The sequence below is a fragment of the Enterobacter sp. Tr-810 genome, assembly GCF_011752765.1.
In the GTDB taxonomy this organism is placed as follows: Bacteria; Pseudomonadota; Gammaproteobacteria; order Enterobacterales; family Enterobacteriaceae; genus Enterobacter; species Enterobacter soli.
The window spans coordinates 802751-918093 of the sequence record NZ_VWWW01000001.1 but is presented as its reverse complement, the minus strand read 5'-3'; the positions used below and the strand labels follow the sequence as shown (position 1 = coordinate 918093).

General features: G+C 50.4%; 103 protein-coding genes, 4 tRNA genes, 1 pseudogene and 1 other annotated feature (2 of these 109 running past the window's edge). Of the genes and pseudogenes, 58 read left to right on the top strand and 50 right to left on the bottom strand.

The window, feature by feature from the left end; all coding sequences use genetic code 11:
* The 21 genes from cpsB to ugd form a co-directional block, all read left to right on the top strand.
* Window positions 1–1056 carry the 3' portion of a mannose-1-phosphate guanyltransferase gene (gene cpsB / locus F3J30_RS04390; RefSeq protein ID WP_014070930.1) on the top strand. Its footprint begins 381 nt before the window's first position, so 1056 of the gene's 1437 nt are visible here — the last part of the coding sequence; its start codon lies off the left edge, out of view; the stop codon is at window positions 1054–1056.
* A gap of 109 nt (window positions 1057–1165) precedes the next feature.
* Complete coding sequence (gene cpsG, locus F3J30_RS04385; RefSeq protein ID WP_166716155.1) at window positions 1166–2536, top strand: colanic acid biosynthesis phosphomannomutase CpsG; 1371 nt, start codon at window positions 1166–1168, stop codon at window positions 2534–2536.
* Between the two features lie 47 nt (window positions 2537–2583).
* Window positions 2584–3978 (top strand): undecaprenyl-phosphate glucose phosphotransferase, encoded by a 1395-nt coding sequence (gene wcaJ, locus F3J30_RS04380; RefSeq protein WP_014070928.1) that lies wholly within the window; start codon window positions 2584–2586, stop codon window positions 3976–3978.
* A 9-nt stretch (window positions 3979–3987) separates the two neighbouring features.
* A complete protein-coding gene (gene wzxC / locus F3J30_RS04375) occupies window positions 3988–5466 on the top strand; it encodes a colanic acid undecaprenyl disphosphate flippase WzxC (protein ID WP_166716154.1) in 1479 nt (492 codons plus the stop codon).
* Between the two features lie 83 nt (window positions 5467–5549).
* Window positions 5550–6830, top strand: coding sequence for a colanic acid biosynthesis pyruvyl transferase WcaK (wcaK, locus tag F3J30_RS04370; RefSeq protein ID WP_166716153.1), 1281 nt, complete (start codon window positions 5550–5552; stop codon window positions 6828–6830).
* Window positions 6827–8047, top strand: coding sequence for a colanic acid biosynthesis glycosyltransferase WcaL (gene wcaL, locus F3J30_RS04365; RefSeq protein ID WP_166716151.1), 1221 nt, complete (start codon window positions 6827–6829; stop codon window positions 8045–8047). The genes wcaK and wcaL overlap by 4 nt, the downstream gene beginning before the upstream one ends.
* Before the next feature lie 12 nt (window positions 8048–8059).
* Complete coding sequence (wcaM, locus tag F3J30_RS04360) at window positions 8060–9451, top strand: colanic acid biosynthesis protein WcaM (RefSeq protein WP_166716148.1); 1392 nt, start codon at window positions 8060–8062, stop codon at window positions 9449–9451.
* Between the two features lie 176 nt (window positions 9452–9627).
* Complete coding sequence (gene galF / locus F3J30_RS04355) at window positions 9628–10527, top strand: GalU regulator GalF (RefSeq protein WP_166716146.1); 900 nt, start codon at window positions 9628–9630, stop codon at window positions 10525–10527.
* A gap of 265 nt (window positions 10528–10792) precedes the next feature.
* A complete protein-coding gene (locus F3J30_RS04350; protein WP_166716144.1) occupies window positions 10793–12190 on the top strand; it encodes a mannose-1-phosphate guanylyltransferase/mannose-6-phosphate isomerase in 1398 nt (465 codons plus the stop codon).
* Window positions 12190–13575, top strand: a complete 1386-nt coding sequence (cpsG, locus tag F3J30_RS04345) for a phosphomannomutase CpsG (protein ID WP_166716141.1) — start codon at window positions 12190–12192, stop codon at window positions 13573–13575. Before F3J30_RS04350 ends, cpsG (F3J30_RS04345) begins: the two co-directional genes overlap by 1 nt.
* Before the next feature lie 34 nt (window positions 13576–13609).
* Entirely contained in the window at window positions 13610–14920 is a 1311-nt protein-coding gene (locus F3J30_RS04340) for an O-antigen ligase family protein (protein WP_166716138.1), read from the top strand.
* 2 nt (window positions 14921–14922) lie between these two features.
* Window positions 14923–16059: a glycosyltransferase gene (locus tag F3J30_RS04335; RefSeq protein WP_166716136.1), complete on the top strand. Its 1137-nt coding sequence runs from the start codon at window positions 14923–14925 to the stop codon at window positions 16057–16059.
* The gene (locus tag F3J30_RS04330; RefSeq protein WP_166716134.1) at window positions 16052–17218 is read left to right on the top strand and encodes a glycosyltransferase family 4 protein; all 1167 of its coding nucleotides are present in this window, start codon (window positions 16052–16054) and stop codon (window positions 17216–17218) included. The genes F3J30_RS04335 and F3J30_RS04330 overlap by 8 nt, the downstream gene beginning before the upstream one ends.
* Entirely contained in the window at window positions 17215–18708 is a 1494-nt protein-coding gene (locus F3J30_RS04325; RefSeq protein ID WP_166716132.1) for a lipid II flippase MurJ, read from the top strand. Before F3J30_RS04330 ends, F3J30_RS04325 begins: the two co-directional genes overlap by 4 nt.
* Before the next feature lie 12 nt (window positions 18709–18720).
* Window positions 18721–19920: a glycosyltransferase gene (locus tag F3J30_RS04320; protein ID WP_014070916.1), complete on the top strand. Its 1200-nt coding sequence runs from the start codon at window positions 18721–18723 to the stop codon at window positions 19918–19920.
* Window positions 19898–21079: a glycosyltransferase family 4 protein gene (locus F3J30_RS04315; protein WP_247650493.1), complete on the top strand. Its 1182-nt coding sequence runs from the start codon at window positions 19898–19900 to the stop codon at window positions 21077–21079. Before F3J30_RS04320 ends, F3J30_RS04315 begins: the two co-directional genes overlap by 23 nt.
* A gap of 44 nt (window positions 21080–21123) precedes the next feature.
* The gene (gene wbaP / locus F3J30_RS04310) at window positions 21124–22560 is read left to right on the top strand and encodes an undecaprenyl-phosphate galactose phosphotransferase WbaP (RefSeq protein ID WP_166716128.1); all 1437 of its coding nucleotides are present in this window, start codon (window positions 21124–21126) and stop codon (window positions 22558–22560) included.
* 158 nt (window positions 22561–22718) lie between these two features.
* Window positions 22719–23783 carry a dTDP-glucose 4,6-dehydratase gene (gene rfbB, locus F3J30_RS04305; protein WP_166716125.1) on the top strand — a complete coding sequence of 355 codons (1065 nt, stop codon included), beginning with the start codon at window positions 22719–22721 and terminating at the stop codon, window positions 23781–23783.
* 15 nt (window positions 23784–23798) lie between these two features.
* Complete coding sequence (rfbA, locus tag F3J30_RS04300) at window positions 23799–24665, top strand: glucose-1-phosphate thymidylyltransferase RfbA (RefSeq protein WP_166716123.1); 867 nt, start codon at window positions 23799–23801, stop codon at window positions 24663–24665.
* Between the two features lie 151 nt (window positions 24666–24816).
* Entirely contained in the window at window positions 24817–26223 is a 1407-nt protein-coding gene (gene gndA, locus F3J30_RS04295; protein ID WP_166716121.1) for an NADP-dependent phosphogluconate dehydrogenase, read from the top strand.
* Window positions 26224–26474: 251 nt separating this feature from the next.
* Window positions 26475–27641, top strand: a complete 1167-nt coding sequence (gene ugd / locus F3J30_RS04290; RefSeq protein ID WP_166716119.1) for a UDP-glucose 6-dehydrogenase — start codon at window positions 26475–26477, stop codon at window positions 27639–27641.
* Between the two features lie 56 nt (window positions 27642–27697).
* On the opposite strand, the gene F3J30_RS04285 is transcribed toward ugd, so the two are convergent.
* A complete protein-coding gene (locus F3J30_RS04285; RefSeq protein ID WP_166716117.1) occupies window positions 27698–28702 on the bottom strand; it encodes an NAD-dependent epimerase in 1005 nt (334 codons plus the stop codon).
* 193 nt (window positions 28703–28895) lie between these two features.
* On the opposite strand from F3J30_RS04285, the gene wzzB reads away from it, so the two are divergent.
* Window positions 28896–29876, top strand: a complete 981-nt coding sequence (gene wzzB, locus F3J30_RS04280) for an LPS O-antigen chain length determinant protein WzzB (protein ID WP_166716114.1) — start codon at window positions 28896–28898, stop codon at window positions 29874–29876.
* 39 nt (window positions 29877–29915) lie between these two features.
* Here wzzB and hisIE read toward each other — a convergent pair whose 3' ends face one another.
* The 9 genes from hisIE to hisL all read right to left on the bottom strand — a co-directional run bounded on the left by hisIE (window position 29916) and on the right by hisL (window position 37132).
* Window positions 29916–30527 (bottom strand): bifunctional phosphoribosyl-AMP cyclohydrolase/phosphoribosyl-ATP diphosphatase HisIE, encoded by a 612-nt coding sequence (gene hisIE, locus F3J30_RS04275; protein WP_166716112.1) that lies wholly within the window; start codon window positions 30525–30527, stop codon window positions 29916–29918.
* On the bottom strand, window positions 30521–31297 hold the full coding sequence (gene hisF, locus F3J30_RS04270) for an imidazole glycerol phosphate synthase subunit HisF (RefSeq protein ID WP_014070906.1): 777 nt from the start codon (window positions 31295–31297) through the stop codon (window positions 30521–30523). Before hisF ends, hisIE begins: the two co-directional genes overlap by 7 nt.
* A complete protein-coding gene (hisA, locus tag F3J30_RS04265) occupies window positions 31279–32016 on the bottom strand; it encodes a 1-(5-phosphoribosyl)-5-[(5-phosphoribosylamino)methylideneamino]imidazole-4-carboxamide isomerase (protein ID WP_166716110.1) in 738 nt (245 codons plus the stop codon). Before hisA ends, hisF begins: the two co-directional genes overlap by 19 nt.
* Window positions 32016–32606 carry an imidazole glycerol phosphate synthase subunit HisH gene (gene hisH, locus F3J30_RS04260; protein WP_166716107.1) on the bottom strand — a complete coding sequence of 197 codons (591 nt, stop codon included), beginning with the start codon at window positions 32604–32606 and terminating at the stop codon, window positions 32016–32018. The genes hisA and hisH overlap by 1 nt, the downstream gene beginning before the upstream one ends.
* Complete coding sequence (gene hisB / locus F3J30_RS04255; RefSeq protein WP_014070903.1) at window positions 32606–33673, bottom strand: bifunctional histidinol-phosphatase/imidazoleglycerol-phosphate dehydratase HisB; 1068 nt, start codon at window positions 33671–33673, stop codon at window positions 32606–32608. Before hisB ends, hisH begins: the two co-directional genes overlap by 1 nt.
* Complete coding sequence (gene hisC / locus F3J30_RS04250; RefSeq protein ID WP_166716105.1) at window positions 33670–34731, bottom strand: histidinol-phosphate transaminase; 1062 nt, start codon at window positions 34729–34731, stop codon at window positions 33670–33672. The genes hisB and hisC overlap by 4 nt, the downstream gene beginning before the upstream one ends.
* Window positions 34728–36032: a histidinol dehydrogenase gene (gene hisD, locus F3J30_RS04245; RefSeq protein ID WP_166716103.1), complete on the bottom strand. Its 1305-nt coding sequence runs from the start codon at window positions 36030–36032 to the stop codon at window positions 34728–34730. The genes hisC and hisD overlap by 4 nt, the downstream gene beginning before the upstream one ends.
* Before the next feature lie 5 nt (window positions 36033–36037).
* Entirely contained in the window at window positions 36038–36937 is a 900-nt protein-coding gene (hisG, locus tag F3J30_RS04240) for an ATP phosphoribosyltransferase (RefSeq protein ID WP_014070900.1), read from the bottom strand.
* 45 nt (window positions 36938–36982) lie between these two features.
* Window positions 36983–37106, bottom strand: a sequence feature (His leader region).
* On the bottom strand, window positions 37082–37132 hold the full coding sequence (gene hisL / locus F3J30_RS04235; RefSeq protein ID WP_001364200.1) for a his operon leader peptide: 51 nt from the start codon (window positions 37130–37132) through the stop codon (window positions 37082–37084). (Overlaps the previous feature by 25 nt.)
* A 175-nt stretch (window positions 37133–37307) precedes the next feature.
* On the opposite strand from hisL, the gene F3J30_RS04230 reads away from it, so the two are divergent.
* The 4 genes from F3J30_RS04230 (at window position 37308) to F3J30_RS04215 (ending at window position 40731) form a co-directional block, all read left to right on the top strand.
* Complete coding sequence (locus F3J30_RS04230) at window positions 37308–38132, top strand: SDR family oxidoreductase (protein WP_166716101.1); 825 nt, start codon at window positions 37308–37310, stop codon at window positions 38130–38132.
* Window positions 38133–38170: 38 nt separating this feature from the next.
* Window positions 38171–39100, top strand: a complete 930-nt coding sequence (locus F3J30_RS04225) for a LysR substrate-binding domain-containing protein (protein WP_166716100.1) — start codon at window positions 38171–38173, stop codon at window positions 39098–39100.
* 220 nt (window positions 39101–39320) lie between these two features.
* Window positions 39321–39383, top strand: coding sequence for a membrane protein YoeI (gene yoeI / locus F3J30_RS04220; RefSeq protein WP_128738933.1), 63 nt, complete (start codon window positions 39321–39323; stop codon window positions 39381–39383).
* Complete coding sequence (locus F3J30_RS04215) at window positions 39373–40731, top strand: APC family permease (protein ID WP_014070897.1); 1359 nt, start codon at window positions 39373–39375, stop codon at window positions 40729–40731. Before yoeI ends, F3J30_RS04215 begins: the two co-directional genes overlap by 11 nt.
* Before the next feature lie 83 nt (window positions 40732–40814).
* On the opposite strand, the gene sbcB is transcribed toward F3J30_RS04215, so the two are convergent.
* Window positions 40815–42239 carry an exodeoxyribonuclease I gene (gene sbcB, locus F3J30_RS04210; RefSeq protein ID WP_166716099.1) on the bottom strand — a complete coding sequence of 475 codons (1425 nt, stop codon included), beginning with the start codon at window positions 42237–42239 and terminating at the stop codon, window positions 40815–40817.
* Window positions 42240–42442: 203 nt separating this feature from the next.
* Between sbcB and dacD the strand changes: the two genes are divergently transcribed.
* The 4 genes from dacD to F3J30_RS04190 all read left to right on the top strand — a co-directional run bounded on the left by dacD (window position 42443) and on the right by F3J30_RS04190 (window position 45875).
* The gene (gene dacD, locus F3J30_RS04205; protein ID WP_140418969.1) at window positions 42443–43615 is read left to right on the top strand and encodes a serine-type D-Ala-D-Ala carboxypeptidase DacD; all 1173 of its coding nucleotides are present in this window, start codon (window positions 42443–42445) and stop codon (window positions 43613–43615) included.
* Between the two features lie 131 nt (window positions 43616–43746).
* Window positions 43747–44220 carry a DNA gyrase inhibitor SbmC gene (gene sbmC / locus F3J30_RS04200; RefSeq protein WP_166716096.1) on the top strand — a complete coding sequence of 158 codons (474 nt, stop codon included), beginning with the start codon at window positions 43747–43749 and terminating at the stop codon, window positions 44218–44220.
* A gap of 92 nt (window positions 44221–44312) precedes the next feature.
* Entirely contained in the window at window positions 44313–45371 is a 1059-nt protein-coding gene (locus F3J30_RS04195) for an FUSC family protein (RefSeq protein WP_014070893.1), read from the top strand.
* 168 nt (window positions 45372–45539) lie between these two features.
* Window positions 45540–45875, top strand: a complete 336-nt coding sequence (locus F3J30_RS04190) for a DUF496 family protein (RefSeq protein WP_008499467.1) — start codon at window positions 45540–45542, stop codon at window positions 45873–45875.
* A gap of 51 nt (window positions 45876–45926) precedes the next feature.
* Here F3J30_RS04190 and F3J30_RS04185 read toward each other — a convergent pair whose 3' ends face one another.
* Together F3J30_RS04185 and F3J30_RS04180 are read right to left on the bottom strand one after the other, a co-directional pair.
* Window positions 45927–46262, bottom strand: a complete 336-nt coding sequence (locus F3J30_RS04185; RefSeq protein WP_166716094.1) for a gamma-glutamylcyclotransferase family protein — start codon at window positions 46260–46262, stop codon at window positions 45927–45929.
* Between the two features lie 120 nt (window positions 46263–46382).
* Window positions 46383–46458 (bottom strand) — tRNA-Asn (locus F3J30_RS04180).
* A 193-nt stretch (window positions 46459–46651) separates the two neighbouring features.
* Here F3J30_RS04180 and emmdR point away from each other — a divergent pair.
* The 5 genes from emmdR (at window position 46652) to F3J30_RS04155 (ending at window position 51226) form a co-directional block, all read left to right on the top strand.
* Complete coding sequence (gene emmdR / locus F3J30_RS04175) at window positions 46652–48127, top strand: multidrug efflux MATE transporter EmmdR (RefSeq protein WP_166716091.1); 1476 nt, start codon at window positions 46652–46654, stop codon at window positions 48125–48127.
* Window positions 48128–48207: 80 nt separating this feature from the next.
* Window positions 48208–48283: transfer RNA gene (locus tag F3J30_RS04170), tRNA-Asn, on the top strand.
* Window positions 48284–48731: 448 nt separating this feature from the next.
* On the top strand, window positions 48732–49043 hold the full coding sequence (locus tag F3J30_RS04165) for a phage holin family protein (RefSeq protein WP_211053082.1): 312 nt from the start codon (window positions 48732–48734) through the stop codon (window positions 49041–49043).
* Window positions 49030–49416, top strand: a complete 387-nt coding sequence (locus F3J30_RS04160) for a M15 family metallopeptidase (RefSeq protein ID WP_166716087.1) — start codon at window positions 49030–49032, stop codon at window positions 49414–49416. The genes F3J30_RS04165 and F3J30_RS04160 overlap by 14 nt, the downstream gene beginning before the upstream one ends.
* Window positions 49417–49699: 283 nt before the next feature.
* Entirely contained in the window at window positions 49700–51226 is a 1527-nt protein-coding gene (locus F3J30_RS04155; RefSeq protein WP_166716084.1) for an aryl-sulfate sulfotransferase, read from the top strand.
* Between the two features lie 143 nt (window positions 51227–51369).
* On the opposite strand, the gene F3J30_RS04150 is transcribed toward F3J30_RS04155, so the two are convergent.
* Window positions 51370–52512 (bottom strand): cytoplasmic protein, encoded by a 1143-nt coding sequence (locus tag F3J30_RS04150; protein WP_166716081.1) that lies wholly within the window; start codon window positions 52510–52512, stop codon window positions 51370–51372.
* 131 nt (window positions 52513–52643) lie between these two features.
* Here F3J30_RS04150 and F3J30_RS04145 point away from each other — a divergent pair, with 131 nt between their 5' ends.
* The 6 genes from F3J30_RS04145 to F3J30_RS04125 all read left to right on the top strand — a co-directional run bounded on the left by F3J30_RS04145 (window position 52644) and on the right by F3J30_RS04125 (window position 59613).
* A complete protein-coding gene (locus F3J30_RS04145; RefSeq protein WP_166716077.1) occupies window positions 52644–54200 on the top strand; it encodes a bifunctional UDP-sugar hydrolase/5'-nucleotidase in 1557 nt (518 codons plus the stop codon).
* A 184-nt stretch (window positions 54201–54384) separates the two neighbouring features.
* The gene (locus tag F3J30_RS04140) at window positions 54385–55947 is read left to right on the top strand and encodes a bifunctional UDP-sugar hydrolase/5'-nucleotidase (protein ID WP_166716074.1); all 1563 of its coding nucleotides are present in this window, start codon (window positions 54385–54387) and stop codon (window positions 55945–55947) included.
* 70 nt (window positions 55948–56017) lie between these two features.
* Window positions 56018–56899: a nucleoside-specific channel-forming protein Tsx gene (locus F3J30_RS04135; protein WP_166716071.1), complete on the top strand. Its 882-nt coding sequence runs from the start codon at window positions 56018–56020 to the stop codon at window positions 56897–56899.
* A 22-nt stretch (window positions 56900–56921) separates the two neighbouring features.
* Window positions 56922–58535 carry a bifunctional UDP-sugar hydrolase/5'-nucleotidase gene (locus F3J30_RS04130; protein WP_166716069.1) on the top strand — a complete coding sequence of 538 codons (1614 nt, stop codon included), beginning with the start codon at window positions 56922–56924 and terminating at the stop codon, window positions 58533–58535.
* A 173-nt stretch (window positions 58536–58708) separates the two neighbouring features.
* Window positions 58709–58888 (top strand): hypothetical protein, encoded by a 180-nt coding sequence (locus F3J30_RS22595; protein ID WP_247650491.1) that lies wholly within the window; start codon window positions 58709–58711, stop codon window positions 58886–58888.
* A 14-nt stretch (window positions 58889–58902) separates the two neighbouring features.
* On the top strand, window positions 58903–59613 hold the full coding sequence (locus F3J30_RS04125) for a radical SAM protein (protein ID WP_247650490.1): 711 nt from the start codon (window positions 58903–58905) through the stop codon (window positions 59611–59613).
* A gap of 95 nt (window positions 59614–59708) precedes the next feature.
* Here F3J30_RS04125 and F3J30_RS04120 read toward each other — a convergent pair whose 3' ends face one another.
* The 3 genes from F3J30_RS04120 to shiA all read right to left on the bottom strand — a co-directional run bounded on the left by F3J30_RS04120 (window position 59709) and on the right by shiA (window position 64400).
* Window positions 59709–61481: an aminopeptidase P family protein gene (locus F3J30_RS04120; RefSeq protein WP_166716067.1), complete on the bottom strand. Its 1773-nt coding sequence runs from the start codon at window positions 61479–61481 to the stop codon at window positions 59709–59711.
* An 18-nt stretch (window positions 61482–61499) separates the two neighbouring features.
* Window positions 61500–62954, bottom strand: coding sequence for an AMP nucleosidase (locus tag F3J30_RS04115; RefSeq protein WP_014070889.1), 1455 nt, complete (start codon window positions 62952–62954; stop codon window positions 61500–61502).
* 129 nt (window positions 62955–63083) lie between these two features.
* Complete coding sequence (shiA, locus tag F3J30_RS04110) at window positions 63084–64400, bottom strand: shikimate transporter (RefSeq protein WP_166716064.1); 1317 nt, start codon at window positions 64398–64400, stop codon at window positions 63084–63086.
* Window positions 64401–64629: 229 nt separating this feature from the next.
* On the opposite strand from shiA, the gene ldtA reads away from it, so the two are divergent.
* Entirely contained in the window at window positions 64630–65529 is a 900-nt protein-coding gene (ldtA, locus tag F3J30_RS04105) for a L,D-transpeptidase (RefSeq protein WP_166716062.1), read from the top strand.
* Between the two features lie 93 nt (window positions 65530–65622).
* Here the strand turns inward: ldtA and F3J30_RS04100 are convergent.
* A tRNA-Asn gene (locus F3J30_RS04100) sits at window positions 65623–65698 on the bottom strand.
* Between the two features lie 322 nt (window positions 65699–66020).
* Between F3J30_RS04100 and nac the strand changes: the two genes are divergently transcribed.
* Together nac and cbl are read left to right on the top strand one after the other, a co-directional pair.
* Entirely contained in the window at window positions 66021–66938 is a 918-nt protein-coding gene (nac, locus tag F3J30_RS04095) for a nitrogen assimilation transcriptional regulator NAC (protein ID WP_014070886.1), read from the top strand.
* Between the two features lie 96 nt (window positions 66939–67034).
* Complete coding sequence (cbl, locus tag F3J30_RS04090; protein ID WP_166716060.1) at window positions 67035–67985, top strand: HTH-type transcriptional regulator Cbl; 951 nt, start codon at window positions 67035–67037, stop codon at window positions 67983–67985.
* A 103-nt stretch (window positions 67986–68088) separates the two neighbouring features.
* Here cbl and F3J30_RS04085 read toward each other — a convergent pair whose 3' ends face one another.
* The 5 genes from F3J30_RS04085 to F3J30_RS04065 all read right to left on the bottom strand — a co-directional run bounded on the left by F3J30_RS04085 (window position 68089) and on the right by F3J30_RS04065 (window position 73291).
* Window positions 68089–69078, bottom strand: coding sequence for a hypothetical protein (locus tag F3J30_RS04085; RefSeq protein ID WP_166716058.1), 990 nt, complete (start codon window positions 69076–69078; stop codon window positions 68089–68091).
* Window positions 69071–70627 (bottom strand): AAA family ATPase, encoded by a 1557-nt coding sequence (locus tag F3J30_RS04080; protein ID WP_166716056.1) that lies wholly within the window; start codon window positions 70625–70627, stop codon window positions 69071–69073. The genes F3J30_RS04085 and F3J30_RS04080 overlap by 8 nt, the downstream gene beginning before the upstream one ends.
* Window positions 70628–70839: 212 nt before the next feature.
* Window positions 70840–70915 (bottom strand) — tRNA-Asn (locus tag F3J30_RS04075).
* A 100-nt stretch (window positions 70916–71015) separates the two neighbouring features.
* Window positions 71016–71813: a DgsA anti-repressor MtfA gene (gene mtfA, locus F3J30_RS04070; RefSeq protein WP_166716054.1), complete on the bottom strand. Its 798-nt coding sequence runs from the start codon at window positions 71811–71813 to the stop codon at window positions 71016–71018.
* 182 nt (window positions 71814–71995) lie between these two features.
* Window positions 71996–73291 (bottom strand): serine hydrolase, encoded by a 1296-nt coding sequence (locus tag F3J30_RS04065; protein ID WP_166716052.1) that lies wholly within the window; start codon window positions 73289–73291, stop codon window positions 71996–71998.
* 105 nt (window positions 73292–73396) lie between these two features.
* Between F3J30_RS04065 and F3J30_RS04060 the strand changes: the two genes are divergently transcribed.
* Window positions 73397–74302 (top strand): LysR family transcriptional regulator, encoded by a 906-nt coding sequence (locus F3J30_RS04060; RefSeq protein WP_166716049.1) that lies wholly within the window; start codon window positions 73397–73399, stop codon window positions 74300–74302.
* Between the two features lie 16 nt (window positions 74303–74318).
* On the opposite strand, the gene fumA is transcribed toward F3J30_RS04060, so the two are convergent.
* Together fumA and F3J30_RS04050 are read right to left on the bottom strand one after the other, a co-directional pair.
* Window positions 74319–75968, bottom strand: coding sequence for a class I fumarate hydratase FumA (gene fumA, locus F3J30_RS04055; protein ID WP_166716046.1), 1650 nt, complete (start codon window positions 75966–75968; stop codon window positions 74319–74321).
* A 53-nt stretch (window positions 75969–76021) separates the two neighbouring features.
* A complete protein-coding gene (locus F3J30_RS04050) occupies window positions 76022–77530 on the bottom strand; it encodes an anion permease (protein ID WP_014070880.1) in 1509 nt (502 codons plus the stop codon).
* A gap of 611 nt (window positions 77531–78141) precedes the next feature.
* Here F3J30_RS04050 and F3J30_RS04045 point away from each other — a divergent pair.
* Together F3J30_RS04045 and F3J30_RS04040 are read left to right on the top strand one after the other, a co-directional pair.
* Window positions 78142–80919 (top strand): flavocytochrome c, encoded by a 2778-nt coding sequence (locus F3J30_RS04045; protein WP_166716044.1) that lies wholly within the window; start codon window positions 78142–78144, stop codon window positions 80917–80919.
* A gap of 114 nt (window positions 80920–81033) precedes the next feature.
* On the top strand, window positions 81034–81996 hold the full coding sequence (locus F3J30_RS04040) for an FAD:protein FMN transferase (RefSeq protein ID WP_166716042.1): 963 nt from the start codon (window positions 81034–81036) through the stop codon (window positions 81994–81996).
* Here F3J30_RS04040 and dcuR read toward each other — a convergent pair.
* Both dcuR and F3J30_RS04030 read right to left on the bottom strand, forming a co-directional pair.
* Window positions 81977–82696, bottom strand: coding sequence for a two-component system response regulator DcuR (dcuR, locus tag F3J30_RS04035; protein ID WP_166716039.1), 720 nt, complete (start codon window positions 82694–82696; stop codon window positions 81977–81979). The genes F3J30_RS04040 and dcuR overlap by 20 nt on opposite strands.
* On the bottom strand, window positions 82693–84321 hold the full coding sequence (locus F3J30_RS04030) for a sensor histidine kinase (RefSeq protein ID WP_166716037.1): 1629 nt from the start codon (window positions 84319–84321) through the stop codon (window positions 82693–82695). Before F3J30_RS04030 ends, dcuR begins: the two co-directional genes overlap by 4 nt.
* A gap of 164 nt (window positions 84322–84485) precedes the next feature.
* On the opposite strand from F3J30_RS04030, the gene F3J30_RS04025 reads away from it, so the two are divergent.
* Window positions 84486–85349, top strand: coding sequence for an N-acetylmuramic acid 6-phosphate etherase (locus F3J30_RS04025; RefSeq protein WP_166716034.1), 864 nt, complete (start codon window positions 84486–84488; stop codon window positions 85347–85349).
* A gap of 57 nt (window positions 85350–85406) precedes the next feature.
* On the opposite strand, the gene ompC is transcribed toward F3J30_RS04025, so the two are convergent.
* Window positions 85407–86570 (bottom strand): porin OmpC, encoded by a 1164-nt coding sequence (gene ompC / locus F3J30_RS04020; protein ID WP_166716031.1) that lies wholly within the window; start codon window positions 86568–86570, stop codon window positions 85407–85409.
* 633 nt (window positions 86571–87203) lie between these two features.
* Between ompC and drpB the strand changes: the two genes are divergently transcribed.
* From drpB to F3J30_RS04000, 4 genes are all read left to right on the top strand, one after another.
* Window positions 87204–87473 carry a cell division protein DrpB gene (drpB, locus tag F3J30_RS04015; RefSeq protein WP_166716029.1) on the top strand — a complete coding sequence of 90 codons (270 nt, stop codon included), beginning with the start codon at window positions 87204–87206 and terminating at the stop codon, window positions 87471–87473.
* 50 nt (window positions 87474–87523) lie between these two features.
* Entirely contained in the window at window positions 87524–88225 is a 702-nt protein-coding gene (locus F3J30_RS04010) for a phosphohydrolase (RefSeq protein ID WP_166716027.1), read from the top strand.
* A 61-nt stretch (window positions 88226–88286) separates the two neighbouring features.
* Entirely contained in the window at window positions 88287–89702 is a 1416-nt protein-coding gene (locus tag F3J30_RS04005) for a DNA cytosine methyltransferase (protein ID WP_348771111.1), read from the top strand.
* Complete coding sequence (locus F3J30_RS04000) at window positions 89683–90174, top strand: very short patch repair endonuclease (RefSeq protein WP_166716023.1); 492 nt, start codon at window positions 89683–89685, stop codon at window positions 90172–90174. The genes F3J30_RS04005 and F3J30_RS04000 overlap by 20 nt, the downstream gene beginning before the upstream one ends.
* On the opposite strand, the gene yedA is transcribed toward F3J30_RS04000, so the two are convergent.
* Complete coding sequence (yedA, locus tag F3J30_RS03995) at window positions 90146–91060, bottom strand: drug/metabolite exporter YedA (RefSeq protein WP_166716020.1); 915 nt, start codon at window positions 91058–91060, stop codon at window positions 90146–90148. The genes F3J30_RS04000 and yedA overlap by 29 nt on opposite strands.
* Before the next feature lie 175 nt (window positions 91061–91235).
* On the opposite strand from yedA, the gene F3J30_RS03990 reads away from it, so the two are divergent.
* From F3J30_RS03990 to dgcQ, 3 genes are all read left to right on the top strand, one after another.
* Complete coding sequence (locus tag F3J30_RS03990; RefSeq protein ID WP_245551575.1) at window positions 91236–92150, top strand: DUF808 domain-containing protein; 915 nt, start codon at window positions 91236–91238, stop codon at window positions 92148–92150.
* Between the two features lie 78 nt (window positions 92151–92228).
* Window positions 92229–92411: a DUF2158 domain-containing protein gene (locus tag F3J30_RS03985; RefSeq protein WP_014070867.1), complete on the top strand. Its 183-nt coding sequence runs from the start codon at window positions 92229–92231 to the stop codon at window positions 92409–92411.
* Between the two features lie 114 nt (window positions 92412–92525).
* Window positions 92526–94226, top strand: coding sequence for a cellulose biosynthesis regulator diguanylate cyclase DgcQ (dgcQ, locus tag F3J30_RS03980; RefSeq protein ID WP_166716018.1), 1701 nt, complete (start codon window positions 92526–92528; stop codon window positions 94224–94226).
* Here dgcQ and F3J30_RS03975 read toward each other — a convergent pair.
* Together F3J30_RS03975 and yodD are read right to left on the bottom strand one after the other, a co-directional pair.
* Window positions 94211–95020 (bottom strand): mannosyl-3-phosphoglycerate phosphatase-related protein, encoded by an 810-nt coding sequence (locus tag F3J30_RS03975; RefSeq protein WP_166716015.1) that lies wholly within the window; start codon window positions 95018–95020, stop codon window positions 94211–94213. The two genes, dgcQ and F3J30_RS03975, sit on opposite strands and share 16 nt — an antisense overlap.
* A 302-nt stretch (window positions 95021–95322) precedes the next feature.
* Window positions 95323–95535, bottom strand: a complete 213-nt coding sequence (yodD, locus tag F3J30_RS03970; protein ID WP_014070864.1) for a YodD family peroxide/acid resistance protein — start codon at window positions 95533–95535, stop codon at window positions 95323–95325.
* Window positions 95536–95662: 127 nt separating this feature from the next.
* On the opposite strand from yodD, the gene dsrB reads away from it, so the two are divergent.
* Window positions 95663–95851 carry a protein DsrB gene (gene dsrB, locus F3J30_RS03965; RefSeq protein WP_014070863.1) on the top strand — a complete coding sequence of 63 codons (189 nt, stop codon included), beginning with the start codon at window positions 95663–95665 and terminating at the stop codon, window positions 95849–95851.
* A gap of 106 nt (window positions 95852–95957) precedes the next feature.
* Here dsrB and rcsA read toward each other — a convergent pair whose 3' ends face one another.
* The 14 genes and pseudogenes from rcsA to fliF form a co-directional block, all read right to left on the bottom strand.
* Entirely contained in the window at window positions 95958–96581 is a 624-nt protein-coding gene (gene rcsA, locus F3J30_RS03960; RefSeq protein WP_014070862.1) for a transcriptional regulator RcsA, read from the bottom strand.
* A gap of 289 nt (window positions 96582–96870) precedes the next feature.
* A pseudogene (gene fliR / locus F3J30_RS03955) lies at window positions 96871–97663 on the bottom strand (flagellar biosynthetic protein FliR); the annotation flags it as partial.
* A gap of 7 nt (window positions 97664–97670) precedes the next feature.
* Window positions 97671–97940 (bottom strand): flagellar biosynthesis protein FliQ, encoded by a 270-nt coding sequence (gene fliQ, locus F3J30_RS03950; protein ID WP_014070860.1) that lies wholly within the window; start codon window positions 97938–97940, stop codon window positions 97671–97673.
* Between the two features lie 11 nt (window positions 97941–97951).
* A complete protein-coding gene (gene fliP, locus F3J30_RS03945; RefSeq protein WP_014070859.1) occupies window positions 97952–98689 on the bottom strand; it encodes a flagellar type III secretion system pore protein FliP in 738 nt (245 codons plus the stop codon).
* On the bottom strand, window positions 98689–99063 hold the full coding sequence (fliO, locus tag F3J30_RS03940) for a flagellar biosynthetic protein FliO (RefSeq protein ID WP_014070858.1): 375 nt from the start codon (window positions 99061–99063) through the stop codon (window positions 98689–98691). The genes fliP and fliO overlap by 1 nt, the downstream gene beginning before the upstream one ends.
* A gap of 2 nt (window positions 99064–99065) precedes the next feature.
* Entirely contained in the window at window positions 99066–99479 is a 414-nt protein-coding gene (gene fliN / locus F3J30_RS03935) for a flagellar motor switch protein FliN (protein WP_166716013.1), read from the bottom strand.
* On the bottom strand, window positions 99476–100480 hold the full coding sequence (fliM, locus tag F3J30_RS03930) for a flagellar motor switch protein FliM (RefSeq protein WP_014070856.1): 1005 nt from the start codon (window positions 100478–100480) through the stop codon (window positions 99476–99478). Before fliM ends, fliN begins: the two co-directional genes overlap by 4 nt.
* Window positions 100481–100484: 4 nt before the next feature.
* On the bottom strand, window positions 100485–100955 hold the full coding sequence (gene fliL, locus F3J30_RS03925) for a flagellar basal body-associated protein FliL (RefSeq protein WP_166716010.1): 471 nt from the start codon (window positions 100953–100955) through the stop codon (window positions 100485–100487).
* 106 nt (window positions 100956–101061) lie between these two features.
* The gene (gene fliK, locus F3J30_RS03920) at window positions 101062–102300 is read right to left on the bottom strand and encodes a flagellar hook length control protein FliK (protein WP_166716007.1); all 1239 of its coding nucleotides are present in this window, start codon (window positions 102298–102300) and stop codon (window positions 101062–101064) included.
* A complete protein-coding gene (gene fliJ, locus F3J30_RS03915; protein WP_014070853.1) occupies window positions 102297–102740 on the bottom strand; it encodes a flagellar export protein FliJ in 444 nt (147 codons plus the stop codon). Before fliJ ends, fliK begins: the two co-directional genes overlap by 4 nt.
* Before the next feature lie 21 nt (window positions 102741–102761).
* Window positions 102762–104132 carry a flagellar protein export ATPase FliI gene (gene fliI / locus F3J30_RS03910; RefSeq protein WP_014070852.1) on the bottom strand — a complete coding sequence of 457 codons (1371 nt, stop codon included), beginning with the start codon at window positions 104130–104132 and terminating at the stop codon, window positions 102762–102764.
* Window positions 104132–104839 carry a flagellar assembly protein FliH gene (gene fliH, locus F3J30_RS03905; protein ID WP_166716004.1) on the bottom strand — a complete coding sequence of 236 codons (708 nt, stop codon included), beginning with the start codon at window positions 104837–104839 and terminating at the stop codon, window positions 104132–104134. Before fliH ends, fliI begins: the two co-directional genes overlap by 1 nt.
* A complete protein-coding gene (fliG, locus tag F3J30_RS03900; protein WP_166716001.1) occupies window positions 104832–105830 on the bottom strand; it encodes a flagellar motor switch protein FliG in 999 nt (332 codons plus the stop codon). Before fliG ends, fliH begins: the two co-directional genes overlap by 8 nt.
* Complete coding sequence (gene fliF / locus F3J30_RS03895; RefSeq protein ID WP_166715997.1) at window positions 105823–107502, bottom strand: flagellar basal-body MS-ring/collar protein FliF; 1680 nt, start codon at window positions 107500–107502, stop codon at window positions 105823–105825. The genes fliG and fliF overlap by 8 nt, the downstream gene beginning before the upstream one ends.
* Window positions 107503–107730: 228 nt before the next feature.
* Between fliF and fliE the strand changes: the two genes are divergently transcribed.
* The gene (fliE, locus tag F3J30_RS03890; RefSeq protein ID WP_014070848.1) at window positions 107731–108045 is read left to right on the top strand and encodes a flagellar hook-basal body complex protein FliE; all 315 of its coding nucleotides are present in this window, start codon (window positions 107731–107733) and stop codon (window positions 108043–108045) included.
* Between the two features lie 162 nt (window positions 108046–108207).
* Here the strand turns inward: fliE and F3J30_RS03885 are convergent, their stop codons facing one another.
* The 3 genes from F3J30_RS03885 to F3J30_RS03875 are packed head-to-tail and all read right to left on the bottom strand — an operon-like array spanning window position 108208 to window position 110964.
* Window positions 108208–109677 (bottom strand): hypothetical protein, encoded by a 1470-nt coding sequence (locus F3J30_RS03885; RefSeq protein WP_166715994.1) that lies wholly within the window; start codon window positions 109675–109677, stop codon window positions 108208–108210.
* Between the two features lie 16 nt (window positions 109678–109693).
* Window positions 109694–110605: a glycosyltransferase family 2 protein gene (locus F3J30_RS03880; RefSeq protein WP_166715991.1), complete on the bottom strand. Its 912-nt coding sequence runs from the start codon at window positions 110603–110605 to the stop codon at window positions 109694–109696.
* Entirely contained in the window at window positions 110602–110964 is a 363-nt protein-coding gene (locus F3J30_RS03875; RefSeq protein WP_166715989.1) for a GtrA family protein, read from the bottom strand. Before F3J30_RS03875 ends, F3J30_RS03880 begins: the two co-directional genes overlap by 4 nt.
* A gap of 477 nt (window positions 110965–111441) precedes the next feature.
* On the opposite strand from F3J30_RS03875, the gene F3J30_RS03870 reads away from it, so the two are divergent.
* On the top strand, window positions 111442–112413 hold the full coding sequence (locus F3J30_RS03870; RefSeq protein WP_166715986.1) for an acyltransferase family protein: 972 nt from the start codon (window positions 111442–111444) through the stop codon (window positions 112411–112413).
* A 53-nt stretch (window positions 112414–112466) separates the two neighbouring features.
* On the opposite strand, the gene F3J30_RS03865 is transcribed toward F3J30_RS03870, so the two are convergent.
* Together F3J30_RS03865 and F3J30_RS03860 are read right to left on the bottom strand one after the other, a co-directional pair.
* A complete protein-coding gene (locus tag F3J30_RS03865; protein WP_166715984.1) occupies window positions 112467–113600 on the bottom strand; it encodes an acyltransferase in 1134 nt (377 codons plus the stop codon).
* Window positions 113601–114242: 642 nt separating this feature from the next.
* Window positions 114243–115343, bottom strand: partial view of an acyltransferase family protein gene (locus tag F3J30_RS03860; RefSeq protein WP_166715982.1) — the 3' portion only. The gene runs 729 nt beyond the window's last position; 1101 of the gene's 1830 nt are visible here — the last part of the coding sequence; its start codon lies off the right edge, out of view — the gene reads right to left on this strand; it ends in the stop codon at window positions 114243–114245.

Here is a 115343-nt window from a genome sequence, read left to right as displayed (position 1 = left end):
TTCCGTGACGCGGTACGTTCCGCCATTCCTTACGCCGAGAGCGGCAAGCTGGTGACCTTCGGGATCGTGCCAGACCTGCCGGAAACCGGTTATGGCTACATTCGCCGGGGCGATGTCACGCCGGGCGAAGGCGAGAGCCTGGCGTTTAACGTGGCGCAGTTTGTCGAAAAACCGAATCTGGAAACCGCGCAGGCGTATGTCGCCAGCGGTGAATACTACTGGAACAGCGGTATGTTCCTGTTCCGCGCCGGGCGCTATCTGGAAGAGCTGGAAAAATTCCGCCCGGATATCCTCAGCGCCTGTGAAAAAGCCATGGATGCGGTTGACCCGGATCTCGACTTTGTCCGGGTGGATGAAGAAGCCTTCCTCGCCTGTCCGGAAGAGTCCATTGACTATGCCGTGATGGAGCGCACCGCCGATGCGGTGGTGGTGCCGATGGATGCGGGCTGGAGCGACGTTGGCTCATGGTCATCCCTGTGGGAGATCAGCGCGCACACCCCGGAGGGCAATGTCCACCATGGTGATGTAATCAGCCATAAAACGGAGAACAGCTATGTGTACGCTGAATCCGGACTGGTTACCACGGTGGGCGTGAAGGATCTGGTGGTCGTTCAGACGAAAGATGCCGTGCTAATTGCTGACCGTAACGCAGTTCAGGACGTCAAAAAAGTGGTGGAAAGGATCAAGGCTGATGGCCGCCATGAACACCACATTCACCGCGAAGTGTATCGCCCGTGGGGCAAATATGACTCCATCGATTCCGGCGATCGCTACCAGGTAAAACGCATCACCGTGAAGCCAGGGGAAGGGCTGTCTGTGCAGATGCATCACCACCGCGCCGAACACTGGGTCGTAGTGGCCGGAACCGCCAAAGTGACCATCGACGGTGAAATCAAACTGATTGGTGAAAACGAGTCGGTGTATATCCCGCTGGGCGCGACGCATTGCCTGGAAAACCCAGGGAAAATTCCGCTCGACCTGATCGAAGTCCGCTCTGGCTCGTATCTGGAAGAGGACGACATTGTGCGCTTCCAGGATCGTTACGGCCGGGTCTAGCACCGTCTTTAACGCCGGATGGCGCTTCGCTTATCCGGCCTACGAATGAATAAAAACAATTTTGCCTGTTAATCGGGCGGGCCAACTGTTGCCTGAAAAAGGGGTCATCATGGAAAAATTAAGCTGTTTTAAAGCCTACGATATTCGCGGCAAGCTGGGCGAAGAGCTGAATGAAGACATCGCGTGGCGTATTGGCCGTGCGTATGGTGAATATCTCAAGCCAAAAACCATTGTTTTAGGCGGCGATGTCCGTCTGACCAGTGCGTCACTGAAAAACGCGCTGGCAAAAGGGTTGCAGGATGCAGGCGTCGACGTGCTGGATATTGGTCTTTCCGGTACGGAAGAGATCTATTTCGCCACCTTCCACCTGGGCGTGGACGGCGGTATCGAAGTGACCGCCAGCCATAACCCGATGGACTACAACGGCATGAAGCTGGTGCGCAAGGGCGCACGCCCGATCAGCGGCGACACCGGCCTGCGCGACGTACAGCGTCTGGCAGAAGCCAACGACTTCCCGCCGGTGGATGCAGCAAAACGCGGTAGCTACAAACAGATCAATCTGCAAAAAGAGTACATCGACCATCTGCTTGGCTACATCAACGTGGCAAACCTCAAGCCGCTGAAGCTGGTGATTAACTCCGGGAACGGTGCGGCAGGCCCGGTTGTCGATGCCCTGGAAACACGTTTTAGGGCGCTGAACGTTCCGGTCACCTTCATTAAAGTGCACAACACCCCGGACGGTAACTTCCCGAACGGTATTCCTAACCCACTGCTGCCAGAGTGTCGCGATGACACCCGCAACGCGGTGATCGAGCACGGCGCCGATATGGGTATCGCCTTTGACGGCGACTTTGACCGCTGCTTCCTGTTCGACGAAAAAGGTCAGTTTATCGAAGGCTATTACATCGTTGGTCTGCTGGCGGAAGCGTTCCTCGAGAAAAATCCGGGGGCGAAGATCATTCACGATCCGCGTTTGTCGTGGAATACCGTCGATGTGGTAGCGGCTGCAGGTGGCAAGCCGGTGATGTCCAAAACCGGCCACGCGTTCATCAAAGAGCGGATGCGTGAAGAAGATGCCATCTACGGCGGTGAGATGAGCGCCCACCACTATTTCCGTGATTTTGCTTACTGCGACAGCGGGATGATCCCGTGGCTGCTGGTGACAGAGTTGCTGTGCCTGAAAGGTCAGTCGCTGGGCGAACTGGTACGTGACCGTATGGCGGCATTCCCGGCAAGCGGAGAGATCAACAGCAAGCTGGCGCTGCCGGCCGAGGCGATCGCCCGCGTAGAGCAGCACTTTGCCCTCCACGCGCTGGAAATTGATCGTACCGATGGCATCAGCATGTCGTTCCCGCAGTGGCGGTTCAATCTGCGTTCTTCAAACACCGAGCCGGTGGTGCGTCTGAATGTGGAATCGCGGGCGGATGTCCCACTGATGGAAGCGCGAACGCAGGACATTCTGGCGTTGTTGAATCAGTAAAACTTGCCCCCTCCCGATGGGAGGGGGATCCGATAACAGGAACAACGATGACGAATCTAAGAAAGCGCGAGCGAGCCAGAACGAATGCATCGTTAATCTCTATGGTGCAGCGATTTTCTGACATCACCATCATGGTCGGTGGATTGTGGGTGGTGTGCCGGATAAGCGGACAGCCATTCTTCTACATGCATTTGCTGATGGCGTTGATTGCGCTGGTGGTGTTTCAGATGATCGGCGGGGTGACGGATTTCTACCGTTCATGGCGCGGCGTAAAAATTACCACCGAGCTGCTGCTGTTGATTCAGAACTGGACGTTAAGCCTGATTTTCAGCGCAGGGCTGGTGGCATTCAGCCATGATTTTGACACCCGTCTGGTGACCTATCTTTGCTGGTATGTCTTAACCAGCCTGGGCATGGTGGTTTGCCGTTCCCTGATCCGCTACTTCGCGGGCTGGCTGCGTAACCGGGGTTACAACACCCGCTATGTGGCCGTTGCAGGCGATTTACCGGTAGGGCAGGTGCTGCTGGACAGTTTTCGCAAAGAGCCGTGGCTGGGGCTGGAAGGGGTAGGGATCTACCACGACGCCAAACCGGGCGGCGTATCTGCCGACTGGGCGGGCAATTTCGAACAACTGATTGACGACGCGAAGGCTGGCAAGATCCACAACGTTTACATCGCCATGCAGATGAGCGATGAGTCGTACATTAAACATCTGGTGCGAGAGCTTGCGGATACCACCTGTTCGGTGATCCTCATTCCTGACGTCTTTACCTTTAATATCCTGCATTCACGTATCGACGAAGTGAACGGCGTGCCCGTTGTGCCGCTGTACGATACGCCACTTTCGGGCATTAACCGCGTGCTCAAGCGCGTGGAAGATATCCTGCTCTCTTCGCTGATTTTACTGCTGATCTCCCCGGTACTGTGCTGCATTGCGCTGGCGGTGAAGCTCAGCTCTCCAGGCCCGATTATCTTCCGTCAGACCCGCTATGGCATGGATGGCAAGCCCATCATGGTGTGGAAGTTCCGCTCCATGAAGGTGATGGAAAACGACAAAGTGGTGACGCAGGCGACGCAAAACGATCCGCGCGTGACCCGGGTGGGGAATTTCCTGCGTCGTACCTCGCTGGATGAGCTGCCGCAGTTTATCAACGTCTTTACCGGCGGCATGTCCATCGTCGGCCCGCGCCCACATGCGGTAGCGCACAACGAGCAGTATCGCTCGCTGATTGAGGGTTACATGCTGCGCCACAAAGTGAAGCCGGGGATCACCGGTTGGGCACAGATTAACGGCTGGCGCGGTGAAACCGACACCCTGGAAAAAATGGAAAAACGTATTGAGTTTGACCTCGAGTACATCCGTGAGTGGAGTCTCTGGTTTGATATCAAAATCGTCTTTCTGACCATCTTTAAAGGCTTTGTGAACAAAGCGGCGTATTAAGGAACGGTCATGAGTTTACGTGAAAAAACCATCAGCGGCGCAAAATGGTCGGCAATGGCGACCATTGTCATCATTGGTCTGGGGCTGGTGCAGATGACGGTGCTGGCGCGCATTATCGATAATCACCAGTTCGGTCTGCTGACCGTGTCGCTGGTGATTATTGCGCTTGCCGACACGCTGTCTGATTTTGGTATCGCCAACTCGATTATCCAGCGTAAAGAGATTAGCCAGCTTGAGCTGACCACGCTCTACTGGCTGAACGTGGGGCTAGGGATCACTGTCTTTGTGCTGGTGTTTCTGCTGAGCGACGTGATTGCCGGCGTGCTGCATAACCCGGATCTGGCCCCGCTGATGCGTACCCTCTCTTTTGCTTTTGTGGTGATCCCGCACGGCCAGCAGTTTCGAGCGCTGATGCAAAAAGAGCTGGAGTTCAACAAGATTGGCATGATTGAAACCAGTGCCGTGCTGGCGGGCTTTACCTTTACCGTGGTGAGCGCGCATTTCTGGCCGCTGGCGTTAACCGCGATCCTGGGCTACCTGGTGAACTCCGCCGTACGTACGCTGCTGTTTGGCTACTTTGGCCGTAAGATCTACCGCCCGGGGCTGCATTTCTCGCTGGCGTCTGTGTCGTCGAACCTGCGCTTTGGCGCATGGCTGACGGCCGACAGCATTATCAACTACGTCAACACCAACCTGTCCACGCTGGTGCTGGCGCGCATTCTGGGGGCCAGCGTCGCGGGCGGTTATAACCTGGCCTATAACGTTGCGGTTGTTCCGCCGATGAAGCTGAACCCTATCATCACCCGCGTGCTGTTCCCGGCGTTCGCCAAAATTCAGGACGACACGGAGAAGCTGCGCGTCAACTTCTACAAGCTGCTTTCGGTGGTCGGGATTATTAACTTCCCGGTACTGCTGGGGCTGATGGTGGTTTCCAACAATGTGGTGCCGCTGGTCTTTGGTGAGAAGTGGGTCAGCATCATTCCGGTTCTGCAACTGCTGTGCGTGGTGGGGTTGCTGCGCTCCGTTGGTAATCCGATCGGTTCGCTGTTAATGGCGAAAGCACGTGTCGATATCAGTTTTAAATTCAATGTGTTCAAAACGTTCCTGTTTGTTCCGGCGATTATCGTCGGCGGGCATCTGGCGGGCGCGATTGGGGTCACCCTGGGGTTCCTGCTGGTGCAAATCATCAATACCGTTCTGAGCTATTTCGTGATGATTAAACCGGTACTGGGTTCCAGCTACCGCCAGTACATCCTGAGCCTGTGGCTGCCGCTGTACCTGTCTTTGCCGACCCTGGCGGTGAGTTATGGCCTGGGCGTGGTGCTGAATGGCCATCTGCCTTTAGCGGCACTGCTGGCAGTACAGATTGCGGCGGGCGCGCTGGCATTTGGCGTGATGATCGTGTTGTCGCGTAATGCGCTGGTGGTAGAGATGAAGCGCCAGTTTTGCCGTAACGAAAAAATGAAAATGCTGCTTCGCGCAGGCTAATTTTTCCCTCTCCTGCGGGAGAGGGCCGGGGTGCGTGCATCTGGCCGCACCCGATGAAGCAAGAACCCCTTTAAGAGGTCATTATGAAATTACTGATTCTTGGCAACCATACCTGCGGTAACCGCGGTGATAGCGCCATTCTGCGCGGTCTGCTGGATGCCATTAACACGCTCAATCCTGACATCGAAGTGGACGTGATGAGCCGCTACCCGGTGAGCTCCTCCTGGTTACTTAACCGGCCGGTAATGGGTGACCCGCTGTACAGTCAGATGAAACAGCACAACAACGCCGCAGGCGTAATGGGGCGGGTAAAGAAGGTGTTGCGCCGTCGCTATCAGCACCAGGTATTGCTGTCGCGCGTGACCGACACCGGAAAACTGCGAAACATCGCCATCGCCCAGGGGTTCACCGACTTTGTCCGTCTGCTCTCGGGCTACGACGCCATCATTCAGGTGGGGGGATCGTTCTTTGTCGATCTCTATGGCGTGCCGCAGTTTGAGCACGCGCTTTGCACATTTATGGCCAAAAAACCGCTGTTTATGATTGGACACAGCGTGGGGCCTTTTCAGGATCCACAGTTTAATCAGCTGGCCAACTATGTGTTTGGCCACTGCGATGCATTGATCCTGCGCGAATCGGTCAGCCTCGACCTGATGAAACGCAGCGAAATCGACACCTCTAAAGTTGAACACGGGGTAGATACTGCCTGGCTGGTGGAAAATCAGAACGAACATTTCCAGGCAAGCTATGCGGTACAGCACTGGCTGGACGTCGCGGCGAAGCAGAAAACCGTGGCAATTACTCTGCGCGAGCTTGCCCCTTTTGATAAACGTCTGGGGACAACGCAGGCGGCTTATGAGAAAGCCTTTGCCGGGGTGGTAAACCGCTTGCTGGATGACGGCTATCAGGTGCTGGCGCTCTCTACCTGTACCGGTATCGACAGCTACAACAAAGATGACCGTATGGTGGCGCTGAACCTGCGTCAGCACATCAACGATACGTCGCGTTATCACGTGGTGATGGACGAACTGAACGATCTTGAAATGGGCAAGTTGCTCGCAGCCTGCGACCTGACCGTGGGGACGCGCCTGCATTCGGCGATTATCTCGATGAACTTTGGTACGCCGGCGATTGCCATCAACTATGAACATAAATCGGCCGGTATTATGCAGCAACTGGGAATGCCTGAGATGGCGGTGGATATTCGTCATCTGCTGGATGGCTCGCTTGCAGGGATGGTTGCAGATACGCTGGGGCAGCTTCCGGCCATCAATGAACGCCTGGCGGTGGCGGTGAAACTGGAGCGCGAAAAAGGTATTGGGATGGTGAAATCCGTTCTCGACCGTGTCGGGGAGGGGAAATGAAGGTTGGTTTCTTCTTACTGAAATTTCCGTTGTCGTCAGAAACCTTTGTCCTGAACCAGATAACCGCGTTTATCGATATGGGGTATGACGTGGAGATTATCGCCCTGCAAAAGGGCGATACGCAAAACACCCACGCGGCGTGGACCCAGTACGGACTGGAAGCTAAAACCCGCTGGTTACAGGATGAGCCGCGTGGGCGGTTGAGCAAACTTCACTATCGCGCCGTTAAGACGTTGTGCGGGATTCACCGCCCTGCGACGTGGCGGGCGTTGAACATTTCGCGCTACGGCGCTGAGTCGCGCAACCTGATCCTCTCGGCAATTTGCGGGCAAACGCCCCGGCCGTATCAGGCGGATGTGTTTATCGCCCACTTTGGTCCGGCAGGTGTTACCGCAGCGAAATTACGCGAGTTAGGCGTCATTGACGGTAAAATCGCGACCATTTTCCACGGAATTGATATTTCAAGCCGTGAAGTGCTGAACCACTACACCCCAGAATATCAGCAACTTTTCCGTCGGGGCGACATGATGCTGCCGATCAGCGAGCTGTGGGCCGGGCGCCTGAAAAACATGGGATGCCCGGGAGAGAAGATCACCGTTTCGCGCATGGGCGTGGATATGGATCGCTTCACCCAGCGCCCGGTCAAGGTGCCGGGTAAACCGCTGCAAATCATCTCTGTTGCCCGTCTGACCGAGAAAAAAGGGCTGCATGTGGCCATTGAGGCCTGTCGGCAACTGAAAGAACAAGGGGTGGCGTTTCACTATCGCATTCTGGGGATCGGCCCGTGGGAACGCCGCCTGCGCACGCTTATCGAACAGTATGAGCTTGATGGCTATGTCGAGATGCCCGGTTTCAAACCGAGCCATGAAGTCAAAGCCATGCTGGACGAGGCGGATGTCTTCTTGCTGCCTTCCGTAACTGGTACGGATGGCGATATGGAGGGGATCCCGGTTGCACTGATGGAAGCCATGGCAGTGGGGATCCCGGTGGTATCGACATTACACAGCGGCATCCCTGAACTTATCGAGCCGGATCACTCTGGCTGGCTGGTACCTGAAAACGATGCACCGGCACTAGCCGAACGTCTGGCAACCTTTAGCCATATCGCCCCGCAGGACCTGATCCCCGTGCTGCATAACGCGCGCCGGAAGGTAGAAGCTGAGTTTAACCAGCGCGTGATAAACCGCGAACTGGCCTGCCTGTTACACACGCTTTAACGCCGAGGTTGTATGCTGAAAAAAATTACCCGACGCTCATTTATTTCGGCCTGCTCTGTGCTGGCTGCAACCCCGTTGTTCTCTTCTCCTGTTGCCAGGGCGGCCGGTAGCCGCACGGTGAACATCAATCAGTACAACAACCATGACTGGATCGCCGCGTTTAAGCAGGCATTTGCCGAAGGCGATACCGTGGTGGTTCCCGCTGGCTTCACCTGTGACAACATCAATACCGGTATTTTTATTCCTGAGGGTAAAACGCTACTGATCCGTGGGGCGCTGACGGGCAACGGACGTGGTCGCTTTGTGTTACAGGATGGCTGCCAGGTGATCGGTGAAGCGGGAGGGCGTAGCGAAAATATCACCCTGGACGTTCGCGGATCGAATTGTGTTATCCGTGGGCTGGCGATGAGTGGTTTTGGCCCCGTTACCCAGATTTATATTGGGGGTAAAAAGCCACAAATTATGCGGAACCTTATTATTGATGACATTACTGTGACGCAGGCGAATTACGCTATCCTGCGCCAGGGATTTCATAATCAGGTGGCAGGTGCGCGCATAACCAACAGCCGTTTTAGCCATTTACAGGGGGATGCCATCGAATGGAACGTGGCCATTAACGACCAGGATATCCTGATCTCTGACCATGTTATCGATAACATCAACTGTACCAACGGCAAGATCAACTGGGGCATCGGCATCGGCCTTGCCGGAAGTACCTATGACAATGATTATCCTGAAAAGCAGGCGGTGAAGAATTTCGTGGTGGCGAATATTACTGGAAGCAATTGCAGGCAATTAGTCCATGTGGAAAACGGCAAACACTTTATTATTCGTAATGTGAAAGCCAAAAATATCACCCCTGATTTCAGTAAAAAAGCGGGAATTGATAATGCCACGGTAGCTATTTACGGCTGCGATAACTTTGTTATTGATAATATTGATATGGTCAATAGCGCTGGCATGTTAATTGGCTATGGGGTAATTAAGGGGGATTATCTTTCAATACCGCAGAACTTTAAAATCAATGATGTTAGCCTGGATAATAGGCAGCTTGATTATAAGTTGCGCGGTATCCAGATTTCATCCGGCAATGCCACCTCTTTTGTCGCCATCACCAACGTCAACATGACGCGCGCAACCCTCGAGCTTCACAATAAACCGCAACATCTTTTTTTGCGCAATATCAATGTGATGCAAGAGTCCACCATCGGCCCGGCACTGAAGATGAACTTTGATCTCCGCAAGGATGTCCGGGGCAAGTTTATGGCCAAAGAGGAGACGTTGTTGTCTCTGGCAAACATCAAGGCAGTAAATGAGAAGGGGCAAAGTTCGGTAGATATTGACCGGGTTGATCAGCAAATCGTGAATACGGATCGGCTAAATTTTAGACTGCCGCACGGTTAACCCGGATTTTGCTATTTTGCGATAATTCCTGGTATGAATCCGCGCGTGATTCAGAATGCAACTACTGTAATTTGTGATGGTAAAGCGTAATATCACCTGAAGGTTACGGTAAATCATGCTGGCGAAAACAGGTTAAAGAGCTATAATTCGTCAACCATTTTAAGGTGGAAGAAATAATGATTAATTTGAAAGCAGTCATTCCGGTGGCGGGCCTGGGTATGCATATGCTGCCAGCCACGAAGGCAATTCCTAAAGAGATGCTGCCAATCGTTGATAAGCCAATGATTCAGTACATCGTTGACGAAATTGTTGCCGCAGGGATCAAAGAAATCGTTCTGGTGACGCACTCATCCAAGAATGCGGTAGAAAACCACTTCGACACCTCTTACGAACTCGAAGCGCTGCTTGAGCAGCGCGTGAAGCGCCAGCTGCTGGCCGAAGTTCAGTCGATCTGTCCTCCTGGCGTGACCATCATGAACGTTCGTCAGGCGCAGCCACTGGGTCTGGGGCACTCCATTCTTTGTGCTCGTCCTGTTGTGGGTGACAATCCATTTATTGTTGTACTGCCAGACATCGTTCTGGACACCGCAACCGCCGATCCGCTGCGTTACAACCTCGCCGCTATGGTTGCGCGTTTCAATGAAACCGGCCGCAGTCAGGTTCTGGCGAAGCGCATGAAGGGCGATCTGTCTGAATACTCCGTCATCCAGACCAAAGAACCTCTGGAATCCGAAGGTCAGGTGAGCCGCATTGTTGAGTTTATCGAGAAACCGGATCAACCACAGACGCTGGATTCTGATCTGATGGCCGTTGGCCGCTATGTTCTGAATGCTGACATTTGGTCTGAACTTGAGAAGACAGCCCCTGGCGCCTGGGATCGTGTTCAGCTGACTGACGCCATTGCAGAGCTGGCGAAGAAACAGTCCGTTGACGCCATGCTGATGACCGGTGACAGCTACGACTGTGGTAAGAAAATGGGTTACATGCAGGCGTTTGTGAACTACGGAATGCGCAACCTGAAAGAAGGGCAGAAGTTCCGCGAGAGCATTAAGAAGCTGCTAGAAACGCATGACTAAACGACCGTTGTTGATGGCATAGTAAAACAGGAGACTACCCTGAAATTTCAGAGTGGTCTTTTGTCTTATATAAAGCATACAAACACGAATTCAGATTTTGGCATCAACGCTGCCGAATACCTTATTGTTAATCCGCCTGCAACCGAACGACACATGCAGCCCGGGAAATATCAATTTCGAATATTGCTTCTGGTAGCGTAAGCCAGGGGCGGTAGCGTGCCTTTTTTACACACAAACCCGTATTGAGCAAAGCAGGAGAAGCAGGATGTTACTTCCAGTGGTGATCGCAGGAGGAACAGGGAGTCGACTTTGGCCGATGTCTCGAGAGTTGCAGCCCAAGCAATTCCTTTCATTCCATCAGGGGGGATCAATGCTGCAAAACACGATCTCGCGTCTGAATGGGCTGGACGTGGCAGATCCGATTGTTATCTGTAACGAAGATCATCGTTTTCTGGTGGCGGAACAGTTAAGGCAAATGCGCAAACTGGCCGGCAACATCATTCTTGAACCTGTTGGTCGTAACACCGCTCCGGCTATCACTCTGGCTGCCTTACATGCGCTGGAAACAGGGGAGGACCCTGTGATGTTAATTCTGGCAGCCGACCACCTCATCGCCGATAACACAGCATTCCATTCGGTTATTACCGACGCAATTCCTTTCGCCGAAGACGGAAAACTGGTTACGTTTGGTATTGTGCCCACGCAGCCTGAGACTGGATATGGCTATATTCAGCGCGGCGAAGTGCAGCACGCGGGAAATTCAACGGCCTGGAAAATTAAGCGATTTGTTGAAAAACCCGACCAGGCAACCGCAGTTTCTTACCTCGAAAGCAAAGAGTACCTGTGGAACAGCGGCATGTTCATGTTCCGCGCTTCTGCTTATCTGAACGAAGTGGCGAAGTTTTGCCCGTCAATCCTTGAGGCATGTAAAAATGCCATGCAGCAGCCTGTCAACGATCTCGACTTTATTAAACTCGATAAAGAGATTTTCAACTGCTGCCCTTCAGATTCAATCGATTACGCCGTGATGGAACATACTGAGCTGGGCATCGTGACGGCAATGGATGCTGGCTGGAATGACGTGGGTTCGTGGTCTGCACTGTGGGAAACCTCTGCCCACGATGCGCAGGGTAACGCGCTGATTGGCGATGTCTTTACCCATAAAACGCGTGATTGCTATATTCGCAGCGAAGGTAAATTGACCGCGGCGTTAGGGGTCGATGACCTGATTATCGTGAATACCAAAGACGCGCTTCTGGTATCCCATAAAGATAATGTCCAGGACGTTAAAGTTGTTGTTGAACACCTCAAAGCAAATGCGCGAAGCGAATGCCGTGAACATACCACGCGCTATATGCCGTGGGGCCATGTCGAAACCCTGGTGCGTGATGCGCGATATAAAGTGAATCGCGTGACCATTATTCCTGGCGGCGAACTCTCTCTTCAGCTGCATCATCATCGTATTGAGCATTGGGTTGTCCTGACCGGAACGGCATTAATTGGTGTTGAAGGTAATGAAATTTATCTCACTGAAAATGAGTCAACGACCATTCCAGTTGGGAAAAAACATAAGCTGTCGAATCCTGGAAAAATAAATCTGGAGATTCTGGAAATTCAGTTTGGTAGTTATTTGGGCGAAGATGACGTACTAAGGATTTCGTAATGGACGATAAAAATAATAACAAGTTAACCTGTTTTAAAGCCTATGATATCCGTGGGAAATTAGGTGAAGAACTTAATGAAGATATCGCCTGGCGTATTGGCCGCGCTTATGCACAGTGTTTGGGACCAAAGCAGGTTGTCGTGGGCGGCGATGTACGTCTGACCAGTGAGTCATTAAAGATGGCGCTGGCAGAAGGGCTGATGGATGGCGGTTGCGATGTGCTTGATATCGGACTTTCCGGAACAGAAGAGATTTATTTTGCCACCTTCCATCTGAACGTCGATGGCGGCATTGAAGTGACCGCCAGCCACAACCCAATCAACTATAACGGGATGAAGCTGGTTCGCAGCGGCGCCCGTCCAATCAGCGGTGATACCGGTTTAAAAGACATTCAGCGCCTGGCGGAAGCCAACGACTTTACCCCCCATGAAAGCAAAGGGAGCTACAGGAAAGTTACTATTCTGAATGAGTATGTTGATCACCTTCTGGGCTATGTAAATCTCGATAATTTCCGTATCAAGCCAATGACGCTGGTCATTAACTCCGGTAATGGTGCCGCGGGACACGTCATTGACGAAATTGAACGACGCTTCAAAACGGCAGGTTTGCCGGTTGAATTCCATAAAGTTCATAACGACCCGGATGGTGCGTTCCCGCACGGCATTCCTAACCCGCTGTTACCTGAAGCACGCCAGGATACGGCAAATGCTGTTTTAGCCACTCAGGCGGATATGGGTATCGCGTTTGATGGTGATTTTGACCGCTGTTTCCTCTTCGATGAAAAAGCAAACTTCATCGAGGGTTACTATATTGTCGGGCTTTTGGCGGAAGCGTTCCTGAATAAGGAACCTGGCGCGAAAATTATCCACGACCCGCGACTGACATGGAACACCGTTGATATTGTTGAGACGGCGGGCGGTATCCCAGTGATGTCTAAAACCGGCCATGCATTCATCAAAGAGCGTATGCGTTCAGAGAACGCGGTTTACGGTGGTGAAATGAGTGCTCACCATTACTTCCGGGAGTTTGCCTACTGCGACAGTGGAATGATCCCGTGGCTTCTGGTTGCTGAGCTTGTTTTAACATCGGGTCGCTCACTTGGCTCGCTGGTGAAATCACGTATTGCCAGATTCCCTGTTTCGGGTGAAATCAACCGTAAAGTGGTCAATGCCGCAACGTTAATTGCAGATATCGAAGCCCGTTATTCATCGCAGGCCATTGATATTGATTATACGGATGGTCTGAGCATGTCGTTCTCCAACTGGCGTTTCAACATTCGTACGTCTAACACAGAACCGCTTCTGCGCCTTAATGTCGAAACGGATGCAGACTGGGATTTGATGGAAACAAAACGAGATGAGCTGTTAGGGCTGATAAATAGCTAATTATTAGAGTGCTTAATCGCGTGGGAAAATAGTAATGATAGAAGTGTTATTAGCAGCGTTAGGTTTAATTTTCTTTTTTGTTTTCCTCGCGCTTCCCTTACACATCAGGCTGTTAATGGTACTGGTGTGTAGCGTTCCGCAGCTATATCTGGTGCAACTGGGTGGGGCCGATGTCCCGCTTGCGTTTTTGATCCCTGCACTGCTCTTGCCCGAGTTTATTATTAATGCAAACCGGTTCTTAGCCAAACCAACGAACATCGCGCTTCTGGGACTGATTTGTATCAGTATCTTGAGCCTTGCGTGGTCGGTTGAAAAATCAATGGGCATTCGCGATATTGCTTATCTAACTGAGTTTATCGTGATTTCAAATGCCATCTATGTTCTGGCATTAAAAGACCGGATAGCGCTCTATAAAACCATCAATGTGATGATATTTTTTATTTGCTTACAGGCAATTACCGTCATCATCTTCAGGTTGAATGAGTCGCTGGAGCTGGCGATAGTTCTTTCCCCGGTAAGTAAATTTACCATGGGAATGAATACGCTTCAGGGGTTACTGGATGGGGTCAGGAATAACTTCTACGATCCGGTAAAAGCGGGCGGTGTACTGTTTGTGAATGCCAACGCTGCGGCATGTTATGCGGGTATTTCATCTTTCATGGCATGGGGTATTTATAAAGCGTTGAAGTCCAAAATAACGCTGCTTATGGCGATTCTGTTGTGGGTGACGGTCTTCTTTACAGGGTCAAAAGCGGGCGTGCTCTTTGCTGTGCTGATCCCTGCCTTCATTTTCTACCTGAAATTACAACGTTCGACAAAGGTCGTTGTTGGCTCGGTTGGCGCCTCTTTTGCCATCATTTTAATCGCTATTAGCGTTATTTTCAGCGTTGTTGGGCAGAGTGGCTTTTTACAGGAGTCAACTGACACCGCTGAAACGCGCTATCAAATATGGAACTATGCGTTCAATGCATTTTTAAACAACCCGCTGATGGGCCAGGGCTTTGGCGGATGGGAAGTGGATTACAGTAAACACAGTGACTATTTTCTCCCTCCGCATAACACCTTGATCTATCTTTGGTCGAAGTCCGGGGTGATTGCGTCGATCATGGGGTTAGGCTTCATTTTGAGCAGCATCGGCATTGCACTGCGAGCAATCAAAAATGCGAATACAGAACAGCGGAATCTTGGCTTCTCTTTATTAATGGTGCTCTCCTGGCAGTTTGCGCACGGTTTTGGTGAAAACTTCGGCCTGATCGGTGAACAGCATCAGATGGTGGTATTGGCAGTCATGCTGGGGTTATGTATGGCAGGGAACGTACCGATAACTCGAAAAAACAAGGGATAAGAATGAAAACGGTCGGTATTTTCAGGAACCAGCTATTTAAAGGTTCAGAGGTTTTTATCCAGCAGCAGGCTGAGGCTATTCAGCATTTCGAAAAGCGTTATATCGGCAGGCGTGTCATTGGTAAAAAACCTGAAGGCGCGATCGCCTGTGTATTAAATGAACATGGCGATTTGCAAGGTAAAATTGCTGAGATGCTGAATGCGATAACCACATCAGCACTGCCTTATAACGCTGTCCTGAGAGAGCAATCTTTAGATCTCATTCATGCACACTTTGCGATAGACGGGCTTTATGCGTTAAAACTGGCGCAACAGAAAAATATCCCTCTGGTGACAACCCTTCACGGCTTTGATGTGACCGTCAGCAACAAAGATCTGCTGGCATCGCGCTCACCGGCATGGATTAACTATCTCATTCACCAGAACAAAGTGAAAAGTCAGGGCGATAAGTTCATCTGCGTTTCTGATTTCATCGCTCAGAAAGCCCTGCGTCATGGCTTCCCTGAAAACAAGATAGTCCAGCACTATATCGGTATTGATGTTGATAAATACCAGCCTCGTGAAAAAGAGGACGATCAGGGCGTTATCCTGCATGTGGCGAGACTGGTTGAGAAAAAAGGGACGGCCGTTTTAATTAACGCTATTAAGCATGTTAAAGCGCAATACGCGGAAGCGAAACTGGTCATCATCGGTGACGGGCCGTTAATGGCGGGACTGAAGGCGCAGGTTGCATCATTAGGGCTGGAGCAGAACGTGACCTTTACCGGTGCGTTGCCACATCCCGATGTTATGGCATGGATGCGCAAAGCCAGTATGCTGGTTTTACCTAGCATTACGGCCAAAACAGGGGATGCAGAAGGTCTGGGCATGGTGCTGCTCGAAGCGGCAGTAACGGGTGTTCCGGTAATTGGTACCCATCATGGCGGTATTCCGGAGGCCATTATCGATGAGCACACCGGCTTTTTGGTCACTGAGCGTGATGACAAGCAGTTGGCGGACAGAATTTCATTCCTGCTTAATGACGAACAAAAACGCGCTGAAATGGGCAGGAATGCACGCAACTTTATCAGCGAAAAATTCAATTTATCGACGCAAACCTTAAAGTTAGAAAAAATTTATCAGGAACTGATTCATGGCTGAAGAAGTTATTATTTTTGCTCGCTCCCTTCCATTCCACCATCTTGGTGGCATGGAAGTCGTGGCATGGGATCTTGCTGTGCAGTTAAAGGTAAAAGGGTTCGATGTTAAGGTTGTGACGACAGATTTTGACGCACAGGTTCCTGCTTCAGAGCATCTTCCTGAAATCATTAAGATTAAAAATATTCCGAGGGCTGCGTATTCGAAAGGATGGTGGTCTGAAACAGAGAAGTTAGCAGAGTGCTGGAGCAATAAAGAAAATGTCCGCGCGGTGATAAGCATCAGTGCTGGCGCATTTAGTACGCTAAAGCATAAAAAGCTGTTCCCTGAAGCGAAGTTCATCATGCAGGCCCACGGGACATCGGTCGGTGAATTCGTTTCCAAACTGAAAACCCGGCAGATTAAAAAAGTCTTGTCCAGTGTAAAAAACGTACTCGGTTTTTACTCAGACGCTAAGCACTATTCCCACTTCGACTGGATTGTGGCGGTGGGTGAAGCTGTCCGGGCTGATTTAACGAATTTCCCGACTCGTCTTATTTGTGGCAAGAGCAAGGTGGCGAAGATCGAGAATGGCATTGATGAACAGCTTTTCTCCGATGAGACATCGCAAAAAGTTGCCTTGCGGGAGCAACTGGGCATCGCGCCTGATGCGCTGGTATTTTTGTCTGCTTCACGTTTGCATGAGCAAAAAGGGGTAGATAAAAATATTGAGTTGTTTGCTCAGATCAGAAAACTCAAGCCTGATGCAAAACTGCTGATTTGCGGCAATGGTCCCTATGAACCGCAGTTGCGGAAGAAGGTTGACGAGCTTGCATTGAGCCAGGACGTGCTGTTCATGGGCGCGAAAACCAGAAATGAATTAGCCAATCTCATGCAATGCGCCGATCTCTTTTTGTTCCTGACGAAAAGAGTGGAAGGATTACCCTTAAACGTACTTGAAGCGATGAGTGCAGGATTGCCATTAATTATCTCCGAACACCTGACATTTAGCGAAGGTGAAAAGATTTTCAAATGCAATCCAAATGAAATTCCTACAGGACAAGTGCTTGCTTATATTGAATCGGTTAGCAACATGGAAAGAGAATCATATATTCCGGTTAAAAACACATTGAGTTACGCCGTGGGTGAATATATTTCATTATTTCAAAGAATCTCTAAATGAAAAAAGCCATTAGCCAGTTGCTTGGCGGAAACATGCTCTCAAAAGTTCTCGGATTGATACGAGAAGTTTTGATGGCGAAATTTTTTGGTACAGGTGATATCAACGGGGCTTACCGAATTGCCCAGACCGGCACCTTAGTACCCATTAACTTCATGACAAGCGATAGCCTGAATTCAGCATTTATTCCGTTATATAAAAAGTATCTCACAGAAAACGAGTTTCGTGCTTCAACGTTCAAGTTGTGCATGTTCATGTTCTTTGCTGTGATTTCGCTGCTGCTATTTTTCGTCCTGTTCTTTTTATCGGATTATTGGGTCGGCGTTATGGCTCCGGGCATTAATGGCAATGCCCGTGAAATGACCAATGAACTGTTCAAGATAATGGCGATTTGCTGCCCATTCTATCTCTGTTCTGGCTTGATAAACTACATATCAATGGCGCATGGGGATTATAAACCCATGTCCATGCGTGCCTCTATTCAGAACGTGGGGATGCTGTTAGGGGTTGTTGCTGCCTATTATTATAATAATTATTTGTTGTTGGCGTGGGGCTTTACGGGGAGTTACATCGTCTTTAGCTTCTGGGCGGTGATCAGAGCCAAAAAAGGCAATATTCTCAACCTGCCGGAACGGTTTGAGATGGCGGAAGTTAAGCAGGTGATGAATAGCTTCTGGATAACGTTACGCCCATTGCTGCTGCTGCCCCTGATTCTTCAGGGAAACATCACGCTCGAAAGGGCGCTGGCGTCGTTACTCAGTATTGATGTGGTATCTGGTCTGGATTATGCCCGCTTTATTACTGATACCGTCACCTTCATCCTGTCGGTTCCTATTGCTTTTGCGGGTTTGCCTGTCTGGTCTTCGCAATCTCCTGAAGTTGTCCGGGAAAAAGTCACCACGATTTATAACTGGCTGGCACTGCTCTCGATGAATATGTCCTTTTTCATCTTTGTGTATGCCAGGGACATTGTGGTTCTGCTCTTTATGCGTGGGCAGTTCAATGAACACTCAGTAACAGTAACAACGGACATCATCCAGGGGATGTGTATCGGCCTGTGGGCACAGGTTATCGGTTACATTTTCATTAAAGCGCTCAGCGCACATCTCAATAATAAGCAGGTCCTGATTGTGATGATCGTGGCGCTGTTGAGTAACGCACTGGTTAACCTGGCCACATACAAGATTTGGGGGGCATTCGGTCTTGGGATCGGTAACTCTATTTATGGGCTGGTCATGTTCGTTTGCAGTGCATGGTATCTTAAAATCGCAAAAGATCTCATCCCTGCGGCGTTGAAGATTGTCCCTGGGTTAGTGATATACGCCTTACTGATGCTGGCTTTAGGAAACGTCATTACTGAACCTGGTAATGTGATGGTCAGATTGCTAGTGAATGGCACATTATTCGTAATGTTTAGTCTGTTATGGGCAATGTTGTTCCCCATGTACCGCAAGGGTATTAAAGGGATTTTCATCAAAAAGGGACTGAGATAACATATTAATCTTATGAAAAATACTACAGACATTAACGACATCGTCGTCTTATCGACAGCAGACTGGGACAACCCTTTCTGGACAAACAAACAGCATGTGGCCGTAGAGCTGGCAAACCGCGGGCATCGCGTTCTGTATATTGAATCTCTGGGGCTGCGCCGCCCAAGCGTGAACAAGAAAGATCTCTCGCGTATCTTCCGTCGCGTATTAAAAGCGATTAAAGCCCCTCGTCAGGTGCGTGACAATATCTGGGTCTGGTCGCCAATATCGATCCCATTCAATAACTATGCGTTTGTCCGTAAGCTCAACAAGCTGATTCTCAGCAGTGCACTCAAGTTCTGGTGCTGGCGATTGAAGTTCAAAGATGAAACACTTTGGACCTACAACCCGCTAACCACTCGTTTTCTTGAGCCGAGTGATTTTGGTTACGTTGTCTATCATTGCGTGGATGAAATTAAAGCGCAGCCGGGAATGCCGGTAGACATCCTCCAGGATGCGGAAGAAGAGCTGGTACGTCGCGCGGATATCACCTTCGTGACTTCCCTGACGCTGCTTAAATCAAGACAGAAATGGAGCGATGAGGTTTATTACTTTTCGAATGTGGCCGACTATAACCACTTTTCTACCGCGCTTGACGAGACTTTGCCTGTACCCGCAGACCTGAGCCAGATCCCGGAGCCAAGAATTGGTTTCATCGGTGCAATCAGTGGCTATAAGGTTAATTTCTCGCTGCTGGAAGAGATAGCGAAGGCGCATCCGGAATGGTCTATCGTGATGATCGGCGATGTCGGCGAGGGTGACCCGAATACCGATGCGACTCAGTTAACCCGTCATAAGAATATTCATCTGATTGGCCCAAGATCGTACCAGCAGTTACCGGGGTATCTGAAAGGGTTCACGGCGACGTTGTTGCCGAACAATTTGAATGAATACACCGCCTCGATGTTCCCAATGAAGTTCTTTGAATATCTGGCTGCGGGGAAGGCCGTTGTGAGCGTGGACTTAGCGTCATTATGTGACTTTAAAGACTATGTTCGTATTGCTCACACGCCAACAGATTTTATTTCAGCACTGGAAGATATTACGTCAGGTAACCGGATTTCTGTTGAGAAATGCCAGGAACTTGCCCAACAGTATACCTACCAGTCCCGCACTGAAAAAATGTTTAAGTTAATTGATGAGAAGCGTAATGAAAGTAGCAATCGTTCATGAGTGGTTCAGTTCCTATGCCGGTTCTGAAAAAGTAGTTGAGCAAATTCTGCGTTGCTATCCAGAAGCGGATGTATTTGCCGTATGTGATTTTTTAAAACCAAAAGACAGACATTTTCTGAATAATAAAAAAGTCGCGACGACCTTCATCCAGCGTTTACCTTTTGCCGCTAAAAAATTCCAGTCCTACCTGCCATTGATGCCACTGGCAATCGAGCAGCTTGATATGTCTGCTTATGATGTGGTGATTTCAAGTAGCCACGCGGTGTCTAAAGGGGTGATCACTGGGCCGGACCAGATCCATGTTTCTTATGTTCACTCGCCAATACGCTATGCATGGGATTTCCAGCACCAGTATTTGCGTGAATCAGGCTTAAACAAAGGTCTTAAGGGCTGGCTTGCTAAGTATCTGCTGCACAAAATCCGTATCTGGGACTACCGTACAGCTGCGGGTGTTAACTATTTCATCGGTAACTCGCAGTTTATTGCCCGTCGTATCAATAAAGTTTATGGCAGACAAGCAGACGTCATTTATCCGCCAGTGAATACGGATAAGTTTGAGTTCAGCGACAGCAAAGAAGACTTTTATCTGGCCGCATGTCGTATGGTTCCTTATAAGCGTGTCGATCTTATCGTCAGCGCGTTTGCCAAAATGCCGGATAAAAAACTCATCGTTATCGGCGATGGTTCAGAAATGGACAAGATTAAACAACTGGCGACCAGCAACATCACCTTACTGGGTTATCAGGACGATGCGGCGCTGGTGGACTACATGAAGCGTGCGAAAGCCTATGTCTTCGCTGCTGAAGAGGACTTTGGTATCTCTCCTGTAGAGGCGCAGGCTAGCGGTACCCCGGTTATCACCTATGGCAAAGGCGGATGCCTTGAAACTGTTAAGCCACTGGGTAGCGAAAAACCAACGGGTCTGTTCTTCTTCGAACAAACGGCGGAGTCCATTTGCGAAGCTGTGAATACTTTTGAGAAATACGCGAGTGAAATTAAGCCTGAAGATTGCCGCGAACATGCGTTGAGCTTCTCTGAGCAACGTTTCCGTGATGAGATTAGCAGTTATGTTGATAATGCCTGGGCTCAATACTCTGAGTCATTGATTAACACTCAGGCTGCCAGAGTGCAGAACGGCTATACTCACCCCGAGAAATAATGACCACGGGCATAAATCAGATGATTTATGCCAGGGAATGAATAATGAAAAGTAGCGTATTTAAAGATCAAAAGAGAGAGTTTATATGTCGGGCCGCATTAATTGCGTCCGATTTTTTCTGGCTTAATATTTCGTTAGGCCTGTCTTTTTTAACTATCATGTTTTTTATTGGCGATTTAAATACTTTTATGCCAATTCGTCAGATTGATGTACGACTGCTGTCGCATCTGATCCTGACTGCGTTATGTGTCTTTTGGTTTGGTGTTCGTCTGCGTCATTATGCGCAGAAAAAACCTTTCTGGTCTGAGCTAAAAGAAACACTGCGTACCATTGTCATTTTTTCAGTATTTGACCTGGCGTTGGTTGCGTTCTCCAAGTGGCACTTCTCACGCTATATCTGGGCCTATTGCTGGATCTATGCCATCATTATGGTGCCGTTATCACGGGAAATCACCAAAGTTTTGTTGGATAAACTGGGCTACTGGAAAAAACGTACCGTGATTTTAGGTGCAGGTCGTAATGCCCGGGAAGCTTATTATGCCTTGCAAAGCCATGAAGTCTCTGGCTTCAAAATCGATGCGTTTTGCGATTTTGATGCAACGGCAGATATGATGGAAGAGTGCCCAGTCATTAAAGATGAAGCCACTCTTCTCACCCAGTACAATGCTTTTTCGACCCAGTTCGTCGTCGCTTGCGATTTTGATGAAAAGGATAAATTTGAAAACTGGTTACGCTTCTTAGCCAAACATAAATGCCGTAACGTTATTATCATTCCTTCGCTGCGTGGATTCCCGCTTTACGGTACCAGTATGTCCTTCATCTTTAGCCATGAAGTATTACTGTTGCAGGTTCATAATAACCTCTCTAAAGCGACCTCGCGTTTTATCAAACGAACCTTCGATATCGTCTGTACGTTAGGTATTCTTCTTGTTTCATCGCCACTGTTTGTCTACCTCTGGTACAAAGTTTCTCGTGATGGTGGCCCGGCAATCTACGCCCATACCAGGATTGGCCGTCGTGGTGAGAAATTCGATTGCTACAAATTCCGCTCAATGGATATCAACTCTAAAGAGATCCTCGAGAAGCTACTTGAAAACGATGCTGAAGCCAGGGCCGAGTGGGAAAAAGATTTCAAACTTAAGGATGACCCACGCATTACGTCTATCGGCCGCTTTATTCGTAAAACAAGCCTCGACGAATTACCGCAGCTATTTAACGTGCTCAAAGGCGAGATGAGCCTGGTTGGCCCGCGTCCGGTTATTCATGAAGAGCTGGAACGTTATGCCGATGACGTTGACTACTACCTGATGGTAAAGCCGGGGATGACTGGGTTATGGCAGGTAAGTGGCCGTAACGATGTTGATTACACCACCCGCGTGTACTTCGACTCCTGGTACGTGAAAAACTGGTCATTGTGGAATGACATCGTCATCTTATTCAAAACCGTAAACGTGGTTCTGTTCAGAAAAGGGGCTTATTAATTTCCAACGCAATACAGCCGTTGAAAATGGTGGTGTTTGTATCGGCCACTTACAAGGTACCTTTTGAAGAGAGACTCTGAGGACAGGGCGAGTAACCTCTGGTTGCTTGCTTTTGCGTCGATGTCTCCTTTGGTTAAATGACTGAAAGTGAATGAAATATGAAAATACTCGTAACCGGTGGCGCAGGGTTTATTGGGTCTGCCGTTGTTCGTCATATTATTAACAATACTCAGGATACGGTTTGCGTTGTAGATTGTTTAACCTACGCTGGCAACCTTGAGTCCCTGGCATCCGTAGAAAATAATCCTCGTTATTCATTTTCGCGTACGGACATCACCGATGCTAAAGGTATTGGCACACTTTTCAGGGAGTTCCAGCCTGATATCGTCATGCATCTGGCCGCAGAAAGTCATGTCGATCGCTCTATTGATGGTCCGGCAGCTTTTATCCAGACCAACGTGATTGGCACTTTTACGCTGCTTGAAGCGGCGCGTAACCATTACGCATCACTGGACGGTAAACAGAAAGACACTTTCCGTTTCCACCATATTTCAACTGATGAAGTATTTGGCGATCTGCATGATGCTGAAGGCCTGTTCGCTGAGCAAACGGCTTATGCGCCGAGCAGCCCGTATTCCGCATCAAAAGCAGGCAGCGACCATTTAGTGCGCGCATGGAACCGTACCTATGGTTTGCCGGTGGTGATCACCAACTGTTCCAATAATTATGGCCCGTATCATTTCCCTGAAAAACTGATCCCTCTGATCATCCTCAATGCGCTGGCGGGTAAACCTCTGCCGGTGTATGGCAATGGTGAACAGGTCCGTGACTGGTTATATGTCGAGGATCATGCCCGCGCACTATACAAAGTCGCAACGGAAGGCAAAGAGGGGGAGACATACTGTATTGGTGGTCACAACGAGCGCAAAAACATCGAAGTGGTAAAAACCATTTGCGCCATTCTCGATAAAATTATTGATAAAAAGCCCGCGAATGTTCTTAGTTTCGCAGAGCTGATTACCTTTGTGGCCGATCGTCCTGGACATGATCTCCGCTACGCCATCGATGCCAGCAAAATTAAGCGCGAACTCGGATGGGTGCCGCTGGAAACGTTCGAAAGTGGCATAGAGAAAACGATCAACTGGTATCTCACCCACGAAGGATGGTGGCAGCGGGTGCTCGATGGCTCCTATGCTGGCGAGCGTCTTGGTCTGAGCAAATAATCGAGGTATAGCGCGATGAAAGGAATTGTATTAGCGGGTGGGTCAGGGACCCGTCTGTATCCAATTACACAAGGTGTGTCGAAACAGTTGCTCCCGATTTACGACAAACCGATGATTTTCTATCCCGTGTCAGTCCTGATGCTGGCCGGGATCCGCGATATTTTAATCATCACCACGCCAGAAGATATGCCCGCTTTTCAGCGTTTGATGAAAGACGGCTCCCAGTTTGGCGTGAATTTCACCTATGCAGTGCAACCCTCCCCAGACGGCCTTGCTCAGGCGTTTATCATCGGTGAGAAGTTTGTCGGTAACGACACCTGCGCCCTGGTGCTAGGCGACAATATCTTCTTTGGCCACGGTTTCAGTAAGAAGCTGGAAGATGCGGCCAGCAAAACTAAAGGCGCCACGGTATTTGGGTATCAGGTTCAGGATCCTGAACGTTTTGGCGTGGTGGAGTTTGATGAGCATTACAAAGCCATCTCCATTGAAGAAAAACCGCTGAAGCCAAAATCGAACTGGGCGGTGACGGGTCTCTATTTCTACGATAATAACGTGCTGGAAATGGCGAAAGAGGTGAAACCTTCTGCCAGAGGTGAGCTGGAAATCACGACCCTGAATCAGATGTACCTCGATCGCGGAGAGCTGGACGTGGGGCTTCTTGGGCGCGGATTCGCGTGGCTTGACACCGGGAATCACGATAGTCTTATCGAAGCGTCTCAATATATTCACACTATTGAAAAGCGCCAGGGAATGAAGGTGGCTTGTCTTGAAGAAATTGCGTTTCGCAAAAAATGGCTGACGGCGGATGACATCGCTGTTCAGGCGGAAAAACTCAAGAAGACGTCATATGGTCAATATCTGGCAATGTTGATTAAAGAGTAACGGCTACCTGTTCACTTATTTACCCCATTTTCTACTGTTGATAGCGTTAGCGCACCAAAGGCTATCCATAAGTAACGGGCTTGAGTTAACATCATAGACACATTCAAACTGCATCGCACCGCAGTGATTATCCCCAAGACAGGAGTATGTAATGTCCAAGCAACAGATCGGCGTTGTCGGTATGGCAGTGATGGGGCGCAACCTGGCGCTCAACATCGAAAGCCGTGGTTATACCGTGTCCGTATTCAACCGCTCCCGTGAAAAGACCGAAGAAGTGATTGCCGAAAACCCAGGCAAGAAACTGGTTCCTTTCTACACGGTTCAGGAGTTTGTTGAATCGCTGGAAACGCCTCGTCGTATCCTGTTAATGGTTAAAGCAGGCGCTGGCACAGACGCTGCCATCGATTCCCTGAAGCCATATCTGGAAAAGGGCGACATCATTATTGATGGCGGTAACACCTTCTTCCAGGACACCATCCGTCGTAATCGTGAACTGTCTGCTGAAGGCTTCAATTTCATCGGTACCGGTGTTTCCGGTGGTGAAGAAGGCGCGCTGAAAGGCCCATCTATCATGCCTGGTGGCCAGAAAGAAGCTTACGAACTGGTTGCCCCAATCCTCACTAAAATCGCAGCTATCGCTGAAGATGGTGAGCCGTGCGTGACCTATATCGGTCCAGACGGTGCGGGTCACTATGTGAAGATGGTGCACAACGGTATCGAATACGGCGATATGCAGCTGATTGCAGAAGCATATTCCCTGCTGAAAGGCGGCCTGAACCTGTCTAACGAAGAGCTGGCTGAGACCTTCACCGACTGGAACAAAGGTGAGCTGAACAGCTACCTGATCGACATCACCAAAGATATCTTCACCAAGAAAGATGAAGAAGGTAAATACCTGGTTGATGTGATTCTGGACGAAGCTGCGAACAAAGGCACCGGTAAATGGACCAGCCAGAGCTCTCTGGACCTGGGCGAACCACTGTCTCTGATCACCGAATCCGTATTTGCTCGCTACATCTCTTCTCTGAAAGAACAGCGCGTTGCGGCTTCTAAAGTGCTGTCTGGCCCGCAGGCTAAACCAGCAGGCGAGAAAGCTGAGTTCGTCGAGAAAGTGCGTCGTGCACTGTACCTGGGTAAAATCGTCTCCTACGCGCAAGGTTTCTCTCAGCTGCGCGCAGCGTCTGACGAGAACAACTGGGATCTGAACTACGGCGAAATCGCGAAGATCTTCCGTGCTGGTTGCATCATTCGCGCACAGTTCCTGCAAAAAATCACCGATGCTTACGCTGAAAATGCGGGCATCGCGAACCTACTGCTGGCACCGTACTTCAAGAAAATTGCTGACGAATATCAGCAGGCCCTGCGTGACGTAGTGGCTTATGCGGTACAAAACGGTATTCCGGTTCCAACCTTCTCTGCCGCTGTAGCGTACTACGATAGCTACCGTGCTGCCGTTCTGCCTGCCAACCTGATTCAGGCGCAGCGTGACTACTTCGGGGCGCATACTTACAAACGCACTGATAAAGAAGGTGTGTTCCACACCGAATGGCTGGATTAATCTGATTTAAACCAGTCTGATAGCCAGGCCCGGTGAAATTCACCGGGTTTTTTTTATCGCTCCGCCCCCTTGTTGACTTGCTTCGTGCAACAAGGCTCTCTTAACGCAGAATAAACCTCTGTATTATCTCTCTCCTGTAGCAAGGCATTCGCCTTGACAGCCGATCAACATAAGAGGTAAAAACCTCAACAGTTGTTTATTGCGGTGGTGCGAACGCGCTTCCTGACACTCATACTTGAAGAAGTTGAACGATGAAAATAACAATCTCCGGAACAGGCTATGTTGGTCTTTCAAACGGTATTCTGATTGCGCAGAATCACGAAGTGGTCGCGCTGGATATCGTGCAGGCCAAAGTGGATATGCTTAATCAGAAAGTCTCCCCGATTGTTGATAAGGAGATCCAGGATTATCTTTCCAATAAACCTCTGAATTTCCGCGCAACGACGGATAAAGAAGACGCATACCGCAACGCGGACTACGTCATCATCGCTACGCCAACCGATTACGATCCGAAAACCAACTACTTCAACACCTCCAGCGTCGAAGCGGTGATTAGAGATGTTACGGCGATCAACCCGAACGCGGTGATGATCATCAAATCGACCATTCCTGTGGGCTTCACCAAATCCATTAAGGAAAAGCTGGGTATTGATAATGTCTTCTTCTCGCCAGAGTTCCTGCGTGAGGGAAGGGCGTTATACGATAACCTGCATCCGTCCCGTATTGTGATTGGCGAGCGTTCTGAGCGTGCTGAGCGTTTTGCTGCACTGCTTCAGGAAGGGGCGATTAAGAAAGATATCGCGGTGCTGTTTACCGATTCCACTGAAGCCGAAGCGATTAAACTCTTCGCGAACACCTATCTGGCGATGCGTGTTGCGTACTTCAATGAGCTGGACAGCTATGCAGAAAGCCTGGGTCTGAACACGCGTCAGATTATCGAGGGTGTCTGCCTGGATCCTCGTATTGGCAACCACTACAACAACCCATCGTTTGGTTACGGTGGTTATTGCCTGCCGAAAGATACGAAACAGCTGCTGGCGAACTATCAGGCTGTGCCAAACAACCTGATTTCAGCGATTGTTGATGCCAACCGCACGCGTAAAGACTTCATCTCTGATTCCATCCTTGCGCGTCACCCGAAAGTGGTGGGCGTATACCGTCTGATCATGAAGAGCGGCTCTGATAACTTCCGTGCCTCTTCTATTCAGGGGATTATGAAGCGTATCAAGGCGAAGGGTGTGCAGGTTGTGATTTACGAGCCAGCAATGAAAGAAGATGAGTTCTTCCACTCTCGCGTGGTTCGCGATCTGGATGCCTTTAAGAAAGAAGCGGATGTGATTATCTCTAACCGTATGGCGGATGAACTGGCCGATGTGGCGGATAAAGTGTACACCCGCGATCTGTTTGGCAGTGACTGATAGCAGTTGCAGATAACGCGTAAAAAAATGCCCGGCATTGCCGGGCATTGTTGTTTTTAGACGTTGTAGAAATTGCGATACCAGTCCACAAAGTTCTTAACCCCTTCTTTCACAGAAGTTTGTGGTTTAAAGCCAACCACATCCTGAAGTGGTTTGGTATCTGCGCTGGTTTCCAGCACATCACCTGGCTGTACAGGCATCATATTCTTTTTCGCTTCGGTGCCCAGGGCTTCTTCGAGAGCAGTGATGTAATCCATCAGCTCAACAGGGGCGCTGTTGCCGATATTGTAGATATGGTACGGCGCGGAACTTGAGGCAGGAGAACCCGTTTCAACCGTCCACTCTGGGTTTGGCTGCGGGATCACGTCCTGAAGGCGGATGATACCTTCGACGATATCATCGATGTAGGTAAAGTCGCGTTTCATTTTGCCGTAGTTGTACACATCGATACTGTTACCTTCGAGCATCGCTTTGGTGAACTTAAACAGCGCCATGTCCGGGCGACCCCACGGGCCGTAAACGGTAAAGAAGCGCAGCCCGGTGGTTGGCAGACCGTAAAGATGCGAATAGGTGTGCGCCATCAGCTCATTTGCTTTCTTGGTGGCCGCATACAGAGACACAGGGTGATCCACTGAATCATCGGTAGAGAATGGCATCTTGCTGTTCAGGCCGTACACGGAGCTGGAAGACGCATAGACTAAATGCTGAACCTGGTTATGGCGACAGCCTTCCAGAACGTTCAGGTGACCAATCAGGTTTGATTCTGCATAAACATGAGGGTTTTCCAGCGAATAACGCACGCCAGCCTGAGCGGCCAGGTGAATAACCCGGTCGAACTTCTCTTCAGCGAAGAGTGCGGCCATCCCTTCACGGTCGGCGAGGTCGAGTTTGCGGAACGTAAAATTCTCAGACGCCAAAAGATCCAGTCGGGCTTGCTTCAGGCTCACATCGTAGTAGCTGTTCAGGTTATCAATACCCACAACCTGATGGCCCGCCTTCAGAAGTCGTTCGCTGACGTGAAAGCCAATAAAACCAGCGGCTCCGGTGACCAAAAATTTCATACCAATCCTCTTCAGTAACAAATATCGCGATGCGCTATGCGCAAATGATGGTGTGCATCATACCGCTAAGTGCCAGGTTAGCAAAACTTCACCAGTCAGCGGATAACTCATAGGATTCCTATAGAAAAATCGTCAGTACAGGATAAACTATACAAATAATATTTTTTTGTGCTTTTTACCTGTTAAGGATTGTATGACGCATAACAACAATAACGCGGTCAGTAGAAGCAATGACCCGGAGCAATTTGATTTACTTGATTTAGTAATGCAACTTTGGCACGGCAAAAAGACAATCGTCACCTGCGTCGTTGTTGCCATCGTTCTGGCGGTTATTTACATCTTTGTCGCAAAAGAGAAATGGACCTCCACGGCGATTATCACCCAGCCAGATGCTGCACAAGTCGCGACATACAACGGTGCACTTAACATTCTGTATGGCAATGCTGCGCCATCGTTATCGGATGTTCAGTCGCGCGTTATCGGTCGTTTCAACGCGTCAATTTCAGCGCTTTCTCAGGCGCTTGATAATCAGCTAGTTCCTGAAAAATTATCCATTGAACCTGCGGTGAAAGGGCAGGCGCTGCCGTTGGTCATCACTTATGTCAGTAGTACGGCAGAAGGGGCGCAGAAGCAGCTGAATCAATATATTCGCCAGGTCGATGAACAGACAGCAAAAGAGCTGGGCGTTGACCTGAAAGATAACATTACACAGCAGATTTCAGCGCTGAACGACTCTCTCGGAAACCAGGAGAAAGTAGCTCAGGAGCAAAAGGAACTGCGTATTCAGCAGATCTCCGAAGCGTTAAAATTTGCGCAAGCTGCCAAGGTTGTGACCCCACAGATCCAGCAGACTCAGGATGTCACCCAGGAAACCATGTTCCTGCTGGGAAGCGAAGCGCTGCAATCGATGATTGACCACGAATCGACGCGCCCACTGGTATTCTCGCCAGCGTATTACCAGACCAAACAGAACTTACTGGATATCGAGAAACTTCACGTTGATCCGTCCACTATCCATGCTTACCGTTATGTCATGCAGCCAGACCTGCCAGTGACGCGCGACAGCCCGAAAAAAGCCATTCTGCTGATTCTGGCAGTGCTGCTGGGTGGGATTATCGGTTCCTGTGTGGTGTTGGTTCGTAACGCGTTACGCAGCTACACACCAAAAGCCTGATAAGCTGACAAAAAAAGACCGGGTTTCCCCGGTCTTTTTTTATTTGTGGCGTTTACGCAGATTCTCAATAACCGCGGTTAAATCGAGATCCTGGTCTTGCAGTAGCACCAGCAGGTGATACATCAAATCTGAGGCTTCGTTGGTCAACTCTTCACGATCGTTTACGGTCGCCGCCAGAGCCGTTTCTACCCCTTCTTCACCGACCTTCTGCGCGATGCGTTTCGTGCCGCTGGCATACAGTTTTGCGGTATAAGAGCTTTGCGGGTCCGCCGTTTTGCGCTCCGCTAACAGCTGTTCAAGCTGATACAGGAACAGCCACTGGTGGCTGGCGTCACCGAAGCAGCTACTGGTACCTTTATGGCAGGTTGGGCCAATCGGGTTTGCCAGGATAAGCAGGGTGTCGTTATCGCAGTCTGGCGTAACGCTGACCACGTTCAGGAAATGCCCCGAGGTTTCACCTTTGGTCCACAGGCGCTGTTTAGTGCGCGAGAAGAAAGTGACTTTACCGCTGTTGACCGTTTTAGCCAGCGCTTCCTGGTTCACATATCCCAGCATCAGGACTTCGCCTGATACGGCATGTTGTACAACGACTGGCAATAATCCGTCAGTTTTTTCCCAGTCCAGCTGCGCCTGTTGTTGCTCTGTTAACATACCCTTATCTCCACGCCCTGATTTGCCAGGTACGTTTTTAACTCACCAATATTGATAATTTGCTTATGGAACACGGATGCGGCAAGCGCACCGTCTACGGATGCATCGCGGAAGGCTTCCAGGAAGTGCTCCATGGTTCCCGCGCCACCGGAGGCGATCAGCGGCACATGGCACACCGAACGCACTTTTTTCAACTGCTCCAGGTCGTAGCCGTTACGTACGCCATCCTGGTTCATCATGTTCAGTACGATTTCACCCGCGCCACGTTTCTGGACTTCCTGCACCCAGTCCAGCGTCTCCCACTGGGTTACGCGGGTACGGCTTTCGTCGCCGGTATACTGGTTAACGTGATACTTACCGGTTGCGTCGTCAAACCAGGTATCAATGCCCACCACAATGCACTGCACGCCAAAGCGGTCCGCCAGACGGGTGATTAATTCAGGGTCGGCCAGAGCCGGTGAGTTGATGGAGATCTTATCCGCCCCGAAGGAGAGAATTTTGGCTGCATCTTCCGCAGACTTGATCCCGCCCGCCACGCAGAAGGGAATATCAATCACTTCCGCCACGCGTGCGACCCAGCTTTTGTCTACAACGCGGCCATCGCTTGATGCGGTGATATCGTAAAATACCAGCTCGTCTGCACCTTCATCGGCATAACGTTTTGCCAGCGGGACGATGTCACCAATGATTTCGTGGTTGCGGAACTGCACGCCTTTCACCACCTGGCCGTCACGTACGTCCAGGCAAGGGATTATCCGTTTTGCCAGCATTGAATCGCCTCCGTCACAGTAAATTTTCCTTCCAGTAAGGCGCGTCCAACAATCACGCCGCGAACACCCGTACCGCGCAGAGCGGCGATGTCGGCCAAATCACCGATGCCGCCAGAGGACTGAAATGCAACTTGCGGATAACGTGCGCAGACTTCGTCGTACAAAGAAACATTCGAGCCTGCCAGCGTCCCGTCGCGAGAGATATCCGTGCAAAGGACATGTTTCAGGCCCACCGGCAGATAAATATCAACCAACTCCTCGAGCGTCACGCCGGAGTTTTCCTGCCAGCCGCTGACGGCAACCTGTTTGTTGCCTTGTTCGTCGATACGCACGTCCAGCGCCAGCACCAGCGCATCCGGACCGAAACGGCGGAACCAGCCTTTAACCATTTCGGGATCTTTTACGGCGGTAGAGCCAACGACAACACGCGCCACACCCGCTTCAAGCAGGGCCGCAACGTCCTCTTCAGTACGCACGCCACCGCCCACCTGAACGGGCACATTCACGCCCGCGACCAGTTTTTTGAGCAGAGGGATCTGGCGTTTAGCCGGGTCTTTCGCGCCGGTGAGATCCACCAGGTGCAGCACTTCTGCACCTTGCGCGGCGTAATCCTGCAAACGCGGCAGCGGATCATTGCCGTAATCACGTTGCTGCGCGTAATCACCCTGGTGGAGCCGGACGACTGTGCCGTCAATTAAATCTAATGCGGGAATAATCATCACATCTCCAGGAAGTTTTTCAGCAACTGCGCGCCTGCGGCACCAGAGCGTTCCGGGTGAAACTGCACGCCGTAGAAATTGTCTTTCTGAACCGCAGCGGTAAATGGCTCGCCGTAGTTGCACTGGGCAATGGTGTACGGGTTCACCGGCATGGCGTAGCTGTGCACAAAGTAGAAATAAGCACCGTCTTCAATGCCGCGGAACAGTCTGTCTCCTGCTTTCGGGTACACACGGTTCCAGCCCATATGTGGGAGTGGCAGACCGTGGTCGGTCATTTTCGGCACATCCTGATCGATAATTCCCAGCAGGTCGACACCGTTGTTCTCTGCGCTATGACGACCCAGAATCTGCATTCCCAGGCAGATCCCCAGCACGGGCTGGGTACAGGCTTTAATCAGGTCAACCAGCTCACGTTGGTGGATCTGATCCATGGCTGCCTGCGCCGTTCCCACGCCGGGTAAAAAGAGTTTGTCGGCGCGTAACACCACGTCCGGGTCACGGCTGACCACAGGCTCATAGCCGTGGCGCGAAATAGCCGATTTCACGGAATTCAGGTTGGCGCATCCGGTATCCAGAATGACCACGTTCATTACAACACTCCTTTAGACGAGGGCAGGGCATCACCTTCCACACGAATTGCCTGACGAAGGGTGCGACCAAACGCTTTGAACAGGCTCTCTACACGGTGATGGTCGTTCTTGCCTTTGGTTTTCAGGTGCAGTGTCAGACCCATGGTGTAGGAAAGCGAACGGAAGAAGTGTTCAACCATTTCAGTGCTGAGATCGCCTACGCGCTGGTAGGTGAAATCAGCTTTGTATTCCAGATGCGGACGGCCGGAAATATCCAGCGCACAGCGCGCAAGGCACTCGTCCATTGGCAGAACAAAGCCAAAACGGTTGATACCGCGCTTGTCACCCAGCGCCAGCTTGAGCGCTTCCCCCAGCGCCAGACCGGTGTCTTCAACGGTGTGGTGATCGTCGATGTACAGATCGCCTTTTACCGCAATTTCCATGCGGAACCCACCGTGGGTGGCAATTTGATCCAGCATGTGATCGAAGAACCCGACGCCGGTGTGGATCTTGCTGCCGCCTTCACGATCCAGCCAGACCTTCACGTCGATCTGCGTCTCTTTGGTATTACGCTCAACGTGCGAGTAACGATCGCGTTTAGTCAGCTGCTCGCCAATCTGCGCCCAGTTGAGCTCGCTGCGGTTGTAGCGCAGGCCAGAAATACCCATGTTCTCAGCCAGAGTGATATCCGTGGCGCGATCGCCGATGACATAGCTGTTGGCTTTATCCAGCACGGCTTCTGCCAGGTAGCGCTCTACCAGTTTTGTCTTCGGCTTACGGCAATCACAGTTATCCGCCGGAAGGTGCGGGCAGATCAGCACCTCTTCAAATTCCACACCCTGAGAGGTCAGAATTTGCATCATCAGATTATGCGGGCCGTCAAAATCCGCCTGCGGGAAGCTGCTGGTGCCCAGACCATCCTGATTGGTGATCATCACCAGCTTAAACCCGGCTTTTTGCAATTTGAGCAATACCGGGATGACGTCAGCTTCAAAAGCCAGTTTGTCGAGACGATCGACCTGAAAATCAGTTGGCGGCTCGGCAATAATAGTGCCGTCACGATCGATGAAAAGGTACTTCTGGCTCATACTTTCTCCGCATTCAGGGCGTCAATAACGCGCTGGCTCTCTTCACGGGTCCCCACGGTAATACGCAGGCAGCCGCTCAGGGAAGGTTGTTTGTTTTGATCTCGTAAGATAATGCCCTGATCCCACAAGGATTTAAATACCGCGCTGGAGGCGATAAAACGCACCAGGATGTAATTTGTTTCAGAGTCGAAAACCTGTTCAACGCAGGCTATCTCTCTTAGCGCATTGACCAGATATTGACGCTCATTCAGGATTTGTGCGACGCGGCCGCGCATTGCCTCAAGCCCTTGCGGTGTCAGTGCCTGAGCGGCAATATCTGCAACCGGGGTAGAAAGCGGGTATGGTGCGATCACTTTCAACAGCAGGTCGATAACCTCTTTATTGGCCAGCGTAAAACCACAACGCAGGCCAGCAAGAGCAAAGGCTTTCGACAGCGTGCGCAGCACGACCAGGTGCGGGTACTCTTCGAGCCAACCGGCGAGGGACGCCTGCGGACAGAATTCAATGTAGGCCTCATCCGCGACTACCAGGGCTTTGCCACGGGTCATTTCCAGCAGCGTGCGGATGTCCTGTGGGTTGATAATCTGCCCGGTCGGGTTGTTTGGGCTGCACACAAACACCACTTTCACGCCATCGAGGTTTCTCGCAATCTTCTCAAGATCCAGCTGCCAGTCGTCCAGCGCCTGCACATTACGACACGCCACACCGAAGGTTTCCGCGCTCACGCTGTACATGCCATAGGTTGGCTGGCAATACATGACGGCATCTTTGCCAGGCTCGCAGAAGGCACGAATAAGCAACTCAATGCCTTCGTCGGCGCCGCGGCTGACCAGCACCTGCTCAGGCTTTACGCCAGCATAGGCGGCATAGTTCTCAATAACGGCTTTTGGCTGGCACTCCGGGTAGCGGTTAAGCGTTTGCTGAGACAGCTCAAACTTCACCGCCGTCGGAAATTCGTTGGCATTCAGCCACACATCACCGTTACCGCCCAGGCGGCGCGCAGACTGATACGGAGTCAGTCGACGGACATTTTCGCGAGCTAATTCTTCAATGTTCATGCTTGCTCCTTCAGGGCTGCAACGCGCAGCGTAACAGCATTTTTGTGGGCGGTCAGACGTTCTGCTGCGGCCAGGGTTTCAATGGTGGATGCCAGGGATGCAAAACCTTCGCGGGAGAGTTCCTGCACTGTCATGCGTTTCTGGAAATCCGCCAGCCCCAGGCTGGAACAGGTGGACGTGTAGCCATAAGTGGGCAGCACGTGGTTGGTCCCGGAGGCGTAATCGCCAGCCGATTCAGGCGACCAGTCGCCCAGGAAGACAGAGCCCGCGCTGGTGATGCCATCAACCAGTTCACGCGCGTTGCGGGTCTGAATAATCAGGTGCTCCGGACCGTACTGGTTAGAGATAGCAATACACTGCTCAATACTGCTCGCCACAATCAGACGGCTGGCGGACAGCGCCTGGCGGGCAGTGTCCGCACGGGGCAAATCAGCGAGTTGACGTTCCACGGCTTCGCCTGTGCGTCTGGCCATGTCGGCGTCCGGCGTCAGCAAAATCACCTGCGAATCAGGGCCGTGCTCAGCCTGAGATAACAGGTCTGAGGCCACAAAGTCAGGGGTCGCGCCGCTGTCGGCAATCACCAGCACTTCAGACGGGCCGGCAGGCATATCGATTGCCGCGCCGTCCAGACGCTGGCTGACCTGGCGCTTAGCTTCAGTTACGTACGCATTGCCCGGCCCAAAAATCTTGTCGACTTTCGGGACAGATTCGGTGCCGAAAGCCAGAGCAGAAATCGCCTGCGCACCGCCCACTTTAAAGATCTCCTGCACGCCACAGAGTTTCGCGGCATACAGAATTTCATCGGCAATCGGTGGTGGGGAACAGAGAACCACTTTCTGGCATCCGGCGATACGCGCCGGGGTGGCCAGCATTAATACAGTTGAAAACAGCGGCGCCGAACCGCCAGGAATATAGAGCCCCACAGAGGCGACCGGGCGCGTTACCTGCTGGCAGCGCACGCCTGGCAGAGTTTCCACATCAACAATTTGCAGTTTTTGCGCGGTGTGGAAGGTATCGATGTTTCTCACCGCCACAGCCATTGCCTGCTTGATCTCATCACCCAGGCGGCTGCTGGCATCCGCAACTTCTTGTTCGGTGACTTTCAGCGCGCCAACCTCGGTTTTATCGAACTTCGCGCTGTATTCGCGCAGCGCATCATCGCCGCGGGATTTTACGTTGTTCAGGATCTCCGCCACGGTGCGGGTGATGCTCTCGGAGGCGGAAATCGCCGGGCGCATCAGCAGGTCACGCTGTTGCTCTTCGGTACACGTATTCCAGTCGATGATTGTGTTAAAGCTCATGGCAATTACTCCATCATCTTCTCAATTGGCAGCACCAGAATAGAGCTTGCGCCCAGTGCTTTCAGTTTTTCCATGGTTTCCCAGAACAGGGTTTCGCTGCTTACCATGTGCATTGCTACACGCTGCTGATCGCCCGCCAGCGGCAGAATGGTTGGGCGCTCAGCACCCGGCAGCAGGGCTATCACTTCATCCAGGCGTTCGGTTGGCGCGTGCATCATGATGTATTTTGATTCGCGAGCCTGAATCACACCCTGAATACGGGTCAGCAGTCTGTCGATAAGCTGCTGCTTGGCGCTGTCCATTTCGCCATCACGCTGGATAAGGCAGGCTTTGGAGCGGTAAATCACTTCCACTTCACGCAGGCCGTTTGCTTCCAGCGTTGCGCCGGTAGACACCAGGTCGCAAATGGCATCGGCGAGGCCAGCGCGTGGGGCAACTTCAACAGAGCCGTTCAGCAGACAGGATTTGAACTGCACGCCTTTTTGATCCAGGTAACGCTTCAGCAGGTGAGGGTAAGAGGTTGCAATACGTTTGCCATTCAGTGCCGCCGGGCCATCCCATGCTTCATCCGCCGGGGTGGCAAGAGACAGACGGCAACCGCCGAAGTCCAGACGACGCAGGGTGAAGTAGCGCGGGTCTTCACCCTGTGCGCGGCGGGTCAGTAACTCTTCTTCCAGCACGTTTTCGCCGATGATCCCAAGATCAACCACGCCATCCATCACCAGACCCGGGATATCGTCATCACGTACGCGCAGAATATCGATTGGCATATTCTCAGCCAGGGCAATCAGGCGCTGAGTGTGCAGGTTGATTTTAATCCCGCAGCGAGCCAGCAATTCGCGTGAATCATCACTAAGACGGCCGGATTTTTGCATAGCTATGCGTAAACGTGAGTTATCTAACATTCTTTATTCCTCGTTAACCTGTTTTAACCTGTCTGAATTCAGTCCAAAAAAAAGCCCCCGGAAGAAGATCTTCCGGGGGCTTTCTCTTGCGTTCACGCACCACTGGAAGATCCAAACGTCTTCCAGCACACATCGCCTGAAAGACTAGTCAGGATGATGGTGATGATGGTGGTGTTTAAATTGAACGCGTGTCATAAATTTTCTCGATGAATGCTTATTCATTTGATGCCTTTTAACCTAAACCAGTTGCACCGCAGAATGCAAGGGCTTTTTTTGATCATTAATTCATTTCATATTGATGCTATGAATTGTGTGTTCTGCGGGGCTGGCGTAGCCTTAATACAGACGGTTGAGAGTCAGGAGAATTCACATGAAAAAGGTCGCGATTGTCGGTTTAGGGTGGCTAGGAATGCCACTGGCAATGTCATTAGCAGCGAAAGGCTGGCAAGTGACCGGGAGTAAAACCACTGCGGACGGGGTCGAAGCGGCGCGGATGTGCGGTATCGATGGTATCGAACTGCGCCTGGAACCGGAGCTGGTGTGTGACGCTGACGATCTGGATGTGTTAATGGGCGTTGATGTGCTGGTTATAACGCTCCCGGCAAGACGCAGTGGCCCCGGTGAGTCCTTCTACTTACAGGCGGTACAAGAGATTGTCGATAGCGCACTTGCACACCATGTTCCGCGCATAATTTTTACCAGCTCGACATCGGTGTACGGTGATATCGATGGCACCGTGAAAGAGAGCACTGCGCGCCAGCCGGTTACCGCCAGTGGCCGGGTACTGAAAGAACTGGAAGACTGGCTGCATAATCTGCCCGGTACTCAGGTGGATATTTTGCGTCTGGCGGGGCTGGTGGGGCCGGGGCGTCATCCTGGGCGTTTCTTTGCCGGGAAATCGGCGCCTGACGGGCAACATGGCGTCAATCTTGTGCATCTTGAGGATGTCATCGGTGCAATTGAGCTGTTGTTACAGGCTCCGAAGGGTGGGCACATCTATAATATATGTGCACCCTCTCATCCTTCGCGACGCACATTTTATCCGCTGATGGCGCGTCAGTTGGGTCTTGCACCACCTGTTTTTGGTGATGCGCAGGGTGAAAGTAAAGGCAAAGTCATTGATGGCAATCGTATTTGTCATGAACTGGGATTTGAGTATCAGTATCCCGATCCGCTGGTGATGCCCATGGAATAATGCCATCAGCGGGGGGCGCACGCCGCGTGGGGGCGAACATGAAACCGTTGCTGGATGTTCTTATTATCCTGGATGCGCTGGAAAAAGAGGGGAGCTTCGCCGCTGCATCGGCGAAGCTCTACAAAACGCCTTCCGCGCTGAGTTACACCGTACATAAACTGGAAAGTGATCTGAATATCCAGCTTCTTGATCGCTCCGGGCATCGTGCGCGTTTTACCCGTACCGGACAGATGCTGCTGGAAAAAGGGCGGGAAGTTCTGCACACGGTGCGTGAACTGGAAAAACAAGCCATCAAGCTTCATCAGGGCTGGGAAAATGAACTGGTGATCGGCGTTGATGATACGTTCCCTTTCTCTCTTCTGACGCCGCTTATCGAAGCGTTTTATCAGCGCCATAGCGTAACCCGGTTAATCTTTATTAATGGCGTCCTGGGTGGCTCCTGGGATGCGTTAACCCAGGGGAGGGCGGATATCATTGTTGGCGCGTTGCATGAGCCACCTCAACTGAGCGATTTCGGTTTTGCGCGGCTGGGCATCCTGGAGCAGGTATTTGCCGTTGCGCCTCATCATCCTTTAGCGCAGGAGCCAGAGCCCATTAACCGCCGTACTCTTAGAGGCTTTAGGGCAATTGTGGTGGGGGACAGTTCAAACCCTGAATATACGACGCCTTCGCAGCAGCTTGATTGCCAGGAAGCGATTACGGTATTCGATTTTAAAACTAAGCTTGAGCTGCAAATAAGCGGGCTCGGATGCGGTTACCTTCCGCGTTATTTGGCGCAACGGTATATTGAAAGCGGTGCGCTGGTTGAGAAACAGGTCGTCGCGCAAAGTAATAATGAATCTGTGTGGGTAGGCTGGAATGAACAAACCGCCGGGCTTGCAAGCGCCTGGTGGCGAGCCGAAATTTTAGCAAATAGTGCTATTGCTACGGTTTACACTCCACCTGATGTTGAGAAATCAACCGGTTAGTGAAAAGAAATTATTGTTGTGCTTCTCAATGTATTGCCTTTTGTATCTGGAATAGGGCAAAATGCGGCCGCTGCAAACAAATGAATAATCGACGATATAAAAGGCGTCGGTTATTTTTTTTTGCATGTACGAAACGAAACTAAAAACCAAGAGGCCGGGCTTCGTACCGGATAGATATTTACTAAAATCCGACAGTTGTTGTCGCTGAGGAATACAGAAAATGGGGCAATTTTTCGCTTACGTGGCGGTTATCACCGTAAAGGAGATTAACCATGTCGCTTAACGCAACTCCAAAAACCTCTCGCGTGGAATTACGTAAAACACTTACGTTGATTCCGGTTGTTATGATGGGCCTAGCCTATATGCAACCAATGACGCTGTTCGATACATTCGGTATCGTATCAGGCCTTACTGACGGTCACGTTGCAACGGCGTACGCCTTTGCGCTGGTCGCCATTCTGTTTACAGCGCTGAGCTACGGTAAACTGGTTCGCCGTTTCCCGTCTGCTGGCTCTGCCTACACCTACGCTCAGAAATCCATTAGCCCGGCGGTTGGCTTTATGGTGGGCTGGTCATCTCTGCTGGACTACCTGTTCATGCCGATGATCAACATTCTGCTGGCAAAAATTTACTTCGAAGCGCTGGTGCCTTCCGTGCCATCGTGGATCTTCGTTGTTGCGCTGGTGGCCTTTATGACCATCTCTAACCTGCGCAGCATCAAGACCGTTGCGAACTTCAACACCCTGATTGTTATCCTGCAAATGGGCATTGTTTCCGTCATCGTTGGCATGATCATCTACGGTGTGTCCCACGGTGAAGGCGCAGGTACGCTGGCCAGCACGCGTCCGTTCTGGTCTGAAGGTGCGCACGTTGTGCCGATGATTACCGGCGCGACTATCCTGTGCTTCTCGTTCCTGGGCTTCGACGGTATCTCTTCTCTGTCTGAAGAGACGAAAGATGCAGAGCGTGTGATCCCTCGCGCCATCTTCCTGACCGCGCTGATTGGCGGCATCATCTTCATTGGTGCTTCTTACTTCCTGCAACTGTACTTCCCGGATATCTCTCGCTTTAAAGATCCGGATGCGTCACAGCCTGAAATCATGCTGTACGTTGCAGGCAAGACCTTCCAGTGGGGCGTGCTGATCTTCTCAAGCGTCACCGTTTTGGCTTCCGGTATGGCGGCGCACGCAGGTGTCTCTCGTCTGATGTACGTGATGGGCCGTGACGGTGTGTTCCCGACCCGTTTCTTCGGCTACGTTCATCCGAAATGGCGTACTCCGGCCTGGAACGTGCTGCTGGTGGGTGCTATCGCACTTCTGGCCATCAACTTTGACCTGGTAACCGCAACTGCGCTGATTAACTTCGGTGCGCTGGTGGCATTTACCTTCGTTAACCTCTCCGTGATCTCTCAGTTCTGGATCCGTGAGAAGCGCAACAAAACGCTGAAAGACCACTTCAACTACCTGTTCCTGCCGGTATGTGGTGCGCTGACCGTTGGTGCGCTGTGGATTAACCTGGAAGAAAGCTCAATGGTTCTGGGTCTGATCTGGGGCGCTATTGGCCTGATTTATCTGGCTTGCGTAACCAAGAGCTTCCGCAACCCGGTTCCTCAGTACGAAGACGTTGCATAACGACTCGCCAGTAAATCTTTAGGCCCGCGTCAGCGGGCAAAAAAAGCCGGAGACATCGCCTCCGGCTTTTTTATACCTGTCATTCAGACTATCTCTTGTGCGTACTGGAACAGGGCTTTTAACAGCGCCTGTTTTTCAGCATTGCCTTCGTACTGGTTATATAACGACTCAAGTTCCTGGGCGTAGTGCTGAAGGTATTCTGGCGTAAAGACGTTACGGCGATGCTGCAGCCAGCGTTCTTGCTCCACCTCATCCAGCGTACCGGGATAGTTGCGCGCCCGGTAATTAAACATCAACTTCTCGATGCGCTTGTCAGCGAAGGTAATATCCAGCGCCGGTAAGTTACGCGGTTCGGTGTTCAGGACGATGTTCATGGCGGTGCGGTCCGCATCGCTGAAAAAGCCGTTATACAGTTGTGCATCGACGTTTTCAGATGCCACAAATGGCTCTGCTTCGGCAAAAATAGCGACCACTTTTTCGCGCACCTCTGGGTTTTCACGCAGCACTTTGAGGTTATCCAGGCAGTGCTGACGGTTTATCCCCAGCCGGTCGGCATCTTCCGGGCGCAGTGTATTAGCCTGCGCCAGTACCGGACATTTGTTGATGTGCACCAGTTTGACCGGAACCGCGGGCAGATCGCCGAGTTCGTTTTTTGGGGTATACAGTCGCTCGCGCAGCGCATCGCTGTCGAGCTCCAGCAGGGGTGAAATGTCGCCCGCCAGATCGACCATAATCACCGCATTGCGATTGTCAGGGTGCCAGGCCAGCGGGGCAACCCAGCTGGTATTCCCGCGCCAGGCTCCAAACATCCCGGAAATATGCACCAGCGGTTTCATCTGCGGGACATCAACCAGCGTGGTGAGCTTGTGTTTGCTGCGATGGCTTAACAGGTACTCAAACAGGCGCGGCTGCGCAGCCTTCACCAGTTTTGCCATGGCGATAGTGGCGTAAACGTCCGCCATCGCATCGTGGGCATTGCTGTGTTCAATGCCGTTGGCGCGAGTGAGGTGTTCCAGCCTGAAACTCGGCAAGCCATCGTCGTTTTCCGGCCAGTTGATCCCGTCCGGGCGCAGCGCATAGCAGGCGCGCATGATATCGAGCAAATCCCAGCGCGAATTGCGGTTCTGCCAGCTCCAGGCGTACGGATCGTAAAAATTACGGTAGAAGATGTTGCGCGTCACTTCATCATCAAAGCGGATGTTGTTGTAACCCACCACACAGGTATTCGGAACGGTGAACAGATCGTGAATGCGGCGAGCAAAGTCGGCCTCGTTAACCCCTTTATCCCGCGCTTCCTGCGGCGTAATGCCGGTCACCATCACAGCACCAGGCTGCGGCAGGTAGTCATCAGCGGGCTTGCAGTAAAAGACTTCCGGCTCGCCAATGATATTGAAATCTTCATCGGTACGGATGGCGGCAAACTGGGATGGCCTGTCCAGCGCCGGGTGGGTGCCAAAGGTTTCATAATCGTGGAATAAAAATGTTGGGCGCGCGGAAGAGTCAGACACCAGTAATACCATCCTGTTAAAAATTGACGCCACTATGGTAAACGATCGTGGTGTACAGGCCGAATAAAAAGCGCCCTGAGGCGCGAAATTTGCGAGACGGCTTCAGGTAAAACATGTTGCTTGTCACATTTTTTTGCAATTAAGGCAGGTAACGACATCAGAAGTCCCGTAAAAAGGTCAACGATTTTTAATGACCTGAGGATATACCGTTGAAACGCCGTCTGTTTATTGCTGTTTCTTTACTCGCTTCGAGTATCTCATCTGCGCTGGCTGCCGATCCGCTGGATTTTTCACCGCAGCCACCCGCTATCCAGGCAGGATCCTGGGTACTGATGGATTACACCACTGGTCAAATTTTAACGGCGGGCAACGAACATCAGCAACGCAATCCGGCGAGCCTGACAAAGCTGATGACGGGATATGTTGTCGATCGTGCCATTGATGGCCACCGAATTTCCCCGGACGATATCGTCACCGTAGGTCGCGATGCGTGGGCGAAAGGGAACCCGGTGTTTGATGGCTCATCTCTGATGTTCCTGAAACCAGGCGATCGTGTGTCCGTCCGTGACCTGAGCCGGGGCTTAATTGTCGATTCCGGTAACGACGCCTGTGTGGCGCTGGCAGACCATGTGGCGGGCGGCCAGCCGCAGTTCGTCAACATGATGAACGACTACGTGCAAAAGCTGAATCTGCGCGACACGCACTTCGAAACGGTTCATGGTCTGGATGCGCCGGGACAGCACAGCTCCGCTTATGACCTGGCGGTTCTGTCCCGGGCAATCATTCATGGCGAACCTGATTTTTACCATATGTATAGCGAAAAGAGCCTGACCTGGAATGGGATCACCCAGCAGAACCGTAACGGCCTGCTGTGGGATAAAACCATGAACGTGGACGGGTTGAAAACAGGGCACACATCCGGGGCAGGCTTTAACCTGATTGCCTCTGCCGTAGACGGTCAGCGCCGCTTAATTGCGGTGGTGATGGGGGCCGATAGCCCGAAAGGCCGTGAAGATCAGGCACGTAAGCTGCTGCACTGGGGGCAACAGAATTTCGATACGGTGCAGATCCTGCATAATGGTAAAAAAGTGGGTACAGAGCGTATCTGGTACGGCGATAAAGAGCAGGTAACGCTCGGCACGGATCAGGATTTCTGGCTGGCTTTGCCTAAAGCAGAAGTACCAAACATCAAAGCGAAATATGTGCTGGATAAAAAAGAGCTGGAAGCGCCGATTGCAGCGCATCAGCGAGTAGGGGAAATTCAGCTCTACGACCGGGATAAGGTTGTGGCGCACTGGCCGCTGGTCACGCTGGAAAGCGTTGATAAAGGGGGCTTATTCTCACGTCTTGGCGACTACCTGCACCACAAAATTTAACCGCGTGGGTTAACCTCTTTCAGCAGACTGGCAGGGATGCGAGTCTGCTCACATAATAAACACTCCTTATTTGTTGTTCATAGAAAATCTGATTTATAGTGTATAAATATACAGTAATAAACGGAGGCAGCATGGACTACAGCATCAGGCAGCAACAGAAACGTAAAATCGCGGGCTTTCACCTGGTCGGGCCGTGGGAAAAAACGGTAAAACAGGGCTTTGAACAACTGGTCATGTGGGTTGACGGGCGTCAGATCCAGCCACTGGAATGGGTTGCTGTTTATTACGATAACCCGGATGTCGTCCCGGCAGAGAAATTGCGCTGTGACACGGCGGTAACGGTGCCGGAAGATTTTGTCATTCCCGAGAACAGCGAAGGGGTGATGATGACTGAAATCGCCGCCGGCGATTACGCTGTTGCTACTGCCAGGGTCGAGAATTTTGATTTTGCGACGCCCTGGTATCAATTCTTCAACTCTCTATTGCAGGACCACCACTATCAGTGTGCCCCTAAGCCCTGCTTTGAACGCTATCTGAACGATGGTAATGCAGACGGTTACTGGGACATTGAAATGTACGTTGCCGTTGAGCACAAAGCGAGTTAATCCTGGTAAACGCAGGGTTTTTCAGCCGGGTGTGATCCGCCCGGCTGAAAACACAGTACAATTGTGGTTTGCCGAGCTGCTGGAGAGCGGGTGTGCGTCCCGACAAATCATTAACGCCGTTTGAAATTCGGTTGTATCAACACTACCGCGTTGTGCATGGTTGCCGCATCGCGCTGGCCTTTGTACTGACTTTTGTACTGGTGCGCTTGCTGAATGTCCCGGAAGGGACATGGCCGCTGATCACGCTGGTGGTCATCATGGGGCCAATCTCGTTCTGGGGAAATGTCGTCCCGCGGGCTTTTGAGCGTATCGGTGGCACCGTTTTAGGCTCTGCACTGGGTCTTATTGCCCTGAAACTGGAACTTATCTCGTTTCCGGTCATGCTGGCGTGGTGCGCTGGCGCTATGTTCCTCTGCGGCTGGTTGGCGCTAGGGAAAAAACCGTATCAGGCACTGCTGATCGGCATCACGCTTTCGGTGGTGGTGGGGGCGCCCGCGGGGGATATGACCACCGCGCTCTGGCGAAGCGGAGACGTTATCCTTGGCTCGTTGCTGGCAATGCTGTTCACCGGAATTTGGCCGCAGCGGGCTTTCCTGCACTGGCGTATCCAGATGGCAAACTACGTCATGGCCTTTAACCGGGTTTATCAGACCGGTTTTTCCCCTAATCTGGTTGAGCGCCCGCGCCTTGAAAAGCATCTGCAAAAAATTCTCAATGACGTGGTAAAAATGCGGGGGCTGATTACCCCGGCCAGCAAGGAAACGCACATCCAGAAATCCGTATTCGAAGCGATTCAGACGGTCAGTCGTAATCTTGTCTGTATGCTTGAATTGCAAATCAACGCGCACTGGGCTTCTCGCCCCAGCCATCTGCTGATGCTTAATGCACACACGCTCAAAGAGACGCAGCAGATGACGCAACAGACGCTCTTAACCATTGCTCACGCGCTCTATGAAGGGAACCCGCAGCCTATTCTGGCGAACAGCGAGCGCCTGACCGAAATCGTTGCCGAGCTTAAACAGCTTATCAACGAACGCCAGAGCGACAATGTGGCTGAAACGCCGATCCACGGCTACGTCTGGCTGAGCATGGAGCTGGCACGCCAGCTGGAACTTTTGTCGCATCTGATCTGCCGGGCGCTGCGCAAATAAAAAGCAGCTATCGCCTTATGTGACGCCTGCTGCTTCGATTCAGCAGCAATTGGGGTTATGATAGCTTTAAACGATATACTCATTGTCATTCGCGACCGCTGTCAGTAAGGTTACTGTTACAACGGTTGCTTTAACGAATCCGAATCTCACATTATCAGGGGTGTAAAAATGGAAACTACCAAGCCTTCGTTCCAGGATGTTCTGGAATTCGTCCGCCTGTTCCGCCGCAAAAACAAATTGCAGCGTGAAATCCAGGACGTTGAGAAGAAGATCCGTGACAACCAGAAACGTGTTCTGCTGCTGGATAACCTGAGCGACTACATCAAGCCAGGTATGAGCGTTGAAGCTATTCAGGGCATTATCGCCAGCATGAAGAGCGACTATGAAGACCGCGTTGATGACTACATCATCAAAAATGCTGAGCTGTCTAAAGAACGTCGCGACATCTCCAAAAAGCTGAAAGTGATGGGCGAAATCAAAAACGGTGAAGCAAAAAGCGAGTAATCGTTGCTGAACGTGAAAAAGGCTCTCTGGTGACAGAGAGCCTTTTTTGTTTTAACTCGCCGCGCGCGGTTGTAGCTGATAAATCCACGCCGTTACCTGCTGGCCTTCCACCGTAGTGACACTGACTTCTACCCGGTCGTAACCCTCTTCAAACTCGTCCAGCATCGCCCAGTGCGTTTCAAGGTTGTCGGAGACAAACAGATAACCGTCAACGCGCGCGCCGTGTTCATCCAGGACAATCCCCGGGAAATCGGCCGCTGCACCCCATCCGTGCGCGTAAAAGGTGCCTTTCACGTAACCCGACAGCCATTTGCCACCGATGTTTTCCAGAATATGCGCGTTTGAGTGGCCTGGTTGCAGCGTGCCGTAGACAAACAAAGGGTTCATGCTTCATCACCATTGAACAAGACAATTGCTTAACATAAGGGGGAATAGCAGGGGCTGCAATCGCTTCGTGCCTGGCGCAGAAAAGCAAAAAGCCTGCTTTAAAAGCAGGCTTTTCAAATTTGGCTCCTCTGACTGGACTCGAACCAGTGACATACGGATTAACAGTCCGCCGTTCTACCGACTGAACTACAGAGGAATCGTTGTGGAGGCTTATCTTAGCGGCGAAAAAAGTTTTGTCAAACCTGATCTTAGGTAAAAATGTTCAATTGCTGAATCTGTCGTCAGTTTGTTGTAATTCCAAACATATTTTTATGGAAAATACTTTGCAGGATGAGCATTTCTCCATCATCATTTGAAATGGAGTTTCAACTTTCTCGCTAAGGTCCATTTTGAACGTCACCGCCCCCATACGCCAGGCGATTATGCGCACGCCCTGGTACGCAAAACGTAAAAGTTATCGTGTTCTCTTCTGGCGTGAAATCACCCCTCTTGCTGTACCCATTTTTCTGGAGAATACCTGTGTCCTGCTGATGGGGGTATTGAGCACCTTCCTGGTGAGTTGGCTGGGCAAAGAGGCGATGGCCGGCGTAGGGCTGGCAGACAGTTTTAACATGGTGGTGATGTCTTTCTTTGCCGCGATTGACCTGGGGACAACGGTTGTCGTTGCGTTCAGTCTGGGGAAACTGGATCCCAAACGCGCTCGCGAGGCAGCCAGACAGTCGCTGATGATCATGACCCTTTTCTCCATCATTCTGGCGGCGGTGATCCACTATTTCGGCAAGGAGATCATCGATGTTGTGGCGGGAGAGGCAACGGAAGAAGTTAAAGCGCTGGCGCTGACCTATCTGGAAATGACGGTATTGAGCTATCCGGCGGCGGCGATAGCGCTTATTGGTAGCGGGGCGTTACGCGGGGCAGGGAATACCAAAATTCCGCTGCTGATTAACGGCGGCATGAACATCCTGAATATCATCATCAGCAGTATTCTGATTTACGGTGTGTTCTCGTGGAACGGGCTGGGTTTTGCCGGGGCAGGGCTTGGGCTGACGATTTCGCGTTACATCGGCGCGGCGGCCATTATTGGGGTCCTGATGACCGGTATGACGCCGTCACTGCGCCTCACGCTGAAAAGCTACTTCCGGCCGCTCAATTTCGCCATTATCTGGGAAGTCATGGGGATTGGGATCCCGGCCAGTATCGAATCGGTGTTGTTTAACGGCGGTAAGCTGCTCACGCAGATGTTCGTGGCAGGAATGGGGACCGATGTTATCGCGGGGAATTTTATTGCCTTCTCTATCGCCTCGCTCATCAACCTGCCGGGTAACGCCCTTGGCTCTGCTTCGACAATTATCACCGGCAAAAGGCTTGGGAAGGGGCAGATAGGGCAGGCTGAACGCCAGCTGCGCCACGTTTTTTGGCTCTCGACCATCGGGCTGACCGCAATTGCGTGGGGCAGTGCGCCTTTTGCCGGGCTGATGGCATCGTTCTACACCCATGAAGACGATGTAAAAGAGGTCGTTAAGATCCTGATCTGGCTTAACGCTGCATTTATGCCGATCTGGGCGGCCTCCTGGGTGCTTCCTGCCGGGCTAAAAGGTGCACGTGATGCCCGCTTTGCCATGTGGGTATCGATGCTGGGAATGTGGGGTTGTCGCGTGGTGGCGGGGTATACGCTCGGGATTATGCTGGGAATGGGCGTAGTCGGTGTCTGGTTGGGGATGTTCCTCGACTGGGCAGTGCGCGGAGCTCTGTTCTACTGGAGAATGGTGAGCGGGCGCTGGCTATGGAAATATCCCCGCCAAAAAGCCGAAAGTGTCGATACAGAATCCAAAGAATGCCTGCCAAATGCACGAAGTGGAGAATAATTCGGCAAACGATCGGAAATCTGCATTCTGCCTTTGACATCATCGGAGAGCATCGATAATATGCGCCCCGTTCACACGATTCCTCTGTAGTTCAGTCGGTAGAACGGCGGACTGTTAATCCGTATGTCACTGGTTCGAGTCCAGTCAGAGGAGCCAAATTTGAAAAGCCTGCTTTTAAAGCAGGCTTTTTGCTTTTCTGCGCCAGCAAATGTTTTCCCCCTCACTGTAACTACCGCGCTCTCCCATCAACGCGATTGACCCCCAGGTACTACAAAATCCTCGCAGGTCAGAGCGTTACGGCTTCAGCATCATTCCTTTTTTAAACCCAGTGGTCATTGCGCTATCGGGTTACCCCTATCCTGCTTGCCTCTCTTATGCATTCCACTACTAAATAGAATCATTAATATTAATAACTCATAACTATCATTTGTTATATATCGATCGATATAAACTATTAATTGCATTCCGTGTGACATTCATCACGAAACAGGGTGGCTCAATGTTTATTATTTACGACATAGCGAAAGCAATAGCTCAGTTACGAAAAAATAATCTTATCGGACGGTAACGATTTTTACTTTTTCAACCTTAGGAGGTAATTATTTTGCCATGGAAAGACCCATCAACAAATGCGTTCTTTAGCTGGATTTACATAATATTATTCGGTGCGTGGGGAGGTCTTGTTAGATATATCCTTGATGTTAAGTCTGGTCAGTCGGGACGAAGTTTATTTACGGCACTAGCACAAATTATTGTTTCAGGTTTTACCGGTGTACTTTCTGGGTTAATGTCACAAAGCCTTGGCTCGGTATTTCATACTTCACTTGCGGTCAGCGGTATATCAGGTGCAATGGGCGTTGTTGCCCTTAATTATTACTGGAAAAAAATCTCTGGGGAAAGTAATGATAAATCATGAATTCAGTAAAACTACTGAAAAAAATCTTAAAGGTGTACATAAAGATCTTTCCGATGTAATGAGAAAAGCATTGAAATTATCACCTGTTGATTTTGGTATTTCAGAAGGATTAAGAAACCAAAAACGGCAGCTTGAACTATTGGCAGCAGGGAAATCATTAACGTCAAACAGCAGGCATTTAACGGGGCACGCTGTCGATATATTTGCAATCATAAATGGTACTGCCTCATGGGAGTTTAAACATTACCAAACAATTGCCACAGCAGTGTTTCAGGCTGCGAAGGAGTTGGATGTTGATATTGAATGGGGTGGTAACTGGACGGAAATAAAGGATGGCGTTCATTTTCAACTCTCACGGAAAATGTATCCATAATAGCATTAAAGGATTTCCTTTAGATATTTTTACAGATAGTACGGCTTTCCTGCATTCACAGGATGGTTAGCCATGTCGCTGCTTACGCAGTTATTTTATAAGAGGAGTATCATAATACATATTTTTTAAATACTACTGAAAGTAATAGGTAAACCATTGCCTATATAGGAAATTACTGTACATATCAAATCAAATAATAATATATGGATATTATTATGTTCTATATGTATGGGCGTTTAATAAAAATCGTATTTTAAATCTTAAATCCTAAAGGAATAAAATCATGACAATTACTTATGTTAAAACTGAACTTGCGCCAGCCGACAATCAGCTTGCAGCGTATCTTTATTTTACTTCAGATACGCCAGTAAGCTACTCTTACACTGTAGCAAAACGGACCACCAGCCCGACCAGCGTAGATTTCACCTATTCCTCGGATCTGATTTATGGTGTGTTTCAAACCATAAAAATCCCCGTTATTGGTCTTTATGCACAATATGCAAACAACGTCCAGGTTGTGTTCAAGGATGAAACAGGAACTGAGGTTTTCAATCAATCATTCCCTATTAGTACGGAAGATCAGATTTATGATACATCCGTTATCTTCCACCTCGATATTGAACAAACAGATCCTGCATTATTTACATCTGTATGGGGCAATAGTTGGTTAATGCAATCTAATGGCCGTGGTTACGATCAAAATGGTGACCTGCGTTTTAACTTTTTATCAGTTTACCATCTCCAACCGTTGAGAATTCACAATGGTTATATTTATACTGGTAGTGATGAGGATATGTCGTGGTATGGTCGTCGCTTTTTCAAAATTGACATTCTCGGTAATGTCATCTTTGAATTCGACATGCGTGATGCTGATGGTAATCACTATGGCAATACACACGATTTAGTCTGGGACTCCGCAGGCGATATTTATATGTTTGGTAACGATATTCCTAATCGGATAACCAATACAAGGGCGCAAGATGCACTGGTTATGAAATTTAACGATCAGACCGGGAAAATGATTTGGGCGAAAAATTACACCAGTGAATATAGTGGCTCTCAAATTTTAAACAACAACACCCCTAATGATGTTCATTTTAACTCACTTACATGGATTGCAAGTAGCCCAAATAACGAAGAAGCAATTATTGTACACTCTCGCACTACGAGTACAACTTTTGGTATCTCTATCGTTGATGGGAGTATCTTGTGGGCGATTGACACCGGGAATTTCAACCCTCAATTCCCGGTGAATCCAGACACTATTCATATTGATAATACTGGAATTACTCACTATGAAAATGGTGCTCACACTGTGTGCATTACTAACAATAGTGCATTTGCAGAATATATCGACCCTACCGTTGGGAAATTTGTATTATCTGTCTTTGATAACAGATCGTGTGTAGGTGAAGATGGAAATCCTGTTGTTCGCCCGATCAATGACGATGCAACAACCGATACCTATTCAACACCACCGGCTCGTATTCTGTTCTATGCAGTAGACTTAGCAGCAAAAACGGCTGTGGAAATTCAGGCACCTATTGAATTCCCAACAACGCCTATCATCCAATGGACTGATTTTATGGGCGGTGTGTTTGACCACGATGATTACTTCTCTATTTTTACCTGTCATGCCCGTTCATTCTTTATCAGTGATGTGAACGGTAATATGATTGCCTCTATCTACGATGTTATTTCTTTACCGGATGGTGCTCCTCAATTCCCAGGGGAGGGTTATCGTGCACGATTGTTTAATGAAACCGAGCTGTCTGAGTTGATCACTACAGCATCAATTACTGTAAACTAAAAAAAGTTTATGTATAAAGAACAAGTGCGATTGAACATCCGTTTTAAGGACTAATTGATCTCATCGCATATATTAAAAGGGTTCATGTATTTGCATGAGCCCTTGACGCTCTGCCTGTGTCAGCAAGACGGTAAGACCTGGCCTCATAATTCTCGGTTTTTATTTTCCATCCTAAGCTTGCCGTTATAGTCTTGTGCCAGGGAAAGCAGGATTTGTGTTATGCGCCCTGCGGATAATTTAGCACTATGGGTAAAAGGGGTTTGTTTATTTAGCCATTGGGTAAAGTGCCTGCTGGCTGCTAAAGAAAGTGTCTTCACGTTGTTACTATCTCCACCTGTTAATGCGCAAACCATCTTGCGGTTTCTTCCCTGAACCCAAAGCGACCACTGACTTTGCCACCAGCCATGGCGCGTTCTTCCCTGAAAATGCCAGGGTTCATTCGTACCACTGTCGCTTATATCCTCTTCTATAAACCAAAGTTGAGCTTGCCGCTGGCGAAAAAGCTCAGCCCAGACAGTGATAACGGCTCCACGAAGAAAGCATTCGTGAGAAACGACATGTGTCTTTATATCTGGGAAGAGGATCTTCAGTACCCGAAAATGCCCATGAGCAGTGATAACCGGACGCATAATAGAACCTTTGGTGTTGCGTTTGAGTGCAGCACTTCCATATTGAATTTCATCAAACTGACTGCGTCGTAGAAACTGCATCTCACGCATTTCAACATGTTTTACGATATCGCGGCGATCCAAATCAGGCTCAATATTCCCTCTCCAGTGATAACGCAGAGTATCCCCAATCGGATACTCAGTAAAATTAGTGGAAAGATGAAGAATATTACCTCGAATAGCATCGAAACTGATGAGTACATATAGTTTTTGACCTGCACCGTTGCCCTGGAACGGCACAATTAAAGGAACCGTTTCAATCTGTTCTGGTGATATTACTGCTTCCGGTAATTGCTTTTTAGGCGTCCAGACTTTTTTGCAGGCGCGGCACTGAATGCGCTGTGTTCTTTGCGGATTATAACCATAATAAATAGTTTCCAGGCCATAACATACAGGACAAAAATGCCCGTTTTCAGAGGCGTATGAGCGTAAGTGAGTTGATAGCCATTCATTAAATTGGTGCGCCTCAAATAGAGGGGGATAACTCCCACATGCCCGGCAGTGCAATGCTGCATAACCCAGTCGATAGTCCGGCCAGCTGTAATCTTCAGATGTCGCTAGCCCTAAATTGCGACACCCAAACGTTTTGCAGGCATTAATGGTAAATAAAGTCGACATAAGCCACCAACGATTTCCAGAGGTCGATGATTTTGAACGATAACGTCGATTTGATTGTGTGAACAAACGCACATATCAATGTCTTTCAGAACGTAAAATGCCCGAAATTAATGTGAATGGAGGTACAAATTATGAAATTAAAAACGATTGCTGCGGGTATTTTGTTGACATTACCATTCTGGGTCTGCGCCAAGGATGTCACTATTATTTACACCAACGATCTCCATGCCCATGTGGAACCTTATAAAGTGCCATGGATTGCTGACGGTAAACGTGATATTGGTGGCTGGGCAAATATCACCACGCTCGTAAAAGAGGAGAAAAGCAAAAACAAAGCTACATGGTTTTTTGATGCGGGTGACTATTTTACCGGCCCCTATATCAGCAGTTTAACGAAGGGCAAGGCGATCATTGATATTATGAATACCATGCCGTTTGATGCGGTCACAATGGGAAATCATGAATTTGATGATGGCTGGGATAATGCGTTACTCCAGCTGAGCCAGGCGAAATTCCCCATTGTGCAGGGCAATATTTTTTATCAGAACAGCGATAAAGCGTTTTGGGATAAGCCATATACTATTGTTGAAAAAGATGGCGTGAAAATTGGCGTTATCGGTTTGCACGGTGTGTTTGCCTTCAATGATACCGTTTCTGCTGCAATGCGCGAAGGTATTGAAGCGCGGGATGAGATTAAATGGTTGCAGCGTTATATCGATGAACTTAAAGACAAAGTGGATTTGACAGTATTACTGGTTCATGAAGGCACGCCTGCCCGTCAGTCCAGTATAGGCAGCACTGATGTGCGCCGCGCGCTGGACAAGGATATTCAGACGGCAAGTCAGGTGAAAGGTCTGGATATTCTGATTACCGGACATGCACATGTCGGGACGCCGGAACCGATTAAAGTAGGCAATACGCTGATCCTCTCAACCGACAGCGGCGGTATCGATGTTGGGAAACTGGTGCTGGATTACAAAGAGAAGCCACATAGCTTCACGATGAAAAATTTCGAGCTTAAGACCATTTACGCAGATGAGTGGAAGCCCGATCCGCAAACGAAGCAAGTGATTGACCGCTGGAATAAGAAACTCGATGAAGTGGTGGGACAAACGGTGGCGCAGTCGCCGGTTGAGTTAACACGTGCATATGGCGAATCAGCGTCACTGGGCAATCTGGCCGCGGATGCTTTGCTGGCCGCAGCGGGTAAAAACACACAGTTGGCATTAACCAACTCCGGCGGTATCCGCAGTGAGATCCCGTCTGGTGCGATTACGATGGGCAGTGTCATTAGTGCGTACCCATTCCCTAATGAGCTGGTCACCATGGATCTTACCGGTAAACAATTACGGAGTCTGATGGAACATGGCGCAAGTTTAAGTAATGGCGTGTTGCAGGTATCAAAAGGCCTGGAAATGAAATACGACAGCAGTAAACCTGTTGGACAACGGGTTCTGGAACTGACTCTTAATGGTAAAGCGATTGAGGATTCGACGGTTTATCACATTGCGACTCAAAACTTCCTTGCTGACGGTGGTGACGGTTTTGCCGCGTTTACTGAAGGTAAGGCGCGTAATACAACGGGCGGGTATTACGTTTACAACGCCGTTATCGATTACTTTAAAGCAGGTAACACCATTACCGATGAACAACTTAAAGGTATGCGCGTAGCCGATCTGAAAAAATAATTGTTTTTGCCGCAATACTTTCTGAGCGGTGTTATCAGTTGAAAATATTCGGCTTTACTGGCTATTTCTGGCCTTTAAAGCCGAATAGGGAAGCATTCCTGTTAAATAATAAAAGAATCAGGTGTCTGAGTGACACTTGTGGCTGAATTACAATAACTACGTATAAAGCTGGAAGGATTCGGTTATGAAATTAAGAATAAAGCTTAGTCTTATTGCATTGTGCCTGTCTGCGACGTTTGCGGCATCAGTTAGCGCAAAGGATGTGACTCTCTATTACACCAACGATTTACATGCTCATGTTTCCCCTGGGATAATTCCGGCCGTAGACAAAGAGCGTCCGGTAGGAGGTTTTGCGAACATAGCAACCATCGTTAATGACGCGAAGAAAAAAAGCAAAGATGTATTTTTCTTTGATGCCGGAGATTATTTTACCGGCCCCTACATCAGCACCTTGACCAAAGGTGAAGCAATTATCGATATAATGAATGCCATGCCTTTTGATGCTGTGTCAGTGGGGAATCACGAATTTGATCACGGCGTAGACAATATGGTTAAGCAGTTATCAAAGGCAAAATTCCCAGTTTTGCTGGGTAATGTTTTTTATGCTAACAGTGATAAACTCGTCTGGAATAAACCCTGGACGATTATCGAAAAGGATGGCGTAAAAATTGGTGTGATTGGGATCCATCAGAAATTTGCGTTTTATGACACTGTTGCGGCTAAAGCTTACGCGGGTTCAGAGGCCCGTGATGAAGCACCTTATATTCAAAAAGGACTTGATGCGTTAAAAGGCAAAGTCGATATCACCGTGCTGCTTATCCACGAAGGTACTCCAGCGCGCCAGTCTAGTTATGGTCATAAAGACGTGGCTAGAATGTTGCAAGCTGACATCGATACCGCAAAGAAATTTAAGGGCATTGATGTGCTAATCACAGGCCATGCGCATGTTGGGACACCTGAGCCAATTAAAGTCAATAACACACTCATTGTTTCAACCGATGCGTATGGGACTGATATTGGTAAATTAGTATTGAATTTTAACCCTCAGAATAAAAAAATTGATGGCTATAGCGGTAAATTAATTACTGTGTTTGCAGACGAATACAAGCCAGATCCTGACGTTCAAGCCAGGATTGATGCATGGAATGCCAGGCTGAAAAGTATCACCGAACAGGTCATTGGGACGGCAACGGCACCATTCACTCGCTCTTATGGTGAATCATCACCCATTGGTAATTTAGTGATTGACGCCATGATGGCCAAAGCGCCGGACGCCGTCGTGGGATTACAAAACAGCGGTGGATTGCGTGCTGATTTCCCACAAGGAAATTTACGATATGGTGATGTCATTACTACCTTCCCATTTAATAACGAACTTGTTGAAATGGATCTCACCGGAAAGGATCTCATCAATTTAATGACCCACGCAACTAGCCTCACCAATGGGGTTTTACAGGTGTCAAAAAGCGTTCATGTTGAATATGACAGTAAAAAACCTTTTGATGAGCGAATCATTAGTTTCACGATTAATAATCAAGCAGTAGTGCCAGACAAAACATATCGGGTTGTTACACACTCATTTTGTGCGACGGGGGGGGATGGATTTGACGCATTCTTAAAAGGAACGAATGTCAAAACTATCAACAGCACCACCTCTGCTGAGTCAATCATTGATTATGTCAAGGCTCATAATCCATTAAAACCCGATCCTGAAATGAGAGTGGTCGATGTAAGTGCAGCCAAATAGTTTCAATAATGCATTTCCGGTTGTATTAATTGCTCTTATTAACGAACCTTTGCGGAAGGAATCCCTACGTATGCAAAAAATAACAAATATATTATCTGGCGCATTTATGCTGTTACCTACGGTAGCACTGGCAGATTCTGTAGATAATGACTATCTCTCAGACTGGTGGCACCAAAGTATCAATATTGTAGGCAGTAACTCAACTCGCTTCGGGCCACTAAAACGGGCTGACTTATATCCTGAGTATCGCGCATGGGCTCATGTCGATTGGTTTGATTTTTATGGCTATGCGGACTTGCCTAAGTTTTTTGGTATCGGCAATGATAATGATATCGGTATTTGGGACAATGGCTCTCCATTTTTTACGGAGATAGAACCGCGTTTTAGCATCGACAAGTTAACGGGACTCGACCTAAGCATTGGTCCATTTAAAGAATGGTATTTTGCCCACAACTATATTTATGACGCGGGTACAAATGCCGGGCAGCGCCAGAGTACCTGGTATATGGGGCTTGGAACAGATATTGATACCGGGTTACCGATGACGTTATCTGCCAACATCTATGCTAAATATCAAGGGAACAACTACAATGCTGCCAACGAAAACGAGTGGGATGGCTATCGCTTCAAAGTAAAATATGTCATACCTCTTACAACATTATTTGGTGGCAAACTAAGTTACGTCGGTTTTACCAATTTTGATTTTGGTTCAGACCTAAAAGATGAATCAGGCGGAGAGCAACAATTTTACTCCCGTACAAATAGTTCGGTTGTTTCTACCAACGTACTCAGCCTGGTTTATCCTCACTGGAACTATGGCGCTACCCTTCGTTATTTCTACCATGGTGGACAATTTGATGAAGGTAGTAAAGCATTTAATAGCGATGGAAATGTCACCACTATAGATTCAACGGGGTGGGCATACTATTTAACTGTTGGTTACGCTTTTTAAATATAACTGCAAGGAACTGGTTATGAAAATAAAAATGATTGCCACAGGTATTCTGTTGACGTTGCCACTCTGGGCGAGCGCCAAAGATGTCACCATTATTTATACCAACGATCTCCATGCCCATGTTGATAGTTACAAACTCCCATATGTCGCGGACGGTAAACGGGAAATTGGCGGATTCGCTAATATAACCACCTTAGTCAAACAGGAAAAAGCACAAAATAAAGCCACGTTTTATTTCGATGCCGGTGACTATTTTACCGGGCCGTATATCAGCAGCCTGACTAAGGGCCAGGCAATTATTGACATTATGAATACCATGCCCTTTGATGCGGTTTCAATTGGTAATCATGAGTTTGACCATGGCTGGGATAATCTCTTGCGACAGCTGAGCAAGGCAAACTTCCCTGTTCTGTTGGGCAATGTGTTCCATAAGGACAGCGAGATGCCTTTCTGGAACAAACCCTATACCATCCTGGAAAAAGATGGCGTAAAAATTGGCGTTATTGGGCTGCACGGTGTGTATGCGTTTAATGACACCATTTCAGAACTCTCGATCCAGGGGTTAGATAATGATAACAACAACCGCTTTGATAAATCCGCCGCAGCCCTCAAGAACCAGGGGATTGAAGCTCGCGATGAAGTGAAATACTTGCAGCATTATCTGGATGAGTTGCAGGGGAAGGTTGACGTCACCGTTGCGCTCGTTCATGAAGGCGTTCCGGCGCGTCAGTCCAGTATTGGTACGACAGACGTCAGGCGTGCTCTGGATAAAGATGTTCAGACCGCGAGTCAGGTCAAAGGACTCGATATTCTCATCACCGGACATGCGCATGTTGGAACACCAGAACCTATCAAAGTGGGGAATACACTGATCCTTTCTACTGACAGCGGTGGCATCGATGTCGGAAAGCTGGTGCTTGATGTTGAACCTGGGGCTAATACCAAAAAAGTAAAAAGCTTTGAGCTGAAAACACTTTATGCCGATGAATGGAAACCTGATCCATCAACACAAAAAGTTATCGATGGCTGGAACAAAAAACTCGCGGATCTTGTGCGGCAGCCGGTCGGTGAATCTCCCATCATGTTGACCCGCGCTTATGGCGAATCATCGCAACTGGGCAACCTGTTTACAGATGCAATGCTCGCTGCTGCGCCGAAGGCACAGATCGCATTGATTAATTCCGGTAGTTTACGGGCTGATATCAACGCCGGCCCCATTACCTTTGGCGACATTACCAGTACTTTCCCGTTTAAGAATGAGCTTACGGAGATGGATCTTAGCGGCAAAGATCTGCGCGATCTCATGGAACATGGGGCATCACTCACTAATGGCATACTGCAAATGTCCAAAGGTGCTGAAGTGCGTTATGTACCGCAGAAACCAGCAGGGCAGCGCATAGTATCGTTCACTATCAATGGTAAAGCGATTGAGGATACAGCGACTTACCATGTTGCAACCACGACATTCCTTGCCCTGGGGGGCGATGGTTTTCTGGCATTTAAAGAAGGGGAAAATGTACAAGTCCGCGCCGGGCATAATATGTCTGATATGGTGATTGATTATCTGAAATCAGGACACAAAATCGTTCCCCAGGAAGTTAATGAAATGCGTGTTGCAGTGAGTAGCAAATAAAATATTCAGGTGATGCTGTTTGTTTTATAGATGGCATCACCTGTTTTTTACCTATTTAAAGGACAATAAAAGAATTAATGATGAAATACTCAGGTGCATCATGTCATTTACATTGCGCAGATTGTTTTTGTCTTAATGAAGTGCAACTCGCCCCTGAATGTAATGTGTACTGTATGGACGATACGGCACTTCAGCTATTTATTCGTCAGAAAATCGATGCACAGGAAGCGAGTGATGTGTTTTTTACCTGGCAGGATAGTGAATCAATACCTGACGGACTTCATTTCTTCAAACGAGTCATAAGGTTACAACAGCAGTTCGCACAAAGTAAAATATTATCAATACATTTCTGACTAATGGATTCTTTTTGAATGATGACTGGTGTGAATTCTTCAGGAATAACCAGTTTATGATTTGTATTTCAGTGGATAGTGATGTTTCACTACATCACAATGCCCGCGAAACGATTTCAGGTAAATCAGCAAATTATCAGGTTGAAAGCGCCGTAAGATTATTGCAAAAACATGACATCGAATTTAGCACGCTGACGGTTATTAACGCTTTTAACAGCCAGCATCCGCAGCGTATCTACCATTATCTGAAAAGTCTTGGTAGCCGCCATATGCAGTTTATTCCCTTTATTAAACCGCTTGCACAAGGTGGTGAGGATGCCCGAAGCCTTGCGCCGGCCGCACTGGGGATTTTTTTGAAAACGATTTTTCATGCCTGGGTTCGCCTGGATATTGGAACGATTAAAATCCCCCTCTTTGATCATGCATTTACGGCGTGGTGTGAGTTATCTTTGTCTGCAAATGACGTTATGACTGGCAGTAATCAACCTGGTGTAACCCGGGAAAGTCTGGTAGAAGAATGTACGCGTTGCAAAGTGGCATTTGCCTGCCACGGCGGATGCGCAAAAAATCGCACCACACTTTCCCAATGCGGTGTTCCGAAGCTAAATTATTACTGCGAAAGTTATCAGGCTTTTTTCACTTATGTTGAACCCTATATGTTGATGATGAGGGCTTTGTGGGAACAAAACTATGCGCCTTCCGATATTCGTCACTATTTGGCCTGATACAGTTTTCAGCACCGACGGGCGGTCTTAACCGTGTTTAGAAAGTAGGCCGGGTAAGGCGAAGCCGCCACCCGGCATCAAAACGGCACTATGCTCTACCGGTTAACACGAATCGGTGCCGTCGCTTCAAACAGCCACGGCCGCGCATCGCTGTCTACCAGCGGCGACAACACATCGCGGACCTGCTGGTGGTAATCGTCCAGCCACTGTTTTTCCTGCTCGTTCAACAAATGCAGCTCAACCTGGCTCAGGTCAATCGGGATCAAGGTCAGAGAGGCAAACTTACAGAAACCCGGGTGGCTCTCGACAATTTCAACCTGGTTTTCAATACGAATACCGTGGCTGTCAGCCAGATAATAGCCGGGTTCAATGGTCATGATATTGCCTGCCACCAGCGGCCACGGGTTAACCTTCTTCGCTAAACGGTGCGGGTTTTCGTGGATAAGCAACTGATGGCCCACCCCATGTCCAGTACCGTGATCGTAATCCAGACCCAGTTCCCACAGCGGGCGGCGTGCAAACGCATCCAGTTGGTGCCCCTGAGTCCCGGACGGGAATTGCAGCGTAATCAGCGATAAAAAGCCTTTCAGCACGGCGGTGTAGTGCAAACGCTGCTGCGGCTCAACTTTGCCCCATGCCAGCGTGCGCGTAGCGTCCGTGGTGCCGTTTTTGTACTGACCGCCGGAATCATTCAGGTAAAAATGATCATGACTAATAGGCTTGTTGCTGGCTTCGCTTGAGTGGTAATGGCACATCGCCGCATTACTGGATGAAGCGGAAATAGTGGCAAAACTCTGTTCGATAAAGCCTGGCTGCCGCTCGCGGAATGCCAGTTGCTGTGCCTGAACGTCCAGTTCCGTCAGCGGCTTGCCCGCGGCAACGCGCTGCGGCACTTCGCGTGACAGCCAGGCAAGGAAATTCACCCACGCCGCGCCGTCCTGGTGATGGCATTCACGGTATCCGGCAAGCTCAGTCGGGTTTTTACCTGCTTTCATCAGGGTAATAGGGTCGGTCTGCCAGACAATTTCCCCCTGCGGCTCGATGGCAAATCGCAAGGCCACAGGCGCAGAATCGGCGTCGACCATCACGCGTTTGCCCTGTGAAATCTGCTGGCAACGCCCGATAAAAGCATCCTGCGGTGAAATCGAGAATGCCTCTTTAACTGTGTCGGTGAGTTCGCTCAGTTTGTTGTCGTTGACAAACCACTCAACGGCTCCGTCACGGCTGAGCAGGGCGAACGAGAGGGGAACCGGGCTGGTCGGGATATCAGAACCGCGCACGTTCAGCAGCCAGGCGATGTTGTCCGGCTGCGTGATGGCCAGATAATCCGCATTATTCTCAGCGAGGATCTTCGCAACACGCTGGCGTTTATCAGCGCTGCTCTCGCCGCTGACTTCAACCGGCATTTCGCGGATAAGCCCCGCCGGTGCCGCAGGACGACCCGCCCACAGCGTATCGAATGGGGAAGTGTTCAACGGCACCAGCTCGCACGGCGTGGCTGACAGTTGTTGAAAGTCCGAATTCGTCATCAGCAGCGCTTCAAAACCGATGCGCGTCCCTTCATTAACGTTTTGTGAAAGCCATTGCGCCAATGGCTCATTGTGCAGATGGTGGATCTCGACGTCATCCAGATTGACCTGAACGCGCACCTGGACCTGATAGCGGCCATCAACGAACAGTAGCGCTTTGTCTTTTAGTACCAGCGCCAGTCCGGCCGAGCCGTCAAAACCCGTCAGCCAGGCCAGTTTTTCGTCGTACGGCGCGCAGTACTCGCTTTGCCAGGCATCGGCACGCGGGACGATCATCCCGTCGAGCTGGTTTGCTTCCAGCCACTTGCGCAGTGCAGTGAGCGATGATGTGGTGTGCATTGTTTTTCCTTTTAGTTATTAGCGGAACGGTGGCTCGTTGAAGGTACGCAATTTACGGGAGTGCAGTTTATCGCCTTCCGCACGCAGTAAATCGATGGCGCGAATGCCAATTTGCAGGTGTTCGGAAATCGCGCCTTCATAGAAACGGTTTGCCTGGCCGGGAAGTTTGATTTCCCCGTGTAGTGGTTTATCAGACACGCAAAGCAGCGTGCCATAAGGGACGCGGAACCGGTAACCCTGTGCGGCGATGGTGGCGCTTTCCATATCGATAGCCACCGCGCGGCTTAAGTTGAAACGCAGCGCAGAGGCAGAGTAGCGCAGCTCCCAGTTGCGGTCATCGGTGGTGACAACCGTACCGGTACGCAGACGCTGTTTAACCTCTTCGCCCGGCATCCCGCTGACCTCTTTGGTGGCGTCATACAGTGCACGCTGGACTTCGGCAATGCTTGGGATCGGGATATCGGGCGGCAGTACAGCATCCAGCACGTGATCGTCACGCAGATAGGCGTGGGCCAGGACGTAATCGCCAATCAACTGGCTTTCACGCAGGCCGCCGCAGTGACCAATCATCAGCCACACGTCCGGGCGCAGCACCGCTAGATGGTCACAGATGGTTTTGGCGTTTGAGGGGCCAACGCCGATGTTGATCAGGGTGATCCCCTGACCGTCAGCGGTGATCAGATGCCAGGCAGGCATCTGGTGTTTTTTCCATGCCAGGTCGGAAATGGCCTGCTCCGGGGCTTCGGTTTCGGCCGTGATCCAAATTCCCCCCGCACAGGAGAGCGCGATGTAGGGGCTATCCGGGTCGAGGATCTGGCTGCAACCCCAGCGGACAAACTCATCCACATAGCGGGTGTAGTTGGTAAACAGCACGAAAGGCTGGAAATGCTCCGCTGGCGTGCCGGTGTAGTGGCGCAGGCGGGCCAGAGAGAAATCCACTCGACGGGCATCAAAATGCGAAAGTGGGGAATATTCAGCAGGGTGATAAATACCGTCCGCGGTTTCATCGCCAATCTGCGACAGCTCTGTGGTCGGGAAGTGGCGTGTCAGCCCCGCACTCATTGACCGGTCAAGCGTCAGCGCCGAGCCGTCAATCACATAGGGATACGGGATTTCATGACGGGACGGCTCAACACTGATGTGCGCGCCGTAATCCTGGAACAACAGCGTAAGCTGTTCTTCAAGGTAAGGGCGGAACAGAGCAGGGCGGGTGACGGTGGTGGTGTAGCAACCTGAGTGCGTAAAACGCGCGTAGGCACGAGTTTTTGGCGTGTTGGTGGCGCTTCCGTCCCAGGTGACGGAGAGTGATGGATAAACAAAAAGGCCATTGCTTCTGGCCTTATCGTCGGGAAGTTTTCCGTTTTCGATGTACTCACTAATGGCGCTGCGCAACGCATTCACGGACTGTTCGTACAGCGCATCGAGTTTTTCCAGTGCCTGAGCCGGGGTCAGGCTGGAGCCCTTATTATTCATCTCTGTCTCCTTGTTCCACAGGTGTGCGGCTACACCCGATAGTATGTCACAGGAGTGTGAAACAAAAGTCGGTATTCAGGGATATGACAAAAGGCTGCCGTAGCAGCCCTGATACGTAAAACTGGGGGATCAACGGTGGGAAGTTTCTTTCATCAACAGGGCCGTTGCCGCTGAGAGCAGGCAGCCACCCAGCAGATAAATTGCCACGCTGTGCCAGTTGCCACCGGAGAAAGTGACCAGCGCGGCGGCAATAAACGGAGTAAACCCGCCGCCCACCACACTCGCAACCTGATAACCGACGCCAGCACCGCTGTAGCGATAGCGTGCGCCGAACAGTTCCGTAAACATCGGCTGCTGCACGCACACCACCATGTCATGCGCGATATTGGCCAGCATGATGGCAAAAAAGACGATCCAGAAGACCGACTGCGCTTCCAGTGCCATAAAGAATGGCCATGCGCTAAGCGTGCCAATCAGCGCGCCGGTGATATAGACGCGACGGCGACCAAACCGGTCGGCCAGCCAGGCAAAGCAGGGGATAGTCAGACAGCTTATGCCACCCACCAGCAGACCGATATTGAGGAATAGCTCGCGCGGTAACCCCAGATTCTGCGTCGAATAATTAAGGGCGAAAGCGGTGACGATATACATGGTCAGCAGTTCGCACAGACGCAGGGCAATAATTTTCAGAAAAGCGCCAGGGTGCTGGATAAGCGCTTCCATCACGGGCAGTCGTTTTTTGACTTCCGGTTTTTCTTGCTGCTGCTTCTCAAACTCCGCAGATTCCTCCATGCCGTTACGCACCCACAGCGCGGCGATAACCAGCACGATGCTGAAGATAAAGGGAATGCGCCATCCCCAGCTCAGGAACTGCTCGTCGGTCGTCAGCTGACTAATCAGCGATACCAGCCCGGTAGAGAGCAGCAGGCCAACGCCATACCCTACCTGCACACCGCTGCTGTAAAACGCTTTCTTATTCTTAGGCGCACTTTCCACGGACAGCAGCGCAGCACCACCCCATTCACCGCCAACGGCAAAGCCCTGAATCGCGCGCAGGGTGACCAGCAGAACGGGCGCCCACCAGCCAATAGAGGCAAATGACGGCAGGATACCGATAAGAGCGGTGGCACCGCCCATCATCCACACGGTGAGCATCAGCATCCGCTTGCGCCCGAGGCGGTCGCCAAAGTGACCGAAGATCACGCCACCGAGAGGGCGGAACAGAAATCCCACGCCGAAGGTGGCAAACGCGGCGAGCGTGCCCATCGCGGGGCTAATCTGGGGGAAGAATTCACGGTTAAATACCAGGGCGGCAGTAATGCCGTAGAGCAGAAAATCATACCAGTCGACGACGGCCCCTGCGAAGCTACCGAGAGCGGCGCGGCGGGCACGATTGAGCGAAGGTGTCTCCTCATTAGGGCGTGCGGAGGTGAGGGTGGAGTCCATAGTTGTCCTGTCTGTACTGATTTTTAATTATTGGTATAAGAAAAGGTTACTCACATTGCATCCGTCATATTGGCGGAACGTATGAGACTACCGCGACAGGGGGCATGAGGAAACTGATTTTATTTCCTGATGATTCACAAAAAGTGCCCATAGCGAGGCAGTACGGGACGGTAAGAGCAACAAAAAAGACTATACTTATCTGATACGTGGAACGACTGAGGAAGGGATTATGCGTCGTGTAAGTTTGTTTGGTTGTATTGCTGCCTTAATGGTCAGCCAGAGCGTGCTGGCGATAAGTTACCCATTGCCCCCAGAAGGAAGCCGGCTGGTGGGGAGCACGCAGGTTGTTACCGTTCCACATGGCAGTACTTTGCCGCTTGAGGCGTTTGCTGCGCAATACGATCAGGGGCTCAGCAATATGCTGGAGGCCAACCCGGATGCCGATCCGTTTTTACCCAGAGGTGGCTCACAACTCATTATTCCCCAGCAGCTGATCCTGCCTGATACTGTCCGGGAAGGGATTGTGGTGAATGTGGCGGAGATGCGTCTGTACTACTACCCGCCAGGCGGTAACACCGTTGAGGTGCTGCCCATTGGTATTGGCCAGGCCGGGCGTGAAACACCGCGTAACTGGGTGACATCCGTGCAACGCAAACAGGTGGGGCCGACCTGGTCGCCGACACCGAATACACGCCGGGCCTATGCTCAGGAAGGCAAAACTCTGCCAGCCTTTGTGCCTGCCGGCCCTGATAATCCGATGGGGCTGTATGCCATTTATATTGGTCAGATGTATGCCATACACGGCACAAACGCCAATTTTGGGATCGGGCTGCGCGTGAGTCAGGGCTGCATTCGTCTGCGTAATAACGATATCAAATACCTGTTCGACCAGGTTCCGGTCGGGACGCGCGTTCAGATAATCGATCAGCCGGTCAAAATGACCACTGAACCGGATGGCAGTCGGTGGCTGGAGGTGCACGAGCCGTTGTCGCGTAATCGTGCGGAATTTGAATCAACAAAAAAAGTGCCGCTGCCTATCTCCGCTGCAATGCGTGCAGAGCTTAACGATGAGGGGGCTGCCAGCGTGCTGGAACGCCGCTCCGGGATGCCGGTGAAGATTGGCAGATAGTTCCTGTAGGCCGGGTAAGGTGAAGCCGCCACTCGGCAGTTTTACAAGCGCAGAAAAGCAAAAAGCCTGCTTTAAAAGCAGGCTTTTTAAATTTGGCTCCTCTGACTGGACTCGAACCAGTGACATACGGATTAACAGTCCGCCGTTCTACCGACTGAACTACAGAGGAATCGTGTGAACGGGGCGCATATTATCGATGTCAGTTACCCTTGTCAAAGGGTGGATCACCACCTTTTGATCGTTTGCTGACAAAATCAACAAAGTGGTGTTTTTGACAACGGATTGCACCGTTCTGGTGCGGATATACCCCTTATGGGGCAGATCCTAAACCGCTGTTTCGGTAATAAAACGGGCACTGGCGATTAGATTTCCTTATTTTCAGGCGTTTAGCAGACATATCAGACCTCTTATAAAAACTGGCATTCATATTGCAAAAACCTCTTCAACAATTAGAGCCGGTTCCGGCACTGCATTTTCGAACAGGGGGCAAAATGAACTTAAGACGACTGAAATACTTCGTAAAAATCGTCGATATCGGCAGCCTGACCCAGGCCGCGGAAGTGTTGCATATCGCGCAGCCTGCGCTGAGTCAGCAGGTGGCCACTCTGGAAGGTGAGATGGATCAGCAGTTGTTGATCCGTACAAAGCGTGGCGTGACGCCAACCGAAGCAGGCAAGATCCTCTATACCCACGCTCGTACCATTCTGCGCCAGTGTGAACAAGCACAGCTGGCAGTGAATAATGTCGGCCAGACGCTGAGCGGACATGTCTCTATCGGGCTGGCGCCAGGTACTGCCGCTTCTTCTATTACCATGCCGCTGTTGCAGGCAGTCCGCTCGGAATTGCCTGACGTGCTGGTTTATCTGCACGAAAACAGCGGTTCAGTGCTGAACGAAAAACTGCTGGGCGGACAGCTGGATATGGCTGTGCTGTATGACCGCTCTCCGGTTGCCGGCATCACCAGCCAGCCGCTGCTGAAAGAAGATCTGTATCTGGTGGGAACCCGCGATTGCCCGGGACAGAGCATTGACCTGACCGCCGTCGCTGAGATGAATCTCTTCCTGCCACGTGATTACAGCGCCGTGCGTGTGCGCGTGGATGAAGCGTTTTCATTGCGCCGTCTGACGGCAAAAATCATCGGTGAAATCGACTCTATCTCCACGCTGACGGCCGCTATTGCCAGTGGAATGGGTGTCACCGTGCTGCCAGAATCTGCGGCTCGCTCACTGTGCAGCGCGGCGAATGGCTGGATGGCACGGATCACGACGCCATCCATGAGCTTGCCGCTGTCACTGAATATGTCCGCGCGGGGCTCTCTGTCGCCACAGGCGCAGGCAGTAAAAGAGATCTTGATGTCTCTGGTGAGCAAACCGTCGCTGGAAAACCGCGAGCTGCAACTCGTGAGCTGATATTCCATAAAAGCATAAGATGCTGGTTTTTATTATTTGTTCTGCGGGTCAGCTAACTCTAACAATAGAGCTATGTCAGATGCGCCGGAGTGAATCGTGAATTTCCAGCAACTTAAAATTATCCGTGAGGCAGCGAGGCGGGATTACAACCTCACCGAAGTCGCCAACATGCTTTATACCTCTCAGTCTGGCGTCAGCCGCCACATCCGCGAGCTGGAAGAGGAGCTTGGGATTGAGATCTTCATTCGTCGTGGTAAGCGCCTGCTTGGAATGACGGAGCCCGGTAAAGCGTTACTGACCATCGCTGAGCGTATTCTCAACGAGGCCAGTAACGTGCGCCGCCTGGCCGATCTCTTCACCAACGATGCTTCCGGTGTGCTGACCATTGCCACCACCCACACCCAGGCGCGTTACAGTTTGCCGCCGGTGATTAAAGCGTTTCGCGAACTTTTCCCTGACGTGCGTCTGGAGCTTATCCAGGGTACGCCTCAGGAAATCGAAGTCTTGCTGCAAAATGGCGGAGCGGATATCGGGATTGCCAGCGAGCGTCTGAGCAATGATCCACTGCTGGTGGCCTTCCCGTGGTTCCGCTGGCATCACAGCCTGCTGCTGCCGGTCGACCATCCGCTTAACCAGGTGTCGCCGCTGACCCTCGAAGAGATCGGCAAATGGCCGCTGATTACTTATCGACAAGGTATCACCGGGCGTTCACGTATTGATGAGGCGTTTAACCGCAAAGGGCTAACGCCGGACGTGGTACTGAGCGCTCAGGACTCCGACGTGATTAAAACCTATGTTGAGCTGGGGCTGGGGATCGGCCTTGTGGCGGAGCAGTCCGGAGGTGAGCGTGAGGCGGGTAATCTTGTTCGCCTCGATACCCGTCATCTGTTCGATGCCAACACCGTCTGGCTGGGCCTGAAACGCGGGCAGCTACAGCGAAACTATGTGTGGCGGTTTATCGAGCTATGCAATGCGGGATTGTCGGTGGATGAGATCAAACGTCAGGTGATGGAGCCGGAAGAAGTGGCGATTGATTATCAGATTTAACACACACTAACCCCCGCTATGCGGGGGTTTTTACTATATCCACCGGATCAAATTCAGGGGTAGTTAAAGCAAGATGTCAGGAACAAGCGACTTACGTTTATGATCATCGGTGGGGGTACTTGGTGTTATGTTCAATTAATTTTTCTATCATCATTGCCGTAAACAAACCAAGTGATCTTTGTGCTTTTTTCTCCGGTTTGAAAGGATAAACATATTCTTTAATTGAAACACTTTTTTCGAGGAGGGAGTTTGGCAGTGAATTGTATTTTTCAAATGAATCTAACAGATCCATGACTTCCGCCTCATACCAATGATAACGAATATTTAGTTTGAAAAATTGCTCGTGTTTTGTGGAGTGAGAATTTTCACCTTTTAACGTGAACGAAAAATCATCAGGTTGTTTAATGTAAGATAGAGGATAATCGTACTCCCATTCAACATTAATTTTAATATCCTTGTTGTCAAAAGGATTCATTAATTCATGAAAGACTGGATCTTCAGCTAGTTTAATTCGGCTGTTACATTGCTCACAGCATGGAATCAAATTATATAATGAGGTAGCCAGCCATGGATATAAAGAGTCCGGAAAAAAATGATCAAGAGGAGGACGCATCATAAAGCCATTGGTACTTTTATGAGTAAAGTGATAGTTAATATGATTCAAATGGCAATAAGGACAAATTCTGTAATTGTGCTTTCCTATGAGACTATATGCATTGATTTTACAAGCAGTTTTCCCTGCTTTTTTCTTATCGCTGAAATCTTTGTAGTCAAAAAGCATGTTAATTAATTTAACTGTGTTATCAATTTTTGGTTGCTTTCTTTTTTTTCTGCTTTTGTTTCCAAGATATTTTTTGGTTGTAGGGAATTTTTTCTGATACTGACGAATGAAGTTAATAAGGATATCAGGCTTTCCAATTAAAATATCTTTGATGTTATGGTCAAAGAAATCGATTATATTGCTTGTATTCTTGTGACATACTAGCAATAGCTTAATAAATCTTTTGCTTTTTTTTACTGTGTCATATTTGTCTTTCATGACCGTATAGTATTCATTTTCAAATTCAGGTGAAAGAACATTTAGATTAATCATGAAATTCTCCAGCTTTTTTGATTTTTTCTTTTAGCACATTCTTTAATTTTTCATCAGCAAGAGACTCAATGAGTAAGAGAGCACTCTTGAATGTTTTTTTATCCTTTATCTTTACATTTGAAATTATCTTTTCGAATAGCTTTATGCTCAATTCACCGGAGAAATCACCTGCATTATAAACATCTTCAAGAATGGATTTCGGGCCAAGGCCAAAACCATTTACATTCTTTTGTTTCCCCATGTCATATAACGTTCCTGGTGGACAGTCTCCAGCTATAATCAATGAGTGGGTGGTGATTATGAGGTGTACGCGGTTGGCAATTTTTTCATTTTTACCAACATAGTCAAGTAATTGTGAAAGGTATTTTTTTTGCCATGAAGGGTGTAAAAAAGTTTCGCCTTCATCAATTAACAGAAGAACTGGTGAGCTATCATCTGGGACAACATTAACTAAAGCATTCCCTATGGCAAGAAAAATATTTAGTAATGCACTTTCACCCGAACTTATTTTTGAAAAATCGTATCGAAGTATACCAAGTTCGAACAACTTTTGCAGAAGCCTTTTTTCCGCTTGAGTTGTTTGTGAAATATAAGCATTCAAAGTATCAGCATCGATTTTTTCCCTTTTTGAATCTCTTAACGATATAATACCTTTTAATGTGTCTTCAATTTCATTTAAGGTTAGTGAAATGCGTTCATTAGATGCGTGGTGTGTTACTAAATTAATAAAGGCTGAGTAGTCATTCTCGTTTGCAACCTGAAGTAATTGTGTAAGTTCCCTGATGAACGAGGAGCGTTTTGGACTTATGGATGCATCGGTAACTAATGATGTTATATTAATTCTGTTTTGCAAACGTTCTTCTGTTGTTACCTGTGTTCTCCAGTTCTTAATCCAGCCAGTAATTAATTTATTATTAGCAGAGCGAGTTTTCCTTAACCTGGTGTCAAGAGAAGGAGATATAATATCAAGGATGTTTCTTGTGCATATATTTTCAGAAGGTACGGCGGAGCCAAGTGAGAACTCTATGTTTTTAAAAAGATCCATCTTCCCTTTTATTTCAGCTAATGTTTGCATCATTAATGGAATACTGAATGGGATATTTTTTTCAAATCGTGGAGATACGTTGTGAATATGAGAAACATTTGAAATGTTATTCCATCTAACTGCATCAAAGGGAGACGATGAATAGCATATCGTATGAACTGGGTTTTTTAACGGTGATATAATAATATCACAGGTCCACTGATTAAGTACTCGACCCTTATGCAAATGTGGCTTCCCGTCACGACTGTACAGAACGCCAAAGAACCGTCCATTATTACCAGAGCATGATCTTGCTAGCTGGAGAAGAAGTTCAGTTTTTCCTGAAGCATTAATGCCAAAAAGGGCAGTAAATGATGCGATGTTATCGAGTGTGTAAACAGGCTTATGTTGAATTATGTTGATATGTTTATTTTCGTAATTGAATTCAATATCATAAGTGAGTGTTAAATTTAACCATGAAAGTTCGCCATCTTTTTCTAATATAAAACCTTCAATTTTATCCACAATAGAGTCCTTGCATGTTGATTATTGTTGATGCAGATTGCAGATTGCAGATTACAGGCCGGACTGTTTTGTGGCAATTCGCCTTTTTTCAGGATGCGCATGGTTACGTCTTGAACTACGAGGGACTTTCGCCAGATACAGATGAGCAAGTGTTGTAGATTACAGAAAAGCAAAAAGCCTGCTTAAGTTTCCTTAAGCAGGCTTTTCAAATTTGGCTCCTCTGACTGGACTCGAACCAGTGACATACGGATTAACAGTCCGCCGTTCTACCGACTGAACTACAGAGGAATCGTGTGAACGAGGCGCATGTTAATGGCCTCGCTAATTTGTGTCAACACTAAAATTAACATGCTGATTCAAATGGTTAATTAAGCTTCAAACTGTCGTTTTAGTGTACTCGAGTGGATAAATTACCACCATGCTCGTCATTTTTACGTAAACGCTGTAACGGATCTTGCTGGTAAAAATGGCAGAAGCGTTGCCACAAAGCCGGGAAACGCGGTGCAAAAAGTTCGGGGGCGCTGAAGAAATACTCCGACAGCACGGCGAAACACTCCGCAGGATCGGTCGCTGCATAGGCGTCGATGCTGGCTGCGCTCTCACCAACCAGATCAATTTCATCCTGGATATTATCCATTGCCGCGTGCAGGTCGTGTTCCCATCCCGCCACTTCGCGTAAAGGGATTAACGGTACGCCGCTGGCCCGGTCGCCGTTGCGGGTATCAAGCTTATGCGCCACTTCATGAACAATAAGGTTAAACCCGGACGCATCGAAAGAGTCCTGGATATCCAGCCAGTTGAGAATAATCGGCCCTTGCTGCCAGCTTTGCCCTGACTGGACGACACGCTGGTTATGCACCAGCCCAATATCATCCTGCCATTCGTCATCCACAACAAACGGCGCCGGGTAAATCAGCACTTCGTGGAACCCATCGAGCCACTCGATGCCGAGTTCCAGAACCGGTAAGCAGAAGAGCAGGGCGATACGCGAACTTTTCAGCGAATCCAGTTCAAATCCCTGTAGTGCAACCAGGCGCTTTTGCTGCAAAAAACGATCGGCAAGCTGAACCAGTCTTGTCTGGTCGTCCGGCGGGAGATTAGCCAGTACAGGGATAGCCAGCGCTTCATCCCAGGGCAGCGCCGTATTTCGACCTGCGTCATTCGATTTCCAGGGCCACTTAATCATCGCTTTGCTCGCAAACTCGTTACCAGAACAAAATTGAAAGGTCAGGAGGACATTTTTATCATGCCGAATACTGCTTGGCATCCACTTTCATCTCTTTGAGTTCACACAATTAACAACTATGCGGTGGCGCATATTATCCGCACCTGAAATAAAAAAGCCAGGCATTGGCCTGGCTGTGAAGCTTAGCGAAGCGCCTGCGCGATGGCGCTAAACATCAGCGATGCCTCCAGCGGCTGCGCGCTAAACGACGGTTCCGCCTGCGGCCAGGTTGACCACTGCACGATTACCAGATTCTCCGCGCGGTTAACCATAATCATCTGTCCGAAAATACCCAGCGCCCACAGCGACTCTTTCAGGGACGCCTGCGCGGCTGGCTCGACGTTTTTGGCATTAGCCGGAACTTCATTGTTCCACCACTGGTAACCGTACAGGCCATTCGGGTGCGCGGCTGAAACCGACCCGGCGGCACGCGTCCAGTCGGAAGAGTCGCTCACCCAATTATCCGGCAGGGTTTTTTTGCCGTCGGGCAGCGTACCGTTGTGCAGGATGAACTCCCCGAAGCGTCCCCAGTCTTCCAGCGTGGCGTTGAAACCGTGCGCGCCAACGTCGTGCTCGCCTTTGCTGTAGGCGTGCCACACGCCGTCGCTTGCCATCCCGTAGGGCTGCCAGATGCTTTTCTCCAGATACGCCGCAAGCGTCATGCCGGTGGCGCGCTCAAGTACATCCCCCAGCAGCCACGCGCCGCCAGAGGAATACGACCAGTTTTGCCCGGCAGGATGTTCACGGTGCAGGCCGGAAACCAGCTTACGTACGCAGTCGTAGGTGCCGGGCTTTGCTTCGCATTCGGTCAGCTTCGCGAAATCCGACTCCGGATTCGTGTAATCCTCATTCCAGGCCACGCCGGACGTATGCGTGATGAGCTGTTTCAGGGTGACGCCGTCCCATGTCGTGCCCTTCAAATCCGGCTCGTACTGGGTGATAAGATCGTCCAGCGAGTGAATTTTCTCCTCTTTGATGGCGACCCCAACCAGCGCGGAAACCACCGATTTGCCCACCGAGCGGGACGTCCACAAGGTGGAATCGGTATTGCCTTCGCCGAGGTATTTCCACGCGATTTTGCCGTCTTTCAGCACCAGCATCCCGCTGACGTTTTGTCGCTTCAGGTAATCCTGCAGCCCGTAAATGCTGCCGTTAACCTGATAGAGGGCGTCCGTCAGCGGCTTTTCTGCCTGCTTAAAGGGCGTTGCGACGCCGTGACGGAAGACATCGCCCGCATAGTTGCGATAGTCGTTGCGAAAGCCAACCACGCGGTCAGCCTGGCTCCAGGTGAGCATCTGATGGGGATCCGGCAGCGTGCGATCAAAAGGGGCAGGGCAGGCGCTGAGGTCGGTGCCTTCGCAGGCGGCCATGGCGACGGGGGATAACAGGCTAAAAATGATACCCGCCAGCAAGGCGCGATTTAACGATTTGTTTTTCATGTTTTTTCTCGTATGGATTAGGAACGCCTTCAGTTTAAGAACTCACGACCTATAATAAAAAACGCGTAATGGGGGAAAATCCCCCAAAAACAGACGGGAGGCACTGTGTCATCGTTGCTCTATTCCTTTGCCCAGCTTGAGGCATTTACCGCGGTGGTTGAGCACGGGAGCCTGATGCAGGCGGCCATCAGGCTGGGGAAAGATCGCACCACGCTTCGCGATCTGATTGATTTTCTGGAAGACGGCCTGGGGTATCCGCTGTTTATTCGGGAAGGGCGCACCCTGCGCCTAACCCCGGAGGGCGAGCAGCTTCAGCGTCAGGCGCACCTGCTGATGCGCCAGGTGAAAGCGTTTGAGGCGTTTGCCAGAAAAGTGCCTGACGGTGCCAGTCAGCAGGTCACCCTTGTCTTCGATCCCTTCACCCCGCGCGCCTTTTTACGGGCGCTGATTGGCGTAATGGCAGATCGCGGCACGCGGTTAAGCCTGATCGGCGCCTCGCGCGATGTCGCGGAAGATTTGCTGGCAAAGGGTCAGGCCGACCTTGGGATTTTTCAGGCGCGAAACCGCAGCGTGGGGAATGAGATGGAGTGGCGCGCGTTGGGCGCGATAGACATGGATTTCTATGCCTCCACGGCGCTTTTCCCGAGCGCCGAGCAGCCGCTGTCGCTGCTCGATCTCTCGCTGGTGCCGCAGGTGATCATGCACTCCGCATCCGACGAGCCCGTGGCGCGTCGGCTGCAAATTTCCGGTCATACCCTGTTTACCAGCGAGCCGGGAATGCTGCGTGAGCTGGTGGAGCAGGGATGCGGCTGGGGGGTTTTACCCACCCATTTTGCCGCCGAAACCTGGCGTAACGTCAGGGCGCTGCGCACCGAGGTGGGGAATCAGGGTATTGGGCAGACGATGGTGACCATCTGGAAACCCGGGAGCGATAAGCGGGTCATGATTGAAGAACTGCTTGCGCTACTGCCGACACTATGGCGAAAAAAAACCCGCGAATGCGGGCTTTAGAAGAGTACGGCGAGACCTAGCGCTGTGCACAACCCGCACACTGTTTGTTCTGGATCTGCTGGAAGAAGTCATTACCTTTGTCATCCACCAGAATGAATGCCGGGAAGTTTTCCACTTCGATTTTCCAGATAGCTTCCATGCCCAGCTCAGGATATGCCACGCACTCCAGGCTCTTAATGCTGTTTTGCGCCAGTACCGCCGCCGGGCCGCCAATGCTGCCGAGGTAGAAGCCGCCGTGTTTGTGGCAGGCATCGGTTACCTGCTGGCTGCGGTTACCTTTTGCCAGCATGATCATGCTCGCGCCATGCGATTGCAGTAAATCCACGTATGAGTCCATACGGCCAGCGGTGGTTGGGCCTAACGAACCAGAGGCATAGCCTTCTGGCGTTTTGGCCGGGCCTGCGTAGTAGATCGGATGATCTTTTACGTACTGCGGCAGTTCTTCACCGTTGTCTAGCAACTCTTTCAGTTTGGCGTGAGCAATATCACGCGCCACGATGATGGTGCCGTTTAGTGACAAGCGGGTAGATACCGGATGAGCAGAAAGCTGCGCCAGGATCTCGTTCATTGGCTTGTTCAGGTTAATGCTGACCACCTCGCCTTCGCCTTGCTGGCGGAGTGCATCCGGAATGTACTGGCCTGGGTTATGTTCCAGTTTTTCAATCCAGATACCGTCGCGGTTGATTTTCGCTTTGATGTTGCGGTCAGCGGAGCAAGAGACGCCCATGCCAATTGGGCAAGACGCGCCGTGACGCGGCAGACGGATCACGCGGATATCGTGCGCGAAATATTTGCCGCCAAACTGCGCGCCAAGCCCCAGATTTTGCGCTTCCTGCAACAGTTCCTGTTCGAGCTGAACATCGCGGAACGCCTGACCGTGTTCGTTACCTTCCGTTGGCAAACCATCGTAATAACGAGTCGACGCCAGCTTCACGGTTTTCAGGGTGCTTTCAGCAGAGGTTCCGCCGATAACAAAGGCAATATGATAAGGCGGGCAGGCCGCGGTACCCAGGGTACGCATCTTCTCAACCAGGTAGTTTTTCAGCTTCGCCGGGGTGATCAGCGCTTTGGTTTCCTGGTACAGATAGGTTTTGTTGGCTGAACCGCCGCCTTTTGCCATGCACAGGAATTTGTACTCATCACCATCAACACTATAAAGATCGATCTGCGCTGGCAGGTTGGTGCCGGTATTCACCTCTTTATACATATCCAGCGCGGCATTCTGTGAATAACGCAGGTTGCCTTCGATATAGGTGTTGTACACGCCCTGGCTTAATGCGGCTTCATCACCGCCGCCGGTCCAGACGCGCTGGCCTTTTTTACCCATAATGATTGCCGTGCCGGTGTCCTGGCAGGTTGGCAATACGCCTTTGGCGGCGATCTCAGAGTTACGCAGGAATTGCAGCGCAACGTACTTGTCGTTTTCGCTCGCTTGCGGATCGTTCAGGATGGCAGCAACCTGTTTCTGGTGAGAAGGGCGCAGCATAAAGGCAGCATCGTGGAAGGCCTGCTGTGCCAGCAGAGTCAGCGCTTCCGGCTCCACTTTCAGGACTTCCTGGCCGTCGAACTCACTAACAGAAACATGCTCTTTGGTCAGCAGATAGTATTCGGTGTCGTCATGCGCGAGAGGGAAGGGGTTCTGGTAGTAAAACGGTTTGTTTGACATAACTTGCTCCACAAAAAATAAAACCGCCGGAGGATGAGTCCGGCGGTCAGAAATCAGAACATCATGGACATCCACGGATAACCAATCAGCAGCAGGGCCGCCAGGAAGATGGCACCGAAGATAGTGCCCAGGCGCCAGTAGTCTTTGGTTGGCAGGTAGCCACTACCGTAATAAATCGGGCTTGGGCCAGTACCGTATGGGGTGATGATCCCCATGATACCCAGCGAGGTCACCATCAGCAGAACAAACACTTCCATGTTCATGCCTGGAATGGTGGCGGCGATGGTCAGCATCGCTGGCAGCAGCGCCGTGGTGTGGGCGGTGGTGCTGGCAAACAGGTAGTGCAGCAGATAGAACGCCAGCAGCAGAACGATAGTCGCCACACCCGGAGAGATGCCACTCATCAGCAGACCACCTTCTTTACCCAGCCAGCTGATAAAACCGGTAGATGAAAGACCATCTGCCAGTGCGACCAGGGTGGCAAACCAGACGAAGGTGTTCCATGCGGCTTTGTTGCCGGTGATGTCGTTCCATTCCAGTACGCCAGTCCACAGCATCAGACCCACGATTAACAGGGCAGCCATTGCAGGTTCGATCCACGCGGCGGCGAAGATCCACATCAGCAGCGCACAGCACACGAACACCAGCAGCAGGATTTCATTGCGGGACAGTTTGCCCAGTTTTTCCAGTTCACGGCTTGCCCACAGCGGCACTTCGTCATTCACTTTGACTTCGGGTGGGTAGAACCAGTAGGCCAGCAGCGGCATCACCAGAATCAACAGCACGCCCAGCGGCAGGAAGGCGATAAACCAGGTGCCCCAGGAGATATTAATCCCGACGATGCTTTTCACCAGCGCCAGCGCCAGCAGGTTAGGTGCCAGAGCAGAAAGGAACATAGAGCTGGTGATACAGGCCGCAGTAATTGCCACCCACATCAGATACGAACCGATTTTGCGCGCGCTTGGGTCGTTAGGTTTTGAACCATACAGCGGCGGCAGGTTAGCGATGATTGGGTAGATTGTCCCACCGCTACGTGCGGTGTTGGATGGCGTAAACGGTGCCAGCAGCAGATCCGCGAAGGTGATGGCGTAACCGAGCGTCAGGCTGCGACGGCCCAGATACTTCACCAGAATCAGTGCCAGACGGCGACCGAAGCGGGTTTTGTCGTAGCCTGCCGCGAACATGAAGGCACCGAAAATCAGCCAGACGGTTGAGTTACCGAAACCGCTCACCGCCCATTTAAAGGAGGCACCCGCCAGTTTGAATTTCGGGTCGGCCAGCTGTTCAGGGCTGAAAAGCACCCACTGGCTGCACAGGGCGATGGCCACAACACCGGTCAGGCCGATAACGGCGCCTGGCAGGGGTTCGAAGATTAACCCAACGATCACGCCTACAAAGATAGCGAAGTAGTGCCATGCATAAGGAGGCAATCCTTCCGGGACAGGAACAAACAGAAGCAGTACGGCAACGATAATGGGCAGAGCCATCATCAGCAGACGTTTTGCGTTTCCGTCAGATGCCTTACTCGCCACCGGGGGCGTTACAGCAGTTTTTGTATTCATAGTTTCACGTCTTAAGTTGTCAAAAATTCGGTTTATGCTGAAATGACAAATTCGCTTTCTTTAGTTTCTTTGCTTTTTTTAGTTATTAAAGGTGCGTTTTTGTAATTTCGTTAATAACGACTCAACGCATTTCTGGATGCGTTAAATTAAAAAATGATGATGTTTATATATTGCGCCTTTGGATGCCAGATCTGTTGATCGCGATCAATAAAATAGAATCACAGGAGTATTTTTAATCTTTAATAAATAACCCTATAGAGCTATGTGGATATTATTGTTTTTATTATTTAAATTGTTTCTTTTTGATAACATTTGGCAAGGTCTGATTTTCTTATTTCGTTGATTTTAAAGAATTTTGTTCGCATTCATTAAGTGCTGCAAGGTAAGTGAAAGGTTAACGGTGTTTAAATTATTGTGAATGAAGTAATTTATATTACTAACACCAATGTGTTATTAATGTTACCGAAGGGATTAAATAGTTATTTAACTAACGTAATAACTTTAGAAACTAAAAAAATCATTATATTAATATCATGACATCGGCATAAAAAATCGAAATAAAACTGAGCCCGATAACGAATTCTTAAATTTTAAAGTTTGGAGTTTCTATTATGAGTACTAACGAACGCATCCTAAGCCCTTTCACTCTGCCAAACGGTACAGAACTTAAAAACCGCTTATTAATGGCGCCGATGACAACCTGTACCGGCTATTACGACGGCACAGTGACCAGCGAGCTGGTGGAGTACTATCGGGCCCGCTCCGGCAGCATCGGTACCATCATTGTTGAATGCTGCTTTATCGACGATCTGGGGCTTGCCTTCCCGGGCGCTATCGGTATCGATAACGACGAAAAAATCGCCGGTCTGGCAAAAATCGCCGAGGCGATCAAATCCAAAGGCTCTAAAGCACTTCTTCAGATTTACCACGGCGGCCGTATGGTCGACCCAAAATTGATCGGTGGGCGCACACCGGTTGGGCCGAGCGCAGTAGCTGCACCGCGTGACGGTGCCGCTACCCCGGTTGCCCTGACCACTGAAGAAGTGGAAGGCATGATCGGCAAGTTTGGTGAAGGTGTGCGTCGTGCTATTCAGGCGGGTTTCGATGGTGTCGAAATCCACGGCGCAAATACTTACCTGATCCAGCAGTTCTACTCCCCGAACTCTAACCAGCGCACCGACGAGTGGGGCGGCAGCCGAGATAATCGCGCGAAGTTCCCCCTGGCGGTACTGGACATCACTCATAAAATGGTACGCCAGTACGCAGATGATGCGTTCATCATTGGCTACCGTTTCTCGCCGGAAGAGATGGAAGTCCCTGGCATCCGTTTTGATGACACCATGTACCTGCTGGAAAAACTGGCGGCCCGTGGCGTGGATTATCTGCACTTCTCCGTGGGGGCAACGCTGCGCCCGTCAATTGTTGATACGCAAGACCCGACCCCGCTTATCGAAAAATACTGCGCAATGCGTTCCGATACCCTGGCACAAATTCCGGTCATGGGCGTGGGCGGTGTGGTTAATGCGGCTGATGCCAACAAGGCGATAGACAGCGGTTACGATCTGATTGCCGTTGGCCGCGCAACCATCGCGTATCCTGACTGGACCGACCGCATTGCTGCCGGTGAAACCCTTGAGCTGTTTATGGACAGCACTCAACGCGAAGCGCTGAGCATCCCTGAGCCGCTGTGGCGCTTCTCGCTGGTGGAAGCCATGATCCGCGATATGAGCATGGGGGAATCGAAATTCAAACCGGGCATGTTCGCTGAAAAAGTGCAGGACGATGTCAACGAGCTGGTGATTAACGTCAGCCTCGAAACTGACCGCATTGCGGACATCGAACTGGCGTCTGGCCCGAGCCAGGACGTGGAATTTGTGACCAGTTTTGAAGAGATCCGTACCCGCATTCTGGATGCCAACACTCCGCATGTGGATGCCATCACCGGCGCAACCAGTCAGAGTGAAGCGGTGAAAAAAGCCGTTTCCAAAGCAATGCTCAAATCCAGCAAAGCCCTGGCAGCGGAAGAGGGGGCCGATCCAAACGAAACCAAATCTGTTGACGTGGTGGTTATCGGCAGTGGCGGTGCAGGCCTGGCGGCCGCTATTCAGGCGCATGACGAAGGCGCGAGCGTACTGATTGTCGAAAAAATGCCAACCATCGGCGGTAACACCATTAAAGCGTCTGCCGGGATGAACGCAGCCGAAACCCGCTTCCAGCGTGTGAAAGGTATTCAGGACAGCAAAGAATTGTTCTACCAGGAAAGCCTCAAAGGCGGCGGCAACAAGAACAACCCGGAACTGCTGCGTCGCTTTGTGGAAAACGCCCCAGAGGCGATTGAATGGCTGGCAACCCGCGGCATCATGCTGAACGACATCACCACCACCGGTGGGATGAGCATTGACCGTACTCACCGTCCGAAAGATGGCTCCGCAGTGGGGGGATATCTGATCAGCGGCCTGGTACGTAACGTCACCAAACGCAACATCGACGTAATGCTGGATACTTCCGTCAGTGACATCATTTTCGAAAACGGTGAAGTGACCGGCGTACGTCTGACGACCGAAGAGAATGAGACTGTCACCGTGGCAACCAAAAGTGTGATTGTCGCGACCGGCGGCTTCAGCGCGAACAGCCAGATGGTTGTGAAATACCGTCCTGACCTGGCAGGTTTCGTGACCACTAACCATAAAGGTGCAACTGGCGGCGGTATCGCCCTTCTGGAGCGTATCGGCGCGGGTACTGTTGATATGGGCGAAATTCAGATCCACCCGACCGTTGAGCAGAAAACTTCTTACCTGATTTCCGAATCCATCCGCGGTGGCGGTGCGATTCTGGTGAACCAGCAGGGGAACCGCTTCTTCAATGAAATGGAGACGCGCGATAAAGTCTCTGCCCAGATTATTGCCCTGCCTGAAAAATACGCCTACATCGTCTTTGATGAGCATGTGCGTGCGAAAAACAAAGCGGCGGATGAGTATATCGCCAAAGGTTTCGTCACCAGTGCCAGCTCACCTAAAGCCCTGGCTGAAACCTTAGGAATGGATTATCACGCTTTCCTGGCAACGCTCGAACGTTACAACGGCTTTGTTGAAAAACAGCATGATGATGACTTCGGTCGCACCACCGCACTGCGTGCGCCAATCAACGAAGGGCCATTCCATGCCATTCAGATTGCACCGGGCGTGCACCATACAATGGGTGGCGTAACCATCAACACCGAGACCTGTGTGCTGGATAACGATCACCAGGTCATCCCGGGGGCGTTCGCCGCAGGTGAAGTGGTTGGCGGTATCCACGGTGGTAACCGCATTGGCGGTAACGCAGTGGCAGATATCATTATTTTTGGTACGCTTGCCGGACATCAGGCAGCGATGCGTTCGAAAATGTAATGGCCCCATGCCCGGTAGCACTGTGCTTACCGGGCATGAAACGTACAAATGGCACCTGACCCGTAGGCCGGAAAAGCGTAGCGCATCCGACATGTCAACCAAGGAGCCCTGTCCATGCCTTCTGCCAGTCGTGTCTACAGTTATTCCGCCGTGCTGATGGGTTCGCCCATCCTGCTGAAACTCTTTTCCCACGACGAGGCGCTTGCCTCCCGCGTTTTCCGTTTAATCAAACAGTATGAAGATTTGCTCACCGTAAACCGCGCCCAATCTCAGGTGATGGATATCAACCATGCGGCCGGACGTCACCCGGTTACCGTCAGCCAGCCAGTATTCGAACTTATACGCTGCGCAAAAGCCGCCAGCCTGTATCCGGGAAGTGCTTTTAATCTGGCGATCGGCCCGCTGGTGAAACGCTGGAAAATCGGTTTTAAGGGCGACACTGTGCCGCCCGCCGAGGACATTGCTTCACTGCTTTCGATAACCCGGCCCGAAGATGTCCTGCTTGATGAAGCAAACAGCAGCGTATTGCTGGCCAAAGCGGGAATGGAGATTGACCTGGGCGCCATCGCCAAAGGCTATATCGCCGACAGGGTGCGCGATTACCTGCGTAAAGAGGGCGAAGACCTTGGGCTGATAAACCTGGGCGGCAACATCCAGACGCTGGGATCGCCTGAAGGCGGCTGGAGCGTGGGGCTGAAAAAACCGTTCGCTGCGGATGAACTGATTGGCACGATGGAGGTAGAGAATATGTCTGTTGTGACTTCCGGTACCTATGAGCGTTACTTTGAGCAAGACGGTAAACGCTATCACCATATTCTTGACCCGCACACCGGTTATCCGCTGGATAATGAGCTGGATAGCGTGACGATTGTTTCAAAGAACTCTATCGACGGTGATATCTGGACCACGCTGATGTTTGGCATGGGGGTTGAGAAGGGCTGTGCGGCGCTGCGTGCGCGGCCAGACATTGAAGCCATCTTCGTCACGAAAGCGAAAGAGGTGGTTTTTTCATCTTCACACCTCTTCCGCTTTACGTTACTGGATAACGGTTACCGCGTTACTGGCAGTACTGCCTGAGCAGGCCAATCTGTTCCGGCTGGAGCCGGTAGCGATACACCGGACGCCCCGTTGCGCCGTAGTGAATGCTGGTGAACAGAATGGTGATTTGCGCCAGCCAGATAAGATATTTACGGCACGACACACGCGAAATATTCACCGCGTTTGCCAGGTCATCGGTTGAAAACTCCACATCCGGGTGTGCGTCGATCCACTGGCAAATAGTGCGCAGCGTCTGTGGGGTTAAACCTTTCGGCAGACGCTTGCTGTCTGCCAGCTCTGGCGCGCCGCCATGCAGAAGCCTGTCGACATCCGCCTGTTCATAATACTGGTGCGATCCCATCAGACTGTGTTTCGCCTTCCAGCCGTTCAGCGCCTCTTCAAAACGCGGGAACTGGAACGGCTTAATCAGATAATCCACCACGCCGTAATGCATGGAGGTCTGGATCGTGACCGCGTCAGATGCCGAAGAGATCATGATGACGTCAATCTGGCGGCCAGATGCGCGGATGACCGGCAGGAGATCCAGCCCGTTATCCTGCTGCATGTAGACGTCCAGCAGCACCAGATCGATAGGCTGAGCCGGATTGTTAATATATGCCTCGGCCTGGTTGAGCGTGGAGGCGACGCCACAGCAGCTAAATCCCTCAACGCGGTTAACATACAGACGGTTGAGGTCGGCTACCATGGCATCATCATCGACAATTAATACATTTATCACGCGATATTCCTCTCGCTATCCCAGGGGATCTGAACAAAAAATTGGGTAAAAACGCCAGGTTCCGACTCGACGGTGATGTCACCGCCAAGGTTGTGGATCTGCTGGCGAGCAAGGAACAGCCCAACGCCACGGTTTTCACCTTTTGTTGAGTAGCCTTTGTTAAAAATATCTTCCAGCCGTACAGGATCAATCCCGGGGCCGTCATCGCTCACTTCACAGCTGAGCCAGCCATTCTGATAGTGCAGCAGCAGGCTAATTTCGCCTTCACGCTGGCCCGTCATCGCATCCAGGGCATTTTCAATTAAATTACCGAGCACGGTAATGAGCACCGCGACCTGTTCTTCGTTGGTACAATCCGGCAACTGGCACTCATCGGCCAGGGTCAGGGTAAAACCGGCCTCTTTGGCGCGATTAATTTTGCCCAGCAAAAAGCCCGCGATCACCGGGGACTTAATCTTGCCCTGAATAGCGCCGATGTCGGTCTGGTAATTTTGCGCGGTCTGGATAATGTACTCTTCCAGTTTGTCGTAACGCTTCATGTGCAGCAAACCCAGGATAACATGCAGCTTATTCATAAACTCGTGGGTATGGGAACGCAGGGCATCGACATAGTTGACCATACCGTCAATACGCTGCATCAACTGGCTGATTTCAGTCTTATCACGGAAAGTGCTGATGGCCCCAATCACCTGATTCTGGCTCTTAACGGGCACCATGTTACAGAGCAGCAAACGGCCGTTGCAGCTGATCTCCTGATCCTGACGGGCAAGCCCGGTTTTCGACACTTCTCTCAAGCTTGCCAGCAGTGGGGAGTGGGGCGGTTCACCGGTGTTATCAGTGGCCTGGCCTGATGGCAGCAGCAAAATCTGCCGGGCGGCATGGTTTATCATCGTGACCCGGCCGCGTATGTCTACGGCAACCACTCCTTCACGCAAGGACTGCAACATCGCCTGACGCTGCTCAAACAGCGCGGAGATTTCATAAGGTTCAAGACCAAACAGGATGCGTTTCAGGACGCGGACCAGGCCCCAGATCCCAATAGAGCTCATCAGGATACTGAACAGGATGGTCCAGAGGGCATTTTGCCGCCCGCGGGTGATTTGCTCTTCAACTTTATTGAGTGAAATCCCCACCACGACCACGCCGATCTGCTCGTGTTGTACATCATAGATTGGGGTAAATACGCGCAGCGCCTCTGCGAGTACACCCCGATTGACGGAGACATTCTCTTTTCCCTCCAGCGCCGGGGTCAGGTCATCCCCGATAAAATGCAGCCCTAAAAGCGCTTCGTTCGGGTGGGAGTAGCGAATCCCCCGCATATCGGTTACCACCGTGAACAGCAGATCGTTACGTTGCGTGACGGCCTGCGCGATAGGCTGAATGATATCGGCCTGCGGCGGTTGCATCAGCCCGCGCTTGACCTCCGGGCTGTCGGCCAGCGTTCTGGCAATCCCCAGGGCGGTATCTTTAACATCATCGCGCGTTGCCCGGGTGATTTGCACTGAATAGAGCGCGAAAACCACCAGCAGGACCGAACCGATAATGGCGCAGACCATCAGGGTGACCAGCGTGTTCAGCTTCATGGGGCGCTTGTGCGTCGGGGAAAAAGGCTGCAAATCGCTCATCAACACTCCGCGATGAATTAAGAAAGGGCTAATTATCGCCGATGACGCGCGTTTCTTAAAGCTATGTAAAACTTGCCTTTGCTCCTCTTTTCGTGAACCTCCTCGCATGTCATCCATATAAAACCCTTTATAGTGTGCGTGAACTCATAATAAGGAGGCTGTTTATGAGCACCATGCTTACCGGTTCAGTCAAGGAAAGACGGCATTCCAGCACGATCAATATTGATAGATTGTCCACGCTGGACATGCTGCAAGTCATTCACCAGGAAGACGCAAACATATCCTCTGCCATTACCCCATTTTTAAACACTATTGCCCGCGTGGTGGATAACGCTGCGGCAACCCTGAGCCATGGCGGCCGCCTGGTGATTGTGGGAGCGGGCCCTTCCGGGCGGATGGCAGAGCAGGCGGCGAAAGAGTATGCACCAGGCAAGCATCCCGTTATTGCCCTGACGGCGGGTGATGGTGCCGGAAGTTATGAGCGGGGTGTGGCCGATCTCCAGGCGATCAAATTTGGTGAGCACGATATGATGCTGGCCCTGACCGTCAGCGGAAAAACGCCGTGGGTATGGGGAGCGATGCGCCACGCCTGGTCGCTGGGGTCACCGTTGGCTGTCGTCACCAGTGACGCGCAAAGCGAAGCGGCACAGCTGGCGAGCATGGTGATTGCACCGGAGCTGGGCGCTGATGTGGTGGCAGGTTTTAGCAATACCAAAGCCGGGATCGCCCAAAAAATGATCCTTAATATGGTCACCACCGGGCTGGCGGTTCGTAGCGGGCGTGTGTACAGCAATCTGCGGGTGGATCTTGAAGCCAGCAGTACCAAATGGGCAGAGCGTCAAATTGCCATCGTGATGGAAGCGGGCGGCTGTACCCGGGCGGTGGCGAAAGCTGCGCTGGAAAGCTGCAATCACAACTGTAAAACCGCCGTGTTGATGGTGCTGACCGGTCTGGATGCGTGGAACGCCCACGAACTGCTTTCACAGAATAATGGATTTATTCGGGTGGCCTTGCAGGAAGCGCCTTAGTCACTAAAGCGTGAGACAAAAAAGCCCGCAGAAGCGGGCTTTGGTATGTTTGAGGGATTAGAACTGGTAGGTCATGCCGATACCGACGATGTCATCGGTAGAGATGCCGTTTGCTTCATAGAAACTTTCATCGTTATCCAGCATGTTGATTTTGTAATCAACATAGGTAGAGAAGTTCTTGTTGAAGCTGTAGGTCATGCCCAGGTCGATGTAGTTAACCAGATCCATGTCTCCATGCTGACCCTGCGGGTTGTTTGCATTGCCTGGGTAAGCCAGGTCTTTACCTTTAGAGTAAACCCATGCCAGGGAAGGGCGCAGACCAAAGTCGAACTGGTATTGTGCTACCGCTTCGAAGTTCTGGGTTTGATCTGCAATACCGTAATCGCCGTATGGAGTCATGTTACGGGTTTCAGCGTACATCATCGCCAGATAGACGCTATTGGCATCGTACTTCGCGCCAAGAGTCCATGCTTCTGCTGTTTTACCACTTGCAAAATTCGCGCTGTATTTGCCGGCAGCTTCTTGCTTGTTGGTACGGTCAGAAGAAGAGTATGCCGCACCCAGGCTCAGGCCAGACAGATCGCCAGAGAAGTCATAGGAGGTAGACATGCCGAAGCCGTCGCCATTCTGGAAACGCACATCGTTATGGCCGTTTTTGGTGCCTTCCTGATCTTCTGTTGCATCCTGACCTTCGTTAGCGCCCTGGTATTGCAACGCGAAGTTCAGACCGTCAACCAGACCGAAGAAATCAGAGTTACGGTAAGTTGCCAGACCGTTAGCACGGCCAACCATAAAGTTATCGGTCCAGGTATAAGAATCACCGCCGAATACTGGCAGCATATCCGTCCAGGCTTCAACGTCATAGACAACGCCGTAATTACGACCGTAATCAAATGAACCGTATTCGCCATACTTCAGGCCAGCATACGCCAGACGGTTGAATGATTTATCACCCGCGCCTTCAGTATCATTTGCGTAGGTCTTATATTCCCACTGGCCATAACCCACCAGATCGTTAGTGATCTGGGTTTCGCCTTTGAAACCAACCTGCACGTAGGTTTCGTCGCCATCATCGCCTGGGTTATCGGAGAAGGTATGGCGGGCGTCAACCTTGCCGTATAAATCAACTTTGTTGCCATTTTTGTTATAAATCTCAGCCGCATTTGCTGCGCCTGCCATTAACATTGCGGGTACAAGAATTGCCAGAACTTTTCTTTTCATTATATATTCCCTATAAATATAATTTCTATGAATATACGTAATCACTCTCTGTAATTACGGGGTAAATATTATTCTATGTGATGCTGCATTTGTTCAAAAATAAATGTAATAAAATGATTATTTTTTATTTCAATATGTTTCTATTTATCTCTTTATTTTTCATGTCTATAAATGCTAAGGAATGATAATTATGGTTTATACTTCATTTTCATAGTGTTGCTTGTATTTTTTGGGGCGGATTTATTGATTTTGTAAATGAATGATGCGGGCATGGCTATACGGATATTTATCGGGTTTATATAATTTCGTGGTTGCATTGACGGTTTTGGTGAAAAAATTATTCATATTAATGAAGGCTGGGGATGAGTGGGTAAATAACCTTTCCCCTGATGTTGTGTTGTTTTAGTGGAACCATGAAATGAACGCGAACGATATTAATGTCTTGATTAACACCATCGCTACGCATGGCGGCGGACACAACGGGGGCAAATTTGCCTGAGATCAACTTAACGCAAACTGATGTGTGGAAATCGTCGCCTGAGACAGCATTTAGTGACAAAATGTGATAAAAGTCACAAAAAAGAATGTGCGGTGTGAAAGTGGTAACACGGTTACCGTGAATCGGGGTTGAAAATGGAACAAAAAATCGATCGTAGCCTGGGAGGCAAACTGGCGCTGTGGGTGTTCTATGCATTTTGCGGATACTTCATGTGGGCCATGGTCCGCTATGTGTGGGTGGTCAGTAAAATTCCCGTCGTGTCGGGTTCCGTTGTGGAGGGCGATTTAGGGTCAACCAGCGGTAAATGGCTTGGTGCATTGCTGGGGTTTTTGGTTCTGGGTGCCGTTGGTCTGATTCTGGGTGGGATTGCCTGGTACACGCGTCCTCGTTATGACGGGCAGTGATAGCCGTTGGGAAAGTTGCTATTGTAGCCTTTTGGCAACAGGACGTGATTATGGAACTTACGCAGTGGCAACACCGCTTTGAAAGCTGGCTGGAACAACACCATTCTACCGATGATACCGCACACGATATCTCTCACTTTCGCCGCGTGTGGATGACGGCGCAGAAGATGATGGTGGGCGAGGCGGCCGATCCACTGGTGGTGCTCACCTCATGCTATTTCCATGACATTGTCAGCCTGCCCAAAAATCACCCTGAACGCAGCCAGTCTTCAGTGCTTGCGGCACGCAAAACTCGCCAGATCCTGAGTGACGACTTCCCCGATTTCCCGCCAGAGCGCTACAGCGCCGTGGAACATGCAATAGAGGCGCACAGCTTCAGCGCCGGGATCACGCCCCTCACACCAGAGGCGAAAATTGTCCAGGATGCGGACAGGCTAGAAGCGCTGGGCGCGATCGGTCTGGCGCGCGTTTTTGCCGTATCAGGAGCATTAGGCGTGCCATTGTTTGATGCCAATGATCCCTTTGCCGATTCACGTACGTTGAACGACAAAGCTTTTGCACTGGATCATTTCCAGACCAAACTGCTGCGTCTGCCCGACACCATGCAAACAGAAATCGGGCGCGAAATGGCGCGTCATAATGCCGATTACCTGATTCAGTTTATGGCGAAACTGAGTGCCGAATTACAGGGCAACTGCCTGGGCGTCGATAGCCAGGTGCAGAGCCGCTTCCGTCGCAGTTTGCAGTCCTGAACTGTGGTAATCTGTTTCCAGTCTTTATTGTCCGGTTAAAAGAATGCAGGAAAATCGATCAGTGACTGAACCCGCGCCAGCACAGGCGGTAAAATCTACGGTAGCTGTGCAGGCATTACTGCGTCAGTTGCTGGATATCTATGATGCTAAAACGCTGGCAAACCAGCTGGAGGCTTACGGTGAAAGCCACTGGAGCCCGGCAATACTGAAAAGACTGCTGACCAGCGAGCGGGCAGGGCATCGTCTGAGCGACGGCGAATATCGCTTTCTGCAAAATTTGCTTCCGCGCCCCCCGGCTGCCCACCCGAACTATGCTTTCCGCTTTATCGATCTCTTTGCCGGTATCGGCGGTATCCGGCACGGGTTTGAAGCCATTGGCGGCCAGTGCGTGTTTACCAGCGAATGGAACAAACATGCCGTGCGCACCTATAAAGCGAACTGGTACTGCGATCCTGCCAGCCATCAGTTTAATGCCGATATCCGTGAAGCGACTCTGAGCCATAAAGACGGAGTAACGGATAAAGACGCTGCTGAGCATATTCGCCAGACTATTCCTGAACATGATGTGCTGCTGGCGGGCTTCCCGTGTCAGCCATTCTCTTTAGCCGGAGTGTCAAAGAAAAATGCGTTAGGCCGTGCCCACGGTTTTGCCTGCGACACTCAGGGCACGCTGTTTTTTGATGTGGCCCGTATTATTGATGCCCGTCGTCCGGCCATTTTTGTGCTGGAAAACGTGAAGAACTTAAAGAGCCACGATGGCGGGAAAACTTTCCGTATCATCATGCAAACGCTCGATGAGCTTGGCTACGATGTGGCGGATTCAAAGGATATGGGTGCCGACGATCCGAAAATTATCGATGGCAAACATTTCCTGCCCCAGCATCGCGAGCGCATTGTGCTGGTGGGGTTCCGCCGCGACCTCAATCTGAAGGGTGACTTCACCCTGCGGGATATCCCGGCGCTCTATCCGGCGCGTCGTCCGACGGTTGCTGAGCTTCTGGAGCCTGCTGTGGATGCGAAGTTCATCCTGACGCCTGTGCTGTGGAAGTACCTCTATCGCTATGCCAAAAAGCACCAGGCCAAAGGCAATGGATTCGGTTTTGGTATGGTTAACCCGAACGATCCGGGCAGCGTGACCCGGACTTTATCGGCCCGCTATTACAAAGATGGCGCAGAGATCCTGATCGACCGTGGTTGGGACAAAGCGCTGGGTGAGAAGGATTTTGACGACCCGCAGAACCAGCGTCACCGCCCGCGCCGTTTAACCCCGCGCGAGTGCGCCCGGTTAATGGGGTTTGAAACACCGCAAGGGTATAGCTTCCGCATTCCGGTCTCCGACACCCAGGCGTATCGTCAGTTTGGTAACTCGGTGGTCGTTCCGGCATTTGCGGCGGTAGCAAAATTGCTGGCATCGCGTATCAGGCAGGCCGTTGCGCTCCGCGAGAATGAGGCCGTCAATGACGGATGTGCACAATAAGGCCACCCGCAGCAAAAACATGCGTGCTATCGGCACGCGTGATACAGCCATCGAAAAACGGCTGGCGGGGCTGCTGACTCAGGCAGGGTTTGATTTTCGGGTTCAGGATGTCGCACTTCCCGGGCGTCCTGATTTCGTTATCGATCTTTACCAGTGCATCATCTTTACCCATGGTTGTTTCTGGCATCACCACAACTGCTATCTGTTTAAAGTGCCAGCCACTCGCACCGATTTCTGGCTGGACAAGATTGGCAAAAATGTGGCGCGCGACACACGCGATATAGCGATGCTTATCTCGCAAGGATGGCGGGTGCTGGTGGTGTGGGAATGTGCGTTACGCGGCAAAATGAAGCTGGATGATGCAGGGCTGACCGAGCGGCTGGAAGAGTGGATCTGCGGCGGCGGTCAGGCCGCGCAGATTGACACTCAGGGCATTCACCCTTTTACAGTTTATCCGCCTCACAAGGCGTGACCACCGGTTTAGCGGGCAGCAAATACTTGCCTAAGGTCACCAGCACAACCGCCAGAATAATCACCCCTAACGCCAGCCATTCAACGGGCGACAGCGTCTCGCCAGCGAACCCCGTCCCCAGCAACACGGCGACTACCGGGTTGACGTAGGCATAGCTGGTTGCCACGGCTGGTGAAACATTGCGGATCAGGAACATATACGCATTGATGGCGATGATGGAGCCAAACAACGCCAGATACCCTACCGCCAGGAAGCCTGATAAATCCGGTATTGCTGTCAGTTTTTCACCCGAGATCATGGAGGCGATAAACAACACAACACCAGCCGCGAGCATCTCGATCGCGCCTGCCATCATGCCGGACGGCAATTCGATACGGGAGCCGTAAACGGAACCAAACGCCCAGCTCATCGAGCCAATCAGGATAAGAATGGCCCCCCACGGATTCCCGCTCAGATTACCGCCGCTGTTAAGCAAAATAATTCCCGCAAGCCCGATACCAATGCCCATCCACTCCAGTTTACGGGTCCTGATACCGAAAAGCCGACTAAAGCACAGCGTAAACAGCGGCACTGTCGCCACGACGACCGCAGCGATGCCGGATGGCACATTCTGGTGTTCTGCCACGGTCACAAAACCATTACCCACGGCCAGCAACAGTACGCCAATCAGGGCGGCATTTAACATTGGGCGCAGTGGCGGAAGTTTATGTCCACGCAGCAGTAAAAAGGCTGTCAGCAGCACGCCCGCCGAGAGGAAACGCGTACCTGCCATCATCAGCGGTGGCCAGCTTTCCACACCGATACGAATGACAAAATAGGTGGAACCCCAGATGATATACAGCGAGAAAAGCGCTCCAATGAGCGGTAACAGGTGCCGGAAACGCATAGTCCCTCACGACGGAATAAAAAGGTCGCTGATAGTAAACGTGAAAACTATCTCGCTGGCGAGCCCTTTAATTGTGTAGTTGATGTGAATTTTTTGTTGACTTGAGGTGCCTGTTTCAGGGTTTTCGCTTTTGCTCCATACTATTCACTTAATTACCAAAAAAAGAAGGATAGAGATTTTGGCAGGAAGTAGCTTGTTAACATTGCTGGACGATATTGCCACCTTGCTGGATGACATTTCGGTCATGGGAAAACTGGCGGCAAAAAAGACCGCTGGCGTCCTGGGGGATGATTTATCGCTGAATGCTCAGCAGGTGACCGGGGTGCGGGCAAACCGCGAATTGCCGGTTGTCTGGGGCGTGGCAAAGGGATCTTTTATTAACAAAGTGATCCTGGTGCCGCTGGCACTGCTGATCAGCGCATTTATTCCGTGGGCCATTACGCCACTGCTGATGGTGGGGGGCGCGTTTCTCTGTTTTGAGGGCGTGGAAAAAGTCCTGCATTCATTTGCGTCACGAAAAGAAAATGAGACGCCACAGGCGCGCCAGCAACGTCTGGAGGCACTTGCCGCTCAGGACCCAACGGCTTTCGAGCGCGATAAGATCAAAGGCGCCATTCGCACTGACTTTATTCTTTCGGCGGAAATCGTGGCGATTACGCTCGGGATTGTCTCTGAGTCACCGTTGCTTAACCAGGTGTTGATCCTCTCCGGTATCGCCATTCTGGTGACCGTGGGGGTTTACGGCCTGGTGGGCGTTATCGTCAAACTGGACGATATGGGTTACTGGCTGGCCGAGAAATCGAGTGTCATCGCCCAGGCTATTGGCAAAGGGCTGCTGGTGCTGGCGCCGTGGCTGATGAAAATATTGTCTGTGGTGGGCACCCTGGCGATGTTCCTTGTGGGTGGTGGGATTGTGGTACACGGTATTGCGCCGCTTCACCACGCGATTGAACATTTTGCCTCGGCTCAGGGAGCCATTGCGGCGGCGGTTGTGCCAACCCTGTTAAATCTGGTACTGGGATTTATCATCGGTGGCGTGGTGGTCGCGGCGGTAAAACTGGTCGAAAAGATGCGTGGAACGTCGCACTAATTGTTACCTTCTTAAGGATGCAAAAAGGCCATTCCTCGTCTAAATTGAAACAGTTTCACCCTGATACAGGAGGCAGGTATGGTCTTTTTGGTCAGTGATGAAGTTAAGCCCAAGAATGGCGGTCCACGCATGATTGTCACCGGGTATTCCAGCGGAATGGTGGAGTGTCGGTGGCATGATGGTTACGGCATCAAGCGGGAGGCTTTTCGTGAGGACGAGCTATTGCCAGGTGAAGGCCGGCAAAAGCGCGACAAGGCTTAATCACGTAACGCCCGGCCTCGCCGGGCGTTTTTACAGATAAGCAGGTTAATCGTACTGCATGTTTCTGCGCCAGGGTTGGGGCGGAGGCTGTAGGGTGGCAATCAGGGAGTGTGTGTGCAGCGCGATACCTATGTGGTGAAACGAACCTTTCTGCAATGGCTGCATAAACGCAGCAATCCACGTTTGATTGTTAATCTCTGTTTTCTGGTGGTATTAGTCTTTTCCACGCTCCTCACCTGGCGTGAAGTGGTCGTGCTTGAGGGAGCGTATGTCTCCAGCCAGCGCAACCATCTGGAAACGGTCGCCACGGCGCTGGACAGACAGTTGCAGTTCAGCGTGGATAAACTGCTTTTTTTCCGCCACGGTATGCGTGATGCGCTCCATGTCCCCCTGGCATTCGGCGTATTACATGACGCGGTGCAGCGTTTCGACAGCCTGCGTAACATCCCTTCCTGGCAGATCGCCGTTGATAAAGACCGCACATTACCCATAAACGGCGTATCAGATGCTTTTGTAGAAAAAACCACGCTATTGAATCGCGATGACGATCTGTTGAACAACGAGCTTTCCGCTGCGCTTGAGGTGGGGTATTTGCTGCGTCTTGGCACCTCGGCGACACGTAAAGAAGAGCGGATTGTGTATGTATCACGTGCCGGGTTCTACCTTTCAACAGACACCACTTCCCGGACGGAAGATATCGTTCCTCGCTATTATCAGCTGGTGACTCAGCCGTGGTTTGTTCTGCAATCTGAGCGTGAAAATCGCGCGCGTGGAGTCCGTTGGTTTATCTCGTCCCCGTCAACCTGGACCAACGGTGAGAAAGCGATTACCGCCAGCGTGCCGATCTATTACGACCATTACTGGTACGGCGTTGTGGCGATGGATTTTGCCCTAAACACCATGAAACGTCTCCTGATGGATGCAACGTCCGATCACACGGAAGGGGAGTACCAGCTTTACGATACCCGACTCAACCTGATTGCCTCTTCAGAGCCCACCGTGGGCCGCATTAACCGTTTTGACGAACGTGAACTGGCGCAGATAGCTTATGATATTGAAAGCGATACTGAGGGCGGTGTCCGGCTGGGTAGTCGCTTTGTGAGCTGGGAAAGGCTGGATCACTTTGATGGCGTTGTCCTGCGTATTCATACGCTGCATGACGGCGTACGGGGCGATTTTGGCAGCATCAGTATCGTTCTGGCGTTGCTGTGGGCGCTCTTTACCGCCATGCTGCTGATCTCCTGGCTGGTGATCCGCCGCATGGTCAGTAACATGTATGCGCTCCAGCACACGTTGCAGTGGCAGGCGTGGCACGACCCGTTAACCCGTCTGAACAATCGCGGCGCACTCTTCGAACGCGCCAAAATCCTGGCGAAAAGCTGTGCGCAGCAGTCGCTGCCGTTCTCGGTTATCCAGATCGATCTCGATCACTTCAAGAGCATTAATGACCGCTTCGGCCATCAGGCCGGTGACCGGGTGTTGTCGCATTCTGCGGGGCTGATTGCTGGCGCGATACGCACCAACGATGTTGCCGGGCGCGTGGGTGGCGAGGAGTTTTGCGTGGTACTGCCCGGCATTGCTCTGGAAGAAGCGGCCGAGATAGCAGAACGCATTCGCTCACGCATCAACAGTAAAGAGATCCTGGTGAAAAAAAGCACCACCGTACGGGTCAGCGCGTCGCTTGGCGTAAGCTGCGCGCAGGAGAAAGGCAATTACGACTTCGAGCAACTCCAGTCTATCGCGGATGCCCGGTTGTATCGGGCAAAACAGCGCGGGCGTAATCAGGTGGTGTGTGACGATCAGGACAAGAAGTGATCCAGCCCTTCGTGCCAGCCAGCTGGCCCGGCGAGCCTGGTGTGATACACCCGGGCGGGATTATCATCTTTAAGCTGTACGCCCTGGCGGTTGATACCTTTGACCACCACGGCGAAGTCAACGCTGTCCAGAAGCGGGGCGTCATTGGGGCCATCGCCCAGCCCCAGCGTGGTAGGGGAGATACCTTCAAGCGCGCGGTATTGTTCAATTAACCAACTTACCGCCCGATCTTTCCCTTCACGCGCATCCAGTATGTGCCAGAAGCGGGCGCCCTGAACGAACTTTAGCCCCCGATGGGCGAGATCGTCTTCAAAGCGTGCCATCTGTTCATCGCTGTCGCGCCAGATAAGCGTAACGGAAGCTTCATGCCGGCGCGCTAGCGCCGCACGGGCGCGACTCAGGCCCGTCCACTCGCTGACAACGCGCTCGTCAACATCGTCAAAGGTGGTGAATTTGTAACCCTCTTGCTGGCGGAGCTGTTCGATGAAGTGGCGAATGTTGCTGTGCGATATACCTTTGATTAGCCTGGGTGCCGCCGGGTGGGCTTCCCAGCGTACATCCAGCTGGATCACCGCGCCGTTTTCAGCAATGAACGGTAATCCTTCAAGCCCCAGATCCTGCTGAATAGCAATCACTTCCGCTGCCGTCTTGCTGCTACAGAGAATCACCGGGATCTGATAGTCCTGGAGCCGGTCCAGCCAGGGCATCGCGGGTTGCCAGTCGTAGGTATGGATGTCCAGCAGCGTACCGTCAAGGTCAGTAAAAACCAGCAGGGTGTCCTGTAGTGAAGGCATAACAACTCCTGATAAAGGATTAGCAATTCTATTAAGAATATTCCTAAAAAAGAGCAAGGCGTCGAACGGTTTTGTTATGGAACCGATACCGTTAAACCCGCTGACAGCGCATGTTGGTACACATAACTAAAACGCACATTCTTACTAAGTTATATTTATATAGAGAATATTTCCTTGTCATACAAAATTGTTGGGGATAGTGTGGATGGCACATCAGATTTCCTGGTGTAACGAATTTTCAAGTGCTTCTTGCATAAGCAAGTTTCATCCCGGTCATCCCCATGACCGGGATTTTTTTCGCGTTAACGATTTATTTCCGTCACGCTAAAGTCGTGAATATCAAGCTCAAAGGCTTCGGCCAGCTCGCGATAGGTATGGTAATCCCGCCCGTTTACCATGACTCGCGTGGGGTCATCTTCCCGCCGGCGAACTTCACTCTCACTGATTTCATTAATGGCGGCGAGCAGGGCATCGACATTCACATCGATATCGCTCTTCTCATTTCCGGTCTTCATTACTTACACCTCATTCAACCCGTCCACTTTTAAGTATAGACCGCACACAAAAACGCCATTCACACCAGGTGCCGATGTCAGTTAATGAGATTTGTTCTACACTGGCTCAAAACCACAGGAGGAATGTATGAAGGTCAACGATCGGGTAACCGTCAAAACGGACGGTGGGCCGCGCCGCCCAGGCGTGGTGCTGGCAATAGAAGAGTTCAATGAAGGCACAATGTACCTGGTGTCACTGGAAGACTACCCGCTCGGTATCTGGTTCTTCAACGAACTGGGGCACCCGGATGGGATCTTTGTGGAAACGGCAGACTAATCGCGCGTCGGGCGGCAATCTGCGTGCCCGACATCTGGCTACACCCATGCAAAAATCTCTGGCCAGGCCAGAGATCACAGGTAGAGTACAAAAGGTAAAAAGCGGGTTAGCGCATGTTGACGAAAATACCGTTCGTCACATTATCGGTCAGGCGGACGACGTGGTAGATCACTTGCTTATTATGCGTTTTAATTTTCCTTTTAATATTTCCTTTATGTGACGATACCGTTTTTGCTTTGATATTCATTTGGTCAGAAATCTGAATTGTCCCTTGCCCAGCCATCCACATTTTTAACATACTTGATTCAGTTCTGCTTAATGATAGGGTCGGTAAGTTAACCGCTCCTACATTCTTAACTTCTTTATTCAAATAATCGCCCAGAATGTCATCAAGCGACTCTGGTTTAATCGACTTAGAACTGATCAATAAATTGTTTCGGACTAACAAATATTCATCGAAATGGATATTTGCGATCGCCATAAAAACAATAAACAGCGTTTTAGGATGCTGATTAATGATTTGCTTTATTTGCTGACTGTTGGCTGGATCGTGGATGAAACAGTCCTCATTAATAAACACCACGCCTGGCTTGAGTTCGTCACAAGCGGCTGCAAGTTCGTCAACGGTGTGTGCATCGTTGATTTCCCTCTTTCTTACCCCTCTGCTTGCCAGGTACCCGGTTAACCCTAGCCGGGTGTAACTGCATAAATCCATAATGATCGTTGACATGGCATACCCTCACTCAATGCGTAACGATAATTCACCATCTGCCTGAGAGCTCATAAACAGCCATACGGGATGGAAAAACATAATAAAACCTGTGAGCATGACAAAGACTTTCAGGCGAACTCACTATCCCGTAAAGTTACGTATAATTTGCCAGGAATCATCTTAAAGTAAAGTAAATATTAAGTATTGTGAGGTGGTTAGAAACAATTAAACCGCGTCAGATATATCCTGGAAGATGTTTTACAGGTTTTATTTTAGGAATATCCTCAGAAAGACAATGTAGACATTGCGGGTTATTATTTACGAGGCAGTTCACTGACAATATCCGCTAACAGGTTGAATATCTCGCTGAATAAATGTTCACAGAACGGAGCGATAAGTGGCATGAGTAATGACATTAATAAAATACCGACCGTCAGCGTCACCGGAAAACCGATGACAAATACCGATAACTGCGGTGCCATTCTGTTCAGTAACCCTAATGAGAGGTTAACTGTGAGCAGCAACGTAATGATCGGCAGCGCCAGCATCAGCCCGTTCAGGAAAATAAGCCCGGCGGCGCGCGTCAGCGCCAGGAACGCATTACTGTTGACCGGCGACTCGCCAATCGGCAGCGTGTGGAAGGTATCCACCAGCATCGAGATTAACCACAAATGCCCGTTGAAAGACAGGAACAACAGCATTGCCAGCAGGTCGATAATACGGGCCAGCACCGGCATGTTCAGGTGACTACCCGGGTCAACAAAGGTCGCGAAGGATAAGCCCATTTGCAGGCCAATCAGCTCGCCCGCGGTACGTACTGCCGCAAACGCAAGCTGCATGGTAAAACCGACGGCCACGCCAATCATCACCTGCTGCATGGCAACCCACAGCGCATTTGCCGACACAATAGGGATATTCACCGGCGGAAGCGAAGGGGCCACAATGATGGTAATGATGATGCCCAGCCCCACTTTGACCCGCTTGGGTACAGACTTTTCGCTAAGAATGGGGGCCGTTGAGATAAGCGCCATGATGCGAAGCATTGGCCAGAAGTAGACTCCCAGCCACTGAACCCACTGATCGCTTGTGATGTGCAGCATCGTGATATCAGCCGATGATATACGGCAGATTGGTAAACAAGTTACGCATGTAGTCCAGCAGCAAATTCAGCATCCACGGCCCGGCAACGATCATCGCCACGAAAACCGCGATGATTTTCGGGATGAACGACAGCGTCATTTCGTTAATCTGGGTGGCGGCCTGCAAAATACTGATGATAAGACCCGTCACCAGCGAAACAAGCAGCAGTGGAGCGGCAACGGCAATCGCGACTTTCATCGCCTCCGTGCCCATCATCATGACCGATTCTGGCGTCATTGCGGCGTACCTTAACTGTAGAAACTCTGTGCCAGCGAGCTGACCAGCAATTGCCAGCCATCAACCAGCACAAAGAGCATGATCTTAAAGGGCAGGGCAATGGTTGCCGGCGGCACCATCATCATACCGAGCGCCATCAGCACGCTCGCGATCACCAGGTCGATAATCAGGAACGGAATAAAGATGGTAAAACCAATCTGGAAAGCGGTTTTCAGTTCGCTGGTGACGTAGGCCGGCAGCAAAATGCGCATCGGCACGGCTTCCGGTCCCTGCAATTCACCGGTGTTTGCCAGGCGGGCAAACAAGGCCAGATCTGCTTCACGGGTCTGACGCAGCATAAATTCACGCAGTGGTTGCGCGCCTTTCTCCAGCGCATCCTGCATCGAAATCTTGTCTTCGCTGAACGGCTGATAGGCGTCGGTATAAATCTTGTCGATAACCGGCGACATAATGAAAAAGGTTAAAAACAGGGCTAAGCCCAGCAGCACCTGGTTAGGCGGTGCGGATGGCGTACCGAGCGCATTTCGCAGCAGGCCAAAGACGATGATGATGCGGGTAAAGCTGGTCATCATCAGCAGGATCGCCGGGATAAAGGTCAGCGAGGTGATGAACACCAGCGTCTGAACTGGAAGCGACCAGCTTTGACCGCCACCGGCGAGCGGGGTGGAGACAAGACCGGGTAGTTGCGCGTAAACGGAAGGTGCAAACAGGGCAATGCCCGCAAGCGTAAGGGATAACAAACGGCGCATCAGGATCTCCCGGAACGCTTAAGCAAACTCTTCATGACGGACTGAAAATCCGCTGGGGTCTCTGCATTCGCCTCGGCCGTCACCGGCGCAGGCGGCAGTTTATGCAATACATTGATGTTTGAAGCGGTTACGCCCAGCACCAGCCGCGCGTCTTCAACATCGACAATGACCACGCGTTCACGTGGCCCAAGCGTGGTGCTGGCGCTGACCTTAAGGCCGCGCCCGGCGGCGGTTTTACCCGCCACACCAAAGCGTTTCGCAATCCAGGCGATAATAAGAATAAAGGCAATAATACCAAACAGCGCGCCGCTCACCTGGAGCAGGGGCGAACCGGGTACGGCTGAGGGCTGCGATACTGTTGCCTCGGTTTTCATTCTTAACGGCTCAGACGACGCATACGTTCAGACGGAGTAATGATGTCGGTGATACGCACGCCGTATTTATCGGCCACCACCACAACTTCACCCTGGGCAATCAGATAACCGTTGATCAGGATATCCAGCGGCTCACCGGCCAGACCGTCCAGCGCCACCACGGAACCCTGCGTCAGGCGCAGCAGCTCTTTAATGGTCATGCGGGTACGACCCAGTTCCACGGTCAGCTTAACCGGGATATCCATAATCAGGTCGATATCCTGCAATGTGCCGCTGACGTCGCCGCCGCCTAATTGCTGGAATACCGCATCCGCCGCGTTTTTCGCCGGAGTGGATTGTTGCTCGTTTAACGCGTCAGCCCACAGATCGTCCAGTGCTCCGCTGTTCTCATCGGACGGATTGTTCATGTCACTCATTTGGGCTGTTCCTCATTCAGCGAATTCAATATCGGGTTGATCAAGTGTTCAACGCGTAATGCATACTGGCCGTTTACCGTGCCGTACTGGCTTGTCAGCACAGGCACGCCATCAACATGGGCAATAATGCGATCGGGTTTTTCTATCGGCAGAACGTCGCCGGGTTGTAATTTCAGGATCTGGGATAACCGCAGCGGGATATCAGCAAAACTCGCGATCAGCTCAAGCTGCGAGTGCTGAACCTGGCGCACCAGGTTTTCACGCCAGTTCTGATCTTCGTTACGCGAGTTCTCAAGCGGCGGGTTCACCAGCAGCTCGCGCAGCGGTTCAATCATGCTGAACGGCAGGCAGATGTTAAATTCGCCGGTCAGGTTGCCGATCTCGACGTGGAACGGCGTGTTGACGACGATATCGTTCGGCGAGGTGGTGATATTGGTAAATTTCACCTGCATCTCGGAACGCACGTACTCCACGTCCAGCGGGTTAATCGCTTTCCACGCGTCGCTATAGGACTCCAGCGCCAGCTTCAGCATTCGGTTAATAACGCGCTGTTCGGTGTGGGTAAACTCACGTCCCTCAACTTTCGTCGGGAAACGGCCATCACCACCAAACAGGTTATCGACCGCAATGAAGACCAGACTTGGCGAGAACACAACCAGCCCGGTGCCGCGCAGCGGTTTCAGATGAATAAGGTTAAGGTTGGTCGGCACCGGCAGGTTGCGGGCAAACTCATGATACGGCTGAATGCGGATCGCACCGACGGTGATATCCGGGCTACGACGCAGCAGGTTAAACAGCCCCATACGGAACTGACGTGCAAAACGTTCGTTGATGATCTCCAGCGCCTGAAGACGCTCGCGCACCACGCGACGCTGGGTATTCGGGTCATAGGGACGAATATTGTCATCGCCACTCAGACCCGGTTGCGGATCATCACTCTTATCGCTGTCGCCGTTAAGCAACGCATCGATTTCTGCCTGAGAAAGAATACTGTCGCCCATGTCGTTACCGCAGTATGAAGGCTGTATACAGAACGTCAGTGACTTCCTGCTTAGGTTGACCATTTACCAGCGGCGTGGCCAGCGTTTGTTTAATGGCATCGACCAGCTTCTGCTTACCGTCATCGGTGGCAAGCGTAGAAGCATCCTGACGAGAGAACAGCAGCAGAAGACGGCTACGCACTTCAGGAAGGTAATCGTTCAGACGAGAACGGGTGGCTTCGTCTTTCAGGCGCAGCGTGATGCCAACATAAAGCACACGATCCGCATCACCCAGGTTAACGGTGAAGGTATCCAGTGGGAAGAATACCGGCGCCGGTGGTGGTGGCGGTTCGGTCTTGGCCGTAGCAGAGGAGGGTTCCTGCTGCATACGCCAGTAACTATAGCCCGCGGTAGCGCAGGCGGCGAGCGTGATCAACACCAGCAGCGGGATCCAGATGGAACGCTTACTTTTTTTGGTGATAGCGGAGTCAGTCATCTGATACGAGCTTCCTGTTTCGGTACAGCTTAATAAGGTGATTATCCCGTGTCCGCCTTATCTCAAAGCGTGGAAAAGACGGGGATAATCACGTTACCTCTGGCGTTTAGGCGAAGATGTCTACAGCACTGTTTCCACGCGCGGCGGATTGCAGTGTGACAGGGGCTGGCAGTAGCTCATCGCTCTCTTCATTAAAGCCGCCCTGCTGGCCGGAACGCGAAGCCTGCTGTTGCTGCTGTGAGGCAGACTGCTGCTGGCCTGAGAAGCTTTCGCTGCTGACGCTGCTTTGTGAAAGCTGAATACCGTTCTCAGCAAGCGAAGTACGCAGAACCGGCAGCGCCGCTTCCAGTGCCGCACGTACGTGGCTGTGCGCAGACACCATCTGCAACTGCGCCTGGTTATCATCAAGCTTAATCGAAATTTGTACCTGGCCCAGATCTTCCGGGTGCAGGCGCAGCTCGGCCGTTTGTTGCCCTTGTCGGGTGAACAGGGTGATGTGCTGGCTCAGGGTCTGCTGCCACTCACTGGTGCCAAGCGGCTGGCTCAGTACCGGCGCGGTAGCGACCGTGGCGGCGGGCTGAGAGGTGGCCTGGCTGCTGACGATTGGCGCAAGCGTTGCCGTTGGGCTGGTGGAAGAAGACTGGCTTGCCAGGTCCTGCTTCTCAGCGGTAACGGCTACGGCGGGCGTCAGCGGAGCGTTAGCGGCCGATGCATCAGCGGTTTGCGGCTGAGGTGCGTACGCAAGCGCAGACTGTGCTTTTTCATGTGCACCCGAGGCGGTCGTCAGGGCCGGTTGTTGCCCGGTGCTGGTTTGTGCCAGAGAGGTGCCTGCCAGCACTTTCTCGGCCACGCCTTCAGTGCTGACGGCCTGGGTGGAAACCGGGGTTGCGGTCTGCTGATGCGGCAGCATTGCCATCAGCGCGCTTAATCCGGCCAGCTCTTCTTCGCTGAGGTCGGTTTTGCTGTCATCTTTGGCAGCCGTTGACGTCAGGCTTTTCAGGGCATCACTATGGGTTGCTGGCATCAGCCCGGAAACCAGGCTTTGCAGCGCGGTGGTTTGCGCAGTTTCATCCCCGGTAAGCGTGTCCTGGCGTGACAACAGATCGGCAATTTTTGCCTGAAGCGTGGTATCGCCGTCTTTATCCTGTGCGACTTTTGCCAGCTTGCTGCCGGCCGCTTTCAGGTCGGCAAGGGTCAGCGGCGCATCTTTACCTTGACCGGTGGTATCCGTCAGGGCGCCCGCCAGCAGGGAGAGAAAATCTTGTGCACCGTCGGTGCCTTTTCCCGTCTGCGTGCCGCCTGACAGGTCACTGTCGGTCATCAGCAGTTGTTGCAGTGTGATCATTCAGGTTTCCTCATTGATGCGCGCTGTGCAAACTCATCCATTTTTTTCTGGTCCAGGCGGTTCTCGGCGAGGGTAGTTGCTGCCACTTGCCGGTCCTGCAAGGTTTGCCATGCCTGGAGCCGCTGTTTTTTCTCGCGCCAAAAGTTCAGCGCCGTATCGACTTTTTGGGTCCACTGGTTAAGCTGCTGGCGATGCTGTTCAATCGCCTTTTCAAGCGTCTGGATAAACTGCTGATAGTTAATCCAGCGCTGGCTACCAATGCCCTGTGTCATGTCGGTATTGAGGTTGGTGCGATATTCATGCTGATAGTCGATCAACATCTTCAACTGTTCTTCAGCCTGCTGGCACCCGCGTCGCATTGCGCCAAGCTGCAATGCGGCATCATCAACTTCTTTTTCAGCCAGATCTTTTAGCGTTGATAACGCGCTGTTTTGCGCCATGACCTTCGCCCTCCACCTGTATTACACCTGCGGGAAAATCAGCTCCAGAGCCTGAATCGAATCGTCCCAGTCGGCGCGTTCAAAAATACCTTGTTGCAGGAATGCTTCCAGATGCGGCCACAGAGCAATCGCTTTGTCGAGCATCGGGTCGCTGCCTTTGGCATACGCCCCCACGCTCACCAGGTCGCGGTTACGCTGGAAGCTGGATAGCAGTTGTTTGAAGTTACGCACGCGGGCGTAGTGCTTCTCGGTAATCAGTGCCGTCATCGCACGGCTGATCGAGGCTTCGATATCGATAGCCGGATAGTGCCCGGCTTCAGCCAGACGACGGGATAACACAATGTGACCGTCAAGGATCGCACGCGCGGAGTCGGCAATCGGGTCCTGCTGGTCATCGCCTTCGGTCAGAACCGTGTAAAACGCGGTAATCGAACCGCCACCAGTGATGCCGTTACCCGCACGTTCAACCAGCGCTGGTAACTTGGCAAACACCGAAGGTGGATAGCCTTTGGTGGCTGGTGGCTCACCGATAGCCAGCGCGATTTCACGCTGCGCCATCGCATAACGGGTCAGGGAATCCATGATCAGCAGCACGTGCTGCCCGCGATCACGGAAATCCTCTGCAATACGGGTGGCGTAGGCTGCACCCTGCATACGCAGCAGCGGGGAAACATCCGCCGGGGCGGCGATCACCACCGAGCGGGCGCGGCCTTCAGCACCCAGAATATTTTCAATAAAGTCTTTTACTTCACGACCACGTTCACCGATAAGCCCCACGACGATAACGTCGGCCTGGGTGTAACGCGCCATCATGCCGAGCAGTACCGATTTACCCACGCCGGAACCGGCGAACAGACCCATACGCTGCCCGCGTCCGACGGTGAGCAGGGCGTTAATCGGGCGCACGCCGGTATCAAGCACATGTTCGATAGGCGTACGTTGCAGCGGGTTAAATGGCTGAGTGATCAGCGCCCCGGTTTCGGTGGTGTCAGGGGAGGGCAGACCGTCAAGCGGCTTGCCGCTCCCGTCCAGCACGCGGCCTAACAGCGCCGGGCCAAGCGGCAACTGTTTGCCACTTTGCAGACCATCGCCTGAGTTGTTTTTTGCATAGACGCGCGCGCCGGGCAGAATGCCTTCGACCTCTTCAAGCGGCATCAGGAACAGACGCTGACCGTTAAAGCCAACGACTTCACTTTCCACTTCGCGGGTTTCGATCCCGTCCTGACGTTCGATCACGCAGGTGGCGCCCAGCGGAAGCTGCAAGCCCGTGGCTTCGAGCACCAGGCCTGTAGCGCGGGTTAAACGCCCATAACGACGAACAGATGGCAGTTGCGCCATCTTCGTTTCGAAGTTATCAAGGGTGGTAAGCCAGCGAGTGAGGCGTGCGGTCATCAGACGACTCCCGGTGCCGCCAGGCGGCACAGTTCCTGCCAGCGGGTGGCGACGCTGGCATCCAGATCACCTTCATCCGCAGAGACTTTGCAGCCGCCGTGGTGTAAGGAAGGATCGCCGCGAAGACGCCAACCATGCAGACTGAGCGTGGCGCCGAGGCTCTCTTCCACACGCTGTAGATCGTCAGGATGAACGCGCAGCTGCGGTTTACCGCTGAACAATGGCTCCTGCTGAAGCAGGCCCTGAATTTGTTTGATCAGTGCCGAGTTATCTACCGTTGGCGTCTGGCCAATGACCTGACGCGCGGCTTCAAGCGCCATCTGCATCAGGCGCGAGGCAATCACGCTGTCAAGCGCATCAAGGGTGTGCTGGAATTCGCTGACCAGCTGCTGCATCCGGGCATGAAGCGGCGCCTGTTGCTGGCGCGCCTGTTCAATACCTTGCTCTAACCCTTTCGCCAGACCTTCCTGATAACCCTGCTCCTGGCCAGTCTGCCGTCCTTCATGTAAACCCGCGTTATACCCCTGTTCGTGCGCCTGCATTTGCATTTGCGCCAGCATCTGCGCACGTTGCTCTTCTTCGCTGAGCTCAGGGAGTTCTGTGCCTGTATCGCCCTCGTCGGGCGATATCATAGCCGGGGTAAACTCGGAAAGAGGAGGGGCCAGATCGTCGGGCGTCCAGCGCTTCCACGGCAGCTCATTAGACATACGTGTCTTCTCCGCTGCCAATCACCATCTCGCCGGTTTCTGCCAGACGACGAACAATAAGCAGGATGGCTTTCTGTTCGTTTTCCACCTGAGACAGACGCACCGGGCCACGGTTGGCAAGGTCGTCGCGCAGGATATCGGCTGCACGCTGAGACATGTTGCGCAGGAACTTCTCGCGCAGTGGCTGTTCGGCACCTTTGAGGGCGATAAGCAGCGATTCGGAGTCCACTTCCTGGAGCAGGCGCTGGATGCTGCGATCGTCCACTTCGACCAGGTTTTCGAACAGGAACATCTCGTCGATAATTTTCTGTGCCAGCTCGCCGTCGAACTCGCGAACCGCCGTAATAACCGCCTCTTCCTGCTGCGTTTTCATCAGGTTGATGATCTCTGCCGCCGTTCTCACGCCGCCCATTTTGCTGCGCTTGAGGTTCTGGCCATCGAGCAGGTTGTTCAGCACTTCGGTCAGTTCTGCCAGTGCCGCTGGCTGGACACCGCCAAAGGTAGCGATACGCAGCATCACATCGTGACGCAGACGTTCATCGAACAGCGCCAGAATATCGGCCGCCTGGCCACGTTTGAGGTGAACCAGGATGGTGGCGATAATCTGCGGGTGCTCGTCGCGAATAAGGTCGGCGGCACTCTGCGGCTCCATAAAGTTGAGCGTCTCGATACCGCTGGCGGTATCGCGGGTTTCCAGAATATCTTCCAGCAGGCTGGCGGCGCGTTCTTCGCCAAGCGCCTTGACCAGCACAGAGCGCAGGTATTCGTTAGCGTTGACATTGAGCGCGGCAAACTGCTCGGCTTCCTGCTCAAACTCAGCCAACACTTCGGTCAGCTGTTTATTGGAGATCTGACGAACGTTCGCCATTGCCGCACTGAGAATTTGCACTTCCCGCTGGGAGAGGTGTTTGAACACCTCTGCCGCGCGGTCTTCGCCAATGGTCATCAGCAGGATGACGCTTTTATCGGTACCTGTAAGCGTATTACTCATGTTCGTTACCCATCCAGCCGCGGATGACCAGCGCGACGACGCGCGGATCGTTATCTGACATTTCGCGAATACGTTGACTCATTACCTCAGCACCCATGCGCTGATTAGCACGACGCTGCTGCATTTGTTCGTCTTTGCTCAGGCGAACTTCAACGGCTTCTTCCACTTCCTGACGCGTATTCATGAGCTCCTGAGCGGCTTTAGCTTCTTCCGCGCGGCGCGTCAGCTGCGGACGAATCGCTTTACGCCACAGCAGCCACGCGACAATCAGAACCAGCAGCCAGCGACCGGCAGACATCAGCTGATCGATAAACGCCTGCTGTTGCCAGAACGGCAGTTCGCCACCTGTCTCATCAACCGAGTTGAACGGAGAGTTCACCACGTTGAGGGTATCGCCACGCTTCTCGGAGTAACCCATTGCTTCACGAGTCAGGTCTTCGATCTGCTTCATTTGTTCGGCGGTCAGCGGCAGCGGTTTGCCGTCTGGCAGCGTTTTGTAGTTTACAACCACGGCAACAGAAAGACGTTGTACATCACCCACGTTCAGCTTGGTGTGGCGAATGGTACGGTCGACTTCGTAGTTGGTCGTTTCATTACGGCTACTGGTACGTGGGCCAGAGGACGTGTTTGAAGAGGTCGTTTGCTGATTCGTTTGTTGACCGTTCTGCTGGTTTGCCGGCGGAGTCGAAATTGGCGCAGCGTTAGCCGGAGCAGGCTGGTTAGACAGTGCGCCTGGCACGCCACCCGGGTATGGACCGCCCACTTGCTCGTTTTCATTAACCTGGCGAGAACGCATCACGGCCTGAGCAGGATCGCCATTCGGGCTGTACTGTTCTTCCGTTTGTTCTTTATTGGCGAAGTCAATCTGAGCGGTAACCTGCGCATGGACGTTGGAATTCCCCACGACCGGGCCAAGAATGGCTTCAATACGGCGTTGCAGACGGCCTTCGACATCGGCAGCATATTTCAGCTGCGCGTCATTTAAGTCGCGACCGGCGCTGTTGTTCTGCGTCAGCAGATGGCCACTCTGATCAACCAGAGTCACGTTACCTGGTGGCAAACCCGCAACGGCGCTGGAGACCAGATGCGTTACCGCGCTGATTTGCCCCTCATCCAGCGCGCGGCCAGGTTCGAGGTTAACAGTCACAGAAGCAGACGGGGATTTTTGTTCACGAACAAACAGAGAAGGTTTCGGCATGGCGAGGTGCACACGGGCACTTTTCACCGGGCCTAATGTTTCAATGGTGCGGGCCAGTTCACCTTCCAGCGCACGCTGGTAGTTAACCTGCTCGCTGAACTGGCTGATACCGAATTTTTCCTGGTCCAGCAGCTCAAAACCTACCGCGCCACCTTTTGGCAGGCCCTGCTGCGCGAGACGCAGACGCAGTTCGTGCACTTTATCCGCGGGAACCTCAAGCGCACCGCCGTTATCGGCGAAGCGATAAGGGATGTTCATCTGGGTAAGTTGGGTGACGATGGCACCGCCATCCTGGTCGGAAAGGTTACTGTAGAGCGTGCGGTAGTCAGGGCTTTTCGCCCACAAGACCATCGCGACAATAATCGCAATTGCGGCAGCGCCTGCCACGATCAACGGGATTTTAGGATTCGCGCGAAGGCGGTTCATCCACTCTAGTGATTTAGTCTGCGGTGCTGTCGATGCTGTCGCACTCATTGCGCACCTCTTAAATCCTGGTGGGTTACGTTATTCGTGTAGAGAAACAAAACTGACTCCCGGGTCGGCAAACACGACAAAAGTTCCATACTGATGGCCCTGCCATTATTTGATGATTCGGGATTTTCTATGCGTCAAATAACCTGGTTTTTTTACGCTATTTACCGCCTTTATCTTATTGACAAGCTGTTAGTCTTGACCGCGTAAAAAACCATCCAGGGGAAAGTCATGGCTATACAGGGCATTGAAGGGGTGATCAGTCAGTTGCAGGCAACGGCGATGACGGCACGTAATCAGAGCGTGGCAGAAGAACAGCCGACCATCAGCTTTGCGGGGCAACTGCACGCCGCTCTTGACCGTATCAGCGATACCCAGACCGCTGCGCGTACACAGGCGGAGAAGTTCAGTCTGGGTGAACCGGGCGTGGCGCTTAACGATGTGATGACCGATTTGCAAAAAGCATCTGTGTCGTTGCAGATGGGGATTCAGGTAAGGAATAAGCTGGTTTCTGCGTACCAGGAAGTGATGGGGATGCAGGTTTAGGTTATCTAACCTAATGATATTAATATTTATTAATCATCCCTGTAGTGCATGGGTAGGAATAAATATCTATAGCGGTAATACTATCACGTAACTACCGCTCAGGATAAAAGATTTGCGAGATAAAACAATAAAGACAATCGGCATATGCCGATTGTCTTTATTTTAATGAACATCAAATTCAATATTCTTTCTTCTGTCTGGCTGTATTGTGATAGTAATATTTTTATCAATTACACCATTAGACTTTAATGTCCATGAAATTTCTCTTGATCTGGTTATCGGTATTGGCCAGTTGTCATCGCCATCAAATTTAGGAACATAAAGAATCATTTCTCTTTTGTTTTCTGACAAAGCAGCCTGAATCTGCTCAATCATATCCTGTGTGACAGCATTGGCTTTATGATATGTCAGTGAGTTGCTCTGTGGCTCTTTCAAAGAATAAGACTGATTAGTGCTGGCGTTAATAAGCATAAATATGATTACTGGTGAAAGATAGCTTGCATGGTTTGACCTGAAAAGCAATGAAAATCCAAATGAAGAGAGTGCTGTCATATACATGAACACCCCCCACATCACAACGGGTTTACCAACATATCCTGCACTTGATTTTGCGCTTATAAGAATTAACGCCGTAAGTATTAAAATTGATGAGATAAGGCAAATCAGAACAATTTTCTTTTCCTGAATCTTGAATTTACCACTGGCGAAAAATCCAAATATACAGGCTGTAAAGCCAACAACAAATACAGTAATGAATGTTCCATTCATTTGTGAAAGCAGAGACAACGCACTATCAACCGCGCCAGATATATCTAGCGATGACTTACCCATCCTTTCTGCTCTTCCACCATTAGACTCAAAGATGGCCGATACAACCCACATCATCAGTACCAGAACATGTAGAGGGTAAGCCTTGATTGTGTCAATAATTTTGTATCTAGACACAAATAAATTAACAAAAAGGACAGAGCCGCATGTTACAGCCAGGATGACGCTAGAAAAAATATTAGAATAAATTGATAAATATATAGAAAGTAAAATGAATCCAGATAGAACAGGGTTGGTTGATAAGTATCCTTTTAATTCACGACCATTACGCAGAAAGTAAAGTGTAACAGAGCCATTGATCAGCGCTGGGAATAAATAGTGATAATAGCACGTCATGTTTTGCTCCCATAACATATAAGTGCTTTTACTATCATTAAGAGTCCTGAACAAGCCAAACAGGCATAGGTAATGGAAAATGGCAATAACAAGCCCTGAATACTGAGAACAATGCATCTTCTCAATAGTGAAAAGATAAAACTGCCGCAAATAAACCACGACAAGCACCGCTATCAGTGCGGCGGTGAAAAATGTAGCAGATTGAAGAAATGTCAGGCCAAAAGGCGTTAGCGCAAAGGACGCTACGTTAATAAGGAGAGGGAATGATACCTCCGGTACGACTTTGATCGGGTTAAAACCATGCCATTCAGGCCATGCTTCACGCCCAAGTGACAAATTAAACCATTCATCGCCATTAAAAATTGTTGTCGGGTGAATGAAACCAAAAAAAACAAAAACTGATAACAACACAAAAAGATAGAATAACCACTCTTCCTTACAATCTATAAATCCCTTCGCCTTTATCATCACATCCTCCCAGTAATTATTTCTTCAAAACATATCGAGGGCGGTTTTTGACCTCAACATAAATCCTGCCAATGTACTCGCCAAGAACCCCAATCCCAATCAACTGAACTCCACCGAGGAAGAGTATTGACACCAGCATAGAAGGGTATCCGCGCACTGGGTTTCCGAATGCCAGGGTATCTAAAATCATCCATGCGCCGTAAATAAATGCCATACCGGCAACTAACAAACCGATATAAGTCCACATGCGCAATGGGAAGGTTGAGAAGCTCGTTATTCCTTCAAGAGCTAAGTTCCATAACTTCCAGCCATTGAACTTGCTATTGCCTGCAACACGCTCAGCCCTGGCATAATCAACAACATCTGTACGCCCACCAACCCAACTCAGAACACCCTTCATAAACAGGTTCCGTTCTGGCATGAGTTTGATGTTTTCAACCACTTCACGAGACATCAGGCGAAAGTCCCCAACGTTCTCCTCAATCTGAGGGTTACTTATTTTGTTGTGGAGTTTATAGAACCACTCAGCGGTCTTTCTCTTTAGTCTTCCATCAGTAGAGCGATCGGTTCTTTTAGCCAATACCATATCTGCCCCTGATTGCCATTTTTTAATCAGGTGCGGAATTACCTCTATAGGATCTTGCAGGTCAACGTCGATCGGAATAATCGCTTCACCAGTAGCGTGATCAAGTCCAGCGAACAGGGCTGGCTCCTTACCAAAATTGCGTGTGAATGAAAGTGGAACAACAAGCGGATCTGCGATAGCAAGCGCTTTAATGATAGATTCTGTCGCATCTTTGCTGCCGTCATTTATGAAGACTATCTCGACTTCATGCTGCTTTAACTCTTCAAACTCCCGTACCGTTTTATAGAAGATTGGAATTGCTTCCTCTTCATTAAATACCGGAACGATCAGAGAAATTTTCATTTCGCATCCCTAAAGACAATGAATTTTGAGTATATGAACCCGACAACCAAACTGAATCCAGAAAACGCTATCAAAGTAACAATTGGCGGTGTCCCGATAAAATCAGCGGTATACCCGGTCATAGCGGCCATGGCACCCATAAATACTACAAACGCCATGTAGCGGACCGAGGTAGCCTTTGATTTGAACGTCCATTTTGCGTTGGCGAAAAAACTAAACGTAACTGCAATGCAGAACGCGATTACGTTTGCCAGTGCCTGGCTTGTACCGAAGAAGTGAAACAGCACTCCAAAGCAAATCCAGTGCAGGGCTGTGTTGACAGCGCCAAGTGATACATAACGGCTAAATAGCTTCAACATGAGAAAAATCAGTAAATTCTGAAAAGTCGGGAGTTTAGCATCAGATGATCACTTGATCGACCCTCAATGTTGGCGATGGTGTGTATACCATGATGTATTGGAGCATCCTATGCCTGGAGCATATGAGATACAGACCACTTTCATCGAGGCCTTAACGTAAAATCGGAAAGGCTGCATCTGCCATCGCACAAATGACTTCATCGCCAGGTTCAGGGAAAAGAACTGACACTTCACCCTGCGTGATGCAAATCGGAAGATCAACCAATACCAGCAAGACTTTTCAGATATGACAACTGTTGGACGCGAGAATAGTTGGAAGGAAAGAGTATTGCCGCAAACAAGGTCTCGAAAATCATTTCTCTGTTGCAACATATACCATTAGCATTTGAGATTGAGTCACATGATGTGATTATCATTTGATTGGAAAAGCAAAAATTTGTAGCATCAACAGATAATTCTTAATTTGGTGTTCATAAAATGCGCAACAATGCATTGGATGCAGCGAAGCTTCTTGCTTGTTTCTTTATCATAGTAGTCCACGTGGGTAATTTCCCAGAGATGCCACAGCATTTTGGTGAGCTGTTCAGAGTGTCTTCAAGGTGGGCGCTTCCGTTCTTCTTTCTTGCTTCTGGTTACCTGATGGGCTCCTCCATGCATGAAGATTTGGGCAAAAAGCTTAACAAGCTTGTTAGTATTCTTTTCTGGTCCTCAATATTGTACATCCCAATTCTATATAGAATGATGCAGGGAGATGCATGGAGGATTATTGGGAAAGTTGTATCTAACGACACCCTTCATGGCGGAACATTCTTCCATTTGTGGTTTTTGAATGCGCTAATTCTTGGCGTTATATTAACAAATTATTTTATAAAAAATGTAAGCGTCAAGTTTTCTATATTGGTATCAACTGCCATTTTAGTAGCATGCTGGTATGGAGATATGGTTAAGTCACTGCACTATGAAATTTACATTTTTTACGCATTAAGAACTATGATAGCCTTTGCTCTTGTTTATCTCGGACATTACTTTGCCAAGAGTGGGGTACTTAAAAATATTCCAAATAAAATTTCATTAGCTACAATTTTATTTGGCGTGGTATTCATGGTCGGCGAGGTATACCAGCTTGGAGTTATTTACAAAGCTGATATGGTAGAAAGACAATTTCCACTATTCGCCACCCCAGTGTGTATTGCTCTGCTTAGCTTGTGTGTAAATACTAACGTTAGAGAGAATATAATATCAAATCTAGGCAGGGAGTATTCCCTTGGAGTTTATCTTTTACACCCTCTAATTCTTTACATACTTACTCACGATGTTGGTCAATATGTTGCTAACAATTCATTCTGTAAACTTATAATCAGCTTTATTTCATCAATTGTGATACTACTTATCGTTAAGACAATTATTCCAATAGCATATAGGAAACTTAACGGAATTGGAGTGAAGTAATCGATTGAATAGCCCCCCACAGTGGTGGTTGTCCAACATTGTGGGGGCTTCAATTACGTGGGCTCTTTTTCTAATACGTTATTATTTCCTTTAGTAGAAAGAAAATTAATGATTTTCTTTCCAGTAGTTATAAACCATTTTTCTATTGTGATGTGTGCGATGTAAGCAACTACTATGCAGACTACTAAGATTGAGAAAAATGAAATAACCCCTTTTGGGAAGTCATTGATCCCAGAGTTTTTTAGATAAATAGTATAATACTTAAGAACCATTGCATGTGTAAGATACAATGAATATGAAATATCTGAAAAAAATCTTGATATTTTAGACTTAAGCTTCATGCCTGTCATTTCTGACAACATAAGTGGTATAAATATGGCCGCAGCCACAATACCTTTCTCAGTAATCCCATGGCTATGAAGATCAACAAAGTACATCATTGACACGGCTATTATTGATAATGTCAGGAAAAATGATGAAACAGTGATGTTCTCACTTGTTCTAAGGACATTATAGAGATAATAGCATCCCATTCCGATAATGAATTCCAGCATCAGAGGAGAACCCAAAAGTGTCAAGAGAGGAGCGAATACTCCCATGTCTTCTCTATATGATGAAAAATGACCATATATAGATAATTCACCTTTAAACGAAAGTTGTATTATACTCATGGCCATGAGTAAAAGAATTGCAGTAATCAATCCTCTGTATTTATGATTAATACACATCCCAATATAAAATACAAAGTAGAACATTACCTCATATGCTATTGTCCATGCAGGGAACAACATATTATATCCAAAAAATGGAGCCTTATCAGCGTAGTTGTTTTGCATTAAAGTGGCCGAGTGTAGATAATTTAAATAACTATATCCAGAGTTATAAGTTAACCAGGCTATGGTTAAGCAGATGATAAAAAGAGGATAGATTCTAAAGAATCGTCGTATGACAAAACTTGAACGATAATTGTCCTCTTTATTTTTGGTGGCGTAACATATAATAAATCCGCTGATCATAAAGAATATATCAACACCAATGTTACCATTTCTAAAAAGATCCCGTCCCATTCCTGGCCAGAATGAGTAGGCTCCCATCAGAATACCTGCGATGTGATAAGCAACAACCAGAAGAGCTGCTGGACCTCTTAGTACTTCTATAAAATATATTTTATTCGATGTTTTGGTCATTTCGTAATCACTTATAATTATTAAAAACACACCATAACAAAGTTCTTAATGTGTGTTGGTTTATGCTAATGAGCGTATATTTTATTTTGAGTTTATTATATTGCTGGTGATATTTATTGATAGCTTCTTGAAAAATTCATAAGAAACTATGATAGAATTATTAATTCCAAATAATATTGTGTATGCTGTACGTATTTTGTTATTCATTAGCTGATTAAATGAATATGTTAGACGGTGTAGTTCTACAAAAAAACATGTCAACCCACGAAAAAATACTGTAGTTTTTTCATCTTTGCTGTTGTTCATAATCAAGAATTAATATTTGAAATATAATTTCCTTGTTGGTATTTGTAGTCCTACCAACGTAAATCTGAGTACGTCGGATTTATGAATCATCTTCTTTGAGACAATGATTAGCATTGTATCACCTGTTAGAAGTCGAGTCAGATAATTCTTAATGCTATCTACAAAAATTGGTAGTTCATAGTGATTGAAATGTCACGGCAGAAACAGTTCTCCCATGAGATATTAATATCTGGTTGAGATAATTTACTTTAAGCAGGATTTTTTGTTCCGTAATGCAAATTTATTTATTTTTAAATAAATGCAAGAATGGGGCATAAGAGTTATGCCCCATTTTGATTAGTTTAGCTTTTTTGATATGTTGTTAACGAACCATATTGATCCTGGATAAGTCATATGAGTATTATCCCACTGCATCGGAATCACTGGTTTTTTTCCCACAGTCACTTTACATGCAGCATTGCTACAAAGAATATCGATAGCAGATATATAAGCTGAGTTGGCCGAAGCACTCACTATTTTTTCAATAAGCTTGTCATTGCCCAAAACATTCTTGGATGGATCAAAGAGAGCAACAGGAAGTGTTCCCTGTGGATTTAAGCCGTTTGCCTCAATGACTTTAGGCAGCGGATCATGCCAGAACGGGAAAGGACCAATCACTACAGTGCGAATACCTGCAGAATTCAACATTTTCAACGTGTCAGCAAGGTAATCCTTAAACGGGTATTGTGACCAGAAGGCCGCCAGAACTACCAGTTTAGGCTTAACACGCAACAATTCGTCTGTAATATTTTTATTGGTGTCTTTACATAAAGGGCGCTGGTTATTTTCCGCACCATACAACGGTCCACACAGGCTGGATGTACGTTGCGTCAAATTCTCATTTTTCAGTACTGATCTAAATCCAGGCATCAGTTGCGCAGCATGGGAATCTCCCCAGATAACAATCGAATCTGAGGTCATTTTATCCTGACACTTTGAAAAAACTGAATAATCCTGCCGTGGATTCAGGAAACAAGTGTCAGGTCGCCACTCTTTATTATTGAAACGGTAGGTGATGACATCATTCATATCACCCTTGAATCTGAACGTTGCGCCATGGGTCTGTACTACCATAAAAGCACACGCGGTGATGACGATGGCACTGACAAAATCGGTACGGAGCCAGTTTCTTTTTCGGAATGGCATCTCGATAAGATAGTAAGAGATCACGGCCAGAATGAATGACACCGCAATTCCTGCACCGATGTTAATGGCATCCATCTCTACTCTGTAGTAACGCATCACCACGATAACGGGCCAATGCCACAGATACCAGGAGTAGGAAATGGTACCGATAAACTGAGCAGCTTTGTTTTTAATGAGATACGCGTTTTGATTATTCGCAACGATAACCAGTGCTGCACCTGCCACCGGAATCAACGTTGCCAGACCCGGCCA

Excerpts from the sequence above, each read along its gene's own strand:
- cpsG (WP_166716155.1), top strand. The coding sequence starts at position 1,166 with ATGGAAAAATTAAGCTGTTTTAAAGCCTACGATATTCGCGGCAAGCTG.
- wcaJ (WP_014070928.1), top strand. The coding sequence starts at position 2,584 with ATGACGAATCTAAGAAAGCGCGAGCGAGCCAGAACGAATGCATCGTTA.
- wzxC (WP_166716154.1), top strand. The coding sequence starts at position 3,988 with ATGAGTTTACGTGAAAAAACCATCAGCGGCGCAAAATGGTCGGCAATG.
- wcaK (WP_166716153.1), top strand. The coding sequence starts at position 5,550 with ATGAAATTACTGATTCTTGGCAACCATACCTGCGGTAACCGCGGTGAT.
- wcaL (WP_166716151.1), top strand. The coding sequence starts at position 6,827 with ATGAAGGTTGGTTTCTTCTTACTGAAATTTCCGTTGTCGTCAGAAACC.
- wcaM (WP_166716148.1), top strand. The coding sequence starts at position 8,060 with ATGCTGAAAAAAATTACCCGACGCTCATTTATTTCGGCCTGCTCTGTG.
- galF (WP_166716146.1), top strand. The coding sequence starts at position 9,628 with ATGATTAATTTGAAAGCAGTCATTCCGGTGGCGGGCCTGGGTATGCAT.
- F3J30_RS04350 (WP_166716144.1), top strand. The coding sequence starts at position 10,793 with ATGTTACTTCCAGTGGTGATCGCAGGAGGAACAGGGAGTCGACTTTGG.
- cpsG (WP_166716141.1), top strand. The coding sequence starts at position 12,190 with ATGGACGATAAAAATAATAACAAGTTAACCTGTTTTAAAGCCTATGAT.
- F3J30_RS04340 (WP_166716138.1), top strand. The coding sequence starts at position 13,610 with ATGATAGAAGTGTTATTAGCAGCGTTAGGTTTAATTTTCTTTTTTGTT.
- F3J30_RS04335 (WP_166716136.1), top strand. The coding sequence starts at position 14,923 with ATGAAAACGGTCGGTATTTTCAGGAACCAGCTATTTAAAGGTTCAGAG.
- F3J30_RS04330 (WP_166716134.1), top strand. The coding sequence starts at position 16,052 with ATGGCTGAAGAAGTTATTATTTTTGCTCGCTCCCTTCCATTCCACCAT.
- F3J30_RS04325 (WP_166716132.1), top strand. The coding sequence starts at position 17,215 with ATGAAAAAAGCCATTAGCCAGTTGCTTGGCGGAAACATGCTCTCAAAA.
- F3J30_RS04320 (WP_014070916.1), top strand. The coding sequence starts at position 18,721 with ATGAAAAATACTACAGACATTAACGACATCGTCGTCTTATCGACAGCA.
- F3J30_RS04315 (WP_247650493.1), top strand. The coding sequence starts at position 19,898 with ATGAAAGTAGCAATCGTTCATGAGTGGTTCAGTTCCTATGCCGGTTCT.
- wbaP (WP_166716128.1), top strand. The coding sequence starts at position 21,124 with ATGAAAAGTAGCGTATTTAAAGATCAAAAGAGAGAGTTTATATGTCGG.
- rfbB (WP_166716125.1), top strand. The coding sequence starts at position 22,719 with ATGAAAATACTCGTAACCGGTGGCGCAGGGTTTATTGGGTCTGCCGTT.
- rfbA (WP_166716123.1), top strand. The coding sequence starts at position 23,799 with ATGAAAGGAATTGTATTAGCGGGTGGGTCAGGGACCCGTCTGTATCCA.
- gndA (WP_166716121.1), top strand. The coding sequence starts at position 24,817 with ATGTCCAAGCAACAGATCGGCGTTGTCGGTATGGCAGTGATGGGGCGC.
- ugd (WP_166716119.1), top strand. The coding sequence starts at position 26,475 with ATGAAAATAACAATCTCCGGAACAGGCTATGTTGGTCTTTCAAACGGT.
- F3J30_RS04285 (WP_166716117.1), bottom strand. The coding sequence starts at position 28,702 with ATGAAATTTTTGGTCACCGGAGCCGCTGGTTTTATTGGCTTTCACGTC.
- wzzB (WP_166716114.1), top strand. The coding sequence starts at position 28,896 with ATGACGCATAACAACAATAACGCGGTCAGTAGAAGCAATGACCCGGAG.
- hisIE (WP_166716112.1), bottom strand. The coding sequence starts at position 30,527 with ATGTTAACAGAGCAACAACAGGCGCAGCTGGACTGGGAAAAAACTGAC.
- hisF (WP_014070906.1), bottom strand. The coding sequence starts at position 31,297 with ATGCTGGCAAAACGGATAATCCCTTGCCTGGACGTACGTGACGGCCAG.
- hisA (WP_166716110.1), bottom strand. The coding sequence starts at position 32,016 with ATGATTATTCCCGCATTAGATTTAATTGACGGCACAGTCGTCCGGCTC.
- hisH (WP_166716107.1), bottom strand. The coding sequence starts at position 32,606 with ATGAACGTGGTCATTCTGGATACCGGATGCGCCAACCTGAATTCCGTG.
- hisB (WP_014070903.1), bottom strand. The coding sequence starts at position 33,673 with ATGAGCCAGAAGTACCTTTTCATCGATCGTGACGGCACTATTATTGCC.
- hisC (WP_166716105.1), bottom strand. The coding sequence starts at position 34,731 with ATGAACATTGAAGAATTAGCTCGCGAAAATGTCCGTCGACTGACTCCG.
- hisD (WP_166716103.1), bottom strand. The coding sequence starts at position 36,032 with ATGAGCTTTAACACAATCATCGACTGGAATACGTGTACCGAAGAGCAA.
- hisG (WP_014070900.1), bottom strand. The coding sequence starts at position 36,937 with ATGTTAGATAACTCACGTTTACGCATAGCTATGCAAAAATCCGGCCGT.
- F3J30_RS04230 (WP_166716101.1), top strand. The coding sequence starts at position 37,308 with ATGAAAAAGGTCGCGATTGTCGGTTTAGGGTGGCTAGGAATGCCACTG.
- F3J30_RS04225 (WP_166716100.1), top strand. The coding sequence starts at position 38,171 with ATGAAACCGTTGCTGGATGTTCTTATTATCCTGGATGCGCTGGAAAAA.
- F3J30_RS04215 (WP_014070897.1), top strand. The coding sequence starts at position 39,373 with ATGTCGCTTAACGCAACTCCAAAAACCTCTCGCGTGGAATTACGTAAA.
- sbmC (WP_166716096.1), top strand. The coding sequence starts at position 43,747 with ATGGACTACAGCATCAGGCAGCAACAGAAACGTAAAATCGCGGGCTTT.
- F3J30_RS04190 (WP_008499467.1), top strand. The coding sequence starts at position 45,540 with ATGGAAACTACCAAGCCTTCGTTCCAGGATGTTCTGGAATTCGTCCGC.
- F3J30_RS04185 (WP_166716094.1), bottom strand. The coding sequence starts at position 46,262 with ATGAACCCTTTGTTTGTCTACGGCACGCTGCAACCAGGCCACTCAAAC.
- F3J30_RS04160 (WP_166716087.1), top strand. The coding sequence starts at position 49,030 with ATGATAAATCATGAATTCAGTAAAACTACTGAAAAAAATCTTAAAGGT.
- F3J30_RS04155 (WP_166716084.1), top strand. The coding sequence starts at position 49,700 with ATGACAATTACTTATGTTAAAACTGAACTTGCGCCAGCCGACAATCAG.
- F3J30_RS04150 (WP_166716081.1), bottom strand. The coding sequence starts at position 52,512 with ATGTCGACTTTATTTACCATTAATGCCTGCAAAACGTTTGGGTGTCGC.
- F3J30_RS04145 (WP_166716077.1), top strand. The coding sequence starts at position 52,644 with ATGAAATTAAAAACGATTGCTGCGGGTATTTTGTTGACATTACCATTC.
- F3J30_RS04140 (WP_166716074.1), top strand. The coding sequence starts at position 54,385 with ATGAAATTAAGAATAAAGCTTAGTCTTATTGCATTGTGCCTGTCTGCG.
- F3J30_RS04135 (WP_166716071.1), top strand. The coding sequence starts at position 56,018 with ATGCAAAAAATAACAAATATATTATCTGGCGCATTTATGCTGTTACCT.
- F3J30_RS04130 (WP_166716069.1), top strand. The coding sequence starts at position 56,922 with ATGAAAATAAAAATGATTGCCACAGGTATTCTGTTGACGTTGCCACTC.
- F3J30_RS22595 (WP_247650491.1), top strand. The coding sequence starts at position 58,709 with ATGGACGATACGGCACTTCAGCTATTTATTCGTCAGAAAATCGATGCA.
- F3J30_RS04120 (WP_166716067.1), bottom strand. The coding sequence starts at position 61,481 with ATGCACACCACATCATCGCTCACTGCACTGCGCAAGTGGCTGGAAGCA.
- F3J30_RS04115 (WP_014070889.1), bottom strand. The coding sequence starts at position 62,954 with ATGAATAATAAGGGCTCCAGCCTGACCCCGGCTCAGGCACTGGAAAAA.
- shiA (WP_166716064.1), bottom strand. The coding sequence starts at position 64,400 with ATGGACTCCACCCTCACCTCCGCACGCCCTAATGAGGAGACACCTTCG.
- ldtA (WP_166716062.1), top strand. The coding sequence starts at position 64,630 with ATGCGTCGTGTAAGTTTGTTTGGTTGTATTGCTGCCTTAATGGTCAGC.
- nac (WP_014070886.1), top strand. The coding sequence starts at position 66,021 with ATGAACTTAAGACGACTGAAATACTTCGTAAAAATCGTCGATATCGGC.
- F3J30_RS04085 (WP_166716058.1), bottom strand. The coding sequence starts at position 69,078 with ATGATTAATCTAAATGTTCTTTCACCTGAATTTGAAAATGAATACTAT.
- mtfA (WP_166716054.1), bottom strand. The coding sequence starts at position 71,813 with ATGATTAAGTGGCCCTGGAAATCGAATGACGCAGGTCGAAATACGGCG.
- F3J30_RS04065 (WP_166716052.1), bottom strand. The coding sequence starts at position 73,291 with ATGAAAAACAAATCGTTAAATCGCGCCTTGCTGGCGGGTATCATTTTT.
- fumA (WP_166716046.1), bottom strand. The coding sequence starts at position 75,968 with ATGTCAAACAAACCGTTTTACTACCAGAACCCCTTCCCTCTCGCGCAT.
- F3J30_RS04050 (WP_014070880.1), bottom strand. The coding sequence starts at position 77,530 with ATGAATACAAAAACTGCTGTAACGCCCCCGGTGGCGAGTAAGGCATCT.
- F3J30_RS04045 (WP_166716044.1), top strand. The coding sequence starts at position 78,142 with ATGAGTACTAACGAACGCATCCTAAGCCCTTTCACTCTGCCAAACGGT.
- F3J30_RS04040 (WP_166716042.1), top strand. The coding sequence starts at position 81,034 with ATGCCTTCTGCCAGTCGTGTCTACAGTTATTCCGCCGTGCTGATGGGT.
- F3J30_RS04030 (WP_166716037.1), bottom strand. The coding sequence starts at position 84,321 with ATGAGCGATTTGCAGCCTTTTTCCCCGACGCACAAGCGCCCCATGAAG.
- F3J30_RS04025 (WP_166716034.1), top strand. The coding sequence starts at position 84,486 with ATGAGCACCATGCTTACCGGTTCAGTCAAGGAAAGACGGCATTCCAGC.
- ompC (WP_166716031.1), bottom strand. The coding sequence starts at position 86,570 with ATGAAAAGAAAAGTTCTGGCAATTCTTGTACCCGCAATGTTAATGGCA.
- drpB (WP_166716029.1), top strand. The coding sequence starts at position 87,204 with ATGGAACAAAAAATCGATCGTAGCCTGGGAGGCAAACTGGCGCTGTGG.
- F3J30_RS04010 (WP_166716027.1), top strand. The coding sequence starts at position 87,524 with ATGGAACTTACGCAGTGGCAACACCGCTTTGAAAGCTGGCTGGAACAA.
- F3J30_RS04000 (WP_166716023.1), top strand. The coding sequence starts at position 89,683 with ATGACGGATGTGCACAATAAGGCCACCCGCAGCAAAAACATGCGTGCT.
- yedA (WP_166716020.1), bottom strand. The coding sequence starts at position 91,060 with ATGCGTTTCCGGCACCTGTTACCGCTCATTGGAGCGCTTTTCTCGCTG.
- F3J30_RS03985 (WP_014070867.1), top strand. The coding sequence starts at position 92,229 with ATGGTCTTTTTGGTCAGTGATGAAGTTAAGCCCAAGAATGGCGGTCCA.
- F3J30_RS03975 (WP_166716015.1), bottom strand. The coding sequence starts at position 95,020 with ATGCCTTCACTACAGGACACCCTGCTGGTTTTTACTGACCTTGACGGT.
- yodD (WP_014070864.1), bottom strand. The coding sequence starts at position 95,535 with ATGAAGACCGGAAATGAGAAGAGCGATATCGATGTGAATGTCGATGCC.
- dsrB (WP_014070863.1), top strand. The coding sequence starts at position 95,663 with ATGAAGGTCAACGATCGGGTAACCGTCAAAACGGACGGTGGGCCGCGC.
- rcsA (WP_014070862.1), bottom strand. The coding sequence starts at position 96,581 with ATGTCAACGATCATTATGGATTTATGCAGTTACACCCGGCTAGGGTTA.
- fliQ (WP_014070860.1), bottom strand. The coding sequence starts at position 97,940 with ATGACGCCAGAATCGGTCATGATGATGGGCACGGAGGCGATGAAAGTC.
- fliP (WP_014070859.1), bottom strand. The coding sequence starts at position 98,689 with ATGCGCCGTTTGTTATCCCTTACGCTTGCGGGCATTGCCCTGTTTGCA.
- fliO (WP_014070858.1), bottom strand. The coding sequence starts at position 99,063 with ATGAAAACCGAGGCAACAGTATCGCAGCCCTCAGCCGTACCCGGTTCG.
- fliN (WP_166716013.1), bottom strand. The coding sequence starts at position 99,479 with ATGAGTGACATGAACAATCCGTCCGATGAGAACAGCGGAGCACTGGAC.
- fliM (WP_014070856.1), bottom strand. The coding sequence starts at position 100,480 with ATGGGCGACAGTATTCTTTCTCAGGCAGAAATCGATGCGTTGCTTAAC.
- fliL (WP_166716010.1), bottom strand. The coding sequence starts at position 100,955 with ATGACTGACTCCGCTATCACCAAAAAAAGTAAGCGTTCCATCTGGATC.
- fliK (WP_166716007.1), bottom strand. The coding sequence starts at position 102,300 with ATGATCACACTGCAACAACTGCTGATGACCGACAGTGACCTGTCAGGC.
- fliJ (WP_014070853.1), bottom strand. The coding sequence starts at position 102,740 with ATGGCGCAAAACAGCGCGTTATCAACGCTAAAAGATCTGGCTGAAAAA.
- fliI (WP_014070852.1), bottom strand. The coding sequence starts at position 104,132 with ATGACCGCACGCCTCACTCGCTGGCTTACCACCCTTGATAACTTCGAA.
- fliH (WP_166716004.1), bottom strand. The coding sequence starts at position 104,839 with ATGTCTAATGAGCTGCCGTGGAAGCGCTGGACGCCCGACGATCTGGCC.
- fliG (WP_166716001.1), bottom strand. The coding sequence starts at position 105,830 with ATGAGTAATACGCTTACAGGTACCGATAAAAGCGTCATCCTGCTGATG.
- fliF (WP_166715997.1), bottom strand. The coding sequence starts at position 107,502 with ATGAGTGCGACAGCATCGACAGCACCGCAGACTAAATCACTAGAGTGG.
- fliE (WP_014070848.1), top strand. The coding sequence starts at position 107,731 with ATGGCTATACAGGGCATTGAAGGGGTGATCAGTCAGTTGCAGGCAACG.
- F3J30_RS03885 (WP_166715994.1), bottom strand. The coding sequence starts at position 109,677 with ATGATAAAGGCGAAGGGATTTATAGATTGTAAGGAAGAGTGGTTATTC.
- F3J30_RS03880 (WP_166715991.1), bottom strand. The coding sequence starts at position 110,605 with ATGAAAATTTCTCTGATCGTTCCGGTATTTAATGAAGAGGAAGCAATT.
- F3J30_RS03875 (WP_166715989.1), bottom strand. The coding sequence starts at position 110,964 with ATGTTGAAGCTATTTAGCCGTTATGTATCACTTGGCGCTGTCAACACA.
- F3J30_RS03870 (WP_166715986.1), top strand. The coding sequence starts at position 111,442 with ATGCGCAACAATGCATTGGATGCAGCGAAGCTTCTTGCTTGTTTCTTT.
- F3J30_RS03865 (WP_166715984.1), bottom strand. The coding sequence starts at position 113,600 with ATGACCAAAACATCGAATAAAATATATTTTATAGAAGTACTAAGAGGT.